The 115,343-nt window shown below is 66.5% G+C and carries 82 protein-coding genes and 1 pseudogene (2 of these 83 cut by a window edge); 49 read left to right on the top strand and 34 right to left on the bottom strand.

The window, feature by feature from the left end:
- The 5 genes from acnA to BZF61_RS02910 all read left to right on the top strand — a co-directional run.
- Nucleotides 1–737, top strand: the final stretch of a protein-coding gene (acnA, locus tag BZF61_RS02930) for an aconitate hydratase AcnA (protein WP_086617129.1). Its footprint begins 1,936 nt before the window's first position; only the last 737 of its 2,673 coding nucleotides appear in the window; its start codon lies beyond the left edge, outside the window; it ends in the stop codon at nucleotides 735–737.
- Nucleotides 738–745: 8 nt separating this feature from the next.
- Nucleotides 746–1,231 carry a rhodanese-like domain-containing protein gene (locus tag BZF61_RS02925; protein ID WP_086617128.1) on the top strand — a complete coding sequence of 162 codons (486 nt, stop codon included), beginning with the start codon at nucleotides 746–748 and terminating at the stop codon, nucleotides 1,229–1,231.
- A gap of 35 nt (nucleotides 1,232–1,266) precedes the next feature.
- Nucleotides 1,267–1,674 carry a 2OG-Fe(II) oxygenase family protein gene (locus BZF61_RS02920; RefSeq protein WP_086617127.1) on the top strand — a complete coding sequence of 136 codons (408 nt, stop codon included), beginning with the start codon at nucleotides 1,267–1,269 and terminating at the stop codon, nucleotides 1,672–1,674.
- Between the two features lie 85 nt (nucleotides 1,675–1,759).
- The gene (locus BZF61_RS02915; RefSeq protein ID WP_086617126.1) at nucleotides 1,760–2,035 is read left to right on the top strand and encodes a hypothetical protein; all 276 of its coding nucleotides are present in this window, start codon (nucleotides 1,760–1,762) and stop codon (nucleotides 2,033–2,035) included.
- Between the two features lie 48 nt (nucleotides 2,036–2,083).
- A complete protein-coding gene (locus BZF61_RS02910) occupies nucleotides 2,084–2,929 on the top strand; it encodes a hypothetical protein (protein WP_211276706.1) in 846 nt (281 codons plus the stop codon).
- A 541-nt stretch (nucleotides 2,930–3,470) separates the two neighbouring features.
- On the opposite strand, the gene ruvB is transcribed toward BZF61_RS02910, so the two are convergent.
- Nucleotides 3,471–4,511, bottom strand: a complete 1,041-nt coding sequence (gene ruvB / locus BZF61_RS02905) for a Holliday junction branch migration DNA helicase RuvB (RefSeq protein WP_086617125.1) — start codon at nucleotides 4,509–4,511, stop codon at nucleotides 3,471–3,473.
- 981 nt (nucleotides 4,512–5,492) lie between these two features.
- On the opposite strand from ruvB, the gene BZF61_RS02900 reads away from it, so the two are divergent.
- Entirely contained in the window at nucleotides 5,493–6,638 is a 1,146-nt protein-coding gene (locus BZF61_RS02900) for a S1C family serine protease (protein ID WP_086617124.1), read from the top strand.
- Nucleotides 6,639–6,772: 134 nt separating this feature from the next.
- Complete coding sequence (locus BZF61_RS15515) at nucleotides 6,773–7,213, top strand: hypothetical protein (RefSeq protein ID WP_143736873.1); 441 nt, start codon at nucleotides 6,773–6,775, stop codon at nucleotides 7,211–7,213.
- Between the two features lie 215 nt (nucleotides 7,214–7,428).
- Here BZF61_RS15515 and BZF61_RS02895 read toward each other — a convergent pair whose 3' ends face one another.
- The 4 genes from BZF61_RS02895 to asd form a co-directional block, all read right to left on the bottom strand.
- Nucleotides 7,429–9,780, bottom strand: coding sequence for a transketolase (locus BZF61_RS02895; protein ID WP_086617123.1), 2,352 nt, complete (start codon nucleotides 9,778–9,780; stop codon nucleotides 7,429–7,431).
- A gap of 64 nt (nucleotides 9,781–9,844) precedes the next feature.
- On the bottom strand, nucleotides 9,845–10,756 hold the full coding sequence (locus tag BZF61_RS02890) for a M10 family metallopeptidase C-terminal domain-containing protein (RefSeq protein WP_086617122.1): 912 nt from the start codon (nucleotides 10,754–10,756) through the stop codon (nucleotides 9,845–9,847).
- A gap of 23 nt (nucleotides 10,757–10,779) precedes the next feature.
- Nucleotides 10,780–11,145 carry a hypothetical protein gene (locus BZF61_RS02885; RefSeq protein ID WP_086617121.1) on the bottom strand — a complete coding sequence of 122 codons (366 nt, stop codon included), beginning with the start codon at nucleotides 11,143–11,145 and terminating at the stop codon, nucleotides 10,780–10,782.
- A 129-nt stretch (nucleotides 11,146–11,274) separates the two neighbouring features.
- Nucleotides 11,275–12,120 carry an archaetidylserine decarboxylase gene (gene asd / locus BZF61_RS02880; RefSeq protein ID WP_086617120.1) on the bottom strand — a complete coding sequence of 282 codons (846 nt, stop codon included), beginning with the start codon at nucleotides 12,118–12,120 and terminating at the stop codon, nucleotides 11,275–11,277.
- 92 nt (nucleotides 12,121–12,212) lie between these two features.
- Between asd and BZF61_RS02875 the strand changes: the two genes are divergently transcribed.
- From BZF61_RS02875 to BZF61_RS02840, 8 genes are all read left to right on the top strand, one after another.
- Nucleotides 12,213–13,262 carry a phosphotransferase family protein gene (locus tag BZF61_RS02875; protein WP_086617119.1) on the top strand — a complete coding sequence of 350 codons (1,050 nt, stop codon included), beginning with the start codon at nucleotides 12,213–12,215 and terminating at the stop codon, nucleotides 13,260–13,262.
- Between the two features lie 4 nt (nucleotides 13,263–13,266).
- The gene (locus BZF61_RS02870) at nucleotides 13,267–14,334 is read left to right on the top strand and encodes an Rv3169 family protein (protein ID WP_086617118.1); all 1,068 of its coding nucleotides are present in this window, start codon (nucleotides 13,267–13,269) and stop codon (nucleotides 14,332–14,334) included.
- Nucleotides 14,331–17,876 carry a hydantoinase B/oxoprolinase family protein gene (locus tag BZF61_RS02865; protein WP_086617117.1) on the top strand — a complete coding sequence of 1,182 codons (3,546 nt, stop codon included), beginning with the start codon at nucleotides 14,331–14,333 and terminating at the stop codon, nucleotides 17,874–17,876. The genes BZF61_RS02870 and BZF61_RS02865 overlap by 4 nt, the downstream gene beginning before the upstream one ends.
- The gene (locus tag BZF61_RS02860) at nucleotides 17,873–18,544 is read left to right on the top strand and encodes a DUF969 domain-containing protein (RefSeq protein WP_086617116.1); all 672 of its coding nucleotides are present in this window, start codon (nucleotides 17,873–17,875) and stop codon (nucleotides 18,542–18,544) included. The genes BZF61_RS02865 and BZF61_RS02860 overlap by 4 nt, the downstream gene beginning before the upstream one ends.
- Nucleotides 18,541–19,491 (top strand): DUF979 domain-containing protein, encoded by a 951-nt coding sequence (locus tag BZF61_RS02855; RefSeq protein ID WP_086617115.1) that lies wholly within the window; start codon nucleotides 18,541–18,543, stop codon nucleotides 19,489–19,491. Before BZF61_RS02860 ends, BZF61_RS02855 begins: the two co-directional genes overlap by 4 nt.
- Nucleotides 19,482–20,468 (top strand): DUF2891 domain-containing protein, encoded by a 987-nt coding sequence (locus BZF61_RS02850; RefSeq protein WP_086617114.1) that lies wholly within the window; start codon nucleotides 19,482–19,484, stop codon nucleotides 20,466–20,468. Before BZF61_RS02855 ends, BZF61_RS02850 begins: the two co-directional genes overlap by 10 nt.
- A 69-nt stretch (nucleotides 20,469–20,537) precedes the next feature.
- Complete coding sequence (locus BZF61_RS02845) at nucleotides 20,538–22,262, top strand: IlvD/Edd family dehydratase (protein WP_086617113.1); 1,725 nt, start codon at nucleotides 20,538–20,540, stop codon at nucleotides 22,260–22,262.
- A complete protein-coding gene (locus BZF61_RS02840; RefSeq protein WP_086617112.1) occupies nucleotides 22,262–23,032 on the top strand; it encodes an SDR family NAD(P)-dependent oxidoreductase in 771 nt (256 codons plus the stop codon). The genes BZF61_RS02845 and BZF61_RS02840 overlap by 1 nt, the downstream gene beginning before the upstream one ends.
- Here the strand turns inward: BZF61_RS02840 and BZF61_RS02835 are convergent.
- Entirely contained in the window at nucleotides 23,029–23,655 is a 627-nt protein-coding gene (locus BZF61_RS02835) for a 2-dehydro-3-deoxy-6-phosphogalactonate aldolase (RefSeq protein WP_086617183.1), read from the bottom strand. The genes BZF61_RS02840 and BZF61_RS02835 overlap by 4 nt on opposite strands.
- 72 nt (nucleotides 23,656–23,727) lie before the next feature.
- On the opposite strand from BZF61_RS02835, the gene BZF61_RS02830 reads away from it, so the two are divergent.
- A complete protein-coding gene (locus BZF61_RS02830; protein WP_086617111.1) occupies nucleotides 23,728–24,639 on the top strand; it encodes an SMP-30/gluconolactonase/LRE family protein in 912 nt (303 codons plus the stop codon).
- Nucleotides 24,636–25,646 carry a sugar kinase gene (locus BZF61_RS02825; protein WP_086617110.1) on the top strand — a complete coding sequence of 337 codons (1,011 nt, stop codon included), beginning with the start codon at nucleotides 24,636–24,638 and terminating at the stop codon, nucleotides 25,644–25,646. Before BZF61_RS02830 ends, BZF61_RS02825 begins: the two co-directional genes overlap by 4 nt.
- Here the strand turns inward: BZF61_RS02825 and BZF61_RS02820 are convergent.
- The 8 genes from BZF61_RS02820 to BZF61_RS02785 all read right to left on the bottom strand — a co-directional run bounded on the left by BZF61_RS02820 (nucleotide 25,617) and on the right by BZF61_RS02785 (nucleotide 34,714).
- A complete protein-coding gene (locus tag BZF61_RS02820) occupies nucleotides 25,617–25,973 on the bottom strand; it encodes a hypothetical protein (RefSeq protein WP_086617109.1) in 357 nt (118 codons plus the stop codon). The two genes, BZF61_RS02825 and BZF61_RS02820, sit on opposite strands and share 30 nt — an antisense overlap.
- Nucleotides 25,970–27,181, bottom strand: coding sequence for a molybdopterin-dependent oxidoreductase (locus BZF61_RS02815; protein WP_086617108.1), 1,212 nt, complete (start codon nucleotides 27,179–27,181; stop codon nucleotides 25,970–25,972). Before BZF61_RS02815 ends, BZF61_RS02820 begins: the two co-directional genes overlap by 4 nt.
- Nucleotides 27,178–27,795, bottom strand: coding sequence for a 3,4-dihydroxy-2-butanone-4-phosphate synthase (gene ribB, locus BZF61_RS02810; RefSeq protein ID WP_245804479.1), 618 nt, complete (start codon nucleotides 27,793–27,795; stop codon nucleotides 27,178–27,180). The genes BZF61_RS02815 and ribB overlap by 4 nt, the downstream gene beginning before the upstream one ends.
- A complete protein-coding gene (locus tag BZF61_RS02805) occupies nucleotides 27,792–28,364 on the bottom strand; it encodes an NADPH-dependent FMN reductase (protein WP_086617106.1) in 573 nt (190 codons plus the stop codon). Before BZF61_RS02805 ends, ribB begins: the two co-directional genes overlap by 4 nt.
- The gene (locus BZF61_RS02800) at nucleotides 28,361–29,854 is read right to left on the bottom strand and encodes a glycerol-3-phosphate dehydrogenase (protein WP_086617182.1); all 1,494 of its coding nucleotides are present in this window, start codon (nucleotides 29,852–29,854) and stop codon (nucleotides 28,361–28,363) included. Before BZF61_RS02800 ends, BZF61_RS02805 begins: the two co-directional genes overlap by 4 nt.
- Nucleotides 29,851–30,945, bottom strand: coding sequence for a YeiH family protein (locus BZF61_RS02795; RefSeq protein ID WP_086617105.1), 1,095 nt, complete (start codon nucleotides 30,943–30,945; stop codon nucleotides 29,851–29,853). The genes BZF61_RS02800 and BZF61_RS02795 overlap by 4 nt, the downstream gene beginning before the upstream one ends.
- A gap of 96 nt (nucleotides 30,946–31,041) precedes the next feature.
- A complete protein-coding gene (locus BZF61_RS02790; RefSeq protein WP_086617104.1) occupies nucleotides 31,042–32,310 on the bottom strand; it encodes an MFS transporter in 1,269 nt (422 codons plus the stop codon).
- 94 nt (nucleotides 32,311–32,404) lie between these two features.
- Nucleotides 32,405–34,714, bottom strand: coding sequence for a TonB-dependent receptor (locus BZF61_RS02785; RefSeq protein ID WP_086617103.1), 2,310 nt, complete (start codon nucleotides 34,712–34,714; stop codon nucleotides 32,405–32,407).
- Between the two features lie 164 nt (nucleotides 34,715–34,878).
- Between BZF61_RS02785 and BZF61_RS02780 the strand changes: the two genes are divergently transcribed.
- The 4 genes from BZF61_RS02780 to BZF61_RS02765 are packed head-to-tail and all read left to right on the top strand — an operon-like array spanning nucleotide 34,879 to nucleotide 39,920.
- Nucleotides 34,879–36,867 (top strand): alpha-glucosidase, encoded by a 1,989-nt coding sequence (locus tag BZF61_RS02780; RefSeq protein ID WP_086617102.1) that lies wholly within the window; start codon nucleotides 34,879–34,881, stop codon nucleotides 36,865–36,867.
- Entirely contained in the window at nucleotides 36,864–37,874 is a 1,011-nt protein-coding gene (locus BZF61_RS02775) for a LacI family DNA-binding transcriptional regulator (RefSeq protein ID WP_086617101.1), read from the top strand. Before BZF61_RS02780 ends, BZF61_RS02775 begins: the two co-directional genes overlap by 4 nt.
- On the top strand, nucleotides 37,871–38,785 hold the full coding sequence (locus tag BZF61_RS02770) for an aldo/keto reductase (RefSeq protein ID WP_086617100.1): 915 nt from the start codon (nucleotides 37,871–37,873) through the stop codon (nucleotides 38,783–38,785). Before BZF61_RS02775 ends, BZF61_RS02770 begins: the two co-directional genes overlap by 4 nt.
- A gap of 46 nt (nucleotides 38,786–38,831) precedes the next feature.
- The gene (locus BZF61_RS02765; RefSeq protein ID WP_086617099.1) at nucleotides 38,832–39,920 is read left to right on the top strand and encodes an LLM class flavin-dependent oxidoreductase; all 1,089 of its coding nucleotides are present in this window, start codon (nucleotides 38,832–38,834) and stop codon (nucleotides 39,918–39,920) included.
- 228 nt (nucleotides 39,921–40,148) lie between these two features.
- On the opposite strand, the gene BZF61_RS02760 is transcribed toward BZF61_RS02765, so the two are convergent.
- Together BZF61_RS02760 and BZF61_RS02755 are read right to left on the bottom strand one after the other, a co-directional pair.
- Nucleotides 40,149–41,234: a PepSY-associated TM helix domain-containing protein gene (locus BZF61_RS02760; protein WP_086617098.1), complete on the bottom strand. Its 1,086-nt coding sequence runs from the start codon at nucleotides 41,232–41,234 to the stop codon at nucleotides 40,149–40,151.
- Nucleotides 41,234–43,348 (bottom strand): TonB-dependent receptor, encoded by a 2,115-nt coding sequence (locus tag BZF61_RS02755; RefSeq protein WP_086617097.1) that lies wholly within the window; start codon nucleotides 43,346–43,348, stop codon nucleotides 41,234–41,236. The genes BZF61_RS02760 and BZF61_RS02755 overlap by 1 nt, the downstream gene beginning before the upstream one ends.
- A gap of 452 nt (nucleotides 43,349–43,800) precedes the next feature.
- Here BZF61_RS02755 and BZF61_RS02750 point away from each other — a divergent pair, with 452 nt between their 5' ends.
- Complete coding sequence (locus BZF61_RS02750) at nucleotides 43,801–44,136, top strand: hypothetical protein (RefSeq protein ID WP_143736871.1); 336 nt, start codon at nucleotides 43,801–43,803, stop codon at nucleotides 44,134–44,136.
- 532 nt (nucleotides 44,137–44,668) lie between these two features.
- Here BZF61_RS02750 and BZF61_RS02740 read toward each other — a convergent pair.
- Both BZF61_RS02740 and BZF61_RS02735 read right to left on the bottom strand, forming a co-directional pair.
- Nucleotides 44,669–45,691: a LacI family DNA-binding transcriptional regulator gene (locus BZF61_RS02740; protein WP_086617094.1), complete on the bottom strand. Its 1,023-nt coding sequence runs from the start codon at nucleotides 45,689–45,691 to the stop codon at nucleotides 44,669–44,671.
- Entirely contained in the window at nucleotides 45,688–47,022 is a 1,335-nt protein-coding gene (locus BZF61_RS02735; protein ID WP_086617093.1) for an MFS transporter, read from the bottom strand. Before BZF61_RS02735 ends, BZF61_RS02740 begins: the two co-directional genes overlap by 4 nt.
- Before the next feature lie 178 nt (nucleotides 47,023–47,200).
- On the opposite strand from BZF61_RS02735, the gene BZF61_RS02730 reads away from it, so the two are divergent.
- The 6 genes from BZF61_RS02730 to BZF61_RS02705 all read left to right on the top strand — a co-directional run bounded on the left by BZF61_RS02730 (nucleotide 47,201) and on the right by BZF61_RS02705 (nucleotide 57,166).
- On the top strand, nucleotides 47,201–49,666 hold the full coding sequence (locus BZF61_RS02730; protein WP_086617092.1) for a TonB-dependent receptor domain-containing protein: 2,466 nt from the start codon (nucleotides 47,201–47,203) through the stop codon (nucleotides 49,664–49,666).
- Between the two features lie 86 nt (nucleotides 49,667–49,752).
- On the top strand, nucleotides 49,753–50,841 hold the full coding sequence (locus tag BZF61_RS02725) for a glycoside hydrolase family 68 protein (protein ID WP_086617091.1): 1,089 nt from the start codon (nucleotides 49,753–49,755) through the stop codon (nucleotides 50,839–50,841).
- Nucleotides 50,841–51,752 (top strand): ROK family protein, encoded by a 912-nt coding sequence (locus BZF61_RS02720; RefSeq protein ID WP_245804478.1) that lies wholly within the window; start codon nucleotides 50,841–50,843, stop codon nucleotides 51,750–51,752. Before BZF61_RS02725 ends, BZF61_RS02720 begins: the two co-directional genes overlap by 1 nt.
- 331 nt (nucleotides 51,753–52,083) lie before the next feature.
- A complete protein-coding gene (locus tag BZF61_RS02715) occupies nucleotides 52,084–52,971 on the top strand; it encodes an ABC transporter ATP-binding protein (protein ID WP_086617090.1) in 888 nt (295 codons plus the stop codon).
- Nucleotides 52,972–52,985: 14 nt separating this feature from the next.
- Entirely contained in the window at nucleotides 52,986–56,582 is a 3,597-nt protein-coding gene (locus tag BZF61_RS02710) for an ABC transporter permease/M1 family aminopeptidase (RefSeq protein ID WP_086617089.1), read from the top strand.
- A 167-nt stretch (nucleotides 56,583–56,749) separates the two neighbouring features.
- Nucleotides 56,750–57,166, top strand: coding sequence for an ArsR/SmtB family transcription factor (locus tag BZF61_RS02705; RefSeq protein ID WP_245804477.1), 417 nt, complete (start codon nucleotides 56,750–56,752; stop codon nucleotides 57,164–57,166).
- On the opposite strand, the gene BZF61_RS02700 is transcribed toward BZF61_RS02705, so the two are convergent.
- Both BZF61_RS02700 and BZF61_RS02695 read right to left on the bottom strand, forming a co-directional pair.
- The gene (locus BZF61_RS02700) at nucleotides 57,159–57,818 is read right to left on the bottom strand and encodes a carbonic anhydrase (protein ID WP_086617088.1); all 660 of its coding nucleotides are present in this window, start codon (nucleotides 57,816–57,818) and stop codon (nucleotides 57,159–57,161) included. The two genes, BZF61_RS02705 and BZF61_RS02700, sit on opposite strands and share 8 nt — an antisense overlap.
- The gene (locus BZF61_RS02695) at nucleotides 57,818–58,006 is read right to left on the bottom strand and encodes a hypothetical protein (RefSeq protein WP_086617087.1); all 189 of its coding nucleotides are present in this window, start codon (nucleotides 58,004–58,006) and stop codon (nucleotides 57,818–57,820) included. Before BZF61_RS02695 ends, BZF61_RS02700 begins: the two co-directional genes overlap by 1 nt.
- 161 nt (nucleotides 58,007–58,167) lie before the next feature.
- On the opposite strand from BZF61_RS02695, the gene BZF61_RS02690 reads away from it, so the two are divergent.
- The 4 genes and pseudogenes from BZF61_RS02690 to BZF61_RS15960 all read left to right on the top strand — a co-directional run.
- On the top strand, nucleotides 58,168–58,872 hold the full coding sequence (locus BZF61_RS02690) for a VIT1/CCC1 transporter family protein (protein ID WP_086617086.1): 705 nt from the start codon (nucleotides 58,168–58,170) through the stop codon (nucleotides 58,870–58,872).
- Nucleotides 58,873–58,951: 79 nt separating this feature from the next.
- Nucleotides 58,952–59,446, top strand: a complete 495-nt coding sequence (locus BZF61_RS02685; protein WP_245804476.1) for a (2Fe-2S)-binding protein — start codon at nucleotides 58,952–58,954, stop codon at nucleotides 59,444–59,446.
- Complete coding sequence (locus BZF61_RS02680; RefSeq protein ID WP_245804475.1) at nucleotides 59,446–61,719, top strand: xanthine dehydrogenase family protein molybdopterin-binding subunit; 2,274 nt, start codon at nucleotides 59,446–59,448, stop codon at nucleotides 61,717–61,719. The genes BZF61_RS02685 and BZF61_RS02680 overlap by 1 nt, the downstream gene beginning before the upstream one ends.
- Nucleotides 61,720–61,734: 15 nt before the next feature.
- A pseudogene (locus BZF61_RS15960) lies at nucleotides 61,735–62,211 on the top strand (nucleotidyltransferase family protein); the annotation flags it as partial.
- Between the two features lie 29 nt (nucleotides 62,212–62,240).
- Here the strand turns inward: BZF61_RS15960 and BZF61_RS02670 are convergent.
- Nucleotides 62,241–63,242, bottom strand: coding sequence for an XdhC family protein (locus BZF61_RS02670; protein WP_086617083.1), 1,002 nt, complete (start codon nucleotides 63,240–63,242; stop codon nucleotides 62,241–62,243).
- 137 nt (nucleotides 63,243–63,379) lie between these two features.
- On the opposite strand from BZF61_RS02670, the gene BZF61_RS02665 reads away from it, so the two are divergent.
- Nucleotides 63,380–64,288 carry an alpha/beta hydrolase gene (locus BZF61_RS02665; RefSeq protein WP_086617082.1) on the top strand — a complete coding sequence of 303 codons (909 nt, stop codon included), beginning with the start codon at nucleotides 63,380–63,382 and terminating at the stop codon, nucleotides 64,286–64,288.
- A gap of 238 nt (nucleotides 64,289–64,526) precedes the next feature.
- Here BZF61_RS02665 and eda read toward each other — a convergent pair whose 3' ends face one another.
- From eda to BZF61_RS02645, 4 genes are all read right to left on the bottom strand, one after another.
- The gene (gene eda / locus BZF61_RS02660) at nucleotides 64,527–65,135 is read right to left on the bottom strand and encodes a bifunctional 4-hydroxy-2-oxoglutarate aldolase/2-dehydro-3-deoxy-phosphogluconate aldolase (RefSeq protein ID WP_086617081.1); all 609 of its coding nucleotides are present in this window, start codon (nucleotides 65,133–65,135) and stop codon (nucleotides 64,527–64,529) included.
- 4 nt (nucleotides 65,136–65,139) lie between these two features.
- Entirely contained in the window at nucleotides 65,140–66,954 is a 1,815-nt protein-coding gene (gene edd / locus BZF61_RS02655; RefSeq protein WP_086617080.1) for a phosphogluconate dehydratase, read from the bottom strand.
- A complete protein-coding gene (gene zwf, locus BZF61_RS02650) occupies nucleotides 66,947–68,386 on the bottom strand; it encodes a glucose-6-phosphate dehydrogenase (protein ID WP_086617079.1) in 1,440 nt (479 codons plus the stop codon). The genes edd and zwf overlap by 8 nt, the downstream gene beginning before the upstream one ends.
- A 201-nt stretch (nucleotides 68,387–68,587) precedes the next feature.
- Nucleotides 68,588–69,877, bottom strand: a complete 1,290-nt coding sequence (locus BZF61_RS02645; RefSeq protein WP_211276705.1) for a sugar MFS transporter — start codon at nucleotides 69,875–69,877, stop codon at nucleotides 68,588–68,590.
- 149 nt (nucleotides 69,878–70,026) lie between these two features.
- On the opposite strand from BZF61_RS02645, the gene BZF61_RS02640 reads away from it, so the two are divergent.
- Nucleotides 70,027–71,052: a LacI family DNA-binding transcriptional regulator gene (locus tag BZF61_RS02640; RefSeq protein ID WP_211276704.1), complete on the top strand. Its 1,026-nt coding sequence runs from the start codon at nucleotides 70,027–70,029 to the stop codon at nucleotides 71,050–71,052.
- A 49-nt stretch (nucleotides 71,053–71,101) separates the two neighbouring features.
- Here the strand turns inward: BZF61_RS02640 and BZF61_RS02635 are convergent, their stop codons facing one another.
- The 4 genes from BZF61_RS02635 to BZF61_RS02620 form a co-directional block, all read right to left on the bottom strand.
- On the bottom strand, nucleotides 71,102–73,870 hold the full coding sequence (locus tag BZF61_RS02635) for a phosphoenolpyruvate carboxylase (RefSeq protein ID WP_086617078.1): 2,769 nt from the start codon (nucleotides 73,868–73,870) through the stop codon (nucleotides 71,102–71,104).
- Nucleotides 73,867–74,874: a glucokinase gene (locus BZF61_RS02630; protein WP_086617077.1), complete on the bottom strand. Its 1,008-nt coding sequence runs from the start codon at nucleotides 74,872–74,874 to the stop codon at nucleotides 73,867–73,869. Before BZF61_RS02630 ends, BZF61_RS02635 begins: the two co-directional genes overlap by 4 nt.
- A gap of 81 nt (nucleotides 74,875–74,955) precedes the next feature.
- On the bottom strand, nucleotides 74,956–77,097 hold the full coding sequence (locus BZF61_RS02625) for a S46 family peptidase (RefSeq protein WP_086617076.1): 2,142 nt from the start codon (nucleotides 77,095–77,097) through the stop codon (nucleotides 74,956–74,958).
- Between the two features lie 89 nt (nucleotides 77,098–77,186).
- Nucleotides 77,187–77,837, bottom strand: a complete 651-nt coding sequence (locus BZF61_RS02620; protein ID WP_086617075.1) for a DUF1826 domain-containing protein — start codon at nucleotides 77,835–77,837, stop codon at nucleotides 77,187–77,189.
- Nucleotides 77,838–78,023: 186 nt separating this feature from the next.
- On the opposite strand from BZF61_RS02620, the gene BZF61_RS02615 reads away from it, so the two are divergent.
- The 10 genes from BZF61_RS02615 to BZF61_RS02570 all read left to right on the top strand — a co-directional run bounded on the left by BZF61_RS02615 (nucleotide 78,024) and on the right by BZF61_RS02570 (nucleotide 103,175).
- The gene (locus tag BZF61_RS02615) at nucleotides 78,024–78,881 is read left to right on the top strand and encodes a hypothetical protein (RefSeq protein ID WP_143736869.1); all 858 of its coding nucleotides are present in this window, start codon (nucleotides 78,024–78,026) and stop codon (nucleotides 78,879–78,881) included.
- Between the two features lie 393 nt (nucleotides 78,882–79,274).
- Nucleotides 79,275–81,038: a ShlB/FhaC/HecB family hemolysin secretion/activation protein gene (locus BZF61_RS02610; RefSeq protein WP_245804485.1), complete on the top strand. Its 1,764-nt coding sequence runs from the start codon at nucleotides 79,275–79,277 to the stop codon at nucleotides 81,036–81,038.
- A 1-nt stretch (nucleotide 81,039) separates the two neighbouring features.
- Nucleotides 81,040–87,726, top strand: a complete 6,687-nt coding sequence (locus BZF61_RS02605) for an MBG domain-containing protein (protein WP_086617073.1) — start codon at nucleotides 81,040–81,042, stop codon at nucleotides 87,724–87,726.
- Between the two features lies 1 nt (nucleotide 87,727).
- Nucleotides 87,728–90,787, top strand: a complete 3,060-nt coding sequence (locus BZF61_RS02600; protein ID WP_086617072.1) for a CHAT domain-containing protein — start codon at nucleotides 87,728–87,730, stop codon at nucleotides 90,785–90,787.
- 18 nt (nucleotides 90,788–90,805) lie between these two features.
- Nucleotides 90,806–92,866, top strand: coding sequence for an adenylate/guanylate cyclase domain-containing protein (locus tag BZF61_RS02595; RefSeq protein WP_086617071.1), 2,061 nt, complete (start codon nucleotides 90,806–90,808; stop codon nucleotides 92,864–92,866).
- A complete protein-coding gene (locus BZF61_RS02590) occupies nucleotides 92,853–93,596 on the top strand; it encodes a hypothetical protein (protein ID WP_143736865.1) in 744 nt (247 codons plus the stop codon). Before BZF61_RS02595 ends, BZF61_RS02590 begins: the two co-directional genes overlap by 14 nt.
- A 303-nt stretch (nucleotides 93,597–93,899) precedes the next feature.
- Complete coding sequence (locus tag BZF61_RS02585; RefSeq protein WP_086617069.1) at nucleotides 93,900–95,237, top strand: multiheme c-type cytochrome; 1,338 nt, start codon at nucleotides 93,900–93,902, stop codon at nucleotides 95,235–95,237.
- A gap of 14 nt (nucleotides 95,238–95,251) precedes the next feature.
- On the top strand, nucleotides 95,252–97,189 hold the full coding sequence (locus tag BZF61_RS02580; RefSeq protein ID WP_245804473.1) for a heme-binding protein: 1,938 nt from the start codon (nucleotides 95,252–95,254) through the stop codon (nucleotides 97,187–97,189).
- Between the two features lie 2 nt (nucleotides 97,190–97,191).
- Nucleotides 97,192–99,048, top strand: a complete 1,857-nt coding sequence (locus BZF61_RS02575; protein WP_086617067.1) for a hypothetical protein — start codon at nucleotides 97,192–97,194, stop codon at nucleotides 99,046–99,048.
- Complete coding sequence (locus BZF61_RS02570; RefSeq protein ID WP_211276703.1) at nucleotides 99,048–103,175, top strand: hypothetical protein; 4,128 nt, start codon at nucleotides 99,048–99,050, stop codon at nucleotides 103,173–103,175. Before BZF61_RS02575 ends, BZF61_RS02570 begins: the two co-directional genes overlap by 1 nt.
- A 117-nt stretch (nucleotides 103,176–103,292) precedes the next feature.
- Here BZF61_RS02570 and BZF61_RS02565 read toward each other — a convergent pair whose 3' ends face one another.
- The 4 genes from BZF61_RS02565 to BZF61_RS02550 are packed head-to-tail and all read right to left on the bottom strand — an operon-like array spanning nucleotide 103,293 to nucleotide 109,393.
- Nucleotides 103,293–104,144, bottom strand: a complete 852-nt coding sequence (locus BZF61_RS02565; RefSeq protein WP_086617066.1) for a metallophosphoesterase — start codon at nucleotides 104,142–104,144, stop codon at nucleotides 103,293–103,295.
- Nucleotides 104,145–104,179: 35 nt separating this feature from the next.
- Nucleotides 104,180–105,976, bottom strand: a complete 1,797-nt coding sequence (locus tag BZF61_RS02560) for a cytochrome c3 family protein (RefSeq protein ID WP_086617065.1) — start codon at nucleotides 105,974–105,976, stop codon at nucleotides 104,180–104,182.
- A gap of 10 nt (nucleotides 105,977–105,986) precedes the next feature.
- Entirely contained in the window at nucleotides 105,987–106,856 is an 870-nt protein-coding gene (locus tag BZF61_RS02555; RefSeq protein ID WP_211276702.1) for a hypothetical protein, read from the bottom strand.
- Complete coding sequence (locus tag BZF61_RS02550; protein WP_086617064.1) at nucleotides 106,856–109,393, bottom strand: cyclic nucleotide-binding domain-containing protein; 2,538 nt, start codon at nucleotides 109,391–109,393, stop codon at nucleotides 106,856–106,858. The genes BZF61_RS02555 and BZF61_RS02550 overlap by 1 nt, the downstream gene beginning before the upstream one ends.
- Nucleotides 109,394–109,504: 111 nt before the next feature.
- Between BZF61_RS02550 and BZF61_RS02545 the strand changes: the two genes are divergently transcribed.
- The 5 genes from BZF61_RS02545 to BZF61_RS02525 all read left to right on the top strand — a co-directional run bounded on the left by BZF61_RS02545 (nucleotide 109,505) and on the right by BZF61_RS02525 (nucleotide 114,411).
- Nucleotides 109,505–110,455 carry a tetratricopeptide repeat protein gene (locus BZF61_RS02545; protein WP_086617063.1) on the top strand — a complete coding sequence of 317 codons (951 nt, stop codon included), beginning with the start codon at nucleotides 109,505–109,507 and terminating at the stop codon, nucleotides 110,453–110,455.
- Nucleotides 110,456–110,923: 468 nt separating this feature from the next.
- On the top strand, nucleotides 110,924–111,346 hold the full coding sequence (locus BZF61_RS02540) for a MerR family transcriptional regulator (RefSeq protein ID WP_086617062.1): 423 nt from the start codon (nucleotides 110,924–110,926) through the stop codon (nucleotides 111,344–111,346).
- A gap of 6 nt (nucleotides 111,347–111,352) precedes the next feature.
- A complete protein-coding gene (locus BZF61_RS02535; RefSeq protein WP_086617061.1) occupies nucleotides 111,353–113,071 on the top strand; it encodes a copper resistance system multicopper oxidase in 1,719 nt (572 codons plus the stop codon).
- Nucleotides 113,068–114,012 (top strand): copper resistance protein B, encoded by a 945-nt coding sequence (locus BZF61_RS02530; RefSeq protein WP_245804472.1) that lies wholly within the window; start codon nucleotides 113,068–113,070, stop codon nucleotides 114,010–114,012. Before BZF61_RS02535 ends, BZF61_RS02530 begins: the two co-directional genes overlap by 4 nt.
- Nucleotides 114,013–114,030: 18 nt before the next feature.
- Nucleotides 114,031–114,411 (top strand): copper resistance protein CopC, encoded by a 381-nt coding sequence (locus BZF61_RS02525; RefSeq protein WP_086617172.1) that lies wholly within the window; start codon nucleotides 114,031–114,033, stop codon nucleotides 114,409–114,411.
- Nucleotides 114,412–114,477: 66 nt separating this feature from the next.
- Here BZF61_RS02525 and gdhA read toward each other — a convergent pair whose 3' ends face one another.
- Nucleotides 114,478–115,343 carry the 3' portion of an NADP-specific glutamate dehydrogenase gene (gene gdhA, locus BZF61_RS02520; RefSeq protein WP_086617060.1) on the bottom strand. 490 nt of this gene lie beyond the right edge of the window, so the window shows 866 of its 1,356 coding nt (coding positions 491–1,356); its start codon lies off the right edge, out of view; the stop codon is at nucleotides 114,478–114,480.

Below are 115,343 nucleotides of genomic sequence, written 5' to 3'. Positions count from 1 at the left end.
ATTTCGAGGGCATGACCATGACCCCGGCGCCGGTCACCGACATCGTCGATGCCAAGCCGCTGGCGATCCTCGGCGATTCGGTCACCACCGACCACATTTCGCCGGCCGGCTCGATCAAGGAAGACAGCCCGGCGGGCAAGTTCCTGATGGCCAATCAGGTCGCCAAGAAGGACTTCAATTCCTATGGCTCGCGGCGCGGGCACCACGAAGTGATGATGCGCGGCACCTTCGCCAACATCCGCATCAAGAACGAGATGGTGCCGGGCGTCGAAGGCGGGTTCTCCACCTTCAACGGTGAAGTCATGCCGATCTACGACGTGGCGATGAAGCACAAGGAAAACGGCACGCCGCTGGTCGTCATCGGCGGCAAGGAATACGGCACCGGCTCGTCGCGCGACTGGGCGGCCAAGGGCACGATTCTGCTCGGCGTGCGGGCGGTGATCGTTGAAAGCTTCGAGCGCATCCACCGCTCGAACCTCGTCGGGATGGGCGTGCTGCCGCTCCAGTTCAAGGACGGCGACACCCGCCAGACCCTTGGCCTGTCGGGAACCGACACCTTCTCGATCCGCGGCCTTGCCGATCTGGTTCCGGGCCAGGATGTCACCGTGGAAGTCACCCGAGAGGACGGCACCCGGTTCAGCTTCACCGCGCTGTGCCGGATCGATACCGCGAACGAGATGGAATATTACCGCCACGGCGGGATTCTGCATTACGTTCTGCGCAAGCTTGCGGCATAAGGAGAGCGATGCTGACCGCGCGCTTGCCTCTGCTGCTGTCTCCGGCGCTGCTGCTGGTCGGCTGTGGCGGGGACACGCAGGAGCAGGGCGGGGGCCGGGATTCATCCTCGCTCCCGCTCGGGTTCGAGCTGGCGGCGGCGGCAACCGGTGAGACGGCGGCGACCGTTACCGTCGCCGCGCCGATGATCGACCTCACGCCCGAACAATTGGCCGAGCGGATCAAGGCGGGCAAGGTCCGCGTAATCGACGTGCGCACCGATGACGAGGTGGCCGAAGGCGTGATCCCGGGCGCCGAACACATCCCGCTCGACCATTTCGAACCTGCCAGCCTCGATCTTTCGGACGGGCGCGAGATCGTGCTCTATTGCCGCTCGGGCCGCCGCTCGGCGATCGCGGGCGCGATGCTGGCTGAAGTAACCGGCCAGCCCGTCCAGCACCTCGCCGGCGGCATCACCGCTTGGGAAGCCGCCGGCCAGCCGGTCGAGAAGCACTGACCGGCTGTTAGCCGCCGTCTGTCAAGGCGGGCGGCATGACCGACCAGGCTGTTGCCAGCTTCGATCCCAACGCCGATCCGCGCAAGCTCGCGGGGTTCGGCGAGGTCGTGCGCCGCCGCTTGATCGCCCATCCCGCCGTCGAGCAGGTGTGTTCGCAAGGGGCCGAGATCCTCCTCGTCAAAGGCTTCCTCAAGCACCACTTCGACTACATGCAGCCGGGCACCCGTCTCTGGCAGCGGGAAGGCCCGCGCGGCGGGCAGCGGACATGGACCGCGATGGTGTGCCTCAACCAGCCCGCCGAGGGCGGCGAGACGGATTTCTGCAAGCTCGGCCTGCGCTTCGGCCTGCCGACCGGCGCGATGCTGGTGTGGAACAACATGACCCCGGACGGCCACCCCAACACGCTGACATGCCACGCCGGACTGCCTATCCGGCGGGGGTGAAGCATGTCATTACCAAGTGGTTCCGGCAGGAGCCCTGCCGGTTCCTGTTCTGAGCCGCGCTCAGTCGGCCTGAGCCGGCGGCTTCTTGCGCCGCGCGAGGATCGCTGCCGCCGCGAGGCCAAACAGCGCCATCATCGGCGGGGCCGGGACATCGTGCCCGCCGGAGGAGCCCGACGACGAGGACGATGACGAGGACGACGAGGAGCTGCTGCTGCTCGAGCTCGATGAGGACGAGCTGCTGCTGCCCGACGACCCGGTCGAAGTCCCGGTCGAGGAGGAACTCGACGACGAGGACGAGCTCGAGGAGGAAGACGAGCTGCTGGTGCTGCTCGTCATGTCACCCGATGTGCTGCCGCCATAAGACGAGCTGCCGCCATAGGACGAGCTGCCGGGATGGCCGCTCGACCCGGTGCTGGTCGCGCCGCCCGAGGAGCTCGACGAAGACGACGAGGAAGACGAGGACGATGACGAGCTGGAAGAGGACGATGACGAGGAACTCGACACGTTGCCGCTCGACGAACTGACGTTGCCGGACGAGCTCGACACATTGCCCGAGCTGCTGGAGACGTTGCCCGAGGAGCTAGACACGTTGCCCGAGGAGCTAGACACTGCCCCGGTCGAGCTGGACACCGCCCCGGTCGAACTCGAGACGCTGCCGGTGCTGCTCGAAACCGCGCCGGTGGACGAGGAGACGTTGCCCGAGGTGCTGGTGCTCGACACTGCGCCCGTCGAGGACGAGACATTGCCCGAAGTGCTGGTGCTCGACACTGCGCCCGTCGAGGACGAGACATTGCCCGAAGTGCTGGTGCTCGACACCGCGCCGGTCGAGGACGAGACCTGCCCGGTGCTGCTCGACACGTTGCCCGAGGAGGTCGAGGTCGAGCTCGACACCTGGCCGGTCGACGAGCTGATCTGGCCCGAGGACGAGGTCGTCGTGGTTGAATTGTCGATAATGATCACGATGCCGCTGGTGCCGCTGGTGGTGCTGCTGCTGGTCGCGCCCGAGCTGGTCGGCGGGCCCGGATCGCCCGAGGTCGTGCCGCTGGTTCCGCCGCTGGTGGTCGTGGTGGTGCTCACCACCGAGACATCGCCCGAGGACGAACCGCCGCCACCGAAGAAGCCGCCGAAGAAGCCGCCTCCGAAGCCCAGGCCGCCGCCGAAGCCGCCGCCACCGCCCCAGCCACCGCCCCAGCCACCGCCCATGCCGCCACCGCCCGAAACCGGCGGAAGCGGGGGGAGCGGCGCGGGCATGTAGGCGACCTGCGCCAGCGGCGGGCACATCTCCTCATCGACATAGGCCTGCACGGCCCCTGCCGGCTTCGGCGGGCCGCCCGGAACGATCGGCTGGCATTCGATGGTGCGCTCAACGATGCGGCGGCGACGCTGTTCGGGAATGATGCGCTCGGCACCCTTGATGTAGCGCAGCCCGGTTTCCGGATCGACAGCGATCAGCTTGCCGTCGATATTGGTGCTGAAATCCGGGGCATCGGTGTTCATCGGTTCGGCCACGCGCACCGCACCGCCCTGCAACAATGCCACCCCCGCAGCGGCAGCGGAAAGCTTCGCGATGGCCATCTTGAGCGACATGATCGATAACCCTGTTTCTGCGGCAACCGAGGGGCTTGCGCACCTGCGTCACCTGAACCAGCGTTCTATTGATGCGATTAGCAGCGCAGGGGCAATCGGGTTAACCCTCGTCAGACGCGCCGAAATGGCGGAATCGCCTCGGAATCGCGGGATTTCAACAGGACTGTCCCGATCTGATACCGAAAACCGGGGCTGGGTTAGCCCGCGCGTTAACCTTCTTCGTCGAAGAGGCCGTTCTGGCGGGGGAGAGAATCGGCCGGCGGGGAAAGCTCCAGATGCGCCCAGCCGGCATCGTTGAGCACGCGCCCACGCGCGGTGCGCGCGACCAGGCCGAGCTGGATGAGGTAAGGCTCGACCACCTCCTCGATCGTGTCGCGCGGCTCGGCGAGGCCCGCCGCAAGGGTCTCGATCCCGACGGGGCCACCCTTGTAGGTGGTGGCGATCATGGTGAGATAGCGGCGGTCCATGGTGTCGAGCCCGAGGCGATCGATTTCGAGCCGGGTGAGCGCCTCGTCTGCCACCTGACGCGTAACGGTGCCGTGGCCCGCGACATCGGCAAAGTCGCGCACCCGCCGCAGAAGGCGGCCGGCCACGCGCGGCGTCCCGCGCGAGCGGCGGGCGATTTCGTGCGCACCGTCTGGCGCAATCGCGAGGCCCATCAGTCCCGCCGCGCGGGTGACCACACGCTCAAGCTCCTCGTGGGTGTAGAAATTGAGTCTCACCGGGATGCCAAAGCGGTCGCGCAAGGGGGTCGTCAGCAGGCCCTGCCGGGTGGTCGCACCGATCAGCGTGAAGGGGGGCAAGTCGATGCGCACGGAACGCGCCGAGGGCCCCTCGCCGATGATGAGGTCGAGCGCACGGTCCTCCATCGCCGGGTAGAGCACTTCCTCCACCACCGGCGAGAGGCGGTGGATCTCGTCAATGAACAGCACGTCATGCGGTTCGAGATTGGTGAGCAGCGCGGCGAGATCCCCTGCCTTGGCGATGACGGGCCCGCTGGTGGCGCGAAAGCCCACCCCCAGTTCGCCTGCGATGATCTGCGCCAGCGTGGTCTTGCCGAGGCCCGGCGGGCCGAAGAACAAGGTATGATCCATCGCCTCCCCCCGCGCCCGCGCGGCGGCGATGAAAACGGCGAGGTTCCCCTTGGCCGCTTCCTGCCCGACGAATTCAGCGAGGCGGCGCGGGCGCAGCGCGGCGTCCGGGTCGCCGGGTTGGCGGGCGGGGGAGTGTAGGGGGGCGGTATCAGTCATGTTTCAATATGCCCGGCGCGTCTTGCGCATGATGGAGAACCGGCAGAGCGATCACAAGGTCATGACCCATCGTAAAGAGGAAGCGGAGCATGCGATAGGCCCAACATCGGATGCGGCACCAATCGCGGGCCGCGCGGGGCGTGGCAAGCGCAGAGAGCGCAAGCCGGTCAAGCCCGCGCTGAGAGGCCTCGCCGCATAGGCATCAGCCGCTGCTGCACCAAGTTTGGCAGCACCGTGCCCGTCCATCTCTGCACGATCACCCGGCGCTGCGGGAGCAACCGACGCTGCGGGCGAAAGATGAAGTCTCGCCATGGCAAAGGCGATGCGTTGCGACAATTTCATCGCGCACGCCGCGACGCAGGCCTTGGATTAGCCCCGATACCAATTCTTCCGCTTCCTTCTTGCTCACCTCCACAATGTGTGCGGCGGCTTGCGTGGCGGCGGAGCCATGGCGATAAGCAGACCAGCTCGCGGCGATTGCGCTTGGGCGGGATGTTGGCCCAGCCACCCCTATCCGGCACCGTCCGTACCGCGCCTTCCCGCACCTCGGGCGCATACTTGTTCTTCGTCTTGCTCATAGAGGCTCCACATTCCCTGGAGTTGGAGCCTCCAGCAAACCCGGCTGGGTTGATAATGACAATCAGCATTAGGATAAATCGGCCCCAAACCCGTCCAAAGAGGCGAGACCACCTCGGGGTGAGAAAGAACCGGAATCAAGGCAAGCTGGCTGCGCCGACCGAGCCGCGATCCGCCGCACCCGAGCGAACAGACTTCGCGTGAACCCGTTTCGTGCAGCCGTGCCCACTCGGCTGCGCGCCTTGCCATGGGTGACTGAGCCGGGCTAGCGTCGGTTGCCGCTGCGAAGGGGCATGATCAGGCCCGGCCATGCGCGCCTCATGCCAAGGCTGGCAGCGGGTCAGACCTGCTGTTATGCCGTCTCGATCTGCTTGCACAGGCTCACCTTGCGGAACCCTTTGCCCCATGAAGCCTTCCTCATATTCTCACGAACCGGACCGTTTCCTGCGCCGCCTTTTCGCCACCGGCTTCATCGCCGCCGTCCTGATTGTGCTTTGGCAGACGCTGCCCGCCTTGCAGGCCTGGCTGGATCCGCAAACCGCGACACCGCGCACGGTTACCCCGCGCGGCGATCTGGCGGCAGACGAGAAAGCGACGATCGCGCTGTTCGAGAAATCGCGGGACAGCGTGGTATTCATTTCCACCACCCAGCTGGTCGAAGACGCGTGGACGCGCAATGTCTTTGCCGTTCCGCGTGGCACGGGATCGGGCTTCATCTGGGATAATGCCGGGCATGTCGTCACCAATTATCATGTGATTGCCGGAGCTTCGCAGGCCACGGTCAGGCTGGCCGATGGGCGTGATTATCGTGCCGCGCTGGTGGGGGCCTCACCGGCCCATGACATTGCCGTGCTGCGCATCGGGGTGGAGTTCCGCCGCCCGCCGCCGGTGCCGGTGGGCACCAGCGGCGATCTCAAGATCGGACAGAAGGTATTCGCCATCGGCAACCCCTTCGGGCTTGACTGGACGCTGACCTCCGGGATCGTTTCCGCGCTCGATCGTTCGCTGCCGGGCGAGGATGGCCAGACCACCATCGATCACCTGATCCAGACCGACGCGGCGATCAATCCCGGCAATTCCGGGGGGCCATTGCTCGACTCGGCGGGCCGCCTGATCGGCATCAACACCGCCATTTTCAGTCCATCGGGTGCATCGGCCGGGATCGGCTTTGCCGTGCCGGTCGATACCGTGGCACGGGTGGTTCCCGAACTGATCCGCACCGGCCGCTATATCCGGCCGGTGATCGGGATCGGTGCTGATGAGAGCATCAACCGCCAGCTTGCCGCACAAACGGGCCTTTCGGGCGTATTCGTGCTGCAGGTGGAGCCCGGCTCGAGCGCGGCCAAGGCCGGCCTGCAAGCCTGGCGGATCGGCCCAGAAGGGCTCGTCCCCGGCGATGTCATTACGCAAGTCGAAGGACGCAAGGTGGAGGATCTGCCCGCACTTCTCGCGCGCCTTGACGACTTCCCGGTCGGCAGCACGGTGACAATCGAATGTCGCCGGGGCAAGGAGACCCGGCAGGTGCGCATGGTTCTGCAACCGGGCACCTGATCGGGCCAATTTCCCCAATATTATCTATCGTTTCGCCGCCGGAAACCAGCACCATGCGCATCCATTCAGGATGCTGCAAGCTTGGTGGAATAGACCTGCAAACGGAGTTTCATTGTTGGGGAGGCTGAACGTTCATGATCAGGAACTTTGTCAGGTCTTGCTCTGCTCTTGCTCTGGCCAGTGCCAGCCTGGGTGCATGGGCAATCGCGGCTCACGCAGCCGAACCGGGCAAATCCGGCAACCGTGGCTATGTCGTCGGGGATGGCGGCGTGGCGCGGGCAGCGCAAGCGGCTCCCAATCCGGGCCCGACCGACGCGCCCAAAAATCAGAGCAGTTCCGCGCCCGCCGGTAACCGGCTGGTCATCAAGACCAAGAGCGTCCCACCGGTGGCGGAACCGCAACCGATCGGGGTCAACGAGCCGGGGGTAAATGCCGTATCACGTGGGGCCGGTTCGGGCGCAGCCGGCCAGCCTTCGCGGAATCGGACCGATGGCCCAGCGCCCGGCTCCGCCACGCCTGTACCTGAGACGCAGCAAGGCAAGGGGATCAAGAAGAAGAACTCCGGCATCTACTAGGCGGTCTGCGACTGCGCGCAGGTCTGCACCTTCAGCAGGCCTGCGCGGCTTCAACCGGCAACCGGCAACCGGCAAATGGTATCGTGGGCATGCCTCGAACGGGGCTGCCGCGATTTTTTGAGGCAATGGCCATCACCATGGCCGAAGGCTGGTCTCGCAGCCAAGCCATTGCCGGTATTGCCCGCAAGTTTCAAACCGCGTGAAACCCTCGCCGATCACAGGAACAGCTCCGCCATGGCTTCGACGATGGCTTCCTGATCGAGGCGGTAGGTGTGGTAGAGGTCGATGAGGTCGCCGGTCTGGCCGAAGCGGTCGGTGCCGAGCGGGCTGACGCGGTGGCCCTTCACCCCGCCGAGCCATGACAGGGCGGCGGGCGAACCGTCGAGCACGGTGACAAGGCCGGCATCGGGGGCGAGGCTTTCAAGCAGGGTTTCGATATGGCTCGGCTGGCGCGTGCCACCATGCCAACGCGCGGCGCGTGCGGCCGACCAGTCGCGGTGCAGCCGGTCGGGCGAGGTCACGGCGAGCAGGCCAAGGCCGGGGATGTCGTCGGTGAGTTGTTCCCACGCAGCTAGCGCCTCGGGCGCGACCGCGCCACTATAGGCAATCGCGGCCTTCGCGCTCGGTGCGGGTTCGCGTAGCCAGTAGGCCCCGGCGATGGTGCCCGCTTCCCAGCTGTCGTCCGGGCGCGATTGCTGCTCGATCTGGCGGGTCGTGAGCCGCAGATAGACGGAACTGCCGCCATCGGCCTGCATATGCCGGAACGCCCAGCCCATCAGCAGGGCGAGCTCGTCGGCAAAGGCCGGTTCAAAGCTTTCGAGACCCGGCTGGCCCATCCCGATCAGCGGGGTGTTGATCGACTGGTGCGCCCCGCCTTCTCCCGCCAGCGTGATGCCCGAAGGCGTGCCCACCAGCAGGAAACGTGCGTCCTGATAGCAACCGTAATTGAGGGCATCGAGGCCGCGGGCGATGAAGGGATCATAGACGGTCCCCACCGGCAGCAGCCGTGTGCCGAAATGCGGCGCGGCAAGGCCCAGCGCGGTCATCATCAGGAAGAAGTTGTTCTCGGCAATGCCGAGTTCGATATGTTGCCCGGCGGTGGTCGCGGCCCATTTCTGGGCCGAGGGGATGTGCGCCTTTTGGAACACATCCGCGAGTTCCTGCCGCCGGAACAGCCCGCGCTGGTTGACGAAGGCGCCGAGGTTGGTCGTCTGGGTCACGTCCGGCGCGGTCGTGACGATCCGGTCCGCCAGCGGTGCGTCGGACTTGGCGAGATCGTAGAGCACCTTGCCAAAGGCGGCTTGCGTCGATTGCACCGCCCCTTCGGGCACCGGCAGGCGCGCAGGAACAGGCACGGCCGGGGCGCGGTGCTCTGGCGCCTTGCGTGCAATCGGACTGTCCTTGACCAGTGCCTCCAGCCGCGCCGCAAGATTATCGCCGAGGCCCGCCCACTTGTCCCATTCCTGCCCGGGTTCGATCCCGAGTTCGGCGCGCAGGCCTTCGATCTGGGCGGTGTTCATCATGCCCGAGTGGTTGTCCTTGTGCCCGGCGAGCGGCAGGCCGTAGCCCTTGACGGTATAGGCAATGAACAGCGTCGGGCGATCATCGGTGACGCTGTCGAAGGCATCGAGCAGGGTTTCGATGCAATGCCCGCCAAGGTTCGTCATCAGCCGGGCGAGGGCCGAGTCATCATGATCGGCAAGCAAATCGGCGATGCCCGCCACATGCCCCAGATCCTTGGTCAGCCGCTCACGCCACGCTGCGCCGCCGAGATAGGTGAGCACCGCGAAGTCGGCATTGGGGCAGTTCTCGATCCAGTCTGCGAGCGCCTGGCCGCCCGGGCGCTTGAACGCTTCGCGCTGAAGGCGTCCGTGCTTCAGCGTCACCACCCGCCAACCGCAGGTTTCGAAGATGTCGTCGAAGCGGCGGAACATCCGGTCGGCGGTGGTCGCATCGAGACTCTGGCGGTTATAATCGACGATCCACCAGCAGTTGCGAAGATTGTGCTTGTAGCCCTCGATCAGGCATTCGTAGATATTGCCCTCGTCCAGTTCGGCATCGCCCATCAGCGCGATCATCCGGCCCGTGTCCTTTTCCGCCAGATGGGCGTGGGCGACGAGGTAATCCTGCACGAGGCTGCTGAACGCCGTTACCGCCACCCCCAGTCCGACCGAGCCGGTCGAGAAGTCGACCGGAATCGTGTCCTTGGTGCGGCTGGGATAGGACTGCACCCCGCCGAGGCCACGGAAGGCCTCGAGCTTATCGCGGGTCTGTTGGTCCAGCAGATAGTGGATCGCGTGCAGCACCGGCCCGGCGTGTGGCTTGACCGCCACCTTGTCCTTGGGCCTGAGCGCATGAAAATAGAGCGCGGTCATGATCGCGGTCATCGAGGCGCAGGATGCCTGATGTCCGCCAACCTTCAGCCCGTCGCGCTTCTCGCGCAGGTTATTGGCATTGTGCACCGTCCACGAACTCAGCCAGCGCAAACGCTGCTCGATCTGCGTCAGCAGCGCGACCTTTTCTTCACGGGCCGGGTTGAGGGACGATAGGGCGCTGGAGGTTGTCACGCATCCCGATTAGGTGGTGGGTCGGGCAAGGGCAAGTGGCTGGGAGGGCCTTTGGGATAGCCGCCTAACCATAGAACTCGGGGCGCATGTGATCTTCTGGTGCGGGGGCGAGGGAGGCGAAGGTGGCGGAGGAGATACTTTCCGGCATGGCGGTATCGAGGCCGGGGAGCAGTGCCAGGCCGCTGCGCTCGCGCCCGCTCGCTTCGGCAAGGTCGACGCGTTCCTCAACCAGACTGGCCTGCATAAGGCCCGCCTCGCCTTCGCTCGGGGCGCTGAACCAGTCGGCCCGGGTCTCCGGCGCGAAGCCGTTGGCGGTGAGGTAGTCGATCACCTCCTGCTGGGACTGGTAGTTGGCGAAGCGGCCGATGGCGCGGTTGACGAGGATCTGGGCGATGTCGCCATCGCCGTTGCCATCCGCCTGGCCGATTCGCAGCCACGCGCCGTCGCCACCCAGTGCGTTCCCGTCGAAGTCGCGGATCGCGTTCATCGCGGTCTGGTAGACGGCCGGGTTGGCGGTGTTGAAGTTGACGCTGCCCCCGGTGCCGGGGCGCAGACGCAGCACCTGATCGTCGAACTGGAGGAACTCGACCGCGGTCAGGGTGTCGGTTCCGTCTGGCCCAACCACGCGAAACGCCCCGGTCGCGGTCTGGGTCACCGAATAGGCCGAGCGCAGCCCGCGCACGATCGCGGTGTCAACATTGGCACCGCCATCGAGCGTGTCGTTCCCGCCATGATCGATAATCGTGAAGGCGAGCAAATTGCCGCTGCTGTTGCGTACGGCATCGCTTGTGCGGCAGATCTCGCGCGCGCAATTGTTGCCCACCCCAGTGACCGTGTCGCCGGTGCGGGTGGTGTTGGCCACGCCATAGGCCTGCCGCAGCGCGACAATATCGCCCTGGATCGGTGAGATCGCGAAGACCCGCGAAAAGCCGCGGGCGGCAAAGAAGGAGTTCTCGGTCTGGTTGAAATAGGACATGATCCTCGTCGACCAGGAATCGTTCAGATAAAGCGCATCCTGCGTATAGCTGGCATTGTTGTTGTCGCTGCCGCCTGGCCCAGCCCCAGCACGCGGTCGAGCGCGTCGACCGAGATCACGGGATAGGTCACGCCCGCGCGGGTGAGTTGGGCGTCGATCGCACCGCGTGGATGGAGCGTCAGCGTGATCGTCAAGTCCTGAGGCAGGCGATCGCTGCCAAGACCGTCAGCCAGGTTTCGTTCAAACCGGTCGCAGATGCGGCCGGCGTCCATGCCGGGCAGGGTGGCGAGAGAACCAGTTGCCTTGCAGGTGCTGGCGATGGAATTGGTCGCGCAGGCGGATTGGACGCGAGCGGCCGCAATCAGGGCCGTAAGGCTGCGGATTCGCACTGGCCTATCTTCACCCGAACCGGAGAATCCTGAAACTGCGGCACCCAGCGATGACGATAGGAGAAGACCTTAGCAGTTTCATAACATAAACATCGGGCCGAGCGCCGAGCACTGTGGTGCGGCGCAAGGTCAGCTGGTAAGCCGCTGTCCGATCGCCTGCCCCATCCACAGCGAGTCGCCTGGCGCGAGGCTCTCCAGCCATTCCACCCGCCCCGGCTCGAACAGCAGCACCACCGTTGAGCCTAGGTAGAACCGACCCATCTCGTCGCCCGCGGCGAAAGCGCGCGGGGCGGCAGTGAAGTCCTCGTCCACCCTGGCGCGGGCGTGGGTGCGGAAGCTGTTGGGCCACACGGTGTCTATCCCGGCGACGATCATCGCACCCACCATGATGCTGGCAAAACGTCCGTCCGGTCCGTCGAACTGGCAGACGAGGCGTTCGTTGCGGGCAAACAGGCGCTCGACCCCTTCGGCTGTCACCCGATTGACCGAGAACAGGTCGCCCGGAAGGTAAGCGGTGGTTTGCAGGCGACCCGCCGCCGGCATATGCACGCGGTGATAGTCGCGCGGGGAGAGGTAGATGGTCATGAACCGCCCGCCCTCGAACCGCGCGGCATCCGCGTTACCGCCGAGGATTTCGGCGACCGAATAGTCGCGCCCCTTGGCCTGCAGGATGCGCCCTCCGGTGATTGGGCCGAGCTGGCTGATCGCACCGTCGGCGGGGCTGAGGATGAAGGCGCCGCTATCTGCCAGCGGCCTTGCGCCGGGCTTCAGCTCGCGAGTGAAGAAGTCGTTGAAGCTGACGAATTCGCCGATCCCGCGCGCGGCTTCGGAAAGATCGACGTCAAAGGCGGCAACGAAGCGGCGGATCAGCGCGTCGCGCAGCCACGGGCGGGTGCTTTCCGCCAGCAGCCCGGCGAGCCGCGAGAGCGCGTGCTGGGGTGCGAGGTGCTGGAAGGCGATTAAGGCAGAGGGCATGGGCGGCCTCTAGCCGCATCGCCATCGCCGCGCCAGAACGCGATTGCGAGCGGCTCCTGTGCTGCCTATCGTCGCGCCTGAGAGAGGTAAACATGACACGATTTCCGGCGCATCCGGACGAGATAACCGACGACTGGTGGGCCGAAGTGCTCGGGCGCGCGCCGGAGCACTGGACATGGGAGCCGATCGGCACCGGGCAGGTGGGCGATAGCGTGCGCTTCACGCTCGACTTTGCCGATGGCCAAGGGCCGCGCACGCTGGCGGGCAAGTTTGCCGCTGCCGATCCCACCAGCCGCGGCACGGCGGCGATGCTCGGGCTCTACACCAAGGAAGTGCGCTTCTACCGCGACCTTGCCCCGCACTTGCCGGTCCGCACGCCTGCCACCTTGTTCGCCGAGATCGCCGACGATGGCGCGCGCTTCTGCCTGCTGTTCGAGGATCTCGGCCCCGCGCGCGGGGGCAACCAGATCGCGGGCTGCACCATCGCCGATGCCCGCGAAGTGGTGCGGCAGGCCGCCGCGCTCCATGCGCCGAGCTGGCATAATCCCGATATTCTCGAGCGCGATTGGCTCCAGCCCGATCCTGCCGCCGCCGCGCGGGTGAAGGCGCTCTACCCGCAGGCCCAGGCGATCTTCCGCGAGCGTTACAAGGACATACTCGAACCCGAATTCATGGCGCTATGCGAGGAGTTGGCCGAGGTCACCGCCGCGACCGAGCGTCGCCACGAAAAGACCAGTCTGGTCCATGGCGATTTCCGGCTCGACAACGTGCTGTTCGACATCCGGGGCGGGGCCGAGCCGGTCGCGGTGCTCGATTGGCAGACGCTCACCATCGGCAACGGGCTCACCGATATCGGCTATTTCCTCGGCTGCGGCATCGGCGATGCCTTGCGCCGCGCGCATGAGCGCGAGCTGCTCGAGCTCTACTGCACCGAAATGACCGCACGCGGCGTGCCGCTCACGGTGGAGGCGATCTGGCGCGACTACGTGGTGGGCGCGCTGCACGGGATCTCGACCGCGGTGTTCAGCGCCGCCTTTGTGGTGCGCACGCCCCGCGGCGATGCCAATTTCCTGTCGATGGCGCGCGGCGCCTGTGCGCTTTGCCTGGAGCACGGCAGCCTTGACCTGATGACGAGGGGATGATGCAATGGTTCTGAGCCGGGGTGACGATTACCCGATCCACCAGACCCCCGATCCGGTCGCCTATGCGGGCACGGATCGCAATTTCTACGATCGCTATTTCTTCAATGGCTATGCGCCCGATGGCGGCAGCTTCTTTGCGGTGGCCTTCGGAGTCTATCCCCATCTCGACGTCGCCGACGCGCATTTCTGCGCGGTGCGAGGCGGCGTGCAGCACTGCCTCCATGCCAGCCGCCGGCTCGGCATGGAGCGCATGGACCTGTCCTGCGGGCCGGTGCGCATTGAAATCGTCGAGCCGCTTCGGCGCCTCAGGGTCATCGTCGAGGGCGAGGGCATCGCTGCCGACATCACCTTCACGGGCCGCGCCTTCCCGATCGAGGAGCCGCGCTTCACCTGGCGCGCGGGCGCGCGCACGGTGATGGACTACACCCGCCTTACCCAGAACGGCCATTACGAGGGCTGGATCGCCGTCGACGGGATGCGCGAGACGCTTGCCACCGGCAGCATGGGAACGCGCGACCGCAGCTGGGGGATCCGCCCCGTCGGCGCGGCGGATCCGCAATTCGCCGGGCGCAGCCTGCCGCAGTTCTTCTGGCAATGGACCCCGGTCAACCTGCCCACCCGCAGCTTGTTCTATCACCTGAACGCCCATGCCGACGGCACCGCGTGGAACACCCGCGCGGTAATCGTGCCTGACGGCGCTGCGGCCGACGCCTTCGTCGAAGACCACGCGCCGCGGATGGACACCCGGCTGGCGCCCGGCACCCGCTGGCCCGCCAGCAGCACGCTTGCGGTTGGTGGCGAGCGCTTCGTGCTGGAGCCGGTCAGCCGCTTCCAGATGCGCGGCCTCGGCTATACCTCGCCGAGATGGGGCCATGGGCTCGATCACGGCACACTCGACGTCGAGCGTGAGGATATCGATCTCGCCGCGATCGACCCGGCGCGGCCCGATAATCTCCATGTGCAGATGCTGTGCCGGGTGACCGGACCGGACGGCGAAGCCGGGATGGGCGTGTTCGAACAGCTCGCCATCGGCGACTATGCCCCCCTCGGCCTCAGCGGATTGTCGGGATGACGGCATGGCGTTTTGCCGTCGATCGCGGCGGCACCTTTACCGATGTGGTGGCGACGACCCCCGACGGCCGGCTGGTGACCGAAAAGCTCCTATCCGAAAACCCCGGGCTTTATGCCGATGCCGCAAGCGAGGCGGTGCGGCGGCTGATGGCGCGCTATGGCGAGGGTCCGATTGCCGAGCTCAGGATCGGCACGACGGTGGCCACCAACGCCCTGCTTGAGCGCAAGGGCGAGCGGTTGGCGCTGGCCATCACCCGTGGCTTTGCCGATGCTCTCCGGATCGGCACCCAGGCGCGGCCCCGGATCTTCGCGCGCCATATCATTTTGCCCGAACAGCTGCCGGCCAAAGTGGTGGAGATCGACGAGCGGGTTGCGGTGGACGGCACGGTGCTGCGCCCGCTCGACGAGGAGGCGGCGCGCGTGGCCTTCAAGGCCCTTCGCGCCGAGGGCTTCGATGCGCTCGCCATCGTGCTCATGCATGGCTGGCAGCACCGCGACCACGAGGCGCGGCTGGCGGCCATTGCCCGCGAAATCGGTTTTGCTCAGGTCAGCGTCAGCCATGAGGTCGCTCCGCTGATCCGCCTGATCCCGCGCGGAGATACCACCGTGGTCGATGCCTATCTCTCGCCGGTGCTGCGCCGCTACACCGATGGCTTGCAGGCAAGCCTGCCCAAGGCCGGGGCCTTGCGCTTCATGCAGTCCAACGGCGGGCTGGCCGAGGTGGGCGCGTTTCGCGGCAAGGACGCGGTCCTGTCCGGCCCGGCGGGGGGCGTGGTGGGCATGGTCGCGGCCAGTGCGCCGCTCGGCCACTCGCGGCTGATCGGATTCGACATGGGCGGCACCAGCACCGATGTCGCGCATTACGCGGGCGAATATGAGCTGACCGGCGACAGCGTCATCGCAGGCGTGCGCATCGCTGCGCCGATGATGCAGATCCATACCGTGGCCGCCGGGGGTGGGTCGATCTGCCGCTTTGACGGCGCGCGTTTCCGGGTCGGCCCCGAGAGCGCGGGCGCAGACCCAGGCCCGGCCTGCTATCGCAAGGGCGGGCCGCTGACCGTGACCGACTGCAACCTGTTCCTCGGACGGATCGATCCGGCCTTCTTTCCGCCCGTATTCGGCCCCGGGGGCGACCAGCCGCTCGATCCCCAAGCGGCGCGGGCACGGCTGGAAGAGGTCGCCGCGTTGCTGCCCGAACCGCGCCCGCTCGCCGACATCGCCGAAGGTTTCCTTGCCATCGCCATCGACAACATGGCGGGCGCGATCCGCCAGATCTCGGTCGCGCGCGGGCATGACGTCACCACCTATGCGCTGGCCTGTTTCGGTGGCGCCGGCGGCCAGCACGCCTGCCGCGTCGCCGATGCGCTGGGGATGGAGACGGTGCTGGTCCATCCGCTCGCCGGGATGCTTTCGGCCTATGGCATCGGCCTTGCCTCGGTAAAGACAATCCGCGAAGTCAGCCTGGTCCGTCCGCTGGGCGAGAGCTTCGCGAGGGAACTGGCTGCGCTTGAACATGCCGCGCGCCGGGATCTCGCCGATCAGGGCATCGCCGAAGGGGCTATCCGGCTGGATAGCCGCGCCCGCCTGCGCTTTGCCGGGAGCGATTGCGTGCTGGCGATCCCCTGCGGCGATCCGGCGGCGATGGACGCGGCCTTCCGCACGCTCCACCGCCAGCGCTTCGGCTACTGCGAGGCGGAAGGGACGATCATCGTCGAGGCGCTGAGCGTCGAGGCGAGCGGACAGGCGGGCGGGCTGGCGAGTGCTGCTATCGCGCCAGTTGCGGTGCACGGCGCGGCGAGCGGGACTTGGCCCACCATCGCCCGCGCCGGAATGACGGCTGGCGCAGTGGTCACCGGTCCGGCGCTGATCATCGATCCAGGCTCGACCACCGTGGTCGATGAAGGCTGGCAGGCGCGCCTGGCCCATGAAGGCAGCCTTGTCCTGAAGCGCACCGTGCCGCTGGCGCGCGGACGCGCCGCCGGAACCGCGGTCGATCCGGTAAGGCTCGAAATCTTCAACAACCTGTTCATGGCGATCGCCGAGGAAATGGGCGTGGTGCTGCAGAGCACCGCGACTTCGGTGAACATCAAGGAGCGGCTCGATTTCTCCTGTGCGCTGTTTGATGCGCAGGGAAGCCTGATTGCCAATGCGCCGCATATCCCCGTTCACCTCGGCAGCATGGGCGATTCCATCGCGCGGGTGATCGAAGCGCGGGGGAGCGCGCGGGATGGGCGAGGGTTCCGGCGCGGGGATGCCTATGTCCTCAACGATCCCTATCGCGGCGGCACCCACTTGCCCGACATCACGGTGATCGTGCCTGTGTTCTACCATCCCGCAAGCGTGGAACCCGACGCCTTCGTTGCCGCGCGCGGGCACCATGCCGATATCGGCGGGATCGCACCCGGCTCGATGCCGCCCGAAAGCCGGACGATCGACGAAGAGGGCGTGCTGATCGACAATCTGCTGATGGTCGACGAAGGTACCTTTCGCGAGGCGGCGCTGCGCGAGATGCTCGCAGCGGCGACATATCCGGCACGCAATCCCGAACGCAACCTTTCCGACCTGCGTGCCCAGCTGGCCGCCTGTACGCGCGGAGCCGAGCTGCTCGCACGCGCGGCGGCAGAGCACGGATCGCACGTCATCGCCGCCTACATGAACCATGTCCTCGACAACGCCGAGGAAAGCATCCGGCGCCTGCTCGGCGGGCTGGATGATGGGGAATTCGCCTATGCGATGGACAACGGCGCCTGCATCAAGGTCGCGATCCGCATCGACCGCCAGGCGCGCTCGGCGGTGTTCGACTTCACCGGCACCAGCGAACAGCAGCCCGACAATTTCAACGCCCCGCGCGCGATCACCCGCGCTGCTGCGCTCTATGTCCTGCGTACGCTGATCGACGATGCGATCCCGATGAACGACGGGTGCCTCAGGCCCGTGACCCTGATCGTGCCCGAAGGCTCGCTGCTGAACCCGCGCCCTGGCGCGGCGGTGGTGGCGGGCAATGTCGAGACCAGTCAGGTCGTCACCGATGCACTCTTCGCGGCGACCGGCAGGCTTGCGCCGGCGCAGGGGACAATGAACAACTTCACCTTTGGCAACGAAAGGCACCAATATTACGAGACGATCTGCGGCGGTTCTGGCGCGGGGCCGGATCACCCTGGCACCAGCGCGGTGCAGACGCACATGACCAACAGCCGCATCACCGATCCCGAAATCCTGGAAACCCGCTTGCCGGTGCGACTGGAGGAATTTTCCATCCGGCGCGGCTCGGGCGGTGTGGGGCGGCAGCGCGGGGGCGATGGGGTGGTGCGGCGCCTTACCTTCCTCGAACCGATGCGCGCCAATATCCTTGCCAATCGCCGCAAGGTGCCGCCGCGCGGCCTATGCGGCGGGGGCGATGCGCTGCCGGGGCGAAACTGGATCGAGCGCATCGACGGCACCCGCGAGGAGCTTGCCGCGATTGGTTCGGCGCACATGCAGCCCGGTGATATGTTCGTCATCGAAACCCCGGGCGGCGGCGGGTTCGGAGAGGTGGGGGCATGAACTACTGGCCGCTGGCGGGCATCGCCATCGTCGTGCTGGGCTTCGCCCTCCGGTTCAACCCGCTGCTGGTGGTGGTTAGTGCCGCGCTGGCGACGGGGGTGCTGGCGGGGCTCGATCTGCTGGCGGTGGTGGAGACGCTGGGCAAGGCCTTCAACGATAACCGCTATATCTCGGTCACCTGGATCATCCTGCCGGTGATCGGGCTGCTCGAACGCTACGGCCTCCAGCAACGCGCCCGCGCCGTGATCGAAGGGATGCGCGGGGCGACGATGGGCAAGCTGCTGATCGCCTATCTCGCCTTCCGCCAGATCACCTCGGCGCTGGGGATGAAGGATATCGGCGGCCATGCCCAGGCGGTGCGCCCGCTGGTCGCGCCGATGGCCGAAGCCGCCGCGGCCAAGACCCACGGCGATCTGCCCGACGATGCGCGCGATGAGGTGAAGGCGATGGCCGCAGCAACCGATAATATCGGGTTGTTCTTCGGCGAGGACATCTTTTTCGCAATCGCCTCGATCCTGCTGATCCAGGGCGTGTTCGAGGCCGCGGGCTATCCGCTCGCACCGCTGGAGCTGTCGGTCTGGGCGATCCCGAGCGCGCTGTGCGCTTTCGTGATTCACGCGGGCCGCATTCGCGCCTTCGATCGCAGGCTCGGAAGGGCGCAGCCGTGATTACCTATGAATGGCTCTATCTGCTGGCAGGTGCTTTCTTCGCGCTTTGGGCGGTTCGGTCGTGGACAGATGGGCGGCGCGGCAATGCAGGGTTCTGGGCACTGCTGGCGGCGAGTTTTCTCCTCGGCAGCCACCTTTCCGACCTCGTCAACGGGGGGCTGGTGCTGGCGATGGTGGTGATCGCCGGACTGGGGAGGGTGAAGCGCAGCGATCCACCCACGACCACGCCCGTGCAGCGGCAGCAAAGCGCGACGCGGCTCGGCAACCGGCTGTTTCTGCCCGCGTTGATCGTGCCGTTGACGGCGGTCGCGGGGACGCTGCTCTACAATTATACCCCGCTTGGGCAAACCGGTCTGTTCGAGGCCCGGCGCGAGACCCTGATCCTGTTCGGCATCGGAGTGATTGCGGCGCTGATCGCGGCGATGGTATGGCTGCGACCGCCGCTGATGGCTCCGGCCGAGGAGGGGCGGCGGCTGCTCGATTCGATCGGCTGGGCGGCGATCCTGCCGCAGCTGCTAGCGGCGCTTGGCGCGGTCTTCGCGCTGGCAGGCGTGGGCGATATTATCGGCAGTATCGCGGGCGGCATCATACCCGAAGGCAGCGTGCTGCTGGCGGTGGTAGTCTTTGCGCTTGGCATGGCGCTGTTCACGATGATCATGGGCAATGCCTTCGCCGCCTTCCCGGTTATGGCGGCGGCGATCGGCATTCCGCTGCTGGTGGAAGAATATGGCGGCAATCCGGCGGTGATCGGCGCGGTGGGGATGCTGGCGGGCTTCTGCGGCACGCTGCTCACCCCGATGGCGGCGAACTTCAACATCGTGCCCGCGGCGCTGCTCGGACTCAGGGACCAGAATGGCGTCATCCGCCAGCAGGTGGGCACCGCTGTGCCGCTGTGGATGTGCAATGTCGTGATCATCTATGTGGGCGCCTTCGTGCTGTGGAACTGACCGAGGACATCGCCCGCAATTTCGCCCGTATCGCGCTGGGCCATGTAGCGCGGCCGTTCCCCTACAAGGACGATCACGTGTTCACCGGCGAGGGCGACCTGCGCTTGCCGCAAGTGGCCCATCCGGTGTTCTTCGGCAGTTACGACTGGCATTCCTGCGTGCACGGCTGGTGGACGCTCTTGACATTGCGGCGGCTCTATCCCGCCATGCCCGAGTCCGCCAAGATCGACGCGCTGGCCGAGACGACCTTCACCCCCGAAAAGCTCGCGGTGGAACTGGCCTATCTCGATCGTCCCTCGGCGCGCGGGTTCGAGCGGCCCTATGGCTGGGGCTGGCTGATCTATCTCCATCACGAGGCCGCGCGGCACACCGACCGCGAATGGGGCGCAAGGTTAGAACCGCTGGCGCGGGCCTTCGCTGCGCGGCTGCGGGATTACCTCAATATCCTGACCTATCCGATTACCGTCGGCACGCACTTCAACACCGCCTTCGCGCTGGTGCTGGCGCGGCGCTGGGCGGTTGCCCGCGACCCTGACCTCGTCATGCTGATCGACGACTGGGCGGAGCGTGCCTTCGGCCAGCGCCGCGACTATGCCGGGTGGGAGCCGGGGGGCGACGAGTTTCTCTCGCCCGTGCTCACCGCCGCACTGCTGATGGCCGAGGTGCGCCCGCATCTCGCCTTTGCGCCGTGGTTTTCCGCGCTGGTGGTGGAGAACGGCTGGCTGGAGCGCAAGTGCCGCCCGGTCACCGTCTCGGATCGCAGCGATGGCAAGATCGCCCATCTCGACGGGCTGAACCTGAGCCGCGCATGGTGCCTGCGCGAGATCGCCGCAGTGCTGGGCAGGACGCAGGGTGCGGCGCTGCGGCGGCGTGCCGACCAGCATCTCGCTGCCGCGCTACCGCATGTTGCCGGGGACTACATGGGCGAGCACTGGCTCGCGAGTTTCGCGCTGCTGGCGCTGCTCGCGGGCGAGTAAGCGATGGAATCTGCTGCTGATGCGGCCTAGGGTTGCAGCATCGGCACTAGCGAGGAGCGCGGCACGGGCATGGAGGGCAATTCGCGCAAGCGGCGCAGTGGACACAGCTATGGCAAGCTCGACCGCGACGGGTTCATTCACCGCTCATGGATGAAGGCGCAGGGCTATCCCGCCGACGCTTTCGACGGGCGACCGGTGATCGGCATCTGCAACACCTGGTCGGAGCTGACGCCATGCAATTCGCATTTGCGCGAACTGGCCGATTACGTGAAGCGCGGGGTGTGGGAAGCTGGCGGCCTGCCACTCGAATTCCCGGCCATGTCGCTGGGCGAAACCCAGATGCGCCCCACCGCGATGCTGTTCCGCAATCTCCTGGCGATGGAGGTGGAAGAATCGATTCGCGGCAACCCTATCGACGGGGTGGTACTGTTGGGCGGCTGCGACAAGACCACGCCGGGCCAGCTCATGGGCGCGGCGAGCGTTGACCTGCCGACCATGGTGATCTCCTCCGGGCCGATGCTCAATGGCAAGTATCGCGGGCGCGATATCGGTTCGGGCACCGATGTGTGGAAATTCTCCGAGGCGGTGCGCGCGGGCGCAATGTCGCCGGATGAGTTCTTCGCTGCCGAAAGCGGCATGTCGCGCTCGCGCGGCACCTGCAACACGATGGGTTCGGCCTCCAGCTTCGCCGCGATCACCGAGGCGCTGGGGGTGGCGCTCAAATACAATGCGACAATCCCCGCGGTCGATGCCAACCGCCAGGCGATGGCCCACGCGACTGGCCGGCGGATCGTCGAACTGGTGCGCGCCGACAAGCGCCTGTCACACTTCCTCACCCGCGCCGCCTTCGAGAACGCGGTTCTGGTGCACGCCGCAATCGGCGGATCGACCAATTCGGTCATTCACCTTCTGGCGCTGGCCGGCCGGGTGGGCGTGCCGCTGACGCTGGACGATTTCGACAGGCTTGGCGGGGCGATGCCGCTGCTCGCCAACATCATGCCTTCGGGCGAATATCTGATGGAGGACCTGCACTATGCCGGCGGGATGCCGGCGCTGATGGCGGCAATGGCGGCGCATCTCAACCTCGATGCCGAGACCGTCTCGGGCCAGACCATCGGCGAGCAGATCGCGGGCGCGGAAATCTTCAACCGGGACGTGATCGGCACGCTGGACAAGCCGTTCAAGCAGGCCTCGGGCATCTGGGTGCTGCGCGGCAATATCGCGCCCGAGGGTGCGATCATGAAACCAAGCGCGGCCTCGCCGCATCTGCTCAGCCATCGCGGACGCGCGGTGGTGTTCGAGACGATCGAGGACTTCAAGGCGCGGGTGGACGATCCTGCGCTGGAGATCGACGCCAGTTCGATCATGGTGCTCAAGGGTTGCGGGCCCAAGGGCTATCCGGGGATGCCCGAGGTCGGCAATATGCCGATCCCGCCCAAGCTGCTCGCACAGGGCGTGACCGACATGGTACGGATTTCCGATGCGCGGATGAGCGGCACGGCCTTCGGCACGGTTGTGCTGCATGTCTCGCCCGAAACCTCGGTCGGCGGGCCGCTTGCTCTGGTCGAGACCGGCGACGAGATCGTGCTCGACGCCGAAGCGCGCACGCTGAACCTGATGGTGTCCGACGCGGAACTCGCCCGCCGTGCCGCCCTGCGTCCGCCCGAGGCCTATGACACCACGCGCGGCTATGTCGCGCTGCACCGGGCCCACGTGATGCAGGCGCATCTGGGCGCCGATCTCGACTTCCTCGTCGGGTCGAGCGGTGACGAAGTGAGGCGGGAGAGCCATTGATGCAGGCCCATGCCACCTATCCCAGCCTCGCCGGGCGCCGCGTGTTCATCACCGGTGGAGCGAGCGGCATCGGCGCGGCGATGGTCGAAGCCTTCAGCGAACAGGGGGCGATTGTCGGCCATTGCGATCTGGCGGCAGACGCGGCGGAGGCGCTGGCCGAACAGATCGCGGCGGCAGGCCATCCGCGCCCGTGGTTTCGCGCGCTCGATGTGACCGATACGCCCGCGCTTCAAGCAGCGATCAGCGCATTCGCGGCGGCATCGGGCGGGCTTGAGGTGCTGGTCAACAATGTCGCCAACGACACCCGCCACGATCCGCTGGAAATGGACGAGGCGGGCTGGCGGCGCTGCATCGCGGTCAATCTCGATTGTGCCTTCTTCGCCTCGCAGCGCGCGGTCGAGCTGATGCGCGGTGGGGGCAATGGCGGGGCGATCATCAACTTCTCCTCGATCAACGCGCTGCTCGGCCCGGCCGATATGCCGGGATACGCCACCGCCAAGGCGGGGCTGCTGGGCCTCACCAAGTCCTTAGCGCGGCGCTACGGGATGGACGGCATCCGGGTGAACGCGATCCTGCCCGGCTGGGTTGTCACCCCGCGCCAGCTCGCGCTGTGGCTGACGCCGGAGGCCGAGGCGGAGTGGATGGAACAGACCTGCCTCAAACAGCGCATCCAGCCGCGCGATGCGGCGAACCTGGCGCTGTTCCTGGCGTCGGACGACAGCCGGATGATCACCAACCAGCACTTCGTGATCGACGCCGGACGGGTCTAGCCCGCGCGTGCAGCCTTGAACGCCGCGACAATTGCGCGGGCATCGGTGGCGATCTCGGCCAGCGGCTTGCTCGGGCGGAACAGCGCTCCGCCGATCCCGAACCCGTCGGCGCCCGCGGCGAGAAAATCGCCCATGTTGTCAGGCGCGATCCCGCCCACCGCCAGCAGCGGCACCTGCGGCGGCAGCACCGCCCGCACAGCCCGGATCACCGCCGGGCTGGCGGCTTCGGCAGGAAAGAGCTTGAGGCCGCTGGCCCCTGCCTCGATCGCGGCGAACATCTCGGTGGGGGTGAAACAGCCCGGCAGGCTTACCATGCCATGGCCCACGCTGCGGCGGATCACGGCGGGGTTGCAATTGGGCGAGACCACCAGCCCCGCGCCGATCGCGGCAAGCGCATCCACCTCCGCTTCGGCCAGCACCGTGCCCGCCCCCACCAGCGCACGGGTGCCCAGCGCCTCCACCAGCACGGCGATGCTGGCGAGCGGATCGGGCGAATTGAGCGGAACCTCGATGATGTCGAACCCGGCCTCGACCAGCGCCTCGCCCACCGCCACGGCGCGCTCGGGCTCCAGCCCGCGCAGGATCGCCGCCAGCGGCAGCCTGCCTTCGATTGTGTGCGTCATGTGCAGCCCCGCCTTGCGCCGTTCAATCCACAAGCTGTTGCCTAATCAGCGCGCCAACGCAACAAGGGCATCATGACAGCGGAGGCGGCCACAATCGAATTGGTAAAGATCATCCCGGCGCAGTGCGCCTTGGGCGAAGGGCCGGTGTGGGATCACCGGCTCGGCTGCCTGTGGTTCACCGATATCGCGGCCGCGCAATTGCTACGGCTCGACTGGCCTTCGGCTGCGCTGACCCGCTTCGATCTGCCCGAGCGGCTCGGTTCGCTCGGGCTTACCGATGATCCCGCACAGTTGATCTGCGCCTTTGCCAGCGGCTTTGCGCTCTACACGCCGGCGACGGGGGCGTGTGCCTGGCTGTGCAAGACCGAGCCTGACTATCGCGGGCTGCGGATGAATGACGGACGGATCGACCGGGAGGGGCGCTTCTGGGCGGGCAGCATGGTCGAGGACAGCACGCTTGCTCCGCCCGAGCAGGCCACGCTCTATCGGCTCGATGGTGAAAGTGCCACGGCGGTGCGCCGGGGGATCGCGATCAGCAATGCAATCGCCTTCGCCCCCGATGGCACCGTGCTCTACTTCACCGACACACCGACGCAGGTGATTGAGCGCTATCAGCTCGATCCGGCGACGGGCGCGCTGGGCGCGGCGGAAATCTTCGCGCGGCTCACCGGCAACGCCTATCCCGACGGGGCTGATGTCGATGCAGCAGGGCGCTTATGGAATGCCGAGTGGGGCAGCGGACGGGTGACGGCGTACAACTCCGATGGCAGCCGGTTTGTGCAGATCGAACTGCCGGTCTCGCAGGTCAGCTGCGTGACCTTTGGCGGGGCGGACTGCAATCTGCTGTTCGTCACCACCGCGCGTACCGGCCTTTCGGACGAAGCGTTGGCGAAGGAGCCGCAGGCAGGCGATCTTTTCGTCTATCGCGCGGGCGTTACCGGCTTGCCCGCACCTGTGTGGCGTGGCCGAGGGAGGCGGCGATGACGGGACGGATTGTCAGCTTTGGCGAAGTGCTGTTGCGGCTCGCTGCGCTGCCGGGCGAGGTGCTGTTCCAGCAGCCTCGGCTCGAGCCGAGCTTCTGCGGGGCCGAGGCCAATGTCGCGGTGGCGCTGGCAGGTTTCGGACATGATGCGCGGCTGGTGACGGCGCTGCCCGACAATTCGCTCGGCCAAGGCGCGCAGCAAGCGCTCGGCGCGATGGGCGTGACGCTGGTGGCGCAGATCGTGCCCGACAGCCGGCTGGGCCTCTATTTCCTGCAGCCCGGCGCGATGCGCCGACCGGCGCATGTCGCCTATGACCGCGCCCATTCCGCCTTTGCGTGCTGTGATCCTGCGGCCTATGCTTGGCCTGCGCTGCTCGAAGGGGCGGACTGGCTGGTGGTCGGCGGGATTACTGCCGCGCTTGGCGAACGGGCGTTGGCGGCGCTGCGGGGGGCGATGGCGGCAGCGCAGGCGGCAGGGGTGAAGATTGCCTTCGACACCAATTACCGCCCGAGCCTGTGGCAGGCGCGCGAAGCGCAAGCGGCGGCGATCCTGCGCGAGCTTTCGTGCGAGGCCGATCTCGTCTTCGCCGGCCGACGGGCGGCGGGGATGATGACGGGCACGGACTTCAGCAGCGGCGATCCTGACGCGGGCTTCCATGCCGCTGCCGAGGCGCTGTTCGCGCTATCGCCGCGCATCCGCGCCGTCGCCGCCACCCGCCGCGAGGTGCATTCGAGCGAGCGGCAGGATCTCACCGCCTTGCTCGCCGACCGCGAAGGGCTGTCGGTCAGCCGCACCATCGCGCTTGCGGATATCGTCGATCGGGTCGGGACCGGTGATGCCTTTGCCGCAGGCGTGATCCACGGATTGGTAACCGGGATGACGCGCGAGGCGACCATCGGCTTTGCTGCATCCTGCAGCGAATGGGCGCATTCGGTGGCGGGGGATTTCCTGCGTGCCTCGCTTGCCGATATCGCTGCGCTAGGAGGTGGGGGCGACGTCCGGCGCTGAGCGCTCGGGCGGGCGGGCAGCCTGCGCCGCCAGCAGATAGTCGACGATCTCCGGCACGGCGCTCTGATCGATCGGTGCCTTGTAGACCTCGGTCATCTTGCCGATGATGCTTTCCCACCTGGCGCGCGGGATCGCCGGCTGCTGGAGCATCGTCGAGGGTGAATGGCAGGCGGTGCAATTGGCGATCACCGCATCGCGCCCAGGCAGGTCGGGCAGTTCCGTCGGATCGTCGGGCAGGGTTATCGCCGCATCGGCGAAAGTGACTTCGGGCGCGCGCTCGCACGCGGCGAGCAGCATCAGCGCGACAAGGACAAGTGCGTGCCTCATTGCGCCCTCAGCGTGATCCGTTCGATCACATTGCGGGCATAGCCCGAGGGGTTCCAGGCAAGCCGATCCGGTTGCACCGCACCCTGCACATTGCGCGCACGCACGCCGATTTGGGAAAGATCGCCCGCTAGCGGTGGCAGCGTCACCGACCAGCGGCGGAAGGCGTAGGGGCCGTGTTCGTCGGGGCCAAGGGTGCAGGGCATTTCCCATCCTTCTCCCACCAGGTCGACCCGCTCGAGCGCGCAGTCGCCGCCAAACGCGATGCCTTCAAGCGTCAGCGGCTGGCCCTTTGCCACCACCGCGCCGTCGGCATGGCTGGTGATGAAGGCGCGCGGGGGCATGGCGGTGATGGGGATCGTGGGGAAGTCCTTGTCTTCGGGTGTCACCGGCGCGGCCGGCACGCGGTAGGACTTGGCCACGTAATAGCTGTCGTCCTCGCCGGTCAGCACCTCGATGGTCGAGAGCATCTTGACCCAATAGGTCGAGAACCACCCCGGCACCACGATCCGCAGCGGGAAGCCGTGGAGGATCGGGAGCGGTTCGTCGTTCATGCCCCACGCGACGAGCACATCGTCGCGCATCGCGATATCGAGCGGGATCGACTTGATGAACTGTGGCGCGCCGTCCACCAGCGGCACATCCAATCCGGCAAAGCGCACGCGGGTCGCCCCGGCCGCGATGCCGGCCTTGGCCAGCACGTCCCTCAAGCGCACGCCCGTCCACTTGGCGCAGCCCATCGCCCCGTTGCCCCACTGGGTGCCGGTGACGCGCGGCTCGCTGAGCCCGCGCCCGTTGCCTGCACATTGGTTGATCGCGACAATCGAGACATGCTCGCCCGCTGCGGCGATCTCGTCCAGCGTGAGCGAGACGGCCTGCCTCACCGCGCCGCCCACCGCCACGCGATGCGCGCCAGCCTTCACTGCGGTCGGCATTGGCCAGTTCCAGCGCACGAAGAAGCGATCATTGGGGGTGATGAGGCCTTCGCGGAACACGCTCATCGGGGTTTCGAGCACAGGTGCGTTGACGCGCTGGACGATCATTTCGCCCTTGCCGGGAAAGGCGGGGGTGGTGGGGCGCAGGCTTGGCCCGTCGGGCAGGCCGAGATCGACCAGCTGTCCCACCAGGCTCTGGGCCAGCCCCGGTGCGGCCAGGGCGGTGGTGCCCGCCCCTGCAATCAGCGCGCGGCGGGTGAGCCGGACCCCGCTCATGCCGCGGCCCCTGCCAGGCGGTCGATCAGCGCGCCGATATCCGCCACCGCCAGCCCATGCGCTGCAATCAGGTCGCCGATGTCGTCGATCCGCGCCATCTCGCCGTCGTCGCGCATGATCGAGCAGATCACCGCGGCATCGCCTGCCCCCGCCAGCCGTGCCAGATCGATCGATGCCTCACAGGCCGAGGGCCGGGCCAGCACCCCGCCCTCCTTGGCAATCAGCGGGAAGACATGGCCGGGCGAGTGGATATCCGCCGCGCTCGCTCCCTCGGCAATGGCCACCCGCACCGTGTGCGCGCGGTCGGCGGCGGAGATGCCGGTCGAGACACCATGCGCGGCCTCGATCGAGCGGGCAAAAGGCCGTCCGGTCTGGCGCTCGGTGCCGGGGTTGACCAGCGACAGGCCCAGCTGTGCGGCGCGCTGCGGCGTAACCGCGAGGCAGATCAGGCCGCGCCCGTGGGTCGCCATGAAATTGATTGCTTGCGGCGTGACATGGCGCGCGGCGCACATCAGGTCGATATCGCCCCCGCGCAGCCGGTCGCCGACGATGACGATGATCCGCCCGGCGGCCACCGCCGCCAGCGCCGCATCGAGATCCGCGGCCCCGCTCACGCCAGATTCCTCCCGGCGGCAAAACTGCGCGCGCCCAGCACGACCTGCCTGCCCACCAGTTCGAGCTGGCTGCGCGCGCGTTCGTCGAGGCATTCGCCATCAGGGGAGAAAAGCCCGTGATAGGTGCGGATCGTCGCGCCCATTGGGGTCGGCCAGCCGCGCAAGGCATGGGTTATCGCGCGCATCGTCTGCAAGGTGCTCATCGAGGCCTGATCACCGAAAGCGGTGGCAATCAGGCCGACCGCGCGCCCATCGAGGTAGGGGCGTTCATCGCGCGCGAGGTCTTCGAGGTAGTCGAGCGCGTTCTTCACCACGCCCGAGATCGTGCCGTGATAGCCGGGTGCGGCGATGAGCAAGCCGTCGGCCTCGCGCACCGCCGCGACCATCTCCGCGCCTTGCGAGGAATCGTGCTGCGGCCCCAGATAATGCGGCAGGGCGGTGAGATATTCACCGCCGAAGACCGTTACCTCGGCGCCTTCCTCAGCGGCGATGCCGGCGGCAAGACGCAGGGCCTGTTCGGTCGAGGAGCCGGGATTGACCGTGCCGCCAAGGGCTACGATTCGGGTCATGCGGGGGTGATCCTTTCAGCGAGATAGGCAGCGAGCCTTGCGGTTTGGCCGGCTGTGAAGTGGAGGCCAAGCTTGGTGCGACGCCACAGGATGTCCTCGGGTGTGCGCGCCCATTCGCGCGCTATGAGGTGGTCGACCTCGGCAGCGGTCAGCCCATGGCCGAAATCCTCGCCCAGATCGGCGGCGCTGGCCGCCTCGCCAAGGAAATCCTGGGCGATCGTGCCGTAGAGGCGGGTCAAGCGGCGGGCCTGGGTCTCGTCCAGGAATGGGTAACGCCGGGCAAGGCTGCGGGCGAGGGCGGGGGCATCGTAGCGGCCGAAATTACCGCCTGGCAGATTGGCCGCACCGGTCCAGTCCGCGCCCGCCAACACCGGCAGGAAGGGCGCGAGCCGCCCGACTGCCTCGGCGCTGAGTTCGCGGTAGGTGGTGATCTTGCCGCCGAACACCGTGAGCAGCGGCGGCGTGCCGTCGCTCCCGCCGTCCAGCTCGAAGCGGTAGCCGCGCGTCGCCGCCTCGGGCTTGCCCGAACCGTCGTCGATCAGCGGCCGCACCCCCGAATAGGTCCACACCACGTCTGCCGGGGTTACAGGGGTGCGGAAATATTCCGAAGCGCCAGCGCACAGATAGGCGATCTCCTCCGGGCTGGCCTTCACCTCCGCGAGGCTGCCGTGGTGATCGACATCGGTGGTGCCGATCAGGGTGAAATCCTCCTCGTAGGGGATGGCAAAGAAGATTCGCCCGTCGGGAAGCTGGAAGAAATAGGCGAAGGGGTGATCGAACAGTTTCTTCACGACAATGTGCGAGCCGCGCACCAGACGCATTTTCTGGCTGGTCGGCTGGCCCGCCCGCGCGAGCAGTTCCAGCACGCGCGGGCCGGCGGCATTCACCACGGCGCGGGCACGGAAGGTCTCGCTTCCCGCGTCGATGCGCCACAACCCGCTCGCGCGCGTCAAGCAGGTCACCTCACAGCGGGTGCGCACTTCGGCTCCCCGGTCAGCCGCATCGCGGGCGTTGAGGATGACCAGCCTTGCATCGTCCACCCAGGCATCCGAATAGGCGAAAGCGCGGGTGTATTCGGGCTTTAGAGCCGCGCCGGCGGGATGGTTGGCCAGCAGCACGCTCTGGGCCGGGGGCAGAAACTTGCGCCCGCCGATATGGTCATAGAGGAACAGGCCGAGCCTGAGCAGCCAGCGCGGGCGAAGGCCCTTGCGGTGCGGCAGGATGAAACGCAGCGGCCAGATGATATGCGGCGCGATGCCCCACAGCACCTCGCGCTCGCTCAAGGCCTCGCGCACCAGGCCGAACTCGTAGTGCTCAAGATACCTGAGGCCGCCGTGAATCAGCTTGGTGGAGCTGGACGAAGTGCCCTCGGCGAGGTCGCCGCGTTCGAGCAGCAGCACTTTTGCGCCGCGTCCGGCGGCATCGCGGGCGATCCCGGCGCCGTTGACACCGCCGCCGATGACCGCAAGATCGAACACGGCCCCGGTCACAGCATCCACCGCGCAAAGGCCAGCGCCACGCCGAGCGAGGCGATGGTCGCCGCGAGCACCGGCATCACCGCACGCCAGCCAAGCTCCAGCAGCAGATCGGTACGGGTGCGCATCGCTGTGGCGGTGACGGCGAGCAGCAAAAGGGCCTTGGACAGGGTCAGCGCGGTGGCGACGAGGACGGGCGGCACGGTGACCAGCGAGTTGACCGCCACCAGCGCGAGAAAGGCGAGGATAAAGCCCGGCAACAACGGCAAGCGCGCGGCATTGCCGCTGGTCGCAATCGGCTGGACGCGTGCGATCCACAAGGCGGCGAGCGTCACCAGCGGAGCCAGCAGGGCGACGCGGGTGAGCTTCACCACGGTCGCCTGTGCGCCGGCCGCATCGGATACGGCAAAGCCAGCGCCAATCGCCTGCGCGACGTCGTGCACCGAGGCGCCGACCAGAAACCCCGCCTGCGCATCGCTGAAGGCCAGCATCTTCGCCAGCGGCGGATAGATGACAAGCGCAACCGCCGAGGCCGCGGCGAGGATAACGAGCGTCAGCGTGAACTGCGCCTGCCCGATCCGCTCGCGCCCGATCGCGCCATAGAGTGCAAGCGCCGCCGAAGCGCCGCAGATCGCGGTCGATCCGCCGGCAAGCAGCCCGATGGCAGGGCTTTGTCCGGTGGCGCGCGCGGCCAGCAATGCGGCCGCGATTGCTGCCACCATGACGAGTGCGAGGCCCACAAACGGCACCGCGCCCATTGCGGCGATTTGCATCAAGGTAACCTGCAAGCCGAGCAGCACGATTCCTGCCCTCAGGCCATAACGCGCGGTCGCATCGAGCCCGTCATGGGTGCGCACATCGCCTGCAGCGAAATTGAGCGCGAGACCAAGCAGCAACCCGGCCAGAATGATCGGAACGCCATAATTCTGCGCCAGCCACGCAGCGGCAGCCCCGGCGATGGCGCAGATCGCGATGCCTGGGACAAAGCGCGACAGGGGCTTCCGCTCGGGTGGCGCGTTGTTCGCAGCGACGCTGTCGGCGAGCATCATCTCGCCGAACAGATCGCCGGCGTAAGCATCGAAATCGGGGTGCGACCCGCGCTTCATCGGCCGACTGCCCCTGCCCTGTTCCGCATTTTATGTCTCACGGTGTCACATTCTATCCCCCGCGTCCCGCCATTGCAACCGCTCGAGGCGGCGTTTTCAGGCAGCGCGGCCCAACGCGCCCTCGTCGCGGCGGATTTCGGGCAGCAGCCATTGGAACCACGCCAGCGCAAGAAGATAGGATGCAGCCGCGAAGATGAACAGCGGCACGAAGCCGAAGCCGGCATCGAGCACGCGCCCGGTGACAAGGCTGATCGCCACGCCCCCCATATTGCCCATGAAGGCCCCGAGAGCTGTCACCCGCCCGACTCTGGCGTTGGGGACAACATCGGTGATGGTCGAGAACAGCGAGAGCGAGAAGCCCTGGTGGCCCGCCATCACCACCCCGATCATCACCGCGACCGGCCAGAAACTGTCGAGCGCCAGCACCAGCGGCAGCGGGGCCACGATCAGAGCGCAGACCAGCATCATGCCCTTCCGAACGCGGTTGGGGCTCCAGCCCGCCTCTAGCAGCCGGGTCGAAGCCCAGCCCGCCAGCAGCGCTCCAAGCCCCGACCCAGCAAAGGCGATCGCCAGCGGCACCGCCAGCTCGAGCGTCGAGAGGCCGAATTCCCTGCGGTAGTAATCGGCTAGCCAGAAGTTGATGAACCACCAGGTCATGTCCGAAAGTGCCTTGGCAACGACGATTGCCCAGGTGCTGCGGCTCAAGAGGATCGCGCCATAGCTGTCGGTTGCAGCCGCATCGGCGGGTGGTACGACATCCGTGGGTGCGGCATTGCGCAGTTGCACCACGCCGCGCGCCAGCCACATCCACGCCACAAGCGAGGCAAAACCGCCGATCCCGCCCGCCACCAGCGCCCCGCGCCAGCCCACCGCCAGCGCCAGTGCGGGGATAATGAAGGGCATGGCGATCGTCCCCGCACCGGCCAGCAAGGTTGCAAAACCGAAGGCGAAGGAGCGCTTGTCGGGCGGGAACAGCGTGGCGACGGTCTTGATGGTGAGCGGGGTCTGCACCGCCTCGGTTACCCCGAGGCCAATGCGCGCGGCCACCACATGGGCGGTGGTCATCGCCCAGCCATGCGCCATGGCCGCAAGGCTCCAGGCGCTCGCGCCGACCTGCATCGAACGGTTGACCCCCAACCGGTCGACCAGCCAGCCGGTGAACAGGAAGGCAAAGGCCGCGGAGAACTGGGTGACCGCGGCCAGATCGCCGAAGTCGCTGTCGCTCCAAGCGAAATCGGCCATCATGTCGGGCTTGAGAATGGCGATGATCGGTCGGTCCATCGCGTTGAACACGCCGGCGATGCACAGCACCGTGAACAGCGACCAGCGCAGGCGGTTGGAAAGAGGCGAGGGCGCGGTGACCATCTTGAGTTCCTAGGATTGACGGCAGAGGCAGACAAGAAGGGCCGCCGGATTGCTCCGACGGCCCCTTGTCCTGTTCACGGGCGCAAAGGGCCCATCACATCCGGGCGCGCAGGGACACCCCGAAGTAACGATCCGCGTCGCGCGGGATCTGCAGCCGCTGGCCGTTCGACACGTTCAGCAGCACGTAGCTGTTGTCGGTGATGTTGCGGGCGTGGAAGGTCAGGCGGTAGTTGTCGTCCGGGTCCGAGAAGCCGATACTGGCGTTCCAGATGCCGTAGGGATCGATCGGCCCCTGTTCCCCGAGATCGGAGAACTGCCGGCTGGTGTGGCGGAAATCGGTGTTGAGATAGAGCCGGACACCGCCCAGATCGGTCTCGTAGTCGCCGCCGATGGTATAGACGAACTTCGGCGCGAGCGGCAGCTGGGTGCCGTTGCGCGCGTCGGGCGCGTTGGTCAGCGGATTGGGGTTGAACTCCTTGACCCGCGCGTCGGCATAGGCTGCGCTGGCGCGCAGGGTCAGCCCGTCGGTCGGCGCGACCACGAGGTCGGCCTCGAAGCCCTCGCTCTTGACCGTGCCGGCGTTGGTCAGGTTCGACACCACCGCGCCGTTGAGCAGCACGAAGTTGTTGGCCTGAAAGCCGTCATACTCGACCGAGAAGGCTGCAAGATTGAGCTGCACGCGGCGATCGAGGAACTGCGATTTGATGCCGATTTCGAACGAGTCGGACAACTCCTCGTCGATCGGAACGGCGTTGGCCGGGGCGGTGTGGTTGAAGAACACGTTGAACGCCGGCCCCTTGTAGCCGCGGGTGTAGGAACCGTAGAGCATCACGTCCTCGCTGGGCGAGAACTGTAGCACCGCGCGGCCCGAAAGGTTGCCATTGTCGGTGCTGCCGGCCGAGGTGTTGGTGCCGTTGCCGCCGCTCGCCAGCGTGCCGCCCGCCGGATTGCCCGAGATGCCCGGCCCGGTCGCAGGCAGGCCGGTGACGGCGTTCACGCCCGGCGCACGAGTGTGGGTGAATTCGAGATCGTCCCAGGTGTAGCGCAGGCCGCCGGTCAGCGAGAGCTGCTCGGTGATGCGATAGGTTGCCTGCCCGAAGATCGCGAAGTTCTTCGACGTCACGTCGCTGAACGATGTTGCGGTGGGGAAGATGGTGTTGACCGTGTCGTTGATGTTGCACGGCCGCCCGCCGGTGACCGGATCGACCGGCAGGGTCGAGCTGGCGCAGGTGATGTCGCGGCGGGTGAACACCTGGCTGTTGTCCGATTGCCACGCGAACACGCCGGCCTGATAGAAGAAGTCCTTGGTCTGATCCGAGGCGATGCGCGCTTCGATCGAGTATTGCTCGGTGCGCACGACGCCGTCGTCATGCAGCTGGGCAGTGCCGACCAGCGCGCGCGGCAGGAAGTCGCCTTCGCGGATCTCGCGGTTGAACCAGTTGCGGTAGCCCAGCACGATGCTGAGCGTGTGGGTATCGCCGAGCGCGAAGTCGCCCGATCCGGTGAGGCTCCACTGGCGATCACGCGTTTCTGTGACGAGGTTGTGGTTGACGAAGCGCTGGTTCTCGCCCTGCGCCGAACCGCCCGGCAGGCCGAGTTCGGCATCGAGCACCGCACCACGGCTTACGCCGGTCACGTCAGCGCAGCAATCATCATCGGCCTTCATGTAGTCGGCGATGAAACGCAACTTCGTGCCGCCATCCTCGTAGTCGATCAGGCCGCGCGCCCCGTAACGCTCGTAACCGTTGACCTTGCGGTTGCGACCGCCATTGATGTTGGTGATATTGCCGTCGAAACTGCCGTAGAAGGCGGTTACGCGGGCGGTGAGGTTTTCCGCCAGCGGGCCGGCAAGGGACGCGCGCAGGCGCCATTCGTCGTCTTCGAACCAGTCGGCATTGGCCTGCGCCTCAAAAGTGTCGCTGCCGCCCTTGGAGACGATGTTGACGAGCCCGGCCGAGGCGTTGCGCCCGAACAGCGTGCCCTGCGGGCCGCGCAGCACTTCGAGCCGCTCGATATCGACCAGATCCATGAATGCCTGGCCCGAACGCGACAGCACCACGCCGTCGACAACGGTGGACACACTCGGCTCGGCCGCGATCGAGAAAGTGATGGTGCCGACTCCGCGCATCACGATCGCGCTGTTGGCGCTGGTGGTGCCCTTGCGGAAAGTCACCGAGGGCACGATGGTGGAAATGGTTTCAAGATTGAACACCACCGCCTGCTCCAGCCGGTCGCCCGGAACCGCGGTGATTGCGATCGGCACATCCTGCACATTTTCTTCCACTTTCTGTGCAGTTACGATGATTTCATCGACCTGCGCTAGGGCCGGTGCGGTGTGGATGAGGGCAATCGCGCTGGCCGACAGGGCCAGCGTCTTGAGCGCAAATCGGGTGGTGGTCGGCATCGTGATGTTCTCCCCTGCGTCGTGATCGAATCTTTCGGGCGCGGTTCAAGATCTTCGCCCGTGCGGTCGATCTTTCGCTCTTCGGGTTGCGCTTTCTGTCCCGATATGTCAAGCGGTGTCAGAGCGGACAGAGGGACAGTCCGGTGGAGGATCACGGGTCAGGCATGGTGCGGTTGACGCCTAGCGAGGGGGGATTTGCCCTGCTGCTGGGCGGGCGCTGCGTGCTGCGCCATGATCCGGAAAGTCTTTCCATTTCGGTCGCTTCGGGTGATCCAGTGGTGACGATGGTGCGCGGCAATTTCCGCCTCTCGGATAGCCCTGTGGCCGCAGGGCCACTGTCCAAATGCGAAATGATCGGGCCGGCGGCAGTGCGGCTCTCCAGCACCGATGGGGCCGCCGCAGTGGCGGTAAGTCTTGCACCCGATGCACCACGTCTGGCGGTGACAGCGCTTTCGGGCCATGACCGGGTGACGCTCGATTTCGCGCTGGCCCCGGACGACGTGCTGTGGGGCGCCGGCGAGCAGATGAGCTATCTTGCGCTCAATGGCCGCAAGTTCCCGATCTGGACCAGCGAGCCGGGTGTGGGCCGGGAGCCAGGCACCCCGCTCACCGATCAGGCCAGCGCCGATGGCAGCTTTGCGGGCGGGGATTACTGGACCACCAACTATCCCGAACCCACCGTGCTGTGCTCGGGCGGCTGGGCGATCAGCCTTGCCAATAGCGAATATGTCGAACTGGATGCCTGCGTGCCTGGGCGGCTGCGCGTCGATGTGTGGTCGGCCGAGGTCGTGATCGACCTGTTCGAGGGCGCGCCTGCCGAGCTCGCCCGCCAGCTGGGTGCGCGCTTCGGCCCGCGCCACGCCCTGCCCGATTGGGCGCTGGGCGGTGCCATTGTCGGGCTCAAAGCGGGCGAGGCCAGTTTCGCCCGGCTCGAGGCGCTGATCGAGGCGGGGGCGGCGATTGCGGGCCTGTGGTGCGAAGACTGGGTCGGCATCCGCGAGACCAGCTTCGGGCGCCGATTGTTCTGGGACTGGCAATGGAATCCCGCCCGCTACCCCGATCTGCCGGCCCGTATCACCGCTCTTAAAGCGCGTGGCATCCGCTTCCTCGGTTACGTCAACCCATACCTTGCGGTCGACGGCCCGCTTTTCCCCGAAGCGTCAGCGAGGGGCTTCCTTGCCCTCCGGCTGGATGCGGATGCGCCCTATCTCGTCGATTTCGGCGAGTTCGACGCGGGCGTGGTCGACTTCACCAATCCTGCCGCCTGCGACTGGTTCATCGAAGATGTGATCGGCAAGCGGATGCTCGATTTCGGGCTTGATGGGTGGATGGCGGATTTCGGTGAATACCTGCCCACCGACCTGCGCCTCCACGCTGGCGACCCGATGCAGGAGCACAACCGCTGGCCTGTGCGCTGGGCCGAGGTCAATGCGCGGGCGGTCGCTTCAAGGGAGCGGACGGGCGACGTGCTGTGGTTCATGCGCGCCGGACATACCGGGGTGCAGGCGCACTGCCCGCTTCTTTGGGCGGGCGACCAGTCGGTTGATTTCAGCCGCCATGACGGGATCGGCACGGTTATCACCGCCGCGCTGTCGTCCGGCCTCGTCGGCAATGCCTTCAGCCATTCCGACGTCGGTGGCTACACCAGCCTTTTCGGCAATGTCCGGACCGAAGAGCTGATGTTGCGCTGGTACGAGCTGGGCGCGTTCAGCCCCGTGTTCCGTACCCACGAAGGCAATCGCCCCGACGACAATCTTCAGATCGATTCCTCGCCGAGCCTGGTTGCCGGCTTCGTACGGTGGAGCCGCATCCACGCGGCCCTTGCCCCCTATGTCCAGCACCTCGTCGCCGAAGCGCGGGAAATCGGCCTTCCGGCCCAGCGTGCGCTGTTCCTGCACTATCCGCAAGACGCGGAGACCTTCACCCTTCAGGATCAGTTCCTCTATGGGCAGGATGTGATGGTGGCACCGGTGATCGCAGCGGGGGCGAGAGAGCGGCGCGTCTATCTGCCGCAGGGGGCTTGGCGGCACTTGTGGAGTGGGCGCGATTATCCTCCCGGCTGGCACAGCGTCGCAGCGCCCCTCGGTGAGCCGCCGGTGTTCTACCGCCCGCAAAGTGCCTTTGCGCCGCTGTTCAGGGAGCTCGCCACATGAGCCGCGCCAATATCAAAGATGTCGCCGCCCGCGCGGGCGTGGCGGTCAAGACCGTCAGCCGGGTGCTCAACGGCCACCCTTATGTCAGCGCCGAGCTGAAGGCGCGGGTCGAGGCGGCGATGGCCGAACTCGACTACCGCCCGTCGGTTGCGGCACGCATTCTTTCGGGCGCGAAGTCGAACCAGATTGCGCTGATCTACGACAATCACAGTCCCTTTTACATGTTCCAGATCCAGAAGGGCTGCTGGGAGGTGTGCCAGGAAAAGGGGATCCGCCTGCTCGCCCAGCCGGTCGACGTTGCCGATCCACGGGTGGGCGAGCAGGTGCGTGGTCTGGTCAGCGAGACCCATGTCGACGGGATCATTCTTTCGTCTCCAGTCACCGACTGCGGCCCGGTGCTGCGCGCGCTGGAAACGATGGACGTGCCTTTCGTGCGGATTTCGCCCGGTACCAACCACGCGCTGACCTCGTCGGTATTCATGGACGACGCGCAGGCCGCCGATGACATGACCACCCATCTGATCAATGCTGGACACCGCCGGATCGGTTTCATCAAGGGCCACGCCAACCACATGGCCTCCGAGGATCGCCTGTTCGGCTATCGCCGTGCCTTGGACCGGGTCGGTATTCCCTTCGAGCCGGGTCTTGTCGTTGATGGCGAATTCGATTTCGACAGCGGTGTCGCCGGAGCCAAGGCGTTGCTCGATCTGCCCGATCGTCCCTCTGCGATCTTCGCCTCGAACGACGACATGGCCGCAGGCGTGCTTGCCGTGGCGCATGACCGCGGGATCAGCGTTCCCGCCGAGCTGTCGGTGACCGGTTTCGACGACACGACGCTCGCACGCACCGTATGGCCGCCGCTGACCACCATCCGCCAGCCGATGGCCGACCTCGCGCGCACCGCCACCCAGATCTTGATTGCGGGCGGGGACATTACCCACAAGCGCTTGCCCCATGAGCTTGTCGAACGTGCTTCGGTCGCTCCCCCCAAAAGGAACCCCCAATGAGTGAACTGCCCCTGCCGCCCGCCACGCGCCGACTTGGCCGAAGCGATTTCGAGGTGTCCTCCATCGCATGGGGGATGTGGCGTCTGGCCGAGAATGGCCGCACCGCGGCGGATACGGCGAAGCTGGTGCACGCCGCGCTCGATGCGGGGATCACCTTTCTTGACACCGCCGACATCTATGGCTTCGACGGCAGCGGTGGCTTCGGTGATGCCGAAGTGCTGCTGGGCGAGGTGCTGGCGGCGGAGCCGTGCCTGCGAGGCCGCATGGTGCTGGCGACCAAGGGCGGCATCCTTCCGCCGCTGCCCTATGATCAAAGTGCCGACTACCTGAGGAAGGCGATCGAGGCTTCGCTGCGGCGGCTGAAAGTGGACAGCGTCGATTTGTGGCAGATCCACCGCCCCGATATCCTCGCGCACCCGCAGGAGACGGCCCGTGTGCTCGACGACGCGGTGGCGAGCGGCAAGATCAAGGCGCTGGGGGTTTCGAACTTCACCCCAGCGCAGATTGCCGCGCTCAATCATTTCCTCGGGCACAAGCTGGTGACGACCCAGCCGGAAATCAGCCCCTTGCGGATCGATTGCTTCGAAAACGGCGAACTCGATCAGGCGATGATGCTCGGCCTTACTCCGCTGGCCTGGTCGCCGCTCAGCGGCGGGCGTCTCGCCGCGCCGGAAACCCCACGCGACAAGGCGGTGGCGGCGGCGCTCGACGTGGTGGCCGAGGCGCAAGGCGTCTCGCGCACCGTTGCGGCCTATAGCTGGCTGATGGCGCATCCGGCCGGGATCATCCCGATCATCGGTTCGCAAAACGCCGCACGCATCGCCGAGGGGGCGCAGGCACTCACGGTGCGCTGGACGCGGGCCGACTGGTACGCGGTGCTGGTTGCCGCGCGGGGCGTGCCGCTGCCCTGATCCAGCGGTCTGAAACGAAACGAGACTTGGACGAGGAACCTCAGCAATGACCCAGCAACAATGCGAAATCGCATGGTTTTCCGCACTGTGTGACGACGACTACGAGTTCCTTGGCGTCCCCGATCCCTATCTGCAATCAAGCTGGGAGCATTGTCGCAACATCGTGCTGCGCGCCGAAGAGGGCGGGTTCGACAATATCCTGCTGCCTTCGGGCTATAGCTTGGGCGTCGATACCACGATCTTCGCCGCTGCTGTCGCCACGCAGGTGAAGCGCATCAAGCTGCTGTGGGCGACCCGCATGGGCGAAGACTGGCCGCCGCAGCTGGCGCGCCGCATCGCGACGCTTGACCGGATCCTCGGCCCCAATGCTTCCGGGACCGGCGGACGCCTCAACGTCAACATCATCTCCTCCGACATGCCGGGCGAGAAGATCGAGAGCGGCCCGCGTTACCGGCGCGGCACGGAGATCATGACAATCGTGCGCACGCTGCTCAACGGCGAGCACCTCGATTTTCAGGGCGAGTTCTACAAGCTCAAGCTCGATCCGCCGCGCATCACTACCCTCAGCGGCAAGTGCCCGCCGTTCTACTTTGGCGGCCTCAGCCACGAGGCGCGCGAATGTGCGGCAGAGGCGGCGGATGTCTACCTGATGTGGCCCGACACGATGGACAAGGTGCGTGAGACCATCGCCGATCTCAAGGCACGCGCCGTCAGGCATGGCCGCAAATTGAAGTTCGGCTACCGCGTCCATGTGATTGTGCGCGAGACGGAGGAAGAAGCGCGCCTTTACGCCGATCGCCTGTTGTCGAAGCTCGATGACGAGGCGGGCCGGGCAATCCGCGAGAAATCGCTCGACGCCAACAACTACGGCGTCCAGCGCCAGCAGGAGCTGCGCAGCGCGGCAGATGGCGATGGCTTTGTCGAGGAGAACCTGTGGACCGGCATCGGTCGCGCACGCTCGGGATGCGGGGCAGCGATCGTCGGCACGCCCGATCAGGTGCTCGCCAAGCTGCGCGCCTATCAGGCGGAGGGGATCGAGGCCTTTATCCTTTCCGGCTACCCGCATATGCAGGAAGCCGATCTCTTTGCGCGCTATGTCCTGCCGCATATCCAGCATGGCCCGCTGGAGACATGAGCGCCGCGGCGGCGGGTCGCGGCGCAGTCGCACCCCGCCCGCCGCAATCGGGGCGGGCTGATCCGGGATCCGCCGATCACCACGTCGACCGCGTGTGAGACCTCTGCGAAAGGAGCGGTGGCAAACAGCGCGATATCGCCGGCTCGGCCTTGTGACGGCAAGGCGCGCGGTGGGGATGGCGACGGCGCCGATGGGCCTTGCGCAGGTGCCAGGCCCTTCCCTCAAGGATCAGCGGGCGAAGCGTCCGCGCTGCAAAGCAGACGTGCTGCGGCGGGGTGTCTGCATGCGCCAGAAAGTGATCACCGCCAGACTCCCGAGCAGGCCAAGGCCAAGACCGGCGAGCGTCATCACGGCTCGCAGCGGCAGCGCCATCGCGCTCCCCGCCAGCCGCGTCGAATGGAGCGGATAGAGCGCATAGCTCGCCCGTATGGCACGCGGCGCGGTGGTCGCGTCGCGCGCCATCAGCACCGTGCCGTCGGCGGCAAGCGTAAGGGTGGTGCGGCCATTGTGATGCCACTCGGCCGGGCGGCGCACCCGGATCGTTACCGCTTCATCCGGGGTCTTGGGCCAGATGACCATGCGCAGCGTCCCGTCAGGAAAGCGCGCACGGACGGCGGCAAGGATTTTAGGCCACTCGGGCGGGGTGGAAGTGGCGGGCGCGGGCGGCTTGGCCTGCCATGCGGCAACCTCGGCAGCGGGAGAGAGCGGGGCGAGCACCACCTGCCCCAAGGGCTTCAGCACCATCAGCGCGCCGGTGATGCTCGCGAGCAGGATCGGCAGCACCAGCACCGCGCCGATGTCGCGGTGGTGGAGGATCACCGCAGGCCGGGTGAAGCGCCGTGGCAGCGGGCGCAGGCGGAAGGTGCGGCGCGTCGGCCACCACAGGATGAGGCCGGTGATGCAGAAAAGGACGGCAGCAATGCCCAGCCAGCCCGAAATTACTTCGCCCGTGCTGCCCATCAGCAAATGGTGGTGAAGATCGAACAGGAAGGTCTCGGGCCGTTCCCACGCGCTCTGCCAGCGGGCGAGCACCGTGCCGTCATGCGCCAGATAGGCCCCGCCCTGTCCGCGCCCAAACCCCACCTGCGCCACGCCGAACTCGGCCGAGGGGAGGGTGACATGGGTCGCGCCAAGATTCTGCGCGGCGGTGATGATGGCTAGAGTCTCCGCCTCGGCGGGCGCGCGCCCCGCGAGCGGGACGCCAACCCACCATGGCTTCCACGCCAGCGCCGCGCCGGTCAGCCCGAGCACCGCGAGCCCGAGGCCGACCAGCCCGCCAAGCCAGCGGTGGATGATTTTCAGCCCCTCGCGCATCAGAACTGGCCCAGCCAGCCGATGGTGATCGATCGCCCGCGCCCGGCGAAGAACCTGAGGTTGTCGGCGGGGCGCTGGGTGTCGGAGTTATAGTCGATATATTGCTTGTCCAGCAGGTTCTGTGCGGCAAGTGTGATGATGCCGAGATTGGTCGCGAGGCTGACCGAGCCATCGAGCAGGGTATAGCCGCCGAAGTCGTTGCGCGGATCGCCGCCGTCGAATCTTTTCGCGAAATGGGTGCGCGATTGCAGCCGCAGGCTCACCGGGCCATTGGTATAATCGGCCGACAGGTTGAGCCGGTCGGGGCCGATATTGGCGCCGTCCAGATCGGCGTTCACGATCCCGTCGCCATTGGTGTCGACCCGCCCGTCGAGATGCGCATAGCCAACGCCAATCTTCAGGCCGGGGATCGGGGTTTGCGTGGTGAGATTGAGTTCGATCCCCTTAATCTCGATCCGCTGGCGCTGCACTTCGAACACGTCGCCGACCAGTACGAGCAGCTGGCCTCGGTTGCTGTCTGACCAGAAGTATGTCGCGCTGGCGTCGATCGGCCCGCGCTTCACCTCGACACCCACCTCGCGGTTGTCGGCGAGCACGGGCGCAATGTCGAGGAAGGTGTCGAGATCGACGTTGGGCCTGCGGATCGCGCGAGTGATGCGGCCCACATCGGGGACGGTGTAGCCTTGTGAATAGCTGAAATAGGCGCGGATGCCCGAAGTCGGTTCGACCACGATCCCGCCATTGGGCAGCACCCGGTCAAAGCTGGGTGAGCCGCCGCCGACCTGTTGCGGGCCGTAGAACCACAGGGTCTGGTAATCGTCGATGCTGATTTCGACATTCTCCCAGCGCAGCCCGCCGGCGAGCCGCAGCTTGCCGTCCCACAATGCGAGGTTGGCCTGACCGAAGGGGGCGATGGAGCGGTAATCGGTCGGCGGCACCCAGGCGCGCCCCGTCTGGGCGAGTACCTGCACGGTGTGGTCAGTGAGCAGATCGAATCCCGCCACAAGGTTCAAAGGTCCGAGGCCGCGCTCCCAGCTCGCGTTCACACCCCACTTACGGCTGATGTTCTGCGACTGGTCGAACAGCGTGCCGATGGGGGCGATGGCCGGGTCCTGAAAGTCGGCGAAGATACCACCGCCGTAGATGTCGGCGGTGCGGTTCCAGAATCCGCGCACGCGCAGGGCGCCGCCGGCCAGATCATCGGCAGTGAGGGTCAGCGACAGGCTTTCGGCGAGGTTCTCGGGCGCCTCACCCTGCACCATCCCGCGGGCGCCGGTCGCAGGCAGGCCGTTGGCGCGGTTCCCGGCGACCGCGATAAGATCGCCGTCACCAGACAAGTGGAAGCGCTGTCCCATCGCCTCGATCCTGACGCCGCCGCCCAGCTCCACGCCCGCCTTGGCGAAGAAGGAGAGGCTGTCCGAATCTTGCAAATCGCCCTGCGTGCCGTCGGGCGCGATGCGGCGCTGCTCGCCGTCGCGGAACACCCCGCGCCGCTCATAGGCCGCGCCAACCACGACATCGAAGGCGCCCGAGCGGTTGGCGATCAGCGCGCCCACCTTCCCGCCGAAGCCGTCATCGCGAAAGCCGCTCTCCGCGGTGCCCTGGAGGACGGTACGCGCGCTCCATCCGTCGTCGGCGGGGGCGGAGACGGTGACCTGATTGATCACCCCGCCGGTGCCGCCGATGCCCTGGAGCGCGTTGGAGCCGAGGATCAGCTCCACGCGGTCGATGAAGAAGGGATCGATGGTGAATCCGTCGCGCGATCCGTCCCGTAAGGGGGCCGTCTGGGGGATGCCGTCGATCGCGAAGAGCGGCGAGCGGCCACGCAAGGTCTCGCCCTGTCCGGTCAGCTTCTGGCGCGCGGGGCTGAAGGAAGGCGTCAGCGCTGCGACCGCATCGACCACTGAGCCCGAGATCTGGAGCTGCCGCGCGAGCGTCTCGCGGTCGATTACCTCGGCGGTCAGGGGGAGGGCAGTGAGCGGCAGGGCAGTGCGCGCGGCGGTGACGATGATCGGGGCGGTTTCGCTTTCCTCCTGCGGCGGCGGGGCCTCTTGTCCATGCGCGGCAGTGGCGAGGGGGAGCAGGGCGGCGGTGAGAAGGAGAGGGAATCGCATTATAATCGCTCCTGATAATTATTCGCAATAAATCTTAAGAACGACTCGCAATAATGCAAGCCGGTTTCTGCAGCGATCGCGAGACAGGCATCCTTTGAATACATTGCGCATTCCGCAGCCTCGCGCTCGAGAGTGGGGCGGCTGGGGATGGCCTTGGGCAAGGCGATGACGGTGTGGCCGATTGCCGCCCCGCTGCCATGGGCAAAATGCCGCTTTGGCCGCGTAACACCGCGCGCCAACGGGGGCGGCGGCCGCGGACAATGGTGGCCATCCCGGCTATTCGATCAATCCTTTGAGACATGGTCAGCGGCGTGACCGCCGGGCTGGTTCTCACCGGCGGATTGCCGGGAACCGATCATTTTACGGCTCTTCGTTGCTTTCCGCCGGTGGCGTAGCCCCTGCGCCGAAAGCAATCCTCGGGACAGTTTGCTGCTCTGGCCGCAGGAAGCTTCATGCCCCTTTGCTCGCCTGTCCGTTACCGCCGTCTGGCTGCGGTGCTGCTCGCCGGTCTTGCCGCGAGTGCAAGCCTCGCGGTGCCCGCCCTGGCCCAGTCGACCACGGTCTTTTCCTGCACCAACGGGACGCTGTTCGCCGCCAGCGACATCGGCCCCCACAGCCGCCCGGTGCCCCGCATCCTGCGCTACGCGGTGGCTGCGGGAACCGACGCGACGCCGTTCGGCGCGCTGCGTGAAGCCCGCGAGGCGATGGTGACAGGTGGCGATGCGGTGCGGGGTTGGCCGCGCATCGATGTCAGCTTCGACAGCGCCATCCCGCGCGATTGCCGATAGCCGCTCGCGCTCACGATGGCCGGCGACCGGGGCAATCCCGCGCAACGCCTGGTGCAGCACCAGCGCGCGCGTGTGCTCGACGGCAGGGAGATCGTGGCCAGGCGGATCAACATGATGGCCCACCTGCGGCAGGCGGTTGCGCTTGCCGGCAATGGCACTGACACTGCCAGCTTCCGCATTCCGATCCGCGCCACCACAGCACTGCGCACCCAGACGCACGCGCTGAAGCTGGCGCTGGCCCAGAACTATGGCGCGGGGCTGCCCTTGCGGGTGAATGTCGCGCCTCTGCCAGTCCTCGCCGCGGCGCCCGTAGCGGGGCCTCTCCATCATCCTCGCGCGGGCCGAATATCCGGTTTCCCTGCTGCCGGGAATGGCGGCGATGCCGGTCAGCTTCAGCCTCTCGTCGGGAGCGCTCGGGAGCTGGCGCGATGCTCCCTCTTCATCCTCGACCGAGACGCGGGGTTCCTGGGATACGCGGTTCACGCCGATCCGTGCCGAAGCGGCGCTCGCGCGGCCAGGCCGGCATGGTCCCCTATGCCGACTGGCGGATCACCAGTTGCGGGGGGAGGATAAGGCTTTCGGTCTCGTCGCCCGCGAGCCGTCGCAGCAGCAGCTGGACGAGGCCGCGCGCGCCGGCGGCGATATCCTGACGGATGGTGGTGAGCGGCGGCACGGTCTGGCGCGCAAAGGGCAAATCGTCGAAGCCGACTAGCTTGACGTCTTCCGGCACCGCCAGCCCGCGTTCGCGCAGCGCGGCGAGACACAGGCTCGCCAGCGTGTCGGTGGCCGCGAAGATGCCGTCTATGGCCTCGGCGTGGGCGGCGAGGTGGCGCGCGATCTCCTCGCCCGCATGGTCGGGCGAAAGGTGGGTGGGCAGGGCCAGCAGCGGCACGTCCATGCGCGCCGCCACATCCTGCGCCCCGGCATAGCGCGCCGCGAATTCCATCGGGCCGGTATCGCCGAGAAAGGCGAGGCGGGTGGCCCCGGCCGCGATCAGGCGCTCGGCCGCGAGCCTGCCGCCCAGCCGGTTGTCGGTGCCGACGACGCAGTGGCGCTGGCCCTCGGTGTGGTTGCCCCATACGACCATCGGCAGATAGCCGTCGGCGACATCCTCGATGCGTTCGTACTGGTCGGATTGGCCGATCACGATCACCCCGTCGATCATGCCCGAGCCGATGAACCGGTCGAGCCAGTCGGCATCATCCTCGGGCACCACCCGGCGCAGCATCAGGTCATAGCCGTGGACAGTCAGCTCGTCGGCGAGAAAGCCGAGCAGGGTCATGAAGAACGTATCGGAGATCTGCTGGCGCGTGTCGTGGCCCAAGGGGATGGCGACCCCGATCACCCCGGTCTTCTGGCGCCGCAGCCCGCTCGCCATCTGGTTGGGGCGGAAGCCGTGTTCGCGGGCCAGGCTCACGATTTTCTCGCGGGTCTTGGCGTTGACGAGGCTCTTGCCGGCGAGGGCGCGGCTGACCGTGCCGGGCGAAACTCCGGCGATGCGCGCCAGATCGGTGATGGTGCGCACTACCGTGCGAGAAGGCTTCGTGTCGCTCATCCCCTGCCCGTTGCCAGCTCCCCGCGGCGCGGCTGCCTGTGCCCCGCGTCGACCAGCAGCGTAGCGAGGGCACCTGCCAGCATCAAGCCGCCGCCCAGCATCAGAGCATGGCGCGGATCGCTGCCGAGCAGCGGGCGGTAGATCAGCGGCATGGTGAGCGTCTGAACCAGCATCGGGATGACGATGAACAGGTTGAAGATGCCCATGTAGATGCCGTTCCTCTCCGGCGGGATGCAATCGGCCAGCATGACATAGGTATTGCCCATCATGCCGGCCCAGCCGATGCCGATTCCCAGCATCAGCACGAACAGCGCCAGCGGTGTGGTCGCCGCCGGGATCAGCAGCATCGCCGCGCCCGAGGCGGCAAGGCACACCGCATGGGTAGGCCGCGCGCCGAAGCGGCGGACAATCGGGATCAGCGCCAGCGCACCGATAAAGGCGATGAAGTTGTAGAGCGCGCCGGCCTGCTGGGTGGTGAGCGTGGCGGCGCGAAAGGCGGCACTGGCGGGGTCGTTGGTGGCGTAAAGTCCGCGCCCGACCGCGAAGGTGATATACTGCCAATAGGCAAACATCGCATACCACTGGCACAGCATCGCCCCCGCCAGTTGGCGCATGGGACGCGGCATCGCGCGCACGGCATCGGCGATTTCGGCAAGCGTCGCGCGCACCGTCAGCGGTCTGGCGGCGAGGTCGGCCTGCTCGGCTTGGTCGCGCGGCAGTTCCGGCACGCGCCACACCGACCAAACGATGGTCGAGAGCGACAGGATTGCGCCGATCACGAAGGCGAGCCGCACGATTACCGGAATGCCATTGGCATCGAGCACGTCCTGGCCGACGAAGGCGGTGAGCAGCGAGGGGGCGAGATAGGACAGCGTCTGGGCGAGGCCGGTAAAGGCGCTCTGGGTCAGGAAACCGGCCGAACGCTGGTCGGGCGCGAGCCGGTCGGCGACATAGGCGCGGTAGGGCTCCATCGTGATATTGTTGCCGGCATCGAGGATCCACAGCAGGCCAGCGGCCATCCATAGCGTGCTCGAAAGCGGCATGGCGAAAAGCGCCAGCGTGCAGATCACCGCACCAATCAGGAAATAGGGCGTGCGGCGGCCGAGGCGGGTGTTGGTCCGGTCGCTCATCGCGCCGACGATCGGCTGGATGACGAGGCCGGTCATCGGCCCTGCCAGCCACAGCAGCGGCATGGCTGCTTCGTCCGCGCCGAGAAAGCCGTAGATCGGCCCCATGTTGGCCTGCTGCAGGCCGAAGCTGAACTGGAGGCCGAAGAAGCCGATGTTCATCTCGACAATCCGCAGCAACGAAAGCCTCGGTTTTTCCGACATATGGCGCCTCTCCGAAAATCCTGTCCCACACGCGGTCTATGCCACGTTGTGGCACGGAAGTGACATGTTTCGAGGTTTATTGCAAACGATTGCATAATTTCGGTTGCAAACGTTTGCAATAACGCTAGGTCTGGCCCCGTCGTTGCCACAGAAGCGCGAACCCTTAAGGAGAGAGATCATGAGATTGCGTCATGCGCTTTGCGCAAGTGCGGCCCTTTCCGGCCTGCTGGCCAGCCCCGTCTTCGCTCAGGAACAAGCCGCCGGCGACACCGGCGCCGACACCGGCGAAATCATCGTCACCGCCGTCGCTCGCGGGCAGAACCGGATCGAAAGCTCGGTCTCGGTCAGCACCATCGGCGCCGACACCATCGCCAATCTCGCCGCGCCCTCCTCGGCCGATCTGATCCGCCAGATTCCCGGCATCCGATCGGAAGCTTCGGGCGGCGAGGGCAATGCCAACATCGCGGTGCGCGGCATTCCCGTATCGACCGGCGGCGCGCGCTACATCCAGCTGCAGGAAGACGGCCTGCCGATCCTTGAATTTGGTGACATCATCTTTGGCAATGCCGACAACTTCCTGCGCGCCGACCGCTCGGTCGCCCGCGTCGAGGCGGTGCGCGGCGGCTCGGCCTCGACCTTCGCTTCCAACGCACCGGGCGCGGTGATCAACTTCATCTCCAAGAACGGCGAGCAGGAAGGCGGCGCGATCCAGGGCACCGTCGGCCTCGACTTCGAGACCTACCGCCTCGATTTCGACTATGGCGCGCCGATCGGGGATGATCTGAGCTTTCACATCGGCGGATTCTATCGCACCGGCGAAGGCCCGCGCGACATCGGTTACAACGGCTATGATGGCGGCCAGATCAAGGCCAACATCACCAAGCGCTTCGACGCTGGCTATATCCGTCTCCACGCCAAGTATCTCGACGACCGCACCCCGACGATCCTGCCGCAACCGGTGTTCGTCGGCGGTTCGAACGGCAATCCCGATTACAACGCGATCCCTGGCTTCGATCCGCGTACGGATTCGCTCTACAGCCCGTTCCTTACCCCGGCGCTGACGCTGGATGGCAACAACAACCCGGCGGCTTTCGATTTCCGCGACGGTTTGTCGGTCAAGAGCCTCGCCTTCGGGATCGAGAGCGAGATCGACGTGGGAGATGGGTGGACGCTGGCCAACCGGTTCCGCTTCGCCGACAATTCGGGCAGTTTCATGTCGCCCTTCCCGGCGAGCGTGGGTTCCGCTCAGAGCATCGCCGATGGCATCGGCGGGGCCGGCTCCAGCATCGTCTTTGCCAGCGGGCCGAGCGCCGGCCAGGCCGCCAATCCGGCAACCATCGGCGGCAATGGCTTGCTGGCCAATGTGGTGGTGTTCAACACTCGGCTCAACAGCCTCGACAACGTCACCAATGACTTGCGCGTGAACAAGGCGTTCGACTTCGGCGGCGGCTCGGCCAACTTCACCGCCGGTTTCTACCTCTCGCGCCAGACCATCGACACCGACTGGTTGTGGACCAGCCACGTCCAGACCGTGCAGGGTGACGGGCAGGCCGTGCTGGTCGACATCCGCAATGCCGGCGGCCAGCTGGTCACCCAGAACGGCACCGTCGGTTACGGCGCGACTTTCTTCGGCAATTGCTGCCGCCGCAACTACGATGTCACCTACAGCACCTATGCGCCCTTCGCTTCGCTCTCGCTCGAACTTGATCGGCTGACGCTTGATGCCAGCATCCGCTATGATTTCGGCGATGCTAGCGGCACCATCACCGGCTCCGACAGCGGATTCGGCGTCGGCGTCGGCAGCTTCGACTTCGACCGCAACGGCACCATCAGTCCGGCCGAGGCACAGACCAGCCTGCTGCCGCTCGGCAATGCGCGCCCGGTCAATTACGACTTCGACTATTTCAGCTTCTCGCTGGGTGCAAATTACCTGCTGACCGACGATCTGGGCATCTTCGCGCGCTACAGCCAAGGCGGTCGTCACACGGCGGACCGCAGCCTGTTCAGCCCCGCTGTCAGCACCACCGACGGCAGCCTGACAGGTGGCGATGCCGGGGTGATCGCACGGGTCGATCAGCTCGAAGCGGGGCTCAAGTATCAGGCAGGCGGCCTCGCGCTCTATGCGACCGGCTTCTTTGCCAAGACCGCCGAGACCAATGTCGAGCTTGCCCCGCTCGAACTGTTCGACACCGAATACGAAGCCTTCGGGATCGAGCTGGAAGGGGCCTATCGTATCGGCAACTTCATCCTTTCGGGCGGCGCCACTTGGACCGATGCCGAAATCAAGGATGCGCTCGATCTCACCACGATTGGCAACAAGCCGCGTCGTCAGGCGGATCTCGTCTATCAGGCGACCGCTCAGTACGACGCGGACATGTTCACCTTGGGCGCGAACATCATCGGCACCACCGATAGCTATGCCCAGGACAGCAACCAGCTGAAGTTGCCGGCCTTTGCGCAGGTCAATGCCTTCCTCGCTTTCCGCCCGGTCGATGGGATCGAACTTGGCCTCAACGCCACCAACCTGTTCAATGCCACTGGCTTCACCGAGGCGGAGGAAGGCGCGATCCCGGCCAACGGGATCGTGCGCGCCCGCTCGATTGCCGGGCGCACGGTGCAGGCTTCGGTGCGGTTCGACTTCTGACCGTCATCGCCCGCCAGGGGCTGGCCGCCGTCTCCCCCGCGCGGTCAGCCCCCACTTTTCATGCTTACTCTGGAATAGCACCTGCCATGACCACCGCCTGGACTGCCGATCACGTGCGCGCCATTGGGCGGCAAGCGGCGGCGTCGATCCCGCCGGTGCCTGCGCCAGAGCGTGCGGGGCTGGAGCCGGGGCGGCTATATTGGGACATGTGGCCCTTGCAGGATCCCACTGGCGCGCGGGCCCGGCTTGCCGGGCGCGAGCTGTGGATGGCGCTGAGCGCGCCTGATCGCGGCGATCCGGCGCTGCGCCACTTCGAGGCCAAGATCCACTGGATCGAGCGATGCCCCGATGCGAGCGGCGAGGGCTGGCGCGATCTCGGGCCGGTGCTGCCGGATCTCGCCGTGCCCTACGAACGCGAATGGGCCGGGTCTGCGTTGCTCGATGCGGGCATGGTGACACTGTTCTTCACCGCTGCCGGCACCGCTGCACGCGCTGGCGGATACCAGCAGGAATTGTGGGCCGCGCGTGCGCCGGCGGGGCCGGGCAGCTTGCCGACGGGCTGGTCACAGCCTACCCCGCTGGTGCGCGGCTATGCGCCGCACTACATGCCCGCCGACGCGCATGAGGGCGAGGCCGGCAAGATCAAGGCGTTCCGCGATCCGGCGTGGTTCCGCGATCCGGCCGACGGCACCGAATATCTGGCCTTCACCGCGTCGCTCGCCGGTTCGCCGAGCGCCTTCAACGGGGCTTTCGGCCTCGCCCGCAAGGGGCCGTCGGGCTGGGTGCTGCTGCCGCCCGCGATCCATGCCGAAGGCGTCAACAACGAGCTGGAGCGCGCCCATCTGGTGTTTCACGCCAATCGCTACTACGCCTTCTGGTCGACCCAGAGCGCGACCTTCGCGCCCGGTCTGGAAGGTGCGCCGGGGGGGCTGTACGGGATGGTGGCAGAGACGATGCAGGGCCCGTGGCACCCGCTCAACGGCACCGGGCTGGTGCTGGCCAACCCCGCCGATCGCCCATTGCAGACCTATAGCTGGTTCGTCGACGCCTCGCTCACGGTGTGCAGCTTCGTCGATCTGCTGCCCGACGGTCGTTTCGGCGGGGTGCCGGCACCGCTGCTGCGCTTGGAACTGGACGATGCACGTGCCCGCCTTGCAACCGAGAGCGCCGTCTGATGGCCGGAGCGATGCTTGGCGCAATCGAAGCAGGCGGCACCAAGTTCGTGCTGGCGGTTGGCCCGTCGCCCGACAGGATCACGGCGCGCACCGAGATCCCAACGCGCGATCCGGCGACCACGCTGGCAGCGGCGGCGCGCTGGTTTGCTGCCAAGGGGCCGGTCACACGGCTTGGCATCGCCAGCTTCGGGCCGGTCGATCGCGATCCGGCGTCGTTTGGCTGGGGGCGGATCACCAAGACCCCCAAGCCGGGATGGGTCGATTGCGACATCGCCGGCTACTTCATGGATCGCCTGGGCGTGCCGGTGGCGTTCGACACCGACGTCAACGCCGCGGCGCTGGCCGAATATGCCGCCGCCCAGGGCGAGGGGTGCCGCAGCCTCGCCTATCTCACCATCGGCACTGGTATCGGCGGCGGCCTGGTGCTCGACGGCAGGCCGGTGCACGGCATCGCGCACCCCGAAATGGGCCATATCTATCCTCGCCGCCATCCGCTCGACCACGATTTCGCCGGCATCTGCCCGCATCATGGCGCCTGCCTCGAAGGACTTGCCAGCGGACCGGCGGTCAAGGCGCGCTGGGGCGCCTCGCTGTCGGAGTTGGCAGCCGATCACCCCGCCCACGCCATCATCGCCGACTATATCGCGCAGGCCTGCCACATCCTGTTCGCGGTGCTTTCGGTCGAGCGCGTGGTGATTGGCGGCGGAGTGGCGAAGACCTCCGGCCTCGTCGAGCGCATCGCCGCGCGGACGGCGCAGCTGGACGCAGGCTACCTGCCCGGCGGCGCCCGCCACCGTGTCATGGCACCGCGGTTGGGCGGCGATGCCGGGATAACCGGTGCGCTGATGCTCGCTGCGGCAGCCAAGCCCAGCTCGCCGAGCGCGCGACAAGGCACCTCAGGTCGAGGTTGAACTGCCCCGGCCAGCCTATCGGCGCCATGACCGCAAAGAACACCGGCGCCAGAATTAAGCCTTGCGGCGAGACCGTCACTCTAGCGCCGAGCATGATGGTGACCAGACCCACGACACGCAACAGGCGGATCAGCCTCATGGAGGGCGCTCTTGTTGGAGCGATTGCTATAACCCGTGATTGCCCGGGGCGAACTGCAAGTCGGGGCATCAAGCGCCGACCTGTCTCGATGAACGACAGGCTGGTCGATCAAGGGCCGGTTTCTGCCGCCGGGAGCGGCTTTGCCGCGACATGGAATGCGTTAGTATCGCCCCTGTCAACAGGGGAATAAGCATGCTCGAACTCTCCGGCGTCAGCCACGTCTATCCCAATGGCACCCGTGCGCTCGATGATGTGACGATGTCGATCCCCAAGGGCATGTTCGGACTGCTGGGGCCCAACGGCGCGGGCAAGTCGACGCTGATGCGCACTATCGCCTGTCTTCAGGCCCCGACCACGGGCAGCATTCGCTTCGGCGATATCGACGTGCTGGCCGAGCCTGATGCCTTGCGCCGCACGCTGGGCTATCTGCCGCAGGATTTCGGCGTCTACCCGCGGGTCTCGGCATACCAGATGCTCGATCACATGGCGGTGCTGAAGGGCGTGACCAATGCCGCAGAGCGCAAGGCGATGGTCGAGCACCTGCTGGGCCAGACCAACCTTTGGGCGGTCCGTTCCAAGGCGATCGCGGGCTTTTCGGGCGGGATGCGCCAGCGCTTCGGCATAGCCCAGGCGCTGATCGGCGATCCGGGCCTCATTATCGTCGACGAACCCACCGCCGGCCTCGATCCGGAAGAACGCAACCGGTTCCTCAACCTCCTCGCCGGCATCGGCGAGAACGTGGTGGTGATCCTGTCAACCCACATCGTCGATGACGTCGCCGATCTGTGCCCGCGCATGGCGGTGCTCGCGAATGGCAAGGTCCGCCTCGAAGGCGCGCCGCAAGATCTCATCGCCCGCACCCAGGGGCGGGTGTGGCAACGCACCGTGCCCCACGCCCAGCTCGCCGAGATGCAAGCCGCCTACGAGGTCATCTCGCACCGCTTCTTCGCGGGCGCGATCGTTGTTCATGTGCTGGCCGACAGTCAGCCCGAGGGGTTTGCACCGGTCGTTGGCGGGCTGGAGGACGTTTATTTTGCCACGCTCGCCGAAACCCGCCGCGCTTGTGCGCTGGCTGCGTGAGGGGAGCAGCCTGAATGCTCACCGCTCCTATTGCCGCGTTCGAGATCCGCTATCAGCTCAAGAATCCGGTGTTCTGGGTTTCGGCGCTGATTTTCTTCCTGCTCGGCTTCGGCCTGTCGGCCAGCGACAATGTCAGCTTCGGCACGCCCGGCGCGGTGCACGAGAATTCCCCTTACACCGTGACGCTGGCGCTGGCGGTGCTGGGCACCTTCTACCTGTTTGTCATCACGTCCTTCGTTGCCAACGCCGTGGTGCGCGATGACGTCACCGGCTTCGCACCGATAATCCGCGCCACCCCGGTCGACCGATCAAGCTTCCTCGCCGGCCGCTTCCTCGGCGGCCTCGTTATCGCGGTGCTGGGCTATCTCGCGGTGCCGCTGGGCATTGCGATTGGCGCGGCCATGCCCTGGGTCGATCCAGAAACGGTCGGGCCAGGCGGTATGATGATCTATGCTTGGCCGTTCCTTATCATCGCCATTCCCAACCTGATCCTGTCCTCGGCGCTGCTGTTCAGCCTGGCAACCGTTACCCGCTCGATGCTCGCTAGCTATATCGGGGTGCTGGTGCTGGTGATGGGCTATCTTTCCATCAGCGTCGTTCTGGGGGCCGATCCGTCCTATCAGAACGTGATCGCGCGCTACGAGCCGCTCGGCGTTGGCGCGATCGGTGAAATAACGCGCTATTGGACAGCAGCGGAGATGAACAGCCGCACGATCCCCTTCACGGGCAATCTGCTGTTCAACCGCATCTTGGTGCTGGTGCTGTCGGCGGTGTTCTTCGGAATTGCCTGGTTGCGCTTCAGCATGGCCGAGCGCGCTCCTTCGCGCTGGCAGCAGCGTTGGCTGGCGCGAAAAGCTGCGAGAGCGGCCAAGGCGGAAAGCGCGCCACCCCGCGCGCTGACTGCACCGGTGCGGCGCGATTTCGGAACGGCTCATGCCCGGCTCAGCTTCGGGACCCGGCTCAAGACTGAGACGCTGCTGGTGATCAAGAGCCCTGGGCTGATCGTGCTGATGCTGCTCGGCCTCGCCACCACCGCGCTCAACCTCACCTTCGCCCAGACGATCTACGGCACGCCGTCCTATCCGCTGACCACCGGGGTGATCACCACCGTGATCGGCAATCTGTCTATTTTCAGCCTGATCGTCGCGGTGTTTTACGGCGGCGAACTGGTGTGGCGCGAACGCGACGTGAAGATCAGCGAGATCATTGATGCCACGCCGGTTCCGGCATGGGCGATGTTCGTGCCCAAGATCCTTGCGATCTTCGTGCTGCTGATGGCGATGTCGCTGAGCGGCATGGCAGCCGGGATTTTCTACCAGCTTATCAAGGGAGCCTTCGGCAATGATGCCGGGCTCTATCTTTCGGCCTTCGTCGTGCCGCAGAGCATCGACATGCTGCTGGTGGCGGTTTTGGCGGTGTTCTTTCAGGTGGTCAGCCCCAACAAGTATATCGGCTGGGGCCTGTTCCTGGTGTGGTTCTTGGCGCGCATTTTCATGTCGAACCTTGGCTACACCAATATCCTCTATACCTTTGGGGGCACCCCCGCCGAACCGCTCAGCGATATGAACGGCACCGGCGGCTTCTGGGTCGGCGGTCTGATCGCGCGCGCCTATTGGGGCGCGTTCGGGCTGCTGCTGCTGTGCCTTGCGCACTGGGCCTGGCCGCGCGGGACGGTGGTGGCGGTGCTGCCCCGGATCAAGCGCATCGGCAAGCGCATCACCGCTGCTTCGGGCGGGCTGGCGCTTGCCTCGGTCTGCGGGATGATCGGCACGGGCCTTGTGATCCACAACAACATCAAGGTGCTCAACACCTACGAGACGGCCGAGGAGGCCGAGGCGCGCAGCGCCGAATACGAGCGCAAATATCTCAAGTTCGCAGCTCTTGCGCGCCCGGTGGTGACCGACGTCGTCGTCGACCTGGCAATCTATCCTGCCGAACGGCGATTGACCGCCAAGGGCCACTATGCCTTGCGTAACGACAGCGGCAAGCCGATAACCGAGCTGCATGTCCGGCAGGGTGACGCGACCGCGGAATTCACGCGCCTCGATGTGGCCGGGGCGAAACTTGTCAGCCACGACAAGCGCCATGCCTATCGCATCTACCGATTTGATGCACCGCTGTCGCCCGGAGCGACGACGCGGCTCGATTTCACCTCGCAGGTGTGGCGGCGCGGGTTCGGCAACGGTTCGGCGGCGACCGACATCGTCGAGAACGGCACCTTCGTGGACAATTCCGTGTTCGCCCCGGTCCTGGGGATGGACCAGCGCGGCCTGTTGACCGATCGCACCGCGCGGCGTCGGCAAGGCCTGCCCGATGAGTTGCGCCTAGCGAAGCTCGAGGATACCGGGGCGCAGTCGGAAAATTACGTCCATGCGGACTGGGTCAACGCGCGCATCACCATCAGCACCGCCGCCGATCAGGTGCCGGTCGCGCCCGGCAACAAGGTCTCCGACGTCATCAAGGACGGTCGCCGTACCGCCGTATTCCAGTCACCTGCGCCTATCCTCAATTTCTTCTCGGTGCAGTCGGCCCGCTATGCTGTGGCAAAAGACCGCATCGGCGATGTTGCGCTCAGCATCTATCACGATCCGCGCCATGCGTGGAACGTTCCGGCGATGCTCAAGGCGATGAAGGCATCGCTCGGCTATTACAGCGCCAATTTCGGGCCCTACCAGTTCGGCTATGCGCGGATCATCGAGTTCCCCGGCTACGAGACGTTCGCTCAGGCATTTGCGGGCACCATCCCCTATTCGGAAAGCATCGGCTTTGCCGCTGACGTGCGCGATCCCGAGACGATCGACTATGTCTCCTATGTCACCGCCCATGAAGTCGCACACCAGTACTGGGCGCATCAGGTGATCGGGGCGGACATGCAGGGCTCGACCCTGCTGTCGGAAACGCTCGCGCAATATTCGGCGCTGATGGTGATGAAGCAGCTCTACGGCGAGGACAAGATCCGCCGCTTCCTCAAGTTTGAGCTCGACCGCTATCTCGAAGGTCGCAAGGGCGACGTGCTGGACGAGCAGCCGCTGATGCGGGTGGAGAACCAGCAGCACATCCACTATCGCAAGGGATCGCTGGCGATGTATCTGCTCCAGCACCGGCTCGGCGAGGATGCGGTCAACCGCGCGCTCGCGCGGCTGTTGGCGAAATTTCGCTTCAAGGGCGCGCCCTTCCCGCGCAGCCTCGATCTCATTGCCGAGCTGCGCAAGGAGGCGCAAAGCCCCGAGCATCAGGCGCTGATCACCGATTTGCTGGAAAAGATCACGGTCTATGATCTCAAGGCCAGGCAGGCGGTGACCCGCAAGCTGGCCGACGGACGCTGGCGCACGCGGATTACCATCGAGGCGGGCAAATTCCACGCCGACGGCAAGGGTGTCGAGCGGCCCGCGCCGCTGGCGGAGAGCATCGAGGTGGGCCTGTTTGCCGAGCAGCCGGGGCAGGGTGCCTTCGACCGGGCAGACGTGCTGTCGATGAAGCGCGTACCCGTCCGCGCTGGCCGGCAGGTGGTGGAGCTTACAAGCGCGAGAAAGCCGCTGTTCGCCGGGATTGATCCCTACAACTTCTACATCGACCGGGACTCGGACGATAACCTCGTGCCCGTCGAATAGCACGAGCGCGAAGGCTTGAGATCCTGCGTCGAGCCTATTCATGATGAGCTTGCGCGGCGTTTGCAGCGTCCCCCGCCGCGGCCCGATATCGCCCCGGCCTGTCCCGCAGTGGCGCGCGCTCGGCGCAAGGCTTGCCAAGGGAACCTTTGCCGGCTCCGTGCGTCTTGGTGTCGTCGCCCCAAGTCCTGCCCTGCAACCTTCGTGATTGGTCGACCACCATGCCAAGCCGCAAGATAGTCGCAAACGAGCTGGCCAATGTGCTACGCCAGATCTCTCATCCGGATCGCATTCGTCTCCTGCTCAAGCTGCGGGCTGGTGATCTGACCGTGAACGAACTGGCAGACTCGCTCGAAATTCCCGCCACCCGCGTGTCCCAGCACCTCGGCGTGCTGCGGGCGATCGCGCTGGTCGAAACCGAAGCGCAGGCGCAGAAGCGGGTTTACCGCCTGAGCCAGCCCGAACTGGCCGACTGGCTGATCAACGGTATCGATTTCATCGCCCACCGGCTTGGCCGCGCCAGCGCTGCCGATATCGAGATGGCCAAGGAGCTGTGGCAGCGCGAAGCGTTCGAACCGGTCAATTAATGGCCTGCGTGGCCGAGGCCACTTCCGCGGCATAACGCTCCTCGATCGGCAGCCAGGCACCGGTGGATTCGTCAAAGGCCGTCACTTCGCCAGTCTTGATGTCGTAAACCCAGCCATGCAGCCTCACCGCTTTCTGGGCGAGGGCCTGTGCCACTGTCGGGTGAGTCTTGAGGTGCTCGAGCTGAAGGATGACGTTCTGTTCGAGCAGCATCCGCATCTTGCTTTCCTCGTCCAGCCCGGCTCCCATCTTCTCGACGATATCGACCGCACGCTGCGAATAGCCCAACCATTTTCGCACGTGGGGCAGGTTGGTCAGCTTGGCGCAGTTCATCGCACCTTTCATCGCCCCGCATTCGGTATGGCCGCAGACCACGATATGCGGGATCTGCAGCGCGCCGATGGCGAATTCGATCGAGGCGGTCATGCCGCCGGTCTGGTTGGTGTGCGGGGGCACGATATTGCCCGCGTTGCGGCAGATGAACAGCTCGCCCGGATCGGTCTGGGTGATCATCGCCGTTTCGATCCGGCTGTCCGAGCAGGTGATGAACAGTGCCTCGGGATTCTGGCCCGTGCTCAGCCGCTCGAAGAGTTCCTGCTTCTCGGGGAAGACCTCGCGCTGGAATTTGATGACGCCTAGGGCCAATTTCGACATTAGGTTCGGTCTTTCTGGCTGGAAGCGGGGGCGGCACCGGCAGTCCACAGCTCGCGCACCTGTTCGATCTGGTCGGCCTTGCCGACACGTCTGCCGGCCTCGAACATTTCGCGCGCGGCGACGATCGGGTGGCCGCGCAGCGCGCCCGGCTCAGGCAGGTCGCGGGATTGGATGATCCTGCCGGGCAAGATTCCCCCTAAAGCTCATTGAATGCGCAGGTAGAGAGATATGAAGCTATGTTGGGTCCGATACTCGGTCAAGCACGCCCTCTTGCTTTCTGCACGCGGTGGTCGGAAACAGGAGCCGTGCGGCGCTGCTGTCTGTGCCGTCGCAAGAGGATTCTGGCTCTATGTCGCGGCCGAGCACGCACCCTGATGATCCGCATTATGTCCATCGCACCGGCTGGCTGCGCGCCGCGGTGCTGGGGGCGAATGATGGCATCGTCTCGGTCTCCTCCTTGATCATCGGGGTGGCGGCGGCGACACCCGAGGCAGGTTCGATACTGGTTGCCGGGGTCGCCGGACTGGTCGCAGGCGCAATGTCGATGGCGGCGGGCGAGTTCATTTCGGTGTCCTCGCAGGCTGACAGCGAGGCGGCCGATATCCGCCGCGAACGGCAGGCGCTTGCCGAAATGCCCGAGCACGAGTTGGAGGAACTGGCGGCGATCTACGAGGCGCGCGGCCTTTCACCCGCAACCGCGCTGACTGTGGCGCGCGAGCTCAGCGCCAAGGACGCGCTCGGCGCCCATGTCCGCGACGAACTCGGTCTTGCCGAGCATCTCGCCGCGCGCCCGTTGCAGGCGGCGCTTGCCTCGGGGGCGACCTTCAGCAGTGCCGCCGCGATCCCGCTGATGGCGGCCTGGCTTGCCCCTAGCGGAGCGATCCTGCCGACGGTGGTGGCCGTTTCTATCATCACGCTTGGCGCTCTCGGCGCGCTCGGAGCCAAGGCCGGCGGCGCGCCCCTGCTGCGGGCCACCTTGCGGGTGGTCGGCTGGGGCATTTTCGCGATGGCCGTCACCGCGGCGATCGGCTCGCTGTTCGGCGTAAGCGTGTAGCGCAGGTCTGCGTTGTCTTTCCCATGGCCCCCGCCGGGACGGACTGCTAGGCTGGCGCTGGCACGGAAAGGAAAGGCGCGTGGCAATCAGCTTTACGGTCAATGGCAAGGATGTGAGCGTCGCGGCAGAGCCGGATACGCCGCTGCTGTGGGTTCTGCGTGAGGAGCTCGCACTCACTGGCACCAAGTTCGGTTGCGGCATCGCCGCTTGCGGGGCCTGTTCGGTTCATGTCGACGGGCAGTTGACCCGCTCGTGCAGCGTGCCGGTGAGCGAGATCGCGGGCAGGGCGGTGACCACGATCGAGGGTCTCAAGGCCGAGGACGGCACGCTGCACGCGGTGCAGCAGGCGTGGATCGCGGCGCAGGTGCCGCAATGCGGATACTGCCAGTCGGGCCAGATCATGGCGGCGGTCGCCCTGATCGAGCGCACCGGCGTGCCGTCCGAGGCGCAGATCGACGAGGCAATGACCAATATCTGCCGCTGCGGCACCTATCCGCGGATCCGCAAGGCCATTCTTGCCGCGACCGGTCGGGCGGCGAGGGCAGCCGCCGCCTCTGCGCAGGGAGAGGCATGATGGCCGATAATCCCAACCCCAATCTCGAAGAGATCGAAGCCGCTCCGACCGATACCACTCCGGTCAAGAAGAAGGGCATCAAGCGCCGCATCTTCCTTGCAGGCGCCGCGCTGCTGGTGGGCGGCGGGGTGTTCGGCCTCTACTGGGCCGACAATGCCGCGAAGAGCCGTGCCCGCGCGCTGACCACTGGCGAAGGTGAGCACAATTTCCTCACCTGGATGAAGATCGCCGAGGACGACACCGTGACGGTGTTCTCCCCGCATATCGACTTCGGGCAGGGTACCCACACGGCGCTCGGGCAGATGCTGGCGGACGAGCTTGATGCCGACTGGGCCAAGGTCAAGGTCGAGCAGGCGCCATCGGATGTGGCGTTCTCGAACACTGCGCTGGTGGAGAAATTCCTGGGCGAAATGACCGGCTATCCCGGCCTGATCGCCGCGCTGCCAGCGGCTGTCATGGGCGCGCTCACGCGCTCGCAGAAGATCCAGATCACCGGCGGTTCCTCGGCGGTGCGCTTTACCGGGCAGGGCGGCATGCGCGTGGTCGGCGCGGCGGTGCGCCTCGCGCTGATCGAGGAAGCGGCTGACCGTCTCGGCGTGCCCGCCAGCGAACTGACGACCGCCGACAGCAAGGTGATCCACGCCGCTTCGGGCCGGAGCTTGCGCTATGGCGAATTGGCAGCGGGCGCAGCGGAACGCTCGCTGCGCAGCGATCCGGTGCTCAAGTCGCGCAAGGATTACAGGCTGATCGGCAAGCCCGTCACCCGGCGCGACATTCCCGCCAAGGTCGATGGCAGCGCGGTTTACGGCATCGACTTCACCCTTCCGGATATGCGCGTGGCGACCATCGCCGCGGCGCCGGTGCGCGGCGGCAAGCTCATATCCGTCGACGAGGCACCGGCGCTGGCAGTGCCGGGCGTGGAAAAGGTGGTGAAGCTCGATGACGCGGTGATCGTTGTCGCCAAGGGCTACTGGCAGGCGAGCAAGGGTCTTGCCGCGCTCTCCCCGAAGTTCTCCGATGGCGGCCATGGGGCGATGTCCACCCCCGCGATCTACGCGGCGCAGGACCGCCTGCGCGAAACCGGCAAGCCCGACAACACCGCGGGCGAGGGCGATGTCGCGGCGGCCTTCAAGGCCGCGGGCGGCAAGGTCATCAGCGCCGATTACCGCGTTCCCTTCCTCCACCATGCGATGATGGAGCCTTTCGCGCTCACCGCCCATTTCAAGAGCGGCAAGCTGGAGATGTGGGGCGGGCTGCAGGACCCGATCGGCGCGCGCGACCGCGCGGCCAAGGCGGTCGGGATGGACATGGAAGACGTGATCTTCCATCCGATGATCATGGGCGGCGGCTTCGGCCGGCGCTTCCCCGGCGTGGCCGAGATCATCGATCAGGCGGCGCAGCTGGCAAGGCAAGTCCCCTATCCCGTCAAGCTCGTCTGGAGCCGCGAGGAAGACTTGCGTCACGGTACCTATCGCCCGCAGTCCTCGGCGCGGCTTGCGGCCACGCTCGATGACAAGGGCCGGATCGCCGCGTGGCAGAGCGACTATGTGCAGGGCGACAATGCCGAAGGCGAAGTGGGCTTCATCTACGACGTGCCGGCAACCTCGCGGCGGCACTTTGCCTATACCACCAACCAGATCGACGGGCCGTGGCGCTCGGTCAATTCGACCCAGCACGGCTTTTACAACGAGAGCTTCATCGACGAGCTGGCCCATGCCGCGGGCGAGGATCCCTACCGGTTCCGCCGCAAGCACCTGCCCGATGGCTCGCGCCACCAGAAGGTGCTCGACGAAGTGGCCCGGCGCTCCGGCTGGGGCACGCCGCTGCCCGCGGGCGTCGGACGCGGGATCGCGATCGTCGAGAGCTTCGGCACCATCGTCGCCGAGGTGATCGAGGCCACCGTCAAGGACGACGGCACCCCCAAGGTGCTCAAGGCCTTCGCGGTGGTCGATTGCGGGACAACGGTGAACCCGCTCAATGCCGAGGCGCAGATCGCGGGCGGGATCATCATGGGCCTGTCGGCCACCATCGGCGAGGCGATCACGCTCGACCAAGGCGCGGTGGTGGAGAGCAACTTTACCGACTACCCGATCCTCAGGCTGGCCGACGCCCCGCCGCTGATCGATGTCCACTTCATCGAGAGCGATGCCCCGATGGGCGGGATCGGCGAGCCGGGCGTTCCGCCAGCCTCGGCCGCGCTCGCCAACGCGCTGTTCATGGCCACCGGCAAGCGCATCCGCACCCTGCCGCTGCGCCAGCAGGCCAAGGCCTAGGGGCTGGGGCCTGATGTGCGCGGCTGGTCGGCGCTGATCCTCGCAGCCGGGGCTGGTCGGCGCTTTGGCGGGAGCAAGCTGCTGGCCGACCTCGCGGGTGCGCCCGTCATCCGCCACACCGCCGGGGCCGTGGCCTCGGCGGGTTTCGGCGAGGTGGTGGTGGCGACCGGTGCCGGCCATCCGCAGATCGCCGCCTCGCTGAGCGGCCTTGCCTGCCGCATCGTGCCGGCCCGCGAGTGGGGGGAAGGCATGGCCGCCAGCCTGCGCGCCGGCCTTGCCGCGCTCGGCACTCCGCAGCAGGGGGTGTTCGTGTTCCTCGGCGATATGCCGCTGGTGCCGGTCGGGCTGTGCCCGCAGCTTGCCGCGCTGGCGCAGGCGGCGGGCTATGCCGCCCGCCCGCGGGTCGGCGGCATCCCCGGCCACCCGGCGGCCTTTACGCGCGCGGCCTTGCCCGACCTTGCGCGGCTGACCGGCGATGCCGGCGCGGCGGCGCTGCTCAAGGGGCGCACGCAGGGCGTCGCCTATCTCGACACCGACGCGGCGGGCGCTGTGCTTGACATCGACTCCCCGGCAGACCTCGCCGCTGCCGTAGCCGCATGGAAGGCCTGCGCCACCTCGGCGACCAGCGACAGCGCGATCTCGCGCGGGGCCTTGCCGAAGCCCTGAAGCCCGATCGGGGCGTGCAGCCGCGCGATCTGCGCCGCGCTCACCCCGTGCCCGCGCAGCTTGGCAAACCTTGCGTCGAGCCGCGCCCGCGCGCCAATCGCGCCGACATAGCAGGCCTCGCTCATCAGCGCCGCCGCAAGGGCGTGCTCGTCATCCTCGCGGTCGTGACTGAGCACCGCCACCGCCGTCCAGCGGTCGATCCCGATCTCCCCGAGCGCCCTAGTGGGTGCAGAGCGGTGATAGGCAATGCCCGGGAAAGGCGGTGCGTCCGGCCCGGCCGGGGCAACCAGCACCACCTCCATTCCCGCCGCGGCGGCGAGCCTCGCGGCAGCGAGCGCAGTGCCGTCCCCGCCGATCAGCACGAGGCGGAAAGCGGGCAGATAGAGCCTTGCATAAGCCTCGCCGTCCCATGCGAATGCGGGCCCCTCGCCGGGGCTGGTGCTGCGGCTTGCCCCGTCGCTCTTCCACACCAACGGCTGGCGGGCGGCATGGGCGGCCAGAAGCGTGGCAATCGCCGGGTCATCCGCCTTCACCGGCTCGACCAGCACGGTGATCCCGCTCCCGCAGGCGAGGCGGATGTCGATCCACGGACTGCCCGCGCCATAGCGCAAGCGCCGTGCGCGTCCCTCGATCAGCGCTTCGCGTGCGTGGCGGGCAACATCGGCCTCGATGCAGCCACCCGACAGGAATCCCCAATAGTCGCTTTCGGTGATCAGCATCTGCGCCCCCGGATCGCGCGGGGCCGAGCCCTCGACCGCGACCAGCGTGGCAATTGCGAATGGCGCGCCTGTCGCCAGCACTTCGCCGAGCGGCACCCTGATATCGTCGATCTGGGCGGTCAGTCGCCAGCTGGTCATGCGCACTTTGCCTTGAGGAAACGGCCCACGAGCCTAATCGTCCCGCCCCAGCCGCGCAATCGCCTTGGCCGGTGACCAAATGAGGCACGGGTGCTATGCGCCCGCCGAGGCGAATAAGCGTCACAAGGAAGAGCGCGATGGGTCGTGCCATTCTCATGCTGCTGGCCGTGCTCGCCTGTCTTGCTGCGCCGCTCAGGGCGCAGCAGACGGGGCGGCTGATCGAGTACCAGCCGATCCCTGCTGCCGGCCTGCCCGAGCAGCGCCTTACCATCTGGCTGCCGCCCGGCTATGACGCGGGCAATGCGCGTTATCCGGTGCTCTACATGCATGACGGGCACAACCTGTTCGAGCCGAAGAACAGCAACTTCAACAAGATCTGGGCGGCCGACAAAGCGATGCTGGCGGCGGTGGCGAGCGGCAGCGTGGAACCGCACATCATCGTCGGCATCTGGGCACCCGGGCGCGACCGCTATCGCCAGTATCTCCCGCGCAGCGCCTATGATGCCGCGCCGCCGGCGCTGAAGGCGCAGATGGATGCCGCCGGCGGGGGGCAGATCGTCTCCGACCGCTATCTCGCGTGGATCGCCGGGCCGCTCAAGACCTGGGTCGACACCAGCTTCCGCACCCGCACCGGGCGCGACGATACGGCGATCGTCGGCTCCTCGATGGGCGGGCTGATGAGTTGCTATGCCTTTCTGGAACGCCCCGAGGTGTTCGGACGGGCGGGCTGCGTGTCCTCGCACTGGCCCGCGGTCGATCCGCGCACGACCGACGAGGGCGCGCTCAAGGCAATGTGGGACGGGTGGTTTGCCGCAAGGCTCGGCCAGCCCGATGGGCGGCGGGTGTGGTTCGATCACGGCACCGCGACGCTCGATGCCTATTATGCGCCCTATCAGCAGGTGGTCGATGCGCGCCTTGTCGCGGCGGGCTGGGTGAAGGGCCGCGACTGGGAGAGCAAGGTTTTCGAGGGCGCCGAGCACGAGGAAAACGCCTGGGCGGCGCGCCTGCCCGAGATCTTTGGCTGGCTGCTGGCCAAGCGGCCCTGAGTCGCGCCGGGCGGGTGCCGGGCCGTTCAGCTTTTGCGGCAGTTTCCTGAAGTTGGAGACAAAGGAGACACTGTCCTGAAACGGAAAACCCGGCCCCGCTCCGGCCAAGGTAAAAGGGCCGGAAAGGGGCGCGCGGTCGATCATTGCACCAGCCTGACCGGCGCGCGCCGGGTGGGAAAGCGGGGATTGTGGCCTGCTCCTGTCCCGCCCATTGCGGTGCAACAGAGCGGGGACACTGTCAGCGCAGCGCAAATGCCGCGCGTGCCAGCCGCTCCACCACAGCCTTGTCGGGCGCGCCCTTGGGCGAGACCCAGCTGCCGCCGACACACAGGACGGGGTCGAAGGCAAGCCATTCGGGCGCGTTCTCCAGGCTGATTCCGCCGGTCGGGCAGAAGCGGACATTGCCGAAGGGCGCGGCGAGCGCCTTGAGCGCGGGCAGGCCGCCTGCGGCCATCGCCGGGAAGAACTTGAACCGGTCGAGGCCGAGATCGAGCCCGCGCATGATGTCGCCGGCAGTGGCGACGCCGGGCAGGAAGGGCACGCCGGCCGCGATTGCCGCCTTGCCCAGCGGCTCGGTGAGGCCGGGCGAGACGATGAACGCGCTGCCGGCTTCCAACGCTGCATCCAGCGCGCGCGGGTTGGTGACGGTTCCTGCACCGACAATCGCGCCCGGCACTTGTTTCATCGCCCGGATCGCGGAGAGTGCCGCCGGGGTGCGCAAGGTGACCTCGAGCACGCGCAAGCCGCCTGCCACCAGCGCCTCGGCCAGCGGGACGGCGTGAGCCTCGTCCTCGATCACGATCACCGGGATGACCGGGGCCACGCGCATGATGGCGTCGATATTCATCGGCTTACATCCCTCCGGTGGCAAGCATGGCGCTCGCGCCCTGTTCCGCGCCGTCGGCAAAACGGCGCATCATGCCGAACAATTCGCGGCCCGTGCCCCAGTCCTCGCGCGGGTCGGGCGCAGGGTCGCGGGCGGCGAGATCGGCGGTGGTGCTGAGCTCGCCCGAGACGGCGCAGACCTTGACGATGTCACCATCGCGCAGCCGCGCCAGCGGGCCGCCGCCAAGGGCCTCGGGCGTGCAGTGGATCGCGGCGGGCACCTTGCCTGAGGCGCCCGACATCCGCCCGTCGGTCACCAGCGCGATCTTGAACCCGCGATCCTGCAGCACGCCCAGCGCCGGGGTGAGCTTGTGCAGTTCGGGCATCCCGTTGGCGCGCGGGCCCTGGAAGCGCACCACCACCACCGCGTCGCGGTCAAGCTCGCCTGCCTTGAAGGCGGCGTTGACGGCAGCCTGATCCGCGAACACGCGGCACGGTGCCTCGATCGTCCAGCGTTCGCGGTCGACTGCCGAGGTCTTGAAACAGGCGCGGCCCAAGTTGCCGGTCAGCAGGCGCATCCCCCCGTCCGGCTTGAACGGGTTGGCGACCGGACGCAGCATGGTGTCGTCCATGCTTGGGCCGACCTCGCGCCATACCAGCGCGTCGCCATCAAGCCCTGGTTCGCGGGCGTAGTCGGACAAATCCCCGCGCCCCACGGTCAGAATGTCGGGATGCGCAAGGCCTGCCTCCAACAGCTCGCCGATGACAAAGCCCATGCCGCCTGCGGCGTGGAACTGGTTCACGTCGCCCGAGCCATTGGGATAGACCTGCGCGATCAGCGGGACGGCGCTGGAAAGCTCGGAAAGGTCGTCCCAGTCGAAAATCACCCCGGCGGCGCGGGCCATGGCGGGCAGGTGGATCGCGTGATTGGTCGATCCGCCGGTGGCGAGCAGGCCGACCGCCGCGTTCACCACCGCCTTTTCATCGACGACGAGGCCGAGCGGGCGGTAATCCTCGCCCTTGCGCCCGATCTGCGCCACCCGGTGCACCGCCGCGCGGTCGAGCGCCTGGCGCAGCTGGGTGCCGGGCTGGATGAAGGCGCTGCCAGGAATGTGCAGGCCCATCATCTCCATCATCATCTGGTTGGAATTGGCGGTGCCGAAAAAGGTGCAGGTGCCGGGCGAATGGTAGCTTGCCATTTCGCTCGCCAGCAGTTCGGCGCGGGTCGCCTTGCCTTCGGCATAGAGTTGGCGGACGCGCTGCTTTTCCTTGTTGGGGATGCCGCTGGGCATCGGGCCGGAGGGCACGAAGATCGCGGGCAAATGCCCGAACCGCAGCGCGCCGATCAAGAGGCCGGGCACGATCTTGTCGCAGATGCCGAGCAGCAGCGCGCCGTCATACATGGCATGGGAGAGGGCAACCGCGGTCGAGAGCGCGATCACGTCGCGGCTGAACAGCGAGAGCTCCATCCCCGTCTCGCCCTGCGTCACCCCGTCGCACATCGCCGGGGTGCCCCCGGCGACCTGCGCGGTCGCGCCGACTTCGCGGGCGTAGAGCTTGAGTCGGTCGGGATAGCGGCCATAGGGCTGATGCGCCGAGAGCATGTCGTTGTAGCTGGTCACGATCCCGATATTGGCACCCTTGCCCGCCACCAGCGCCGCCTGATCTTCCAGCGCCCCGGCATAGGCGTGGGCGAGGTTCGAGCAGGACACCGCCGAACGGTCGCCCATGGCGTCGCCTTCGCGGCGGATGAGATCGAGATAGGCTTGGCGGGTCTGCTTCGAGCGTTCGATGACCCGCTGCGTCACCTTGTGCAGGGTGTCGTGAAGGGGCTTACTCATGCCACGTCACTCCGTCGCGTTCGGCCAGCGCGATGGCCGCAGAAGGGCCCCAGGTTCCGGCGGTGTAGGTCTTGGGGGTAAGACCTTCGGCTTCCCAGCCCGCGCGGATCGCGTCGATCCATTCCCATTGCGCTTCCACCTCGTCGCGGCGGACAAACAGGGTCTGGTCGCCCTCCACCAGATCGAGCAACAGGCGCTCATAGGCGATACGCCGCACCGCGCCGCTGAAGGCATCGGGCATGGCGATGTTGAGCGGCACCTGACGCAGGCGGATGCCCTCGCGGTCAAGCCCCGGCACCTTGGCCATCAGCGACAAGGTGATGTTCTCCTCCGGCTGGATGCCGATCACCAGCCGGTTGGGCTGCATCGTTGCGCCTTTGCCCGCGAAGATCGAATGCGGGACGCAGCGGAACTGGATGACGATCTCGGTCACGCGCTTGGGCATGCGCTTGCCGGTGCGCAGGTAGAAGGGCACGCCCTTCCAGCGCCAGTTGTCGACGTGCGCCTTAATCGCGACGAAGGTTTCGGTGTCGCTGTCCCTGCCCAGTTCCTCGTCATAGCCGGGAACCACCGCGCCGTTGATGGCTCCGGCGCGGTATTGCCCGGTAACGGTCTCCCCGTTGGCGACAGGGCGCAGCGCGCGCAGCACCTTGACCTTTTCATCGCGCACCGCGGTGGCATCGAAATGGGCGGGCGGCTCCATCGCCACCAGCGCCAGCAGCTGAAGCATGTGGTTCTGCACCATGTCGCGGATCGCGCCGGCATCGTCATAAAAGGCGACGCGGCCTTCGAGGCCGACGGTCTCGGCGACGGTGATCTGCACGTGGTCGATATGTGCCGCGTTCCACAACGGCTCGAACATCAGGTTGGCAAAGCGCAGCGCCAGCAGGTTCTGCACCGTCTCCTTGCCGAGATAGTGATCGATCCGGAAGATGCGGCCTTCCGGGAAGGCGGCGGCGACCGCGTCGTTGATCTCGCGGCTGGAGGCAAGATCGGTGCCGAGCGGCTTTTCGAGGCACATCCGCACATTCTCCCCCGTCAGCCCAGCCGACTGGAGCCCCTTGATGGTCGGGCCGAACAGGCTCGGCGCGGTCGAAAGGAAGATCGCCAGCCCGCGCTTGGGCGTGCCGACCTTCGCCGCAAGATCGGCGTAACCCTCCATCGTGGTGGCATCGAGCGTTTGATAGGAGAGGCGGTTGAGAAAGCCGGCCATCTTGCCGCGGCGTTCGGCGGGCAGATATTTCTCCAGCGCGGCGCGGGCGAAGTTGCGATATTCGCTGTCGCTCAGCGCGCTGCGCGCGGTGCCGACGATCCGGAGATCAGGGGCGAGCAGCCCGTCGGCATCGAGCGCGAACAGGCTCGGCAACAGCATCCGCTGGGCAAGATCGCCGGTGGCCCCGAACAGCAGCAGACGGTCAGCGGTAAAGCTCATGACAAGGCCCTTTCCAGCGTCCCGTCCTACCTAGGCGGAGGTGGGATTATCCGCCAGTGGGCGCATACTTATTCAACGGGAGCAACCTTCGGCAGCGCAGACTTCCCGCCCCGCCGCCCCGCCCGGCCACCATAAACTGATGGTGTCATTGGTGGCCGGGTGAGGCGGACGGTTTGCGGTTTGCGTTAGCGAAGCCGCAATTCAGGCAGGCTTGCGGGCGAACACGCCGAAGCCGGCGATGATCGCATAGCACGCCGCCGGCAGCACCAGCGCAAAGGCGAGGCTCGTCGCGTCGGCCAGTGCGCCATAGAGCGGCGGGATGATTGCCCCGCCGCAGATCGCCACGTTGATGATTCCCGATCCGTCCGCCGCGCGCGGCCCCAGCTTCTCGCAGGCGAGGCTGAAGATGGTGGGGAACATGATCGCGTTCATCAGGCCGACCGCGAGCAGGCTGTAGCCTGCGACCATGCCGGTGCTGTTGGCCGAGATCGCGATCAGCGTGATCGCGCCTGCCGCCACGCTTGCCAGCAGCAGCCCGGGGCTGACCATGCGCAGCACCGCCGAGCCGACGAAGCGGCCCACCAGCGCGCCGCCCCAGTAAAGCGAGATGAGCTTGCCCGCGTCCTGTTCGGGCAGGTTCAGCACATGGGGCTGCATCAGGTAATTGACGATGAAGCTGCCGATCGCGACTTCGGCGCCGACATAGAGGAAGATGCAGGCCGCGCCGTAGCCGAAGCGCGGACGCTTGAGCAGCGCAAGACCTTCGGCCAGGCTGGTCTGTTCGTGCTTCTCGCCCATGAGCCGGTTGCGGAACAGCCACACCACGCCCGCCACCACGGCGAGCGCCGCAGCCAGGCCGAGATAACCCCTCACAATCGCTTGGCTCTCGGCGGTGCGATAGGCAGCAAGCTGCGCACCCGACAATTCCGCGGCGGTCACCGTGGCAAGGCTGCCGAGAATCAGGATCGCACCGAAATAGGGGAAGATCGTCGTCCCCAGCGAATTGAACGCCTGCGCGAAGGTCAGGCGGCTGTGGGTCGTCCGCTCCGGCCCCAGGAGGCTGATCAGCGGATTGGCGACGATCTGCACCAGCACCACGCCGGTGGCGAGGATGAAATAGGCCAGCAGGAACATCGGGAAGGCCGCGCTCTGGCTGGCCGGGATGAACAATAGGCACCCTGCCATCATCGTCACCAGCCCGGCCACTGCGCCGCGCATATAGCCCAGCCGCTTGACCAGCCGCGCGCCGGGAATGCCGACCGCGGCATAGGCGATGAAGAACCAGAACTGCACCAGGCTCGCCTCGAAGAAGCTGAGCGTGAACAGCTCCTTCAACTTGGGGATGATGACATCATTGAGCGAGGTGATCCCGCCGAAGATGAAGAACAGCGCGAAGACGAAATAGTTGAGGCCCGGCGCGTCCACCTGCGGCATATTGCCTGCTGCCTGCCCGAAACCCCCCGTCGCGCTGCCGCCCGGTGCCATCGCCATTGCCGCTTTCTCCCTCTCCGGCGTTATTGCTAACGTTCACAATCCGTCGGCTCTGGCAGATTTGCAAGAGCTTGGCGGACAATTCCAGTGCGAATAGCAATGCAGGCCAGCCTTGCGCGGGGATAACCTGACGCCATAGAGAGAAGGGCATGGGCACAGACAGGCGCAGACGGCCTACATCCTTCGATGTGGCGGAACGGGCGGGCGTGAGCCAGCCGACCGTCAGCCGTGCGCTGTCCGGCTCCCCCGCGATCGCCGAAGCCACCCGCCGCAAGGTGATCGAGGCGGCCGAGGCGCTGGGCTATTTCGTCGATGAACGCGCCGCCCGGCTCAGGCGCGGCTCCACCGGCACGCTCGCGGTGGTGGTGATCTGCCGCGAGGGCGACAGCGCATCGAGCATCAACCCCTTCGCCTATGCCCTGCTCGGTTCGGTCTGCGTCGCCGCCTCGCAACGCGGGTTCGAGACGCTGGTGAGCTTTCAGGCGCGGCCCGCCGACTTCTTCGGGCACTATCAGGAACAGGGCCGCGCCGATGGCCTGGTGGTGATCGGCACCACCACCAACCAGGCCGCGTGGGAACATTTCCGCGGGATCGAGAGCGAGGGGCGCAAGGTTGCCTATTGGGGTTCGCCCTTCGACGAGCTCGACTGGGTGCGATCGGACAATCGCGCGGCGGGACGGCTGGCGGTGGAACATCTGCTGGCCCGGGGTTACCGCCGCCCTTGTTTTCTCGGCGCGCTCAATACGCCGCAGGTGCAGTTCACCGAGCGCTATGAAGGCTATACCGAGGCCATGCGGGCGGCGGGCCTCGAGCCGTGCCTCGTCCCCACGGTCAATGCTGCCAGCCGCGAGGAAGAGGGCCGCCGCGCGGCACGCCGCTTGATCGAAAGGGGCGAGAACATCGACGCCGTGTTTGCAGCTTGCGACGCAATGGCGCTGGGCGCGCTCGAAGCCTTCGCAGCTGCCGATATCGCGGTGCCCGGCGATGTCGGGGTGATGGGTTTCGACGATCTCGTCGCAGGTCGGTTCAGCCGCCCGCCGCTCACCACCATCGCACCCGATCCGGCCGAGGCCGGCGCGGCGCTGGTCGAAGCCGTGCTCGACGAGGGCGGCACCAAGGTGCGGCAGCGGGTGCCGGTGCGACTTATCGCGCGCGGCAGCACGGCACGCCGTTGAGAGTGGTTGCGCCAGCGCGCGACGCCGCCCTCGTCAGGGGCCCGTTCAACTATCCGTGCGCGCCGAATTCGTTGGCGATCGCGGTGCTGATCCTGAGGCTCAGATCGTACGCCCGTGCGATCGGGGAGATGAAATCACGCTCGATCGCGGCGTAGCCTTCCTCGCCGCCGTCGGGGTAATCGGAAGGCTCGTCGAGCGGGAAGTCGCGCGGGCCGGGCACGCGCACCGGGAAGGCGCGCCGCAGCTGGGCGAGCGCCTCGTCGATGCGCAAGCTCAGCACCATCTCGATCACGTCGCGCCGGCTGATGTCGTTCGCGCGGCTGAACGCGGGGACGGCGACCACCTTGAGGAACATGTGCTGGAACAAGGCCAAGCGCAGCGCCTGCAGCACGCCTATTCTGCGGCGCACATGCTCGCGGGATTCGCCATCCGTGGCTTCATCGGGCAGCAAGGCAGTGAGGCGGTGGTACTTGAGCGCGTCGATCCTGAGGTGTGAGGCCAAGCGGCGGAACACCCCCGTGCGGTCATCGCCGACGAGATATTCGGCCAGCGCCGCGCAGCTGCCCGCCAGGTGACCCTCGGTTCCGCGATAGGTGCGGCTCGCCCAATAGGCGGAATTGAACAGCTCGCCATAGGCCGCCACGGTCTTGATGCTGGCAAGCGCATTGGCCGCGCGCACCAGCCGCATGATCTGGCGCCCGCGCGGGGATTCGGCGAGCAGCGCGGCGATTTCCTCGCGGTTGCTGTCCGCCGCCGAGCCGATCCCGGCGATGACGTTCACCGGATAGCCCAATTGCTGGAGGATCGCGTTGTGCGGGATCGCGCGGATCTGGCGCAGGCTCATCTCGCGGTCGGCATTGATGTCGCTCTGGCGGCGCGAGACGCGGCTGCCGGTGGGGTTGAGCAGGCCAAGGCCGAAGGCCGTCACTGCGCGGGCATAGGTGCGGCTGGCGAGGTGATCGCCCTGATGTTCCTTCACCGCGCGGTAGAAATCGAGGCTGAGATCGGTGCGGTGATAGAAGGGATCGGCCGGCGCGGTGAGATCGGCTTCGGCCGGGCGCAGTTCGATGATGCGGGTGAGGGTGGCAAGCGCCAGTTCGGGCGTGGCGAAGAACAGGTAGCCGTCGCCGCCCTGGAAGCTCACCTCGGGCTCGAGCCGGATCCCGGCGCGGGCGAACCTGCGCCGCGCCCAGGGCGATAGCGGCCATTCGAGCCGGTCGCGGAAAGAGGCGGGATGGGCGCCGCGGCCCATGCTCTCGCCGTGCGTGTTGAACACCAGCGCGGCCACGTCGCTCAGGCCGTTGGCGGCCATCGCCTCGGCCAGCCGTCCTTGCAGGCGTTCGATCGCCAGCGCCGCAGGGATCTGCCCGACGAAGCGTCCCGCATCGGAAAAACCGGTCTGGACCGATACCCGCCCGCGCGCCTTCGCATAGGCGCGGTAGGCTGGCTCGGCGAGCAGCGCATCGAGGAAGCGGCCGCCATGCTCCAGCGCGGTTTCGGTCTCGAACAGCGGCGAGATATCGACCTTCTCCTCCACCCCGAACAGCCGCGCGAAATAGAGCGCGGCCAGCACCGTGGCGGGCTGTTCGCACTCGGCCACCAGCATCCGGATCGGGGCATCAGCATCGATGTGCTTGAGGATCTGCGCCATAGCGATGAACTGGCGGATCGCGGTTGAGCTTTCGGTGGCGAGCGCGGCGAAATTGGTGCGCAGCGGCTTGGCGGTCTCGACCATCGTGCGCAGCGTCGCAATCGCGCCCTTGCTGGCGAGGTCGATCCCCTCGTCGCTTTCGCCCAGCCGCCGGCGCACCGCGTTGTGGAGCTGCTTGGCGTTCACCCGGAAATGGATCCAGCCCATGCCGAGCCCGTCGGCGCGCATCGCTGCTGCCAGCGTCAGGAGCGCGGTGGCGCGCTCGTCCGGCGCGCTCGCTGCCTCGCCTTCGAGCGCTTCGATCAGCGGGGTTAGGCTCAGCAGATTGTCAGGGCTGTGGCTGGTCAGCCGGTTGGCGGCTTCGGCCAGCGCCTCGGCGGTCGAAAGGTCGCCCGCAAAGTCCTCGGCGCGTGCGGCGGCGAAGGCGGCTGCGGGCTTCAATGTGCCGAGCAGCCGGTGCGCGGGGTCGAGCGCTTCGAGGCTCGCGGTGTAGCGCGCCAATCTTGCGGCCTTCTCTTGCAGGCGGAAGGCGATCGAGGTGTGCCAGCCGATATCGGTGCGCCCGTCCATGTCGTAGCCGACCCAGCTGGCAAAGCGGAGCGGGAGGGGGCGCAGGCTGCGCCACTGGTCGGGCCAGCGGGTGCGGGCCTCGTCGAGCAGCCTTGCCACGATCACGTCGCGCGCGTCCTGGGCGCGGGCCATCGCATCCATCGCCGCGCGGTGCTCGTGCGCCAGCGTCACCGCAACGCGGGTGACGGGAACGGCGCAGACCGCATCATCGACCGGCCCCGGCGCCGAGGCCGCGGCCGCCACGGCCTGCGCCTGCGCCGGCGCAAGCAGGAAGGTCGGGTGGGCGGTGAACACCGCGTGGAGCTGCGGCCGCTCCCAGCGTGCGGCAAAGCTGGCGAAATCCTCGTCGGGGCCTGCAAGGGGCAAAGCGGCCGTGAACGGGGCAAGCAGACCGCGCAGCCTGTGGGCGCGCGCCTTAAGCCCGTCGCACTCCAGCTCGGCCACCAGCGCGGCGAGATCATCGAGGCTGACCTCGCCCCCCTCCAGCGCGCGCGAGACATCGAGCGAGAGCTGGAACACCGGATTGAACAGCGGCGTTTCCCTGGTGCGCTGGTGGAGTTCGCCCAGCCGCGCTTCGAGTGCCGCGACCGTCTTCACGCCCCATCCCCCGGAACCGGCAGATGCTCGGCGGCGAAGGCTGCCGCTGCGCCGAACAGGCCGGGCTGCGGGTGGACGATAAGCTTGACCGGGATGCTTGCCATCAGGCTCTCGAACCGGCCCTTGGCCTTGAAGCGCGCGGCAAAGCCCGAAGCGAGCAGCGTTTCGCGGATGCGGTATCCCAGCCCGCCGGCGATCACCACGCCCGCGAACCCGCCCTGCGCCAGCGCGATATCCCCCGCGACCGAGCCGAGCGACAGGCAGAAGCGATCCACCGCGGCCGCGGCAAGGCTGTCCTCGCCGCTGGTACCGAGGTTCCAGATTTCGATCGCGTCGCGTTCCGGCTCGGAGCGATGTTCGAGGGCGGCGAGCGCCTGATAGATGTCGACGATTCCGGGGCCGGCCACCACCCGCTCCACCGAAACGCGGTTGTGGCGGCGGCGCAGGCGCGCAAGGATCGCATCCTCGATGCTGTCGAGCGGGGCAAAGTCGATATGGCCGCCCTCGGTCGCCTGGACCCGGTATTGCCTGCCCGAACGCCACAGGTGGGCAACGCCCAGCCCGGTGCCGGGGCCGATCACGCTGATCGTGCCCTCGCGTCCGAGCGGCGCGTCGGGGCCGGCGAGGTGGAGGAACTGGCTGTCGTCCGCGCGCGCCACGGCATGGGCCACGGCGGCGAAATCATTGACCAGGGTGAAGGCGGAAACGCCCAGCTTTTCGGGGATCAGCGCGGGGCGGATGATCCACGGATTGTTGGTGAAGCGGATCACCGGATTGGGATTGCCGGGGCTCCCCACCGGGCCGGCAATCGCCATGCTGACAGCAGCGGGCAGGGTGCCGCCCTTACGGTCGCGATAGGCCTCCCACGCGGTTTGGAAGCTCGCGTGATCGGCGGTGTGGAGCGTTTCGGGCGCATCGAGGCTGATTGCCCCGTCCGCGCCGATCGTGGCGATTGCGAAGCGGGCATGGGTGCCGCCGATATCGACCACCACCACTTCGTGCATTCTTGTCTCCCCGCACTTTCCTAGCGGGGGTGGTAGCAGGCGGCGCGCGGGATTCCCACGCGCCGCATACTTATTCAGATCCTACTTGGTCTCGACGCCCATTTCCCTGAGCAGACGGTCGGCGCCATCGACCTTTTCCATCGTCCACAGCATGAAGCGGCTGTCGACGTGGATGGTGCGGTTGATCTGGGGATCATACATCCAGTCGCTGACCACGCCCTCGATCGTGCCGTCGAAGGCAAGGCCGACGAACTCGCCGCGCGCGTTGAGCGTCGAGGAGCCGGAGTTGCCGTTGGTGATGTCGACGGTCGAGAGGAAGTCCACCGGCAGGGTGCCCAGTTCGGGGGCGACATAGCGGCCATATTCCTTGGCCTTGATCAGTTCGATCATCTTGTCGGGCGCATCGAATTCGCCCCGGCCGGTGTGCTTGGCGAGGATCCCTTCCGCCGTGGTGAAGGGGGTCCAAACCTGCCCGTCGACCGCCTTGCCTGTCACCTTGCCATAGGTGAAGCGCAGCGAACCATTGGCGTCGGGATACATCGTGCGGCCCTGCGAGGCAGCGTAGGCAAGGCGCGCTTCCATCACCTTCGAGCGGGCCTTCTGCAACCGCCCCGCACGCTCCTTTTCCGCCGCTTCGGCGGCCATCGCCTCGTCGAAGGTGGCAACCGCGAGCTGGATGAAGGGATCGCGCGAGGCCTTGAAATCTTCAACCGACTTGCCCATCCATTCCAGTCGTTTGGCGGTGTCGCCCAGTTCGGTTTCGGCATAGAGCGAGGCGAGGTCGCGGCCTTCCATGAAGGTATCGAAGCTCTTGCTGCGCTGTTCGGCAGGCAGGGTGCGGTATTCGGCTATGCCGTCGGCCCACAGCGCCATGTCGATATCCTGCACATAGCGGCGTTCGATGCGCTGCATCGCCTGGGTCAAGAAGGCGCGGTCACGCTCCTGATAGCCCGGTTCGCGGCTCTTGTCGGGCTTGGCCTGCTCGTTGGCCCAGCGATAGAGCGTGCGCGCCGCGCTGTAGAGCTGGCCGCGGCCGAGCATCCCGCGCTTGGCATCGGCGAGTGCCTCGGCATTGCTTTCAGCCACCAGCTTGTCGAGCGCGGCCAGCGCCGCGCCATACTGCGCCTCCCGCGCCGGATCGGCCATGATCCACGCCCGGAACGCGGCTTCCTCGGCCTGCTTCTTCTCGATCAGCGAGATGGCGTCGGCCCCGGCGAGCTGGCCAGCGATCTTCTTTTCGTAGTTCTCCACGCCTTGAAGTGTGGCGGCATAGGCGATGGTGGCGGCCTGGTTGCCCGCGGTCAGCTCGTCGATGCGGTCGCCGTATTCGGCCAGCATCCGCTGCTGGTAGGGGTAGAGCTCCTCGTAATAGAAGCGCGCTTCCTCGGCGCTGCGCAGGCGCTCGGTGGTGCCGGGGAAGCCGGCAACCATGATGAAATCGCCCTCCTTTACGCCCTCCTTGGCGATCGGCAGCCACGCCTTGGGCTTGAACGGCACGTTGTCCTTGGAGAACGGGGCCGACGAGCCATCAGGCGCGACATAGGCGCGGTAGAACGAGAAATCGCCGGTGTGACGCGGCCACATCCAATTGTCCTTCTCGCCGCCGAAATTGCCCACGCCCGCGGCCGGGGCATAGACGAGGCGCACGTCCTTGATCTCCAACTGCTGCTGGAGCCAGTATTGCTGCCCGCCGAAATAGGCGCGCACGTCGCAGCGGCGGTTGGCTTGGCGTTCGCATGCCTCGATCAGCGCGGTGCGGTTGGCCTGCAAGCGATCATAGCGCGCGCGGCCATCGAGCTTTTCTGCGCCCTTGAGCATGGCGGCGGTGACATCGCGCAGATCCTCGATCACATAGATCCGGCTGCCGGGCGCGGCGGGAAGCTCGTCGCCCAGTTCCTTCGCGAGGAAGCCATTGGTGAGATAGTCGTTTTCGGGCGAGGAATTGTACTGCAGCGATCCGGCGACGCAGTGATGGTTGGTCGCAACCAGGCCTTCGGGCGAAAGGAAAGCGGCCGAACATCCGCCGAGCGAGGCGATCGCGGTGAGCGGTGGGCGCTGGAGATCGCCGAGCGTCTTGGCATCGAGTTCGAGACCGGCGGCCTTCATCGCCTCGGCAATCGCGCCGGTCTGGCTCGGCAGCCACATCCCCTCATCGGCAAGCGCGGCGGCCGGAATGGCCATGGTCAGAGCGCTGGCCCCGACACGCAGGAAAATCTTGTTCACTAGCATCACCCCGTTGTGGCGCCGGGTCTCCTCATTGGGCAGCGGGACGGCGGCGCGTGTGGTCGCCCGGATAGGCTGAAGCGGCGCTGTTAGGCCACTTCGCGCCCACCTGAAAAGGCCGAATCTGGCGAATCGACGAACTGCCGAATTGCCGGGTTCAGCACCAGCAGCAGTCGCTTGCCACCCGTGGCGGCGATCGGGGGCGAGCGGTGGATGGCCGGGCGCTTGGTGGCGGTTCTGCCCTTGAACAGGCCGACATCAAAGGCGTTCATGCGGTTGATGCGGCGCGGCTCCTGCCCGGCGGCGACCCGCGCGGCATCGGCATCGTCGATCCATTCGGTGCCCGCGCCGGCATAGGTGGTGATCAGCCGCGCGGTGACATAGTCGGCGTGGAACTTGCGGCAGGAATCGGTGCGCACCAGTTCCAGCCGTAGCTCGAACCGCGCGAGGCGCATCGCGGCGCAGAACAGGCCGGCGATCCGCGCCACGTCCGCCGCCAGCGGTGCATGGAGTTCGGGCGCGGCAAACCCCGCTTCGGCCAGTGCCGCAGGCAGGGCGCGCGCGACCGCTGCCGGTGAGGTCTCGAACCGCAGATCGGGCGGCGTGCCCTCGGTCAGCGGGGTGAAATCGGCAATCGGGAGGCGCCGCCAGATCGCGAGATTGCAGCCCTCCTCGCGGATCGCGGCAAGGATATCGGGGCTGTCGGCACAGCGGCATCCGGCAGTCATCAGTGCGGTCATGAAGGCATGTGACCTTTCACTAGAAGATATAATATATCATTATCTAGACCGGTTGATGGTCGGCGGCAAGAGGGGCGTGGTGGCGTGCGCGCATTTGCTCTCTTGCGAATGATTATCATTTCGGCCATGGAGCTAATTGGCCGGGCCATGCTCGCCACCGATTCGATGCAAAGGATCCTTCCGCCCATGAAAAGTACGCTCAAGCTCTGGACCCAGCTCGGCCTCGGCACTGCCCTTGCGGGCGGGTTGCTGGCGGCGTGCGGCGGGGAAGCTGGCGGCAATGGTGCGACAAGCGAGGCCGGCGGCGAAAGCGCGGCGGTTGCCGGCGAGGGCGAAGGCGGCAGCGGCGCGGGCGAAGGCACCGGCGGCGAGGCTGCGGGCGGCGAGGGCGAGGGCGGCGTTGCCGTAGCCGATGCCGCGACCGATCCGGTTGCCTACGGCATCGCGCTGGCGGTGGCCGAGGCCCATGTCATCGCCGCACACGATGCCTATGCCGCGGGCAAGAAGGACGCGGCCGCCGAAATGTTCGCCCATCCCGCAGCCGAGGTGCTGGTGGAGATGGACCCGGTCTTTGCCAAGCTCGGGGTCAGGGATTTCAAGCTGCTGCTGACCGATGCCTCGGCGGCGGTGTCCGACGGCAAGAGCGCGGCAGAGATCGACAGGCAGTATGATGAAATCATCGCCGCGCTGCGCGCTGCGGCGGCCAAGGCCCCCAAGAGCGATGCCGGCGAGGCCGCGGTCGCAACCGGCATCATCGCCGATCAGATCGAGCGCGCCAGCGCGATGTACCGCACCGCCGCCAAGGACGATCGCTACGAGCCTTATCTCGACGGCTACGGCTTCTACAAGGTCGCCCAGGGGGCGTTCGCGCGCGCCGGCGCGGCGATCAAAGCCGCCAACCCCGATGTCCATGCGCGCATCTCCGAGGCTCTGGCGCTGCTCGGCAAGGCCTATCCGGCCGCGACCCGTCCGGCCAAACTGCCGGTAGAGCAGGGGGCGCTGTCGGCGGCTTCCTCGCGGGTGATGCTCGCCGCCGGGCGCTGATTCGCCGGCCGGCAGGCGAGTCGGCGATTTTCTGACCCGGATCTGTCCCGTGGCCGCGGGCCAGTTGTGCAAATGCGACAAATTGTTGGGTGTTCCGGCGATGATCGGTTTGTGTGCTTGTCTTTGCCGCACGTCGCTGTAGTTTTATCGCCGGAGATCAGGGTCGTGACGGTTCGGGACGCGCAGGCCTTATGGCACCGCGCGGCCCAAGCCAGATGAACACGAGGATATCGCTGCAGGTGGTCCGGTCGCGCCGCATCTGCGGATAGGATGATCTGGGGGGAAAATTTGTCGCTCATTCAACGAGGCCCGCAAGGCGCAGTCCGTCCGCTTTGGTGCGCAGTCCCGGCCGCAGTTGCCCGGCCTTGGCTGGTTCGCCGCGCACCCTTGACGGTGTCGGCGCTGGCGCTGGCGCTGGCGATGCCTGCCGCTCCGGCTGCGGCGCAGGCCTTGCCGCAGATCACGCCCCCTAACCGCACCGATCTGATGCCGCCCGAACTGCGGCGCGAGGAGCAGCGTCCGCGGCTCACCATCGACGGGGATTTCGAGCGTCCGCCCTGCGCACTCGACCGCGCTGAGTTCGCCGACATCCGTTTCACGGTCGCGGGCGCGCAGTTCAACGGGCTGGATCGCGTGCCGGGCCTGTCGCTCGATGCGGCGGTGGCCGACTACCGGGGGCGCGAACTGCCGGTGTCGGTGCTGTGCGACATCCGCGCCGAGGCCAATGCGATCCTGCGTCGGCAGGGCTATCTGGCCACGGTCGAAATCCCCGAACAGAGCCTCGCCGACGGCGTGCCCGACTTCAACGTGGTGTTTGGCAAGCTCACCTCGGTGCGTGTTCGCGGCGATGCCGGGCCGTCGGAAAGGCTGGTGGCGGGCTACCTCGAGAAGCTCACCGAGGCCGATGTCTTCAACACCAACGACGCCGAGCGCTACCTGCTGCTCGCCGACGATATTCCCGGGCTCGACGTGCGTCTCTCGCTGCGTCCGGCGGCGGGCGGGGCGCCGGGCGATCTGGTCGGCGAGATTGCGGTGCTGCGCAATCGCGGGACGGTGGATTTCAGCGTCCAGAACCTCGGTTCGCGCGCGATCGGGCGGTTCGGCGGGGTGCTGCGCGGCGAGGTCTATGATCTCACCGGACTGGGCGACCGCACCAGCCTTGCGGTGTTCAGCACGCTCGATTTCACCGAGCAGCAGACGGTGCAGATCGGCCATGATTTCCGGGTCGGCAGCGAGGGGCTGCGGATCGGCGGGCAGGTGACGTGGAGCACGGTCAATCCGTCGATCGGGCTGGCCGGGTTCGATCTCGATTCCGAAACCTGGTTCGCCAGCATCAACGCCAGCTATCCGCTGCTGCGCAGCCGCAAGCACAGCCTGTATGTCGACGCCGGCTTCGACTATGCCGATCAGGACGTCGACTTCAACACTGTCGGACTGACCCGTGATCGGGTGCGCATGGCTTATGCCCGGCTCGCCGGCGATATCACCGACCAGCAGTCGGTGCTGCATGCGGGCGGCTATTCGCTGTTCGAACCCAAGTTCCGCCTGCGCTATTCTGCCGAAGTGCGGCAGGGCCTCGACGTGCTGTCGGCCAGCCCCGATTGCCGCCCGAACCTGCTTGGTTGCCTGGCCGGCGGGATAGTCCCGCCCAGCCGTATCGAGGCCGATCCCCAGCCGCTGCTGGCACGCCTTGGATTGGGCGTGGAATATCGCCCGCAGCCGATGGTGGCCCTGGCGCTCGATACCCGGGCCCAGATCACCGATGATCCGCTTCCCGCCTTCGAGGAACTCGCCGCCGGCAGCTTCTCAATCGGGCGCGGGTTTGATCCGGGCGGGGTGCTGGGGGACAGCGGCGTGCTGTCCGCCTTCGAGATCCGCTTCGGTTCGCAAGTGCCCAAGAAAATGGATGGCTTCGCCTTCCAGCCCTACCTGTTCAACGATCTCGCCTTCGTCTGGAACGAGGATCCGAGCCGCCGCCCGGGCAACCCCGACAAGCTATGGTCGGCTGGCGGAGGCCTGAAGGTCGTGTGGAGCGCGCGGATGCAGGGCGACTTCTGGGTCGCCGTGCCGCTCGATCGTCCCGATCTTGCCGTCACCGGAAGCGATGTGCGCTTCCAGTTCACGCTGACTGCCCGCCTGTTCCCGTGGAGATACTGAGATGACGCAACCCGTCCGGCACCGTTCGCGCTTCATGCTCGGCTGCGGCAGCGCCGCTCTCGCTCTGGCGCTCGCGCTGTCACCCCATGGCGCGCGGGCGCAAGGCATTCAGGCCACGGGCGATGTGGTTTTCGGCTCGGCAGAAATCACCGACCTGTCGCCGACCGAAACGCTGGTCGAATCCTTCACTTCCACGGTCGTGATCGATTGGACACCCGTGCTAGACAACAGCGGCAACGCGCTCGATTTTATCCGCACCGGGGCGACAGCGCGGTTCGAGAGCCCGTCGCTGCCCAATTTCGCGCTGCTCAACCGCATCCTGCCCTCCACCAATGGCAATATCGCGGTGATCGACGGCACAGTTATCTCGCGCGTGTTCGATAGTAACTCGGGTGGGCTGGTGCCGGGCGGTTTTGTCGCCTTCTATTCGCCCACCGGCATCCTGATTGGCAACAATGCCACCTTCGATGTCGGCAGCCTGATGCTGACGACGCTCGATGTCAGCAATACCGGCTTCCAGAACTTCGCCGAATTCGGCGGTAGCATGACGCTGCAGGGCCTGCAGGGTTCGACTGCGCGGATCCAGATCAATTCCGGCGCACAGATCTCGGCGCTCGCCGAAAATTCCTTCTTCGCCGTGGTCGCTGCCGATGTGAAGCTTTTCGGCCCCACCGTGCGGATAAACGGCAGCCACGCCTATGTCGCGGGCGAGGTGGTCGATCTCAGCTTTTCGAACGGGCTGTTCGACATCTCTGTGCCGGTTGGGACTGCCGCGAGCGGCTCGGTGATGGAGCTCGCTGGCAGTATCGGCGGCCCGTCGAGCAACGGGGTTGGGGACAATCACCTGATCTACGCTGTCGCCGCGGCGCAGACCGATCCGATCAGCATGATCTTCCGCGGCAATCTCGGCTTCGATCCGGCGTTGAGCGCAGGGATCGTCAACGGCGAGATCATCCTCTCGGCCAATTACAACGTCTCCGGACGGATGGTTGACGGCGGCAGCGTCAGCGATGGCATCGGCGCGGTTTTCAACGGCAATTCCGAAATCAGCAATGTCCGTGCCGACATTATCGTCGAAGACGCCGACATCAGCAGCAGCATCCTTGCGATCGGCACCCATCGGACACAGGTCTTCGTGAACGACAGGGACGGCCAAATCGACGGCAACCTGCTGGTGGTCGGGCGAGAAGGCGCGGAGGTGACCGCCAGCGACGGTTACAGGCTGTCGGTCACCGGCGATGTGCTGGTCTCGGCGCAGGACTATGGCCTGGTTTCATCGAGCCTTCAGTCGTTCGACCAGATCAATGGGACCGGGGGCGCGGCCTTGATCGAGGCCGTCAGCAACGGGTCGATAAGCATTGGCGGTAACGTGCTGGTTGCCGCCGACGGATTCGCGGGGGCTGAGGATCTCAACTTGATCGCCGGCACCGGGCAGGGCGGATCGGCGCGGATCGGTTCGACCGGCGGGACGATCAACATCAATGGCAATGCCACCGTCAGCGCGCGCGGGGTCGGCACCAGCCTGATCGGCATCCTGACCGGCGCAACCGTGCGCGGCGGGCTGGCGGAGGTCTTTGCCGCGCAGGGCGGGCAGGTGACGCTGGACGGGAGCCTTGTCGTCGATGCGGGTGCCATTGGCGCGCAGGGTTCGCTGATCAATCCTTCGACTCGCTCGGATGCCTATGGCGGCAATGCGTTCCTCAACATCCTCAACAGCGGCGGCTCGATTTCGGTTGGCGGTGATGCATCGCTGAATGCCGGCGCCATCGGCGGCAGTTCCAACAATGCGGGCGCAGGCTCGCTCGGCGATGGGGGCATTGCCATCGCCAACGTCGATGTAAACGGGCAGATCACGATCGGCGGGCTGCTTTCTCTGGCGGCCGAGGGCATCGGTGGCACCAATGCCGGGGGCACTGGCGGCACGGGTCTGGGCGGGCGCGCCTCGAGCCGCACAATCACGGGCGTGATCAGCATCGCCGGCGATTTCAACGCCGATGCGCTTGGGGAAGGCGGCAATGGCCAGACTGGCGGGGACGGTATTGGTGGGATTGCCGGGGCCAATGCGATTACCGGCGCGATTACCATCGCCGGCAGCGGCTTTGCCAATGCCGAAGGCCGTGGCGGCAATGCCAGATTCGGCTTTGGCGGCAATGGTGGGCTCGGGCGCGGGGGCAACAGCTCCTTCCAAGCCAATGGTACGCTGACCGAGACAGCCTTGCTGTCGATCGGCAATCAGGCAACGATCATCTCCAACGGCACGGGTGGCAATGGCGGGTCGGCGAATGGCCCTGTCACCCCAGCGGGACGTGGGGGTGATGGTTATGGCGGGCAGTTCACCGTGCCCAATCAGGCCGACCCGACGTTTCGCAGCGGGGCGTTCCTGCTGGCGGGCGGAGACAATGGCCGGCTGATCATCAATGGCACCGCTGCGGCGGAATCCTCGGGCTTCGGCGGGTCTGGCGGGAACGGTGGCAGCCTGGGGGTCAGCGGGCGCGGTGGCGATGCCTTCGGCGGTCTGGCCCAGGCTGGCCTCGCACTGCTCGGGCAGAACGGCTCGGTCGGGCAGGGCGCGGCAAGCTTCAGCCAGGTGTTTCTCGATGCGATCGGGGTTGGCGGCACGGGCGGCTTCTCGGTCGGTGACTTCCCCACTGCTGACGGCGGCAATGCGACGGGCGGCAATGCCTTCGTCACGGTGCGCGCCGGCACGGTTACGGCGGATCTTATCGGTCTCAATGCGCAGGGCCGCGGCGGCGATGGCGCCAATGGCGGAATAGGTACGGGCGGCATTGCCGCGGCTTTCGGCGACCTGGGCGGCTCACTTACCTCCGATTTCTTCAGTGCCCGCGCCAACGGCATCGGCGGATTTGGTGGAGGTGATCTCACTTCGCTAGGCAATGGCGGTACCGGCTTCGGCGGTGAGGCCGTGCTCGATTTTCAGGGCATCAGCGTCCAGATCAACGGCGAAGCCGAAGTCAGGGCCGAAGGCTATGGTGGCGGCACAGGCGAGTTCACCGGCGGCAACGGAACGGGCGGCATCGCCCAGCTCGGGGTGCTGGGCGATAGCTTTGGCACCGGCACGATCACCGGAAACACCATCGTCAGCTCGAACGGCTTCGGTGGCGGGGCCGAGGGCACTGCCGGGCAAGCCGGCAACGGGCAGGGTGGTGCCTCATCCTTGCGGGCCTTGGGCGGCGGGGTGGTCGACCTTGCCACCGTGCAAGTGATGGCCAACGGCTTCGGCGGCACCAGAATCGACATCCCCGGCATTTTCGGCGGTAACGGCACCGGCGGCAGTGCCGACATCACCGCTGAAGGCATCGACAGCCAGATCACGATTGCCAGCAACGTCACCAACAATCTGTCGAACGATCTGAATTTCGGAGCGATCCTCTCAGCCAACGGGGTGGGTGGGCTGGCCACCGCAGGTACCGGCGTGGGCGGCACCGGGCGCGGCGGCACGGCGATGCTCGCCGCGCGGCTCGGCGGCAGTGTGACCCTTCCAGCCACGCCCTTGGTCGATCCTGACACGGTCGGCTCCATCCGCCTGCAGGCAAGCGGCTTCGGCGGCAATACCATTGTCAATGGCGGCAGCGGCGGCATCGGCTACGGTGGGAACGCGATGATCGAGGCCGATGGCGGCTTGCTCTCCATGGGTGAGACCGTACTGTCCTCCTTCACCCAAGGCGGCACGGCGCAAGGGGCTGCGACGAATGTCACCGGCGGCGATGCTATCGGCGGCAATAGCATCGTGCGCGTCATCAACGGCGGCAGCCTGATCACGCAGCTCACCGGCGACGCCGGCGTGCGGGGCGGCAATGGCACCGGCAGCGGCAATGGCGGCTTCGCCAGCGCCGGCAACGCGCGGTTCGAGGTGATCGACAGCACCGTCAACGCCATCGGCTTGATCGAGCTTGCCAACGGCGCGCAGGGCGGCAACGGCGCGATTGGCGGCGATGCCTTGGGCGGAACGGTGGTGTTCACGGCCGACAATTCGACAATCGCATTCCAGACCGGCGCGAACGGCGAGGTGGGTGTGCGGGTCGATGGCGTGGGACGGGGTGGTCTCGGCGTGACGCAGGGCGGCAATGCCGAGGGCAGCGATGTCGATATCTCGATCACCAGCTCGATCTTCCTGGACGGCGCGCTCTCGGTCTCCGCCAGCGCAGTCGGCGGCGATGCCAGTGTCACGACCGGACTGGGCGGCACGGCGCTGGGCGGCACGGTCAGCATCTTCACCAATCCATCCACCATCGGCCTGACCGGCGACAACCTCATCGCAGCCGACGCGCAAGGCGGCAACGCGGCGATCGGCGGCAACGCCACGAGCGGCAGCATCAACGCCGAGCTGAACGAGACCGAGGTCACGATTTCGGTCGACGGCAGCGGGGTCAGCGCGTTGCGATTCTCCTCGCAGGCCATTGCTGGCCTCGGGATCAACGATGCCAACGGGATTTCGGGTGTCGGCAATGCCACGGCCGGTGACCTGACCTTGCGACTGATCGATTCGACGATCACGGCATCGGAAATTGACTTGCTGACTTTCGCCAATGCCGCGTCCGGCAATTCCGAGGTTGCCGGTGGCACGGCAGTGGCGGGCGATACGCTTGTGCGGCTTGCGGGCGCATCGGAGATCAATGTCTCATCGCTGTTCCTCGAAAGCCTTGCCTCCAGCTCGATCGGATCACGCCAGGTCCAGATCGGGGTCGATCAGCAGGGCAATCCGATCTTCACCACGGTCTTCGATTTGAGCGGCGAGACCTTCGGCGGGCTCAACCGTCTTTGGATCGAGGAAAACGGCAGCTCGCGGATCAGCGCCTTCAATATCGGCCTCAGCTCCCAAAACAACGGCGGCGGCAGCAATTTTGCCGGGCGGTTCTCGATCGAAGTGCTCTCGGGTGAGGTCGATTCCGCCAACCTCAGTGCCCAAACCACCAATTTCACGAGCTTGCTGAGCGACACGCCCTCCGAAGTCATCGTGCGCGGCGCGGCCTTGCGGGCCCAGAACGCGGTGTTCAGCACCGGCGGCAATCTGGCCTTCACCACTTCCGATGGCGGGATCATCGGCAGCGATGGCACAGCCGGATCGACCAACGACATCTTCGCCGATGCCGGTGGCACGATCAGCGTGACCGGCGAAGGCAGCGACCGCGGCCTGATCGGTGGTCGGTCGATCGCGTTCGATGCGGGCCGTTCGATCCTGCTCGACGGTGCGCTTGTGGCGGCAGATGGCGATGTGACCCTCATCGCTAATGATTTCACGGCGGCCTTCGTGGCGCTGCCCGAACCGAACGCGATCACCATGGCCGCGGGCAGCAGCATCGATGCCGGCACCGGCACGGTGACGATCCACCTGCGCGATGGCGCTGGCGATCCGCAGCGGGTCAATGGCGCGATCACGCTGGCGAACATTGCCGCCGGGCAGATCGATGTGCGCAACTTCGGCACCAGCCCGGGCAGCGATATCACCGTGCTGGCCGATGGCGTGCTGACAGCCTCGGGGACCGGGCGGGCAATCGACCTGGCCTCGCTCGACGGCGAGGTGATCAACCTCGCGGGCGATGCCGGCCTCGTGCTCACCGGTGGCGGGCATTACGGCATCTTCGCGGCCACGCCGACGGGTTCCCAGATCGGCAGCTTCGCCAATTATGCGCGGCGCTACAACGTGCTGACCGAGGCCGCTTACGACGCGCTCAATCCGGGCGGCAATTTCGCGGCCTTCCGGATTTCTCCGGTGCTCACCGTCACGGTCAACGATGCGACCCGCGTCTATGGCAACGCCAACCCGCAGTTCACGGCAAGCTTTGCCGGGTTCCTGCCGGGTGACGGCCCCGTCGACCTGACCGGCACGCCCGACTTCACCACCGCAGCCACGCTGACCTCGGGGGTCGGGACCTTCACGATCAACGCCGCGCTTGGCACGCTGCTGAGCCAGCAGGGCTACGGCTTCACCTTCGTGCCGGGGACGCTCACCATCACTCCGCGCCCGATCACGGTGACGGCGAATAATATCACCCGGGTCTATGGCAACGCCAACCCGGCGCTGACCTTCACGATCGGTGGGGACGGGCTGGTCAACGGCGACCAGCTGAGCGGCGCGCTGGCGACCGCTGCCGGGCAGACGACCGGTGTCGGCACCTATCTGATCACCCAGGGCACGCTGGCAGCGAGCGACAACTACATCATCACCTTCAACAATGGCCAGCTGACCATCACGCCCCGGCCGCTGACGCTGGTTGCCGACAGCTTCTCGCGCCTGTTCGGCCGGCCCGATCCACAGTTCACCTTCCAGATCACGGAAGGCAATCTCGTCAACGGCGACCAGCTGACCGGCGCGCTGGTGCGCGATCCGGGCGAATTTGTCGGCACCTATGCCATCCGCCAAGGCACGCTCACCGCGGGGGACAACTACACCATCACCTTCGTCAACGGCCAGCTGACGATCGACCCGCCGCCGGCGCCGGACGTGCTTACCAGCACCACCATCATCGAGGAACCGCTGATCATCGGCGATGATCCGGCGAGCCCGGACGAAGTGGAAGAGGAACGTTTCGGCATAGACTTCCCCGATGAGCCGGAAGCGCCGCTTATATCGGAGGATCCTCTGCTCGACGATCCGGTGACGAGTGGCGGCGATGCCTCGCTCTATTCGGGCAGCGGCACCGCCAAGCCGGCCAGCGAGGATAAGTAAGATGAGCCGCAATCGCCCTATCGCCCGCTCCGCATGCGTCATTGCCTCGGCGCTGTTTGGCCTCGCCGCCAGCGCGATCGCCGTTCCGGGTGCAGCGCGCTCGCAGATTGACGCCCCGATCAGCCTGCGTGACACTTTCCCGATTGGTTCCAACGGCTTGTGCGAGGCGCAGATCCTTGCGCCCGAACCGGGGGCAGGGCTGTTCGACCGGCGCTACTCGATCATCTGCCGCGATGCCGCCATGCCGGTTGGAACGCTTTGGGTGGTCAAGGGCAAGGCTGCCGAGGTCCCGCCCGCACGCTTTGCCGGACAGGATGCGAGCTGCAACCCGAGCAGCGGCGGAGCCGCCGTGCCCGGCCTATCGGGCGTGCAGCGGCTCGCCTGCGCGCGCGCGGGCAGCATCGTGCGCAACGATCTGCTGGTCGGCAGCCGCGGTGGACGGACGTTTGCCGCCAGCGGCCTTGCCGCCTACGGCAAGGCGCTCGAACTCGCTCTGGCCTCGCTCGCCAACGATCGGGTGATGCCAGGCACGGTCGAAATCCCGCTCACCAGCGCGACCGACGATCTCGCCTTCGCGCGTCAGCAGGCCGAAGCGATCTCGGCCGACCAGGCGCTGATCGAGGCCTATCGCCGCAGCAACGCCGGCAAGTTCGCCGAGGCAGCGGAGTTCTTCGCGGCTTCGGCCGCGGCGCTCGCCGGGCCGGGCGCCGCCGAGGCGCGGCTCAACTCGGCGCTCCAGCAGTCCAATCTCGGCAACTTTGCCGAAGCCCGGCGTCTGTTCGCCGCCAGCCGCGAGGACAGCGGCAGCAGCCCGGTTCTGGCCCGCCTGCAGCGCAATTACGAGGCGATGGACGCGCTCAACCAGCGCAACCCCCAAGCCGCGCTGGCGATCCTCGATAGGCCGGTTATCGCCGGCTTCACCGATGCCGAAGACCTGCGCCAGCTGCGGCTCGGGCGGTCGCTGGCCGGCCAGCTGGCGGGAGAGAACGCGCGCATCACCGGCAGCTACAGCGCCGGCCTCACGCCGGCCGAACGCGCACGGCTGCTCGATGGGCAGCATGCCTATCTCAAGGCCACTACCCTGCGCCAGCTCGGCCGTCCGGGCGAGGCCGAGGCGCTGCTGCGCGAGGCCGAGGCGACCCTTGCCGAGGTGCGCGATGGACGGGTGATTTCGGTTGTCTGGCTGCGTGCGCAGGTGCTCGGCGAACTCGCCGAAGTGGCCGAGCGTTCCGGCCGGCCGGCCGAGGCCGAAGGGCTGCACCGGCAGGCCATCGCCCTGCTGGAGGTGACCTATCCCGATGCCCCCGTGCTCGACAGCGCGCGGGCGCAGTTGGCAGGCTTCCTCGCGCGCGCCGGGCGGCGCGACGATGCGCTGGAGGTTTACCGCGCAATCGTCGGCGGCGCCAAAGGCCGGCCGATACCCTCGCTGCGCAATCTGATGACCCCCTATTTCGCGCTCTTGACCGACGGCCAGTCATCCGCTGCCGAGGCCGCGCGCGATCTGTTCGCCGCCAGTCAGCTGCTCCAGCGCCCCGGCCTTGCCCAGACCCAGGCCGTGCTCGCCCGCGAGCTTTCGGGCGGCAGCGACGAGGCCTCGCAACTGTTCCGCAGTGCGACCAATCTCGGTCGCGCGATCGAACAGCAGCGCGTGGCGCTGCTCGAACTGGAAGCCCTGCCTGAGCCTACCGGTCAGCAGATCGCCCAGATTGCCGAACGCCGCGAGCGGCTCGAGCAGCTTCAGGTGCAGCAGTCCGAAGTGCTCGAAAAGCTCGCGACCTATCCGCGCTATCGGGCGGTGAGCGACCAGGCGATCAGCCTTGCCGACCTGCAGGCCATGCTCGCGCCGGGCGAGGCCTATGTGAAGCTGGTGACACTCGATAGCGATGCCTACGTGATCTATGCCGCGGCCGACCAGGCAATGGTTTGGCGCGCCGATGCGACGCCGACCGAGCTCGAGCGGCTGGTGACCAAGATTCGCGAGAGCATTGCGGTGGTCGAAGGCGGTCAGGTGCTGACCTATCCCTTCGACATCGAGCGTTCGCGCGAGCTCTACGTGCGCCTGTTCGCCCCGGTCGCCGATCGCCTGCCCAGGCTTGAGCATATCGTGTTCGAGCCAGATGGCGCGTTGCTCAAGCTGCCGATCAACCTGCTGGTGACCGATGATGCCAGCGTCGCGGCCTACAAGGCGCGGTTGGCGGGCAGGAACCCGGACGAGTATGATTTCCGCGGCACGGCCTGGCTGGGCCGCACGGCGCGGATCAGCACCTCGGTGGGGGCTGCGGCCTTCCGCGATGTGCGCAAGGCGCGTCCTTCGGCGGCCAGCCGGGCCTATCTCGGCCTTGGCGAGAATCTGCCGATCGGCGCGGCGACCCCCGGAGCCGCGCGCACCCGTGCGGCGCTTGACGGTGGCGAGAATTGCCAGTGGTCGCCGAATATCTGGGCCAATCCGGTCAAGGCCGACGAGTTGCGCGCAGCCGCGACCCGCTTCGGCGGCGCCAGCCGCGTGCTAACCGGCAGGCAATTTACCGATAGCGCGGTGATCGGGCTTGCCGATCTGTCGGATTACCGCATCCTGCACTTTGCCACCCATGGCCTCGTCACCGCGCCGCAGCCCGGATGTCCGCCGCGCCCCGCGCTGCTGACCAGCTTCGACGAGCAGCAGGATTCTGACGGACTGCTGAGCTTTGCCGAAATCTTCGGCCTGCGCATCGATGCCGATCTGGTGATCCTCTCGGCCTGCGACACCGCCGGCAGCGCCACGGTTGGCGCGACCCGCGAGGCGGGGGTGACGAGCGGCGGCGAGTTCGCGCTCGACGGGCTGGTGCGCGCCTTCGTGGGGGCGGGTGGTCGCACGGTGCTGGCGAGCCACTGGCCGGTGCCGGACGACTTCAACGCCACTGGACGCCTGATCGCGGGCCTGTTCACCGGCGACGAGCGCGCGACTGCCGAGGCGCTGCGCAATTCGCAGCTGAGCTTGATGGACGATGCCGATACTTCGCATCCGTTCTATTGGTCGGCCTTTGCCGTGGTCGGTGACGGCGCGGCGCGTCTCGTCCGCTGAGCCGCCGGGGGGCACCCGGTGAACCAGTCGCCAGCCAAACGCGCTTCGCCTTTGGGCTGGCTGCGGCGTGCTTGGCGCAATGTCCGCGAAGCGGGCGCCGCCCAGCTGGCGCTCACCGCCTTTTTGATCTGCGTGGCGCTGTTCATCGCACGCTACAGCTGGGTTCTGCCCGGAGGCTCGGTGCCTACTCCGCTGACCAGCGAGGCCGAGCGCGCCTTCTATGATCTCAGGGCCTATTATGCTGCCGATCTGGTCGAGGAAGACAAGCGCATCGTTCTGGTGGTCTATACCGACCAGACCTTGATCGCCGCACGCAAGCGCTCGCCGCTCGATCGCGGCCTGCTCGCCAAGACCCTGCGCACGCTCGACACTTTCGAGCCCAAGGCGATCGGGATCGATATCCTGTTCGACCAGCCGCAGGACGAGGACGAGGAACTGATCGCGGTGCTGCGCGGGATGAAGACCCCGGTCGCAGTCGCCTATGCCGCCAAGGCGACCAATCCGGATGATATCGAATACGAGCAGCAGCAATTCCTCGAAAGCTTCATGGCGCGGCTCAAGGGCAGCAATGCGCGCCCGGCCAGCATCCGGCTCGACAACACCTTCGGGGCGACCAGGCTGTGGCCCGACATCCGCCCTGGGCTGCCGCCGTTGCTCGGGCGGGTGATGCTGGAGGAGGCGGGGGAGCCGGCCAAGGCCTTTGCCGATTACGAGGGCGCCATCGATTACCGGCGGCCCAAATATCGGGATTCTGTGCTGTTCCCCCCGGCGCAGATCGATCTCTTCGTCGATCCCGACCCGGAAATCCTGCCATTCCTAAAAGAGCAGTATTCCGGAAAATACATCCTGATCGGCGGGGATATCGTCGATTATGACCGGGTCGAGACGACCTTCACCTCGATCAATGGCGAGGTGCCCGCCGGGATAAGCGTTCATGCCGAAATCATCGCCCAGATGCTCGATAACCGCTTGCTGACCCCGATCCCGGACTGGGTGATCTGGCTGATGGCGGTGGTGGCGGTGCTGGCCGGGGTGGTGACCGCGCTGCTCGAATGGCCTGCCCGGCGGCTGGCGCTGTTCGGCTTCGGGCAGCTCGTGTTCTTTCAGGGCACGCCCTTCCTCTTGCAAGTGCAGAACATCGACACCTACGGCCTGCCGGCGGTCGGCGGGCTGGTGGGCTGGATCATCGTGTTCGGCGCGGTCACCTCGACGATGCGCGCATCCGGCGCGGTGCAGCGCAATTTCGCCACCGGGGCGCTGGGCAAATACATCCCGCGTGACATTGCCCAGGCGATTATCGAGAAGCCCGAACTGCTCAATCTGGGCGGAGAAAAGCGGGCGATCTTCGTGCTGTTCAGCGATCTGGAAGGCTTCACCAAGATGAGCCACGCGATCGCGCCGGAAATGGTCGCCAAGCTGCTCAACCGCTATCTCGACAGGCTCAGCCAGGTGGTGCTCGATCATGGCGGGGTGATCGACAAGTTCGTCGGCGATGCCGTGGTCGCTTTCTGGGGCGCGCCGATCAGCCGGCCCGACGACGGGACCCGCGCGGCGCGGGCGGGCTATGCCATTTGGCTGGCAGGCGAAGTCTTCCGCCGCGAGGTCGCCGCGATGGACCCTGATCTGCCCGAAATCGGCAAGACCCGTGTGGGCCTGCATTATGGCGAGGCGGTGATCGGCAATTTCGGCGGGGCGACCCGCATCCAGTACACCGCGCTCGGCGACTCGATGAACACCGCCTCCCGGCTGGAGGCGGCCAACAAGGCGCTCGATTCGAGCGTGATGGCCAGCCGTGAATTCGCCGAGGCCTCGGGGCTCGACTGGTGGCGACCGATGGGCAGGGTGGTGCTGCGTGGCAGGTCAAGTCCCGTCGATCTGTTTGAACCCGCGCCCGATTTTCCCGAGGCGGATCGCGCCTTGCTCGCCGAGGCCTGCGCGAAGGCGCTGGCCGGAGACCGCGCGGGTGCGGTTCGGCTGGCACAGGATGTGGCTGGTCGTCATCCGGATGATTCAGCTTTGCGTAATCTGGTAAAGCGGATGCAGGAAATGAACGAGGGAGGTACCTATGTTCTCGGCTAAATTGAAACGGACGATGGCGGCACTGGCGCTGGGCGGCGCGGCGCTGGCTCTGCCGGTGTCGGCGATGGCCGGCGTGGTGGTCAAGTCAACCGGTCCTTCATCAACCCAATATCCTGTCGGCACCAAGCTCGACGACAATGCCATGATCACGCTCAAGCCGGGCGATGTGGTGACCGTGCTCACAGCCGAAGGCACGCGCGTCATCAAGGGCGCGGGTACCTTCCGCGTCGGTGACCGGCCGCAGATTGCCTCGGATCGCTTCGCCTCGCTCACCCGCAAGCGCGCCGCCACCCGCGTGCGCACTGGGGCCGTGCGGGGCGATACCGATATCAACGCGACCAATCCGAGCCTGTGGTATGTCGATGTCACCCGTTCGGGCACGATCTGCCTCTACGATTTGGCGACAGTCCGCCTGTGGCGTCCGGCGACCGGCAATGTCGAGACGTATCGCGTGGCCGGGCAAGACGGCACCAGCACGGTCGAGGTCACCTTCGATGATGTCGCTGCTGTCGCCCCGCTTGACCCCACCCGCCTGCCGATTGTCGAGGGCAACGATTACGTGATCACCGCTCCCGATGGCAGCACAAGCGCGCGGCTCAGCTTCGTCTTGCTTCCCGATGATGTCGAAACCCCCGATGTGCTGGCCGAGGCGTTGATCGCCAAGGGCTGCTCGGTGCAGCTCGAAAACCTGGCCAGCACCCTTGAGGCCTCGGCCGAGGGAGCCGCTTGATCCCTTCGCCCTGCCGGCGGCTTGGCCTGCCGGCGGGGCGACGCCATGGCGACTTGTGCGCTAATGGCCGATTGCCTGTTGCATCGCCGCGTCAAGATTGGGACAAGGGGCAGGCCGGACGGATGTGGAGTCGGCGGCAGGAGCTTCCTGACGCAACTCTACAAGCGCGGCTGCGGGGGCGGCTGCTAGTGTGCCTCGCGCGGCGTCGGTTCGACGGTGGGGAAGGGCGGCTGAAAGCATCTCGGGGGGGATGGGATGACGGGAGTTGTCGCGAACGGGATCGCTGGCCTCATCCGCAGGCCCATGGCCATGCGGCTGCTGGCGGTGATCGCACTGATCGCGCTTTATCCGGTATCCGCTGCAATCGGGAATGGCACTTTTGAAGGCGTCGCTAGCTGTGCCGGTTCGACCTGTCACGGGCGGGCCGAGGGCAATGGCGCCGTGGTGCGGCAGGACGAAATCGCCACCTGGCAGGAACCTTCCTCCTCCTCCGGCGCACATAGCCGGGCCTATGCCGTGCTCGCCGGCCGGCGCGGCCAACAGATTGCCGCCAGTCTTGGACTGGGCAATGCAACTTCGGCTCCGGCGTGCCTCGGCTGCCATTCTACCTATGCCCCGGTCGCCCGGCGCGGGCCCAAGTTCACGCTCACCGACGGGGTCGGATGTGAAAGCTGCCACGGAGCGGCGGGCGGTACCTGGCTGGCCGAACACTACGCGTTGCCCTCCACCCATGGCTCGAATGTCGCGGCCGGCCTGACCCCGCTCGACAATCCCAAGGCCCGCGCCAATGTCTGCCTCGATTGCCACTATGGGTCGAGCAATCCCGGCCAGTTCGTCACCCACGCGATGATGGCCGCGGGCCATCCGCGCCTTTCGTTTGAGCTTGATCTGTTCAGCGCGCTCCAGCAGCACCATCAGGTCGATGCCGATTACATCCGCCGCAAGGGCGCGCCCAATGCGGTGCGTTTCTGGGCGGTGGGCCAGGCCGAGGCGGTGCGGCGGGCAACGAGCCTTTTTGCCCAGCCGAAGTTCGCCTATGAAGGCGTCTTCCCACAATTCTATTTCTACGACTGCCATTCGTGCCACCGCGCGATCACCGACGGGCCGAGCCGCAAGCTCACTTTCGAGACCAATCCCGGCCGCCCGATCCCGTTCGGCAACCCGCCGTTCAACGACGAGAACATGATCATGCTCCAGGCCGTCGCGGGCGCGCTGGTGCCCGGCGAGGCCGGGGCGTTCCAGGCCGCCGCGCGCGACTTTCACAAGGCAATGGGTGCCGGACCCGCCGAGGCCCGCGCCGCCGCGCAGGCGCTGGCGATCCGGGCGGGCGCGCTGGCGGATGCTTTGTCAGGCCGGGCCTATGATAGTGCCGACGCCTTCAAGGTGATCGCGATCATTGCAGGCGAGGCAACGGCACCGCGCTTTACCGACTATGCCGGATCGGTGCAGGCGGTGATGGCGGTCGACACGCTGCTCAATGCGCTCGTCAAGGAAGGCCGGGTGACGCAGGGCGCAGCGGCAGGCATCCGCGGCGATATCGCGCGGGCCTACAAGGCGGTCGAGGAGCCCAATGCCTATCGGCCGGCGGAATTCCGCGCTGCGCTGAAACTGGCTGCGGGCGCGATCGGAAGGCTGCGGTGATCATGCGGGGGAGGATGAAAGCCGGCTGGATCGCGGCAATCGCACTGGTGCTCGCCTCCTGCGGCGGCGGGGGCAGCCCGTCGAGCAACGGCGGTGCCACCGGCGGTGGCACCACGCCGCCCCCGCCCCCACCGAGCGGCAACCTCTTCTCCATTCCGCCAGCCGAGAGCCTGTCTTCCGCCGAGGTTGGCACGATCATCGCTCAGGCCGCCGCCGAAGCGCGAGCGCGCAATGCCGCGGCGACGATCGCGGTGACGGACCGGGTCGGCAATGTCCTCGCGGTCTTCGCCATGCCGGGCGCGGCCGCGACAGCGCGGGTTCCGACGGCTCCCGATGGCAGCAGCCGCGACGTGCAGGGCCTGATCATCCCCAGCGCCGGAGCTGCGATCGCCAAAGCGATCACGGGGGCCTATCTGTCGAGCGGCGGCAATGCCTTCTCGACCCGCACGGCGAGTTTCATCGTGCAGGAGCACTTCCCGCCCGCGCCCACCACCGCAGGGCTTGAAAGCGGCCCGCTGTTCGGGGTCCAGTTCAGCCAGCTGCCATGCTCTGATCTTGCCGCCCGTGCGAGCGACGGGCTGATCGGCCCCAAGCGCTCGCCGCTGGGTCTTGCCGCCGACCCGGGGGGCTTCCCGCTCTACCAGAACGGCGTGGTGGTGGGCGGCATCGGAGTGATGGCCGACGGGGTCTATGGCTTCGATCCCAATGTGCTCGACCGCGACAACGATCTCGACGAGGCGATTGCATTGGCGGGCACGGTCGGCTTCGAGGCACCGGTCGCGATCCGCGCCGACCGCATCACCGCTGACGGCACGAGCCTGCGCTATACCGACATTGAATATCCGCAGATCGGCAATGTCGCAGGCGCGACTTTCGCGGCCACGGCGGGCGCGCTGGTTCCGGTGACAGGCTACTATGCCGGTGCGGCGCTGCTGGCGGGGAGTGCCTATGGCACCGAAGCCTCGGGGATCCGGCCGGCGACGGCGGCGGAATTTTCCATCCGTGATGCCTTCGTGCTGACCAACGGGGCAGGAGTAAATCGCTTCCCTGTGCGCGGCGGAACCGATGCGGGCGATGTCACCGCGCCGCTCACCGCGGCCGAAGCGACCGCGATCCTCGAGGAAGCCTTCAAGGTGATGAGCCGCGCCCGCGCCCAGATCCGCCAGCCGCTCGACAGCCGCGCGCAGGTGACGATCAGCCTGGTCGACACGCGCGGGCGGGTGCTGGGCATCGTGCGTTCGCCCGACGCACCGATCTTCGGTATCGACGTGAGCCTGCAGAAGGCGCGCACCGCCAATTTCTTCTCGGGCGGCTTTGCTGCAAACGAATTGCTGGCGACCGGCGGAGAAGTGCCGCAGTTCGTATCGCGCTTGCGCAGTTTCCTTGGCGATCCCGCCGCGCTGACCGGGGCTTTCGCCTTTTCCGACCGAGCGGGCGGCAACCTTTCGCGCCCCTATTTCCCCGATGGCGAGGTGGGCCAAGCCAATGGCCCGCTGTCACGCCCGATCGAGCAGTTCAGCCCCTTCTCGACCGGTTTGCAAAGCGCGCTGGTGCTCGGCAATCTCGCCCAGCATCTCCAGTTCGTCACCGGGGCGAGCGCGACCGACACGCCGCGTGGTTGCACCGGCCTGCCGCCGATCGCGGGCGGGCCTTCGCGGCTCGCCAATGGCATCCAGATCTTCCCCGGCTCGGTGCCGGTCTATCGCGGCGGGCAACTGGTAGGCGGGATCGGCGTCTCGGGTGACGGTATCGACCAGGACGACATGATCAGCTTTCTCGGCCTCAACAATGCCGGGGTCCGGATCGGCGGGATCGGCAATGCCCCGGCCGACCGTCGGGCCGACCGGATCGTGGTGCAGGTCGGCAGTCGTCAGGTGCGATTGCGTTATGTCAACTGTCCCTTCGCGCCCTTCCTCGATACGACCGCGCAGAATGTGTGCGAGGGGTTGTAGCGATGAGCCTGCTCCTCCCCGCACTCTTGCTCAGCCAGGCATCTCCGCCGCCACCGGACGAGATGGAGGCCCCGATCACGCCGCCGGGCGAGGCCCCGGCGCGCGACTGGGAGCAGGATGTGCCGCCGGTCGATCCGGAGATCATCGAGGGGCGCCAGCGCCCGGGCTACAATGCGCCTTTGCCCGAGCGGATCGAGCAGAAGAATGAAGGCGCGGTGCGCGCTCCGCCGCCTGAGGCCTTTCCCAAGGATCAGCTGCCGATCCCCGACCGCTGGCGGCTGATCGAAAGCCTTGGCTTGGTCAGGGAAAACCTGTTCGATCCCTACAACCAGAATACCTACAAGGGTGATCGGCCGATCAACCGCGAAAAGGTTCCGTGGCTGCCTATCAAGGGTGACGACTGGTTTTTCGTCGCCAACCTCATCTCCGATACCGTCTATGAGCCGCGCACCTTCCCGATCCCTGTCGGGGTGCAGACCACCGAGGATCCCGATCGCCTCGACGTCTTCGGCAATGATTTCTCGCAGGTCTTCAGCCAGACTTTCATCGCGGGTTTCGCGCTGCTCAAGGGTTCAACCACCTTCAAGCCGCCAACGATCGAATATCGTCTGACGCTGGCCTACAACGTCAACTATGTCGACGTGCCTGAACGGCGCGTGCTGTTCGTCGAGCCCTCGAAGCCGAGCCATAGGCTGGACCAATTCCTCGGGGTGCAGGAAGCCTTCATCGATTACCACTTCAGCCAGTTCGACAGCGACCGCTTCGATTTCATCTCGGTCCGCGCCGGCATCCAGCCGTTCCAGTCGGACTTCCGCGGCTTCCTGTTCAACGACCAACAATTGGGCGTGCGGCTGTTCGGATCGCGCGACAACAACCGCTTCCAGTTCAACCTCGGCGCCTTCTGGCGGCTGGAGAAGGACACCAATTCCGGCCTCAACGCGATCCTGCGCTCCCCGCGCGACGATTTCGTCTTCGTCGCCAATGCCTACCGGCAGGACTTCCTGATCCCGGCGCTAACCAGCCAGTTCACCGTGGTCTACAACATGAACCGCGAGGCCGACGACATCCAGATCGACACCAACGGCTTCCCGGTGCGCCCGGCGCTTTTGGGGACGCTGAGGGGGCGCGAATATGACGTGGTCTATCTCGGCTACAATGTCGATGGTCGGATTGGCCGGGTCAATCTGACGGGCAGCTTCTACTGGGCGCTGGGCGAAGACCGCAATTCCTTCTTCACCGACCGTCCGGCCGACATCAATGCCCAGTTCGCCGCGATCGAGGCGAGCTATGACAAGGACTGGATGCGCTTCCGCCTGTCGGGCGCCTATGCCAGCGGCGACAGCGATCCCTATGACGACAAGGAAGGTGGGTTTGACGCGATCTTCGAGAACCCGGTCTTTGCCGGGGCCGATACCTCCTACTGGATCCGCCAAACCATTCCCTTCGCCGGTGGTGGCCGGGCGATCGGCGTCAATGGTCGCAATGGCCTGCTCAATTCGCTGCGCTCGTCGAAGGAGCAGGGGCAGAGCAACTTCAACAATCCCGGCCTGATGCTGCTGGGCGTGGGCGCGGATTTCGATCTGACGCCGCAGTTCCGTCTTTCTGCCAATGCCAACCACCTGTGGTTCGAGAACACCTCCAACCTCGAGGCGCTGCGCAACGAAGGGTCGATTCCCAAGGAGATCGGTTTCGATCTTTCCGCCGCGGCGATCTGGCGGCCCAAGGCGACCCAGAACATCGTCCTGCGTCTTTCGGCGGCGACGCTGCTGGCCGGTGACGGCTTCAAGGATCTGTTCGACACGCTCGATAATGACCGGAATTTCTATTCCGTCCTTGCCAACGTGGTGCTGACCTACTGATGCTCAAGCTCGGCCAACCCCTCGTTCGTCATATCGCCTTGCTGATGTCGGCGCTGTTGCTCGCTCTGGCGCTCTTCGCTGGTGACACCATGGCGGCGGACAAGGAAAAGCCCGTCAAGCGGGACTATTCCCGGGTGATCGCGCCGCCGGCTCCAGCGCGTCAGTCCGTAGCGGAGATGGAGGCCAAGTCGGAAGGCTGCAACACCTGTCACGTCAAGACCGACGCGCCGACCATGCACCTGACCCCGGCGGTGCGGCTGGGCTGCACCGATTGCCACGGGGGTGATGCCACGGTGCGCGGCAATCCCGAGCTGCCGCATGACCATCCCGACTACGTCGCCGCGCGCGACAAGGCGCACGTGCTGCCCAAGTATCCCGACAGCTGGCACTATCCGTCTTCGGCCAACCCCAAGCGTTCCTACGCGCTGCTCAACAAGGAAAGCCCGGAATTCATCAAGTTCGTGAACCCGTCGGACTACCGGGTCGCGCGCGATGCCTGTGGGGCGTGCCATATCCAGGCGATCGAGAGCGCCGAACGCTCGATCATGGCGACCGGCGCCATGCTGTGGGGTGGGGCGAGCTACAACAACGGCATCCTGCCCTTCAAGAACTACCTGCTGGGCGAGGCCTATACCCGCGACGGCAAGGCCGCGAAGATCACCACACCGGGCGCCGGGCCAGACGGCAAGCTCTCGCAAGACCAGATCGCGCGCGGTGTCCTTGCGGAAATGTATCCGCTGCCGACCTGGCACGTGATCCCGCCGGGCGATATCTTCCGCGTGTTCGAGCGCGGCGGGCGCACGATCAACTCGCAGTTTCCGGAAATCGGCCTGCCCAATCCGACCGGCCAGATCCAGCGTCTGGAAGAGCCGGGGCGGCCCGATCTCAAGCAGTCGAACCGCGGCCCCGGCACGGGCTTGCGCGTCGCGATTCCGGTGCTCAATATCCACAAGACCCGCCTCAATGATCCCTTCACCTGGTTCATGGGCACCAATGACCAGCCGGGTGACTATCGCCATTCGGGCTGCGCTTCGTGCCACGTGATCTACGCCAACGACCGCGAGCCGCGCCATTCGCTGATCTATGCGCAATATGGGCGCGACGGTCAGTCGATCTCGGTCGATCCGACCATCGCTGCCAAGCTCGAGCACGCAGCCGGCTATGGCAAGGGCAAGCGCCGCCATGGGGCGGTCAAGGAACCGGGCCAGAGCCGAGACGATGCTCACGGCGGGGCGAGCGGGCCGGGCAAGGATGCCGACGACACGCTCACCTATAACGGGCAGCAGAAGGAGAAGGGCCACCCGCTCCAGCACGTCTTCACCCGCGCCATTCCCACCAGCCAGTGCATGAACTGCCACATGCACCAGCCCAACATCTTCCTGAACTCGTTCCTCGGCTACACCATGTGGGATTATGAGTCCGACGCGCCCTTCATGTGGCCGGAACAGCAGAAATATCCCACCGCCGAGGAAGTGCGCGCTGTTAATGATCGCAATCCCGAAGGCGCCGCGCCGCGCGGCAAGTGGGCCGATCTCGACTTCCTGCGCAACGTGTATGACCTGAACCCCAAGCTCAAGGACACCCAGTTCGCCGACTACCACGGCCACGGCTGGAACTTCCGCGCGATCTTCAAGCGTGACCGTGAGGGCAACCTGCTCGACGCCGAAGGCAATATCATCGATCCCGAAGATCCGGAGAAGTGGCGCCGCAAGGACGAGGGCCAGTTCGTCGGGCCCGGCAAGAATCCGGGCAAGGCGGTTCACTTGATGGACATCCACGCCGAAGTCGGGATGCAGTGCGCCGATTGCCACTTCGAGCAGGATAGCCACGGCAACGGGCTGATCTATGGCGAAGTCGCCAATGCGATCGAGATAACCTGCAAGGACTGCCACGGCACGCCCGACGCCTACCCGACGCTGCGCACCAGCGGCCCGGCGGCGCCGCCCGAAGGCCACAACCTGTTGCTGCTGCGCAATCCCGATGGCAAGCGGCGGTTCGAATGGATGGAAGGTGCCGATGGCCGGCGCAAGCTGATCCAACGCTCGATCGTCGATCCCAATCTCGAATGGGAGATGAGCCTCGTCAAGGACAGCGTCGATCCGGCCACGCCGGAATTCAACGCCAAGGCGGCGCGCGCCAAGCTCGTCAGCCGGTATGGCGCGGAAACCGGCAATTTCGAATTTGGCACCGGTATCCCGGCAGACGAGCGCGCGCACCGCGATCCGGACATGGCGTGCTTCACCTGTCACCTCTCCTGGACGACCAGCTGCGGCGGCTGCCACCTGCCAATCGAGGCCAACTGGAAGAGCAAGGTCCACCGCTACGAAGGCGGCGAGACGCGCAATTTCGCGACCTATAACCCGCAGGTTGCGCGCGATGAAATGTTCCAGCTCGGCAAGCACATGACCACCAAGGGCGGCCAGATTGCGCCCGTGCGTTCGTCCTCGGCGCTGGTGCTCTCCTCGACCAACATAAACCGCGAACGAATCTATGTGCAGCAGCCGCCGATTTCCGCGATCGGCTTTTCCTCGCAAGCCTTCGCGCCGCACTTTCCGCACACCGTGCGCAAGACCGAGACCAAGACCTGCACCGATTGCCACCTGTCGGCCAAGGATGACAACAACGCAATCATGGCGCAGCTGCTGTTGCTGGGCACGAACTATGTCAATTTCGTCGGGCTCAATGCATGGGCCGGGCTCGAAGGCGGGTTCCAGGCCACGCGCGTGACCGAATATGATGAGCCGCAAGCGGTGATCGGATCCTACCTTCACCGCTATGCCTATCCCGATTACTGGAAGCTCCACGTCGAACAGAACGGCCGCGAATTGAAGAACTGGGTGCGCGGCAAGACCTTCGACAAGAACCTCTCGGGCGAGACCCATCCGATGGAGGAATTCGTCAACATCCACGAGGGCACGCCGGACCGCGTGGGCTGCCTCCAGCTGCGCGGCGAATATATGTTCGTGGCCGAGGGCAAGGGCGGCTTTGTCGTCTATGACGTTGCCAGCATCGCCAACAAGGGCACCTCGGAGCGCATCCTCAAGGGGCCGTTCTCAGCTCTGGGCCATGACACGCAGGTCAAGACCACCAATGCCACCTGCATGGCGCTGGCCACCAATCAGCCGGTCGCGCCCGCGCGCAACACCGAAAAGATGCGTGAGATGAACCAGGAACAGCCGTTCCTGCCGATCTACAACTACGCCGCGGTGACCGACAGCGTGGAAGGTCTGATCCTCGTCGACGTCAACACGCTGGCGGATGGTGAATTCCGCAACAACCAGCTGCGTCGCAAGGTCTATGCCGACGGTACGACCGCGTGGAACCCGGACGGGGTGCTCAATGGAGCACGGCACATCGTGCTGGCGGGCGAAGTGGCCTACATCACTGCGGACAAGGGGCTGGTGGTGGTCGACCTCGCCAATCCTGACGCGCCGCGGCTGGCCGCGGTGCGCGCGCTTCGCGATGCCCGGGCAAGCGCGGTGCAGTTCCGCTACCTGTGGGTGAGCGATGCCGACGGGGTAAAGCTGTTCGATGTCACCTCCCTGCGCAATCCGGTCGCCGTGCCCGAGGCGAGTGTGCCGCTCGCCGATGCGCGGCGCATCTATATTGCGCGCACCTATGCCTATGTCGCGGCCAAGGCCGATGGTCTGGTGATCCTCGATGTCAAGAACCCCACGCGCCCGCGGATCTTCCAGAAGGTGACCTTCGATGGTCTGCTCAACGATGCCGAGGACGTGATCGTCGCCTCCACCAATGCCTCGCTCTTCGCTTACGTCGCGGACGGGAGGAACGGGATCAAGGTGCTGCAACTCACCAGCCCTGCAAGCCAGCGCAATTTCTACGGCTTCAGCCCTGCACCAGTGCCCGAACTGATTGCCTGGGCGAAGACGCCAACACCGGCCATCGCGCTCAGCAAGGGCCTCGATCGCGACCGTGCGGTGGATGAGACCGGTGGGCAGATCGCGGTTTTCGGGCGGCTCGGCTCGCGCCCCTTCACCCGGCCTGAGATGGAGCGGCTGTTCATGACCCGCAGCGGCGTGCCGTGGAAGGTGAGCGACGATGTCGACATGAACCGCTGGGTTGGCCGCAGCCCGGGGGGAGCGCAACGGGCCAGCGCGCGCAACTAGGCGCTTGCTCGAGGCGAAGCCAAGCCGAAACGCGGCAAGCCGCGATCGAGACGGGGTGGACGATCATCAGCCATCCTGGCCTTGCGATGATGCCTTGCGGGAAGCGATGTGCGCTGCTCAGCGCTCGGCGAACATGCCTTCGATCATCGGCTGCAAGCCGGCGTGAAAGCGCGCCAGTATCTGCCAGTCGCCCACGCTTTCGTAATGCGATACGAGGCTGGTGCCGTCCCACCGGTGCAAGGCATAGGTCGGGGGTTCGGTGACGATCAGCTCGCGGTCATCGGGCACTTTCTGGTCGATCGGGGTGAGGTCCATCGCTACCAGCGGCGCGACCGAAGGCGTGACGCCCAGTGGGATGCCGGCGAAACGGGTGGTGATCGGGCGATGCAGATGCCCGCAATGGATTGCCTGCACCTGCGACTGTCCGGTGAGCACTTCGCGCAGGCGCTCCATCCACGGCTCGTGCTGGCCCGGATCCATCCATTCTATCCCGGCGACCACCGGCGGGTGGTGCATGAAGATCAGCGTCGGCTGCTCGGGCGCCTCGCCGAGCCGATCGGCTAGCCAGCGCGCCCGCGCTTCGCAGAAGGCGCCCCCGTGGCGACCTTCTTCCAGCGTATCGAGACAGATGATACGAAGCCCAAGCCGCGCCTCGATGACATAGTGCAGAAAGCCACCGTCAGCCGGGGTCACCTGCGGGAAGGCCCCCAAAAGGCCTGCACGGCTGTCGTGATTGCCGACCATCGGTGCGATCGGGAAAGGCATCTCACGCAGCAGATCGGCGGCCTTGGCGAAGCTTTCCGCATCGCCGTGGTCGGTGATGTCGCCCGACAGAACCAGCATATCGGGCATGTTGGGGCCTGACCGCAGCCGCTCCAGCGTGGCGCGGAACCGGGTGAGGTTCAGTTCCTCGGGCTTGTCATCGGGGGCGAAGCCGACATGAATGTCGGTCATCTGCGCGATCAGCACCGCCTGAGATGAAGTTGTAGCGTTCCCGCCCATCGTCAATTTCTAGCGGTCCCTGCGATTGCTGCAACCCGCGCTCTCACCAGGGGCGGGGCGGCGGGCTGGTAGTGCGGTTCGGGTCCCTTGGGCGACCACTGGCCCGAAGGGACGTGATAGGAATGACACATCGCGCAGGACGAGGGCACGATCTTCCTGGTTTTCACTGCCGTCGCTCCGAGGTGGCAATCGCGGCAAGACTTGAGATCGGGGATCAGCAGGTCGCTAGCCTGTTTCGAGGTGTCGGCGGCGTGGCAATCGGTGCATTTCTCTTTTTTGTGCGCCTCGTGGCTGAAAAAACCGCTGACGAGGAAGCGATCGGGCAGGTTGACCGGAATCAGATCGGCCTGCCCGGCCTTGCGGGTGGGAATGTGGCACTCGGTGCAAATCCCGCCTTCCGAAAGCGCGTTGGACAGGCCGATATAGGCGCGCACCGGCCGACCGAAATCGGCAGCATAGGTCCCGCCGCGCGCGAACTGGCCGGGGCGCTTGCGGCTTGAGGCCGGCGTGGCGCGCGGACCGGTGCTGATGCGCGCAAGGTCTTCCGCCAGATGCTTGACATTGCCGTGGCGCAGCTTGCTGAAGCCGCCTCCGGCCGTGCGCCCGGAAACGAGGCTGTGGCAGCTCTCGCAGGCGTCCTCCATCTTCACCTGCTTGAAGCCGATCTTGTCGGCGTTGAGGTTGTGGCAGTCCTTGCATTCGAGCGGTTTGCCATAGCGGGGAAGGCTCACCGCCATCCGCGCCGCGCCGCCGCGGGCATTCATGTGGACATCATGCGGGAACTTCAGCCCGCTACGTTCGACCGGTCTGGTGTCGAGCGAGGCGCGCACCGGCTTGGTCGCACCGAAGCTGGCGTAGAATACCGGGCGGAACTGCGGGTGCGCTTTGCCGAAATCATGCGCGTCGGCCAGTTTGGTGTCGGTCAGGCGACTGTCGAGATTGTCGTGGCAGTCCGCGCAGAAGGCTTCGCTGGCCGGCTGCTGGCGGACCTTGCCTTCATGCTCGCTGTGGCACGAGACGCAGCCCAGCGGGCCTTCCTTGCCGAGGCTTTGGGCGATGTTCCATTGCAGCGCATCACCGACGGACAAGGCCGGCATCCCCTTGGTCTGACGCGGCATCGCAGCGTGAGCGGCGGTGTCCTTGTGGCACGAGATGCAGGTTTCATCCTGCACGCTCTCGAAAGCCTTGACGTGGCAGCTCTCGCAATTGTCCTCAAGGCTGTGGTGCCGGAGCGAGAGATCGCCGGTCGACCAGGCGGCATCCATCAGCACCTGACCAGGGGTCTTGCCCTCTGGATCGTTCTTGGCCGGCGTGCGCAGCAGGTGGCTGCCGATCGGAACGAGCAGCAGCAACAGCGCAATCGCGCCGGCGAAGATCCAGCTCATCGCGCGCTTGGACGGCAGCACGCTGGCGAGCGCGAAGCCGCGCAGCGCATCGTCCTTGCCCTCGTCCGGGATGATCTGGCGGATGGTGATCGAGATATTGCCGTCGCTCTCGCGCGCCACGGCAAGGCGTGCGGTCCCCAGCGCGATCTCGCCTCCGGTGCGCGGGTCGATCACGCCTTGGGTGACGGTGCGCCCGTCGAGCCCGAACCCCAGCGTACCGAGCGCGGCGGCGAGCAAGGTGCCGTCGGACTGAAGAACAAGACGGACGTGGTTCTGCTCGACTGCCAGGTCGGGCAGGTGGATATCGTTTTCTGCTGCACGCCCGATCGTCAGGCTGGCCTGATCGACCATGCGGTCGCGGACGATTTCGCGCCCGGCGGCGGTCAAATCAATGGTGCGGATCAGGAATGCCATCGCCCGTTCCTCACCAGTAGTAAAACACGCTGATGACGTGCGCGGTGAGCGCGGCGAGCAGTGCGATGGTCAGCGGGATGTGGATGAACAGCCAGATCTCCAGCATCGCGCGGATGCGCAATTGCCCGCGGATCTGGGCGAGCTGTTCGCTGCGCTTTTCGAGCAGCGCCGTGACACGGGTGGCGGCTTGCGAGCCGGTGCCGATGGCCCTCAGCGCCCGTGCCGTTGCACAGCCCGGATAGCTGCCGGTAAGCCGCGCGACCGGCCCGCCGGCAAAGACGTCCTGTTCCAGCGCCGCGATCACCATATCGGCCTCGGCCCGCCCGAGCGGCTGGGCCGCGCTTTCGAGCTGGCGGTCGATCGCGGTCAGCGCCTCCAGCATCTGCTTGCGGGTCATTTCCTTGCGATTGGCCGACAGGCTCTGCGGCAGCGTGGCATAGACATAGACACCGTAGATCCCGGAGAAGATCACCAGCAGCATCAGCACATAGGCGAGCGTGTGGACGTTCCAGCCGATCTGGAAGCCCGTGTGCAGCGTGCCGATGACAAGCAATGATAGACCGAGATAGACATGGGCCGAGGTCCACGCCTTGAGGCTCCACGCCCCCGGATTGATGCGCCGCTTCCTCACTCCCAGCAGCGAGAGCCACAGGATCAGCGCAAAGCCGATGGTGCCCAGCGTATAGCCGTACCACGATCCGCCGTTGGGGCGCGGCTCCTGATCGATCAGCAGATAGCCCGCAATCGCAGCCAGACACAGGCCGAGCGCGATCCACAACCAGCGAAAGCCCTTGTGCTTCAGAAAGCTGACGTGATCGGAATCGCGCCGCCGCTCGTCCTGCGCGAACCGTCCGATGCCACCGGTTGCCTTGGTTGCCATTACTCGGCGTCCTCGGTGAGCTTGGTGAAGGTCAGGAACTTGTCTGGGCTGACGCGGATCGCCGCCCCGGTCGGGCAGGCGCGCACGCAGGCCGGGCCACCATCGATGCCGGAGCACATGTCGCACTTTATCGCCTGCTTCGGCTTCTGCACGCCCTCGGCCTCGATGGCCTTCTTGCGCCAGCTGTAGGAGGGCTCGCCCGGCCCGGGGCCCTTGCCGAACAGCATCCATTGCAAGAGGCTTGGCTTCTTGGGCGGCTTGGCATCCATGCGGATCACGCCGTAGGGGCAGTTGCGCTGGCAATTGCCGCAGCCGATGCAGGTCTCGTCGATGAACACCTCGCCGTCCGGCCCGCGCTTGATCGCGTTTGGCGGGCAGTCGGCCATGCAGTGCGGGTGCTCACAATGGCGGCACGAGGTCGGCACATGCAGGTGGGCGTAGGTCTTGCCTGCCTCGCGATCGAGCCGCGAGAGTCCGTCATGGCTATCGGCGCAGGCCCTTTCGCAGTTGTCGCAGCCGATGCACAGCTTCTCGTCGATCAGCAGCACGTCGGTCGCCTCGCCGATGCCGTTGTCGACGAGGAACTGCGCGGTCTTGGAATAGAGATCGACCGCGCCGGAGAAGCTGTCCTTCTGCGCTTCGATGAAGGCATTGGTGGCGCGCCGGCCCTCCATGTCCTTGAGTGCGCGCTCGCGCAGCCGCGGGTTCCTGTCGAGCAGTCGGAGGAAGCCCTCGCCCGGCAGGCGGATCACTTCCGACTTGATCGCCGCCTTGACCGTCGCGGTACGCTTCGACCCGTCGATCACCGCCATTTCGCCAAAGTATGATCCGGCGGGCAAGTAGGAGAGGAACACCGGCCTGTCGCCGATTTGCTTTTCGACGATCATCGAGCCGCGGCGGATGATGAACACATCCTTGTCGTCCGCGCCTTCGGCCACAACCACTTCGCCTGCTCGCTTTTCCTCGACCTGGGCGGCCTCGACCAGTGGTGCGACATCCTCGCGCGTCAGCCCCGATCCGAACATCTGCAGCAGCTGGCGCTCGATCGAGATGCGTTCGATGGCATTCTTCGCGGATGGCACCTGCGATTGCAGTTTGAGCGCGGCAAGGCGCGAGATTTCGACCACGATGGTGTCTTCCGCCGCACGGATGGTCGCCCCGCGGCGGCGTCCGGAAATCAGGCCCACCTCGCCGAAGATCGAGCCGGTCTCGATCGGGATGGTGACCGAGGGATCGGCGGGGTTCACTTCCACCGCAACCGAGCCGCTGGCGATCCCGAACAAAGAGGAGCCGGGCGCATTGCGCTCGAAGATCACTTCGCCAGGAGCATAATATTTCACTTCGCTGTCGAGCATGAACTCGCGCATCTGGAGCGGGTTCATGCCGTTCAGAATCGACACGTTGGCGCGCAGGAACTCGAGCCATTCCTCGGTGCTGCGCTTGCCGGGGAGATTTGCGAACTTGGCGGCGATGATCGGTTCGTCGGCGGGCTTCAAGTCGGTGTTGCCGTTGATGAACTCGATGACGTCGTGGCCCTGGTTCATGCAGTGCTTGATCAGCGGATAGCCCGCCAGGGCGCCAATCACGAAGATGCCCGGCGCGGTCGATTCGAACACCGGCGAAAGCTTGGGGAAGGCGCCGCGATCCTCGCTGGTGAACTCGATCCCGCATTCCTCGACAAAGGCGCGGGGCGGGGCCGAACCGATCCGCGCGATCACCCGGTCGCAGCGAATGCGGATCTCGCCGTCGCGGGTTGCGAGCGTGATCCACCCCGGCTCGATCGCCTTGGTCTCGCTTTCAAAGCGGATCGTGAGCTTGCCCGCTTCGTGATCGGCCATCAGCGCGCTGACATTGGCCGGTTTGGCGGTCGGGAATTCGGTGCCGCGGTTGAGGATCGAGACGGTGTTGCGCTGCGCCGGATCCTCGGCAAGCCCGCGGGCGTTTTCGATCCCCGCGTCACCCGTGCCGACAACCACGATATGTTCGTCGACATATTCGGTCGGATCGTCGAGCTGGTACTGCACATGCGGCAGATCAGCGCCCGGGCAGCGCATCCGGTTGGGGTTGCCCTGCGTCCCGATGGCGAGGACCACGTTCTCGGCCATCACCGTCTCGCCATTGGTCAGCTCGATGGCATAGGGCGGGGCGTGGCGCTGGATTTCCTTGACGTTCCTGGTGCCGTCGCGCGCGCGGGTGACAATCTGCTGCACCGAGCCAGGGATCGGAGCGCCGGTGCCGCGGATCGCCTTGGCTTCGGCATGATACTTCACATTGACCTTGTGGCCGGCGATCTGCTCTTCCCAGATGGCGAGGATCGTCTCGCGCTTGCCTGCGTCGAAATCGATGTCCGAGCGCAGCACCAGATTGGAGGGCGTCGCCATGACGTGCTTGCCCTTCTGGTATTTGTAGATCGTATCCGAGAGGTGATCGGTCTTTTCGAGCAGCACGTGGCTGATGCCGAGCGCCGCGGCTCGTGCGGCGGCGCTCAGGCCCGCAGGGCCAGATCCGATGATCGCGACCTTGAACACCCCGGTCACCTATCCTCCCCCCTTCGTGGATAGATCGCACCTTCATGCACACCATACCCAATTGCGCCTTGGATGCCAGAGCGAATTGCCCGTTTTTGCGCGCGATGCTAGCGAGGCAGGATGGGAACGAGCGAACAGTCCGCCAGGGGCGGGTCATCGAAGGCGGGATGGATATTGCTGGGGGCGGCGCTGCTGCTCGCCGCGGGCTCGATCGGCTACAATCTTTCCCAAGGTGCGGGTGGCGGATCGGATGAAGCCGCTGCGACTGATGCGCCGCAGACAATCGAAGAGTTGCGCGCCGCTGCCGAGGCGTCGAAGGACGACGCCGGGCCATGGGCGGACCTCGCCTTTGCCTATTTCCAGGCGGGGGAATTCGGCGAGGCGGCCGGAGCCTACCGCCGCGCGGTCGCAATCGATCCGGCTGCGGCGGTGCTGTGGTCGGCGCTGGGTGAGGCGCTGGTGATGGCCTCGAAGCGCGATCCGCTCCCCCCCGAGGCGCTGGCCGCGTTCGAGAAGGCGGTGGCGCTCGATCCGCAAGACCCGCGGGCGCGCTATTTTCTTGCCGCCAAGAAGGATCTCGACAAGGATCATGAAGGCGCGATCGCCGCTTGGCTCGATCTTCTCGCCGACACCCCGCCAGGCGCGCCGTGGGAGGCAGATCTGGTGCGCACGATCGAACAGGTCGGGAAGATGAACCAGATCGATGTCGCCGCGCGCCTCGCCAAGGCGCGGGAGGGCCGCAAGCCCGCGATCCTCGCCCCAGGTTCGGGCAGCATAGCCGGCGATGCCGCCTCGCCCAATGTCCGCGGGCCGAGCGCGGCCGAGGTCGCCGCAGCAAGCAGCCTGAAGCCGTCCGAACAGCGCCAGATGGCCGAAGGCATGGTCGCCCGGCTCGAGGAGCGGCTGAGGAGGCAACCCCGAAACCCTGACGGCTGGGTGATGCTGATGCGCAGCCGCATGACCTTGGGCGAACCGGCCAAGGCCAGGGCTGCGCTGGAAGCGGCGATCAAGGCCAATCCGGACGAGGCCGCCGAGCTCAAGCGCCAGGCAGCGGTGCTGGGGATCAGCTAGGCGCCAGCGTCCGACGAAGACGAAGCGTGCCCAGAGCGCCGGATCGCGCAGGTCAGCGTCCTGTCCGCGCGCCATCGCCATCTGCGCGCTCATTGCGAACAGGGCTAACACCGGGCGACAGGTGGTGGCTGAAAGATCGGCGACTTTCAGGCCAAGGAAGCGGGGCAGATCGTCATAGCCGCCGATCTGCACGCCATCGATGATGGTTTGGGGTGTGTTGGCCACCCCGTTTTGAGCCCTGAAGCGATCGGTCTCCTTGCGCGTGGCGAGATGGTGATCTTCCACCACATAGCTTCTGGATTCCAGCAGGTGGCGCGACTTGAGCCCCTAGGGCCAGGCATGGCCTGCATCACCATGCGGTAGCGAAGGCCCATCATGGGTTGCGATGCCATGTCGGATCAACCTTGAGCCAAGCGAGGAGAATCCGTACATAGCTCCTGTATCATAGTACGGTTTCAAGAGTTTGAAATGAAGATTGGTGATCTGGCGAGTGCCGGCGGTGTCTCGGTCGAGACGATCCGCTTCTATCAGCGCCGCGGACTGCTTGCCGAGCCGCCGCGCGCAAAGGGAGTGCGGCGCTACACGGCAGCGGATCTGGAGCGGCTGCGCTCGATCCGGGCGGCGCAGACAGCGGGCTTCACGCTTGAGGAGATCGCCATCCTGCTCGGCCTCGAAAGCGACGACCGCGCTGCCGCCCGCGCGCTTGCCGAAGCCCGCATCATCGCGATTGACGAAAAAATCGCGACCCTCACAAGGATGCGTGCCGCGCTCAAGGAGCTGGTTGACGACTGCGCGAAAGGCGCGAAGGGTCCGTGCCCGATCCTGGCCGCCTTCCGCATTCCCGAGCAAGGCCAGTCGCAAGGCACCCCGAACCGCGCCCGCCGCGTGTAGGAACGCATGACCGTGCCCCCGCTTTCCCGTCGCGGCCTTTTCCGTGCCGCCGGTGTCGCCTCGGCCCTTGCCGCCTTGCCCGCATGGGCGCGGGGCCACTCGATCCACCGGCAGCGCGGCGGCACGCCCATCCGCCCCGGCTTTGACGAGCTTGCAGGCCCGGTGATCGACCTTTCGGTGGGCCATGGCCCGCGCATCGTGCAGGGTCGCAAAGGGCATGGCATCGCCATAAACGGGAGCGTTCCCGGCCCACTCCTCCGCCTCAAGCAAGGCGATAGCGTCCGCCTCAACGTCACCAACCACCTCGCCGAAGACACCTCGATCCACTGGCACGGGCTGCTGGTGCCGTTCCACATGGACGGGGTGCCGGGAATCAGCTTTCCGGGCATCAAGCCGGGGCAGACCTTCACCTACGAATTCCCGGTGCGGCAGTCTGGCACCTACTGGTATCACAGCCATTCGGGCTTGCAGGAACAGGCTGGCCATTATGGCCCGCTGGTCATCGATCCGGCAGGCGAGGAACCGGCGGAGTATGACCGCGACTACATCCTGCTGTTGAGCGAGTTCACCCCGCTCGACCCGCACAAGATCATGCATCGGTTGCGCACCGGCAAGGGCTATTTCAACTTCCAGCAGACCAGTTGGAGCGATGATTACCCGCTCTCCGCCGAGGATCGCCGGATGTGGGCTGAAATGCGGATGCCTGCGACGGATATCGCGGACGTGACGGGTTCGACCTACACCTACCTGGCCAACGGGCGCGGGCCGCAAGAGGGGCTGGAATATCTGTTCCGCCCTGGCGAGCGCGTCCGCCTGCGCGTCATCAACGGCGCGGCGATGACCTTCTTCAACCTGCGCATCCCCGGCCTGCCGATGACGGTGATCGCCGCCGACGGCCAGAACGTGAAGCCGGTCGAAGTCGACGAGTTCCAGATCGGCACGGCGGAAACCTACGACGTGATCGTGGAACCACGCGCCGAAGCCTATAGCATCGTCGCGGAAAGCATGGACCGCTCCGGCATGGCGCTGGCCACGCTGGCAAGCCGTCCCGGCGCCCGCGCAGCCATCCCGCCGCTTCGCCAGCCGCCGCTGCTCGACATGGGCGACATGGGCATGAACCATGGCGACGGGGGACATGGCGCGCACAGCATGGACGGCATGAAAATGCGCGACACCCTGCTCTTGCCGCCCGACGTGAAGGTGGGGCCGGGGATCGACATGGTTTCGATGGCTCCGGTCGACAAGCTGGGCGACCCTGGCCTCGGCCTGCGCGACGTGGAGCACCGGGTGCTCAATTACCGGATGCTCTCGGCGCTCGAACCCAATGCCGACACCCGCGAACCGTCGCGCCTGCTCGAATTGCACCTCACCGGCAACATGGAACGCTACATGTGGTCGTTCGACGGCGAAATGTATTCCGCAGTCCATGACAGGCCGATCCGCTTTGCCTGGAACGAACGGGTGCGGGTGAAGCTCGTCAACAACACCATGATGGCGCACCCCATCCACCTGCACGGGATGTTCTTCGAGCTGGTCAACGGCGAGGACGCCGCCCACCAGCCGCGCAAGAACGTGGTGATCGTCCAGCCTGGCGCATCCGTGCAGTTCGATCTCACCGCCAACGAGCCTGGTGACTGGGCGTTCCACTGCCACCTGCTCTACCACATGCATGGCGGCATGATGCAGACCGTCACCGTCATGGGCCCGCCGGAGAGCGGCACGTGAGGATTGCGATCGCTTTCGCGCTTCTGGCGACCGGCTCGCCGCTCGCCGCGCAGCACCGGCAACACGCGCCTGCCGGGGAGCAGAAAGATCATGCCGCGCATGAGGCTGTCGGCGCACAGGATCCGGACGCCGGCCACGACCTGCACGCAGGGCACGCGATGAACGATGCAGCCGAGCCAGCCTCTCCGGGGCCGAGCATGGAAACCCCTCCTCCCGCATCCGCCGGAAGCGGGCCGCCGCGCGCCGCCGACGCGATCTGGGGCAGCGCGGCAATGGCCGCCTCGCGCGAGGAACTGCGCCGCACCCATGGCGATTTTCCGGTGTTCTGGCTTCAGGGTGACCGGCTGGAGACGCAGCTGCGCGAGGGCCAGGACCTCTATCTGTGGGATATCCAAGGCTATTACGGCGGCCCCACCAGCCGCCTGTGGTTCAAGAGCGAGGGCGAGGGCGAGTGGGGCGCCTCGCCCGAGGATGCCGAAGTCCAGGCGCTTTATGCCCGCGCCTTCGCGCCCTTCTGGGACATGCAGGCAGGCATCCGCCAAGATATCGCCGGGCCCGACACCACCCATGCGGTGATCGGCGTGCAGGGCCTTGCACCCTACATGTTCGAGATCGACGCCGCGCTGTTCCTCTCTCATCGCGGCGACCTGACCGCGCGGATCGAAGGCGAGGTCGACCAGCGCATCACCCAGCGCCTGATCCTCCAGCCGCGCATCGAGGCCAATCTGTCCGCGCAGGACGTGCCCGAACTCGGCATCGGGGCGGGGATCGACCAGATCGAGGCCGGCGCGCGGCTGCGCTATGAATTTCGTCGCGAATTCGCGCCCTATATCGGCATCGAGCAATCATGGCGGACCGGCAAGGGCGCGGATTTCGCGCGCGCTGCCGGACAGGCTTCCTCTTCCACCAGCCTTGTGGCGGGCATCCGTTTCTGGTTCTGAACGATGAAGGACATTCCTATGCGTATCCCTGCCGTGCTTGCCGCTCTCGCCCTTGCCGCGCTCACGCCCTCGGCGCTGCTCGCCCATGTCAAACTGGCCGGATCGACGCCTGCTGCCGGCAGCGAGGCCAAGGCTCCCAGAACCGTCACCCTGATCTTCGACATGCCGGTTGATCCCGCCACTGCGGCGGCAAGCATCATCATGACTGCGATGCCGGGCATGGCGAACCACGGCGAGATGCCGATCCGCAACTTCACGCCGCGCTGGTCGCAGGACGGTCACACACTGACTTTGGCGCTGCCCAAGCCGCTGCCGGCCGGCACCTACGAGGTGCGCTGGCAGGCTTCTGCCGCCGACGGGCACATGATGACGGGAACCGTGAGCTTCGAGGTTCGGTAGGCCCGAGGTCGCTAGGCGCTGCGCTCTGGCCGGGGGCCGCCCGCCCGGGCCGGTCGCCTGCGTTCCCTACACGACGCCAAACGCCAGCATCGCGTCGGCAACCTTCTTGAAGCCGGCAATATTCGCGCCCTTGACGTAGTCGATGTAACCGTCGCCCTGATCGCCATAGCGGATGCAGCTGTCATGGATGCCCTTCATGATGTCCTTGAGCATCTGCTGGAGCTCTTCCTCCTTCCACGAGCGGCGTTCGGAGTTCTGGCTCATTTCGAGGCCCGAAACCGCCACGCCGCCCGCGTTCGAGGCCTTGCCCGGGGCGTAGAGGATCTTGTGGTGCTTGAAGACGTGCACCCCGTCGAGGTCGGTCGGCATGTTCGCGCCTTCCGAAACTGCCTTGCAGCCGTTGGCGATCAGTGTCTTGGCATCCTCTCCCAGCAATTCGTTCTGCGTGGCGCAGGGCAGGGCGACGTCGCAGGGCACGCCCCATGGGGTCTTGCCGGGGTGGAAAGTCGCCCTGGGGAAGGCCTCGACATATTCCTCGATCCGGCCGCGACGGTGGGTCTTGTGGGTTTTCACCCAGTCGATCTTTTCCTGGTCGATACCGTCGGGATCGTGGATGAAGCCACCGCTGTCCGAAAGGGTCAGCACCTTGCCGCCGAGCTGCACGATCTTTTCCGCCGCATGGGTGGCGACATTGCCCGATCCTGAGATCACCGCGGTCTTGCCGGCCACGCCCTCGCCCTTGGTCGCCAGCATGTTTTCGAGGAAATAGACCGCGCCGTAGCCGGTCGCTTCGGTGCGGATCAGCGAGCCGCCCCATTCCAGCCCCTTGCCGGTGAGCACGCCGGTGAAGTGGTTGGTGATGCGCTTGTACTGGCCGAACATGAAGCCGATCTCGCGCGCGCCCACGCCGATGTCGCCCGCCGGAACGTCGA

This window comes from Erythrobacter tepidarius, from assembly GCF_002155695.1.
GTDB lineage: Bacteria > Pseudomonadota > Alphaproteobacteria > Sphingomonadales > Sphingomonadaceae > Erythrobacter > Erythrobacter tepidarius.
This window is presented reverse-complemented; position numbering and strand designations above follow the sequence as displayed.

Coding starts and splice junctions, on each gene's coding strand:
- BZF61_RS02925 (WP_086617128.1), top strand. CDS start 746: ATGCTGACCGCGCGCTTGCCTCTGCTGCTGTCTCCGGCGCTGCTGCTG.
- BZF61_RS02920 (WP_086617127.1), top strand. CDS start 1,267: ATGACCGACCAGGCTGTTGCCAGCTTCGATCCCAACGCCGATCCGCGC.
- ruvB (WP_086617125.1), bottom strand. CDS start 4,511: ATGACTGATACCGCCCCCCTACACTCCCCCGCCCGCCAACCCGGCGAC.
- BZF61_RS02900 (WP_086617124.1), top strand. CDS start 5,493: ATGAAGCCTTCCTCATATTCTCACGAACCGGACCGTTTCCTGCGCCGC.
- BZF61_RS15515 (WP_143736873.1), top strand. CDS start 6,773: ATGATCAGGAACTTTGTCAGGTCTTGCTCTGCTCTTGCTCTGGCCAGT.
- BZF61_RS02890 (WP_086617122.1), bottom strand. CDS start 10,756: ATGTCCTATTTCAACCAGACCGAGAACTCCTTCTTTGCCGCCCGCGGC.
- asd (WP_086617120.1), bottom strand. CDS start 12,120: ATGCCCTCTGCCTTAATCGCCTTCCAGCACCTCGCACCCCAGCACGCG.
- BZF61_RS02875 (WP_086617119.1), top strand. CDS start 12,213: ATGACACGATTTCCGGCGCATCCGGACGAGATAACCGACGACTGGTGG.
- BZF61_RS02870 (WP_086617118.1), top strand. CDS start 13,267: ATGGTTCTGAGCCGGGGTGACGATTACCCGATCCACCAGACCCCCGAT.
- BZF61_RS02865 (WP_086617117.1), top strand. CDS start 14,331: ATGACGGCATGGCGTTTTGCCGTCGATCGCGGCGGCACCTTTACCGAT.
- BZF61_RS02860 (WP_086617116.1), top strand. CDS start 17,873: ATGAACTACTGGCCGCTGGCGGGCATCGCCATCGTCGTGCTGGGCTTC.
- BZF61_RS02845 (WP_086617113.1), top strand. CDS start 20,538: ATGGAGGGCAATTCGCGCAAGCGGCGCAGTGGACACAGCTATGGCAAG.
- BZF61_RS02840 (WP_086617112.1), top strand. CDS start 22,262: ATGCAGGCCCATGCCACCTATCCCAGCCTCGCCGGGCGCCGCGTGTTC.
- BZF61_RS02835 (WP_086617183.1), bottom strand. CDS start 23,655: ATGACGCACACAATCGAAGGCAGGCTGCCGCTGGCGGCGATCCTGCGC.
- BZF61_RS02830 (WP_086617111.1), top strand. CDS start 23,728: ATGACAGCGGAGGCGGCCACAATCGAATTGGTAAAGATCATCCCGGCG.
- BZF61_RS02825 (WP_086617110.1), top strand. CDS start 24,636: ATGACGGGACGGATTGTCAGCTTTGGCGAAGTGCTGTTGCGGCTCGCT.
- BZF61_RS02820 (WP_086617109.1), bottom strand. CDS start 25,973: ATGAGGCACGCACTTGTCCTTGTCGCGCTGATGCTGCTCGCCGCGTGC.
- BZF61_RS02815 (WP_086617108.1), bottom strand. CDS start 27,181: ATGAGCGGGGTCCGGCTCACCCGCCGCGCGCTGATTGCAGGGGCGGGC.
- BZF61_RS02805 (WP_086617106.1), bottom strand. CDS start 28,364: ATGACCCGAATCGTAGCCCTTGGCGGCACGGTCAATCCCGGCTCCTCG.
- BZF61_RS02795 (WP_086617105.1), bottom strand. CDS start 30,945: ATGAAGCGCGGGTCGCACCCCGATTTCGATGCTTACGCCGGCGATCTG.
- BZF61_RS02790 (WP_086617104.1), bottom strand. CDS start 32,310: ATGGTCACCGCGCCCTCGCCTCTTTCCAACCGCCTGCGCTGGTCGCTG.
- BZF61_RS02785 (WP_086617103.1), bottom strand. CDS start 34,714: ATGCCGACCACCACCCGATTTGCGCTCAAGACGCTGGCCCTGTCGGCC.
- BZF61_RS02780 (WP_086617102.1), top strand. CDS start 34,879: ATGGTGCGGTTGACGCCTAGCGAGGGGGGATTTGCCCTGCTGCTGGGC.
- BZF61_RS02775 (WP_086617101.1), top strand. CDS start 36,864: ATGAGCCGCGCCAATATCAAAGATGTCGCCGCCCGCGCGGGCGTGGCG.
- BZF61_RS02770 (WP_086617100.1), top strand. CDS start 37,871: ATGAGTGAACTGCCCCTGCCGCCCGCCACGCGCCGACTTGGCCGAAGC.
- BZF61_RS02765 (WP_086617099.1), top strand. CDS start 38,832: ATGACCCAGCAACAATGCGAAATCGCATGGTTTTCCGCACTGTGTGAC.
- BZF61_RS02760 (WP_086617098.1), bottom strand. CDS start 41,234: ATGCGCGAGGGGCTGAAAATCATCCACCGCTGGCTTGGCGGGCTGGTC.
- BZF61_RS02755 (WP_086617097.1), bottom strand. CDS start 43,348: ATGCGATTCCCTCTCCTTCTCACCGCCGCCCTGCTCCCCCTCGCCACT.
- BZF61_RS02750 (WP_143736871.1), top strand. CDS start 43,801: ATGCCCCTTTGCTCGCCTGTCCGTTACCGCCGTCTGGCTGCGGTGCTG.
- BZF61_RS02740 (WP_086617094.1), bottom strand. CDS start 45,691: ATGAGCGACACGAAGCCTTCTCGCACGGTAGTGCGCACCATCACCGAT.
- BZF61_RS02735 (WP_086617093.1), bottom strand. CDS start 47,022: ATGTCGGAAAAACCGAGGCTTTCGTTGCTGCGGATTGTCGAGATGAAC.
- BZF61_RS02730 (WP_086617092.1), top strand. CDS start 47,201: ATGAGATTGCGTCATGCGCTTTGCGCAAGTGCGGCCCTTTCCGGCCTG.
- BZF61_RS02725 (WP_086617091.1), top strand. CDS start 49,753: ATGACCACCGCCTGGACTGCCGATCACGTGCGCGCCATTGGGCGGCAA.
- BZF61_RS02720 (WP_245804478.1), top strand. CDS start 50,841: ATGGCCGGAGCGATGCTTGGCGCAATCGAAGCAGGCGGCACCAAGTTC.
- BZF61_RS02715 (WP_086617090.1), top strand. CDS start 52,084: ATGCTCGAACTCTCCGGCGTCAGCCACGTCTATCCCAATGGCACCCGT.
- BZF61_RS02710 (WP_086617089.1), top strand. CDS start 52,986: ATGCTCACCGCTCCTATTGCCGCGTTCGAGATCCGCTATCAGCTCAAG.
- BZF61_RS02700 (WP_086617088.1), bottom strand. CDS start 57,818: ATGTCGAAATTGGCCCTAGGCGTCATCAAATTCCAGCGCGAGGTCTTC.
- BZF61_RS02690 (WP_086617086.1), top strand. CDS start 58,168: ATGTCGCGGCCGAGCACGCACCCTGATGATCCGCATTATGTCCATCGC.
- BZF61_RS02680 (WP_245804475.1), top strand. CDS start 59,446: ATGGCCGATAATCCCAACCCCAATCTCGAAGAGATCGAAGCCGCTCCG.
- BZF61_RS02670 (WP_086617083.1), bottom strand. CDS start 63,242: ATGACCAGCTGGCGACTGACCGCCCAGATCGACGATATCAGGGTGCCG.
- BZF61_RS02665 (WP_086617082.1), top strand. CDS start 63,380: ATGGGTCGTGCCATTCTCATGCTGCTGGCCGTGCTCGCCTGTCTTGCT.
- eda (WP_086617081.1), bottom strand. CDS start 65,135: ATGAATATCGACGCCATCATGCGCGTGGCCCCGGTCATCCCGGTGATC.
- edd (WP_086617080.1), bottom strand. CDS start 66,954: ATGAGTAAGCCCCTTCACGACACCCTGCACAAGGTGACGCAGCGGGTC.
- zwf (WP_086617079.1), bottom strand. CDS start 68,386: ATGAGCTTTACCGCTGACCGTCTGCTGCTGTTCGGGGCCACCGGCGAT.
- BZF61_RS02645 (WP_211276705.1), bottom strand. CDS start 69,877: ATGGCGATGGCACCGGGCGGCAGCGCGACGGGGGGTTTCGGGCAGGCA.
- BZF61_RS02640 (WP_211276704.1), top strand. CDS start 70,027: ATGGGCACAGACAGGCGCAGACGGCCTACATCCTTCGATGTGGCGGAA.
- BZF61_RS02630 (WP_086617077.1), bottom strand. CDS start 74,874: ATGCACGAAGTGGTGGTGGTCGATATCGGCGGCACCCATGCCCGCTTC.
- BZF61_RS02620 (WP_086617075.1), bottom strand. CDS start 77,837: ATGACCGCACTGATGACTGCCGGATGCCGCTGTGCCGACAGCCCCGAT.
- BZF61_RS02615 (WP_143736869.1), top strand. CDS start 78,024: ATGAAAAGTACGCTCAAGCTCTGGACCCAGCTCGGCCTCGGCACTGCC.
- BZF61_RS02605 (WP_086617073.1), top strand. CDS start 81,040: ATGACGCAACCCGTCCGGCACCGTTCGCGCTTCATGCTCGGCTGCGGC.
- BZF61_RS02600 (WP_086617072.1), top strand. CDS start 87,728: ATGAGCCGCAATCGCCCTATCGCCCGCTCCGCATGCGTCATTGCCTCG.
- BZF61_RS02590 (WP_143736865.1), top strand. CDS start 92,853: ATGTTCTCGGCTAAATTGAAACGGACGATGGCGGCACTGGCGCTGGGC.
- BZF61_RS02585 (WP_086617069.1), top strand. CDS start 93,900: ATGGCCATGCGGCTGCTGGCGGTGATCGCACTGATCGCGCTTTATCCG.
- BZF61_RS02580 (WP_245804473.1), top strand. CDS start 95,252: ATGAAAGCCGGCTGGATCGCGGCAATCGCACTGGTGCTCGCCTCCTGC.
- BZF61_RS02575 (WP_086617067.1), top strand. CDS start 97,192: ATGAGCCTGCTCCTCCCCGCACTCTTGCTCAGCCAGGCATCTCCGCCG.
- BZF61_RS02570 (WP_211276703.1), top strand. CDS start 99,048: ATGCTCAAGCTCGGCCAACCCCTCGTTCGTCATATCGCCTTGCTGATG.
- BZF61_RS02560 (WP_086617065.1), bottom strand. CDS start 105,976: ATGGCATTCCTGATCCGCACCATTGATTTGACCGCCGCCGGGCGCGAA.
- BZF61_RS02555 (WP_211276702.1), bottom strand. CDS start 106,856: ATGGCAACCAAGGCAACCGGTGGCATCGGACGGTTCGCGCAGGACGAG.
- BZF61_RS02545 (WP_086617063.1), top strand. CDS start 109,505: ATGGGAACGAGCGAACAGTCCGCCAGGGGCGGGTCATCGAAGGCGGGA.
- BZF61_RS02540 (WP_086617062.1), top strand. CDS start 110,924: ATGAAGATTGGTGATCTGGCGAGTGCCGGCGGTGTCTCGGTCGAGACG.
- BZF61_RS02535 (WP_086617061.1), top strand. CDS start 111,353: ATGACCGTGCCCCCGCTTTCCCGTCGCGGCCTTTTCCGTGCCGCCGGT.
- BZF61_RS02525 (WP_086617172.1), top strand. CDS start 114,031: ATGCGTATCCCTGCCGTGCTTGCCGCTCTCGCCCTTGCCGCGCTCACG.